Annotated in this window: 123 protein-coding genes, 2 tRNA genes and 7 pseudogenes; 50 read left to right on the top strand and 82 right to left on the bottom strand. The window is 53.1% G+C overall.

The features are described 5' to 3' along the window. The 6 genes from PGY33_RS07735 to PGY33_RS07710 all read right to left on the bottom strand — a co-directional run. Nucleotides 1-467: hypothetical protein (locus PGY33_RS07735; protein WP_270478015.1), on the bottom strand; the 467-nt coding region annotated here is incomplete at its 3' end. Between the two features lies 1 nt (nucleotide 468). Then, the gene (locus tag PGY33_RS07730; protein WP_270478013.1) at nucleotides 469-1,050 is read right to left on the bottom strand and encodes a hypothetical protein; all 582 of its coding nucleotides are present in this window, start codon (nucleotides 1,048-1,050) and stop codon (nucleotides 469-471) included. Next, nucleotides 1,043-1,540, bottom strand: coding sequence for a hypothetical protein (locus tag PGY33_RS07725; RefSeq protein WP_270478008.1), 498 nt, complete (start codon nucleotides 1,538-1,540; stop codon nucleotides 1,043-1,045). Before PGY33_RS07725 ends, PGY33_RS07730 begins: the two co-directional genes overlap by 8 nt. Then, nucleotides 1,530-3,122, bottom strand: a complete 1,593-nt coding sequence (locus PGY33_RS07720) for a hypothetical protein (RefSeq protein ID WP_270478006.1) — start codon at nucleotides 3,120-3,122, stop codon at nucleotides 1,530-1,532. The genes PGY33_RS07725 and PGY33_RS07720 overlap by 11 nt, the downstream gene beginning before the upstream one ends. Then, entirely contained in the window at nucleotides 3,122-3,493 is a 372-nt protein-coding gene (locus tag PGY33_RS07715; protein WP_270478004.1) for a hypothetical protein, read from the bottom strand. The genes PGY33_RS07720 and PGY33_RS07715 overlap by 1 nt, the downstream gene beginning before the upstream one ends. Continuing rightward, a complete protein-coding gene (locus tag PGY33_RS07710; RefSeq protein ID WP_270478003.1) occupies nucleotides 3,493-8,040 on the bottom strand; it encodes a phage tail tape measure protein in 4,548 nt (1,515 codons plus the stop codon). Before PGY33_RS07710 ends, PGY33_RS07715 begins: the two co-directional genes overlap by 1 nt. Before the next feature lie 72 nt (nucleotides 8,041-8,112). Here PGY33_RS07710 and PGY33_RS07705 point away from each other — a divergent pair, with 72 nt between their 5' ends. Then, complete coding sequence (locus PGY33_RS07705) at nucleotides 8,113-8,304, top strand: hypothetical protein (protein ID WP_270478001.1); 192 nt, start codon at nucleotides 8,113-8,115, stop codon at nucleotides 8,302-8,304. 129 nt (nucleotides 8,305-8,433) lie between these two features. Here the strand turns inward: PGY33_RS07705 and PGY33_RS07700 are convergent, their stop codons facing one another. From PGY33_RS07700 to PGY33_RS07525, 36 genes are all read right to left on the bottom strand, one after another. Then, nucleotides 8,434-8,850: a hypothetical protein gene (locus tag PGY33_RS07700; RefSeq protein ID WP_270477998.1), complete on the bottom strand. Its 417-nt coding sequence runs from the start codon at nucleotides 8,848-8,850 to the stop codon at nucleotides 8,434-8,436. 60 nt (nucleotides 8,851-8,910) lie between these two features. Further along, nucleotides 8,911-9,489 (bottom strand): hypothetical protein, encoded by a 579-nt coding sequence (locus PGY33_RS07695; protein WP_195387559.1) that lies wholly within the window; start codon nucleotides 9,487-9,489, stop codon nucleotides 8,911-8,913. A 13-nt stretch (nucleotides 9,490-9,502) separates the two neighbouring features. Continuing rightward, nucleotides 9,503-9,925: a hypothetical protein gene (locus PGY33_RS07690; RefSeq protein ID WP_270477996.1), complete on the bottom strand. Its 423-nt coding sequence runs from the start codon at nucleotides 9,923-9,925 to the stop codon at nucleotides 9,503-9,505. Continuing rightward, nucleotides 9,915-10,253 carry a hypothetical protein gene (locus tag PGY33_RS07685; RefSeq protein ID WP_270477994.1) on the bottom strand — a complete coding sequence of 113 codons (339 nt, stop codon included), beginning with the start codon at nucleotides 10,251-10,253 and terminating at the stop codon, nucleotides 9,915-9,917. The genes PGY33_RS07690 and PGY33_RS07685 overlap by 11 nt, the downstream gene beginning before the upstream one ends. Before the next feature lies 1 nt (nucleotide 10,254). After that, a complete protein-coding gene (locus PGY33_RS07680) occupies nucleotides 10,255-10,590 on the bottom strand; it encodes a phage head closure protein (RefSeq protein ID WP_270477993.1) in 336 nt (111 codons plus the stop codon). After that, nucleotides 10,587-10,883, bottom strand: a complete 297-nt coding sequence (locus tag PGY33_RS07675; RefSeq protein ID WP_270477991.1) for a head-tail connector protein — start codon at nucleotides 10,881-10,883, stop codon at nucleotides 10,587-10,589. The genes PGY33_RS07680 and PGY33_RS07675 overlap by 4 nt, the downstream gene beginning before the upstream one ends. Before the next feature lie 15 nt (nucleotides 10,884-10,898). Beyond that, nucleotides 10,899-12,044: a phage major capsid protein gene (locus PGY33_RS07670; protein ID WP_270477989.1), complete on the bottom strand. Its 1,146-nt coding sequence runs from the start codon at nucleotides 12,042-12,044 to the stop codon at nucleotides 10,899-10,901. Then, the gene (locus PGY33_RS07665; RefSeq protein ID WP_270477987.1) at nucleotides 12,045-12,635 is read right to left on the bottom strand and encodes an HK97 family phage prohead protease; all 591 of its coding nucleotides are present in this window, start codon (nucleotides 12,633-12,635) and stop codon (nucleotides 12,045-12,047) included. After that, a complete protein-coding gene (locus tag PGY33_RS07660; protein WP_270477985.1) occupies nucleotides 12,632-13,864 on the bottom strand; it encodes a phage portal protein in 1,233 nt (410 codons plus the stop codon). The genes PGY33_RS07665 and PGY33_RS07660 overlap by 4 nt, the downstream gene beginning before the upstream one ends. 13 nt (nucleotides 13,865-13,877) lie before the next feature. Next, nucleotides 13,878-15,554 carry a terminase TerL endonuclease subunit gene (locus PGY33_RS07655; RefSeq protein WP_270477983.1) on the bottom strand — a complete coding sequence of 559 codons (1,677 nt, stop codon included), beginning with the start codon at nucleotides 15,552-15,554 and terminating at the stop codon, nucleotides 13,878-13,880. Further along, entirely contained in the window at nucleotides 15,541-16,077 is a 537-nt protein-coding gene (locus tag PGY33_RS07650) for a P27 family phage terminase small subunit (protein ID WP_270477981.1), read from the bottom strand. The genes PGY33_RS07655 and PGY33_RS07650 overlap by 14 nt, the downstream gene beginning before the upstream one ends. Before the next feature lie 80 nt (nucleotides 16,078-16,157). Further along, the gene (locus PGY33_RS07645; protein WP_270477979.1) at nucleotides 16,158-16,544 is read right to left on the bottom strand and encodes an HNH endonuclease; all 387 of its coding nucleotides are present in this window, start codon (nucleotides 16,542-16,544) and stop codon (nucleotides 16,158-16,160) included. Nucleotides 16,545-16,718: 174 nt separating this feature from the next. After that, the gene (locus PGY33_RS07640) at nucleotides 16,719-17,120 is read right to left on the bottom strand and encodes a hypothetical protein (RefSeq protein ID WP_270477978.1); all 402 of its coding nucleotides are present in this window, start codon (nucleotides 17,118-17,120) and stop codon (nucleotides 16,719-16,721) included. 66 nt (nucleotides 17,121-17,186) lie between these two features. Then, nucleotides 17,187-17,489, bottom strand: a complete 303-nt coding sequence (locus tag PGY33_RS07635) for a DUF3846 domain-containing protein (RefSeq protein WP_270477976.1) — start codon at nucleotides 17,487-17,489, stop codon at nucleotides 17,187-17,189. After that, a complete protein-coding gene (locus PGY33_RS07630; protein WP_270477974.1) occupies nucleotides 17,486-17,818 on the bottom strand; it encodes a DUF5406 family protein in 333 nt (110 codons plus the stop codon). Before PGY33_RS07630 ends, PGY33_RS07635 begins: the two co-directional genes overlap by 4 nt. Before the next feature lie 10 nt (nucleotides 17,819-17,828). After that, entirely contained in the window at nucleotides 17,829-18,023 is a 195-nt protein-coding gene (locus PGY33_RS07625; protein WP_270477973.1) for a hypothetical protein, read from the bottom strand. Continuing rightward, nucleotides 18,020-18,397 carry a hypothetical protein gene (locus tag PGY33_RS07620; protein ID WP_270477971.1) on the bottom strand — a complete coding sequence of 126 codons (378 nt, stop codon included), beginning with the start codon at nucleotides 18,395-18,397 and terminating at the stop codon, nucleotides 18,020-18,022. Before PGY33_RS07620 ends, PGY33_RS07625 begins: the two co-directional genes overlap by 4 nt. After that, nucleotides 18,384-18,623 (bottom strand): hypothetical protein, encoded by a 240-nt coding sequence (locus PGY33_RS07615; RefSeq protein WP_270477970.1) that lies wholly within the window; start codon nucleotides 18,621-18,623, stop codon nucleotides 18,384-18,386. Before PGY33_RS07615 ends, PGY33_RS07620 begins: the two co-directional genes overlap by 14 nt. Before the next feature lie 2 nt (nucleotides 18,624-18,625). Beyond that, nucleotides 18,626-18,919, bottom strand: coding sequence for a hypothetical protein (locus PGY33_RS07610; protein ID WP_270477968.1), 294 nt, complete (start codon nucleotides 18,917-18,919; stop codon nucleotides 18,626-18,628). After that, nucleotides 18,916-19,254 (bottom strand): hypothetical protein, encoded by a 339-nt coding sequence (locus tag PGY33_RS07605; protein WP_270477966.1) that lies wholly within the window; start codon nucleotides 19,252-19,254, stop codon nucleotides 18,916-18,918. The genes PGY33_RS07610 and PGY33_RS07605 overlap by 4 nt, the downstream gene beginning before the upstream one ends. A 10-nt stretch (nucleotides 19,255-19,264) precedes the next feature. After that, nucleotides 19,265-20,296, bottom strand: coding sequence for a tyrosine-type recombinase/integrase (locus PGY33_RS07600; RefSeq protein WP_270477964.1), 1,032 nt, complete (start codon nucleotides 20,294-20,296; stop codon nucleotides 19,265-19,267). Then, entirely contained in the window at nucleotides 20,287-21,015 is a 729-nt protein-coding gene (locus tag PGY33_RS07595) for an N-6 DNA methylase (RefSeq protein WP_270477962.1), read from the bottom strand. The genes PGY33_RS07600 and PGY33_RS07595 overlap by 10 nt, the downstream gene beginning before the upstream one ends. Beyond that, entirely contained in the window at nucleotides 21,012-21,344 is a 333-nt protein-coding gene (locus PGY33_RS07590; RefSeq protein ID WP_270477960.1) for a hypothetical protein, read from the bottom strand. Before PGY33_RS07590 ends, PGY33_RS07595 begins: the two co-directional genes overlap by 4 nt. Then, nucleotides 21,341-21,553, bottom strand: a complete 213-nt coding sequence (locus PGY33_RS07585) for a hypothetical protein (protein ID WP_270477958.1) — start codon at nucleotides 21,551-21,553, stop codon at nucleotides 21,341-21,343. The genes PGY33_RS07590 and PGY33_RS07585 overlap by 4 nt, the downstream gene beginning before the upstream one ends. Then, nucleotides 21,540-21,872, bottom strand: a complete 333-nt coding sequence (locus tag PGY33_RS07580; RefSeq protein ID WP_270477957.1) for a nucleoside triphosphate pyrophosphohydrolase family protein — start codon at nucleotides 21,870-21,872, stop codon at nucleotides 21,540-21,542. Before PGY33_RS07580 ends, PGY33_RS07585 begins: the two co-directional genes overlap by 14 nt. Continuing rightward, the gene (locus PGY33_RS07575) at nucleotides 21,862-22,809 is read right to left on the bottom strand and encodes a DUF4373 domain-containing protein (RefSeq protein ID WP_270478022.1); all 948 of its coding nucleotides are present in this window, start codon (nucleotides 22,807-22,809) and stop codon (nucleotides 21,862-21,864) included. Before PGY33_RS07575 ends, PGY33_RS07580 begins: the two co-directional genes overlap by 11 nt. An 84-nt stretch (nucleotides 22,810-22,893) precedes the next feature. After that, nucleotides 22,894-23,634, bottom strand: coding sequence for a hypothetical protein (locus PGY33_RS07570; protein WP_270477955.1), 741 nt, complete (start codon nucleotides 23,632-23,634; stop codon nucleotides 22,894-22,896). A gap of 21 nt (nucleotides 23,635-23,655) precedes the next feature. Then, on the bottom strand, nucleotides 23,656-24,033 hold the full coding sequence (locus PGY33_RS07565) for a hypothetical protein (protein WP_270417346.1): 378 nt from the start codon (nucleotides 24,031-24,033) through the stop codon (nucleotides 23,656-23,658). Further along, nucleotides 24,026-24,394: a hypothetical protein gene (locus PGY33_RS07560; RefSeq protein ID WP_270477954.1), complete on the bottom strand. Its 369-nt coding sequence runs from the start codon at nucleotides 24,392-24,394 to the stop codon at nucleotides 24,026-24,028. The genes PGY33_RS07565 and PGY33_RS07560 overlap by 8 nt, the downstream gene beginning before the upstream one ends. Before the next feature lie 76 nt (nucleotides 24,395-24,470). After that, complete coding sequence (locus tag PGY33_RS07555; protein WP_270477952.1) at nucleotides 24,471-25,172, bottom strand: MBL fold metallo-hydrolase; 702 nt, start codon at nucleotides 25,170-25,172, stop codon at nucleotides 24,471-24,473. Then, on the bottom strand, nucleotides 25,169-25,819 hold the full coding sequence (locus PGY33_RS07550; protein WP_270477950.1) for a phage replication initiation protein, NGO0469 family: 651 nt from the start codon (nucleotides 25,817-25,819) through the stop codon (nucleotides 25,169-25,171). The genes PGY33_RS07555 and PGY33_RS07550 overlap by 4 nt, the downstream gene beginning before the upstream one ends. Continuing rightward, on the bottom strand, nucleotides 25,816-27,729 hold the full coding sequence (locus PGY33_RS07545) for an AAA family ATPase (RefSeq protein WP_270477948.1): 1,914 nt from the start codon (nucleotides 27,727-27,729) through the stop codon (nucleotides 25,816-25,818). The genes PGY33_RS07550 and PGY33_RS07545 overlap by 4 nt, the downstream gene beginning before the upstream one ends. Before the next feature lie 71 nt (nucleotides 27,730-27,800). Then, on the bottom strand, nucleotides 27,801-27,944 hold the full coding sequence (locus tag PGY33_RS07540; protein WP_195386862.1) for a hypothetical protein: 144 nt from the start codon (nucleotides 27,942-27,944) through the stop codon (nucleotides 27,801-27,803). Then, a complete protein-coding gene (locus PGY33_RS07535; RefSeq protein ID WP_270477946.1) occupies nucleotides 27,945-28,124 on the bottom strand; it encodes a hypothetical protein in 180 nt (59 codons plus the stop codon). Beyond that, nucleotides 28,121-28,390 (bottom strand): hypothetical protein, encoded by a 270-nt coding sequence (locus tag PGY33_RS07530; protein WP_270477945.1) that lies wholly within the window; start codon nucleotides 28,388-28,390, stop codon nucleotides 28,121-28,123. Before PGY33_RS07530 ends, PGY33_RS07535 begins: the two co-directional genes overlap by 4 nt. A gap of 13 nt (nucleotides 28,391-28,403) precedes the next feature. Then, on the bottom strand, nucleotides 28,404-28,577 hold the full coding sequence (locus PGY33_RS07525) for a hypothetical protein (RefSeq protein ID WP_270477943.1): 174 nt from the start codon (nucleotides 28,575-28,577) through the stop codon (nucleotides 28,404-28,406). A 75-nt stretch (nucleotides 28,578-28,652) separates the two neighbouring features. On the opposite strand from PGY33_RS07525, the gene PGY33_RS07520 reads away from it, so the two are divergent. The 5 genes from PGY33_RS07520 to PGY33_RS07500 all read left to right on the top strand — a co-directional run bounded on the left by PGY33_RS07520 (nucleotide 28,653) and on the right by PGY33_RS07500 (nucleotide 32,593). Beyond that, nucleotides 28,653-29,069 (top strand): DUF2513 domain-containing protein, encoded by a 417-nt coding sequence (locus PGY33_RS07520; protein ID WP_270477942.1) that lies wholly within the window; start codon nucleotides 28,653-28,655, stop codon nucleotides 29,067-29,069. 610 nt (nucleotides 29,070-29,679) lie between these two features. Further along, nucleotides 29,680-30,330 carry a LexA family protein gene (locus PGY33_RS07515; protein ID WP_270477941.1) on the top strand — a complete coding sequence of 217 codons (651 nt, stop codon included), beginning with the start codon at nucleotides 29,680-29,682 and terminating at the stop codon, nucleotides 30,328-30,330. Between the two features lie 11 nt (nucleotides 30,331-30,341). Continuing rightward, nucleotides 30,342-31,064, top strand: a complete 723-nt coding sequence (locus PGY33_RS07510; RefSeq protein ID WP_270477939.1) for a hypothetical protein — start codon at nucleotides 30,342-30,344, stop codon at nucleotides 31,062-31,064. Between the two features lie 40 nt (nucleotides 31,065-31,104). After that, nucleotides 31,105-31,353 (top strand): hypothetical protein, encoded by a 249-nt coding sequence (locus tag PGY33_RS07505; protein ID WP_195386858.1) that lies wholly within the window; start codon nucleotides 31,105-31,107, stop codon nucleotides 31,351-31,353. A 127-nt stretch (nucleotides 31,354-31,480) separates the two neighbouring features. Further along, on the top strand, nucleotides 31,481-32,593 hold the full coding sequence (locus PGY33_RS07500; protein ID WP_270477937.1) for a tyrosine-type recombinase/integrase: 1,113 nt from the start codon (nucleotides 31,481-31,483) through the stop codon (nucleotides 32,591-32,593). A 91-nt stretch (nucleotides 32,594-32,684) separates the two neighbouring features. Here the strand turns inward: PGY33_RS07500 and rpsI are convergent, their stop codons facing one another. Continuing rightward, nucleotides 32,685-33,092, bottom strand: coding sequence for a 30S ribosomal protein S9 (gene rpsI / locus PGY33_RS07495; protein ID WP_110437409.1), 408 nt, complete (start codon nucleotides 33,090-33,092; stop codon nucleotides 32,685-32,687). A gap of 14 nt (nucleotides 33,093-33,106) precedes the next feature. After that, complete coding sequence (gene rplM, locus PGY33_RS07490) at nucleotides 33,107-33,535, bottom strand: 50S ribosomal protein L13 (protein WP_116704844.1); 429 nt, start codon at nucleotides 33,533-33,535, stop codon at nucleotides 33,107-33,109. A 262-nt stretch (nucleotides 33,536-33,797) separates the two neighbouring features. Between rplM and PGY33_RS07485 the strand changes: the two genes are divergently transcribed. Genes PGY33_RS07485 through PGY33_RS07475 form a run of 3 tightly spaced genes read left to right on the top strand, consistent with a single transcriptional unit; the run spans nucleotide 33,798 to nucleotide 36,571 of the window. Continuing rightward, entirely contained in the window at nucleotides 33,798-34,532 is a 735-nt protein-coding gene (locus PGY33_RS07485) for a tRNA lysidine(34) synthetase (RefSeq protein ID WP_270477935.1), read from the top strand. Between the two features lie 36 nt (nucleotides 34,533-34,568). Continuing rightward, nucleotides 34,569-35,306, top strand: coding sequence for a LytR/AlgR family response regulator transcription factor (locus tag PGY33_RS07480; protein ID WP_270477934.1), 738 nt, complete (start codon nucleotides 34,569-34,571; stop codon nucleotides 35,304-35,306). Next, complete coding sequence (locus tag PGY33_RS07475) at nucleotides 35,303-36,571, top strand: sensor histidine kinase (RefSeq protein WP_118481069.1); 1,269 nt, start codon at nucleotides 35,303-35,305, stop codon at nucleotides 36,569-36,571. Before PGY33_RS07480 ends, PGY33_RS07475 begins: the two co-directional genes overlap by 4 nt. Nucleotides 36,572-36,665: 94 nt before the next feature. On the opposite strand, the gene PGY33_RS07470 is transcribed toward PGY33_RS07475, so the two are convergent. Next, the gene (locus PGY33_RS07470) at nucleotides 36,666-38,006 is read right to left on the bottom strand and encodes a butyryl-CoA:acetate CoA-transferase (RefSeq protein WP_118481068.1); all 1,341 of its coding nucleotides are present in this window, start codon (nucleotides 38,004-38,006) and stop codon (nucleotides 36,666-36,668) included. Between the two features lie 308 nt (nucleotides 38,007-38,314). Between PGY33_RS07470 and PGY33_RS07465 the strand changes: the two genes are divergently transcribed. The 10 genes from PGY33_RS07465 to PGY33_RS07420 all read left to right on the top strand — a co-directional run bounded on the left by PGY33_RS07465 (nucleotide 38,315) and on the right by PGY33_RS07420 (nucleotide 49,179). Next, nucleotides 38,315-39,181 carry a transporter substrate-binding domain-containing protein gene (locus PGY33_RS07465; protein ID WP_118481067.1) on the top strand — a complete coding sequence of 289 codons (867 nt, stop codon included), beginning with the start codon at nucleotides 38,315-38,317 and terminating at the stop codon, nucleotides 39,179-39,181. A 100-nt stretch (nucleotides 39,182-39,281) separates the two neighbouring features. Beyond that, on the top strand, nucleotides 39,282-39,920 hold the full coding sequence (locus PGY33_RS07460) for an amino acid ABC transporter permease (protein WP_117492066.1): 639 nt from the start codon (nucleotides 39,282-39,284) through the stop codon (nucleotides 39,918-39,920). Between the two features lie 12 nt (nucleotides 39,921-39,932). Next, the gene (locus PGY33_RS07455) at nucleotides 39,933-40,721 is read left to right on the top strand and encodes an amino acid ABC transporter ATP-binding protein (RefSeq protein WP_118481066.1); all 789 of its coding nucleotides are present in this window, start codon (nucleotides 39,933-39,935) and stop codon (nucleotides 40,719-40,721) included. 285 nt (nucleotides 40,722-41,006) lie between these two features. After that, nucleotides 41,007-42,188 carry a 4-hydroxybutyrate dehydrogenase gene (locus PGY33_RS07450; RefSeq protein ID WP_227600691.1) on the top strand — a complete coding sequence of 394 codons (1,182 nt, stop codon included), beginning with the start codon at nucleotides 41,007-41,009 and terminating at the stop codon, nucleotides 42,186-42,188. 109 nt (nucleotides 42,189-42,297) lie between these two features. Then, the gene (locus PGY33_RS07445; protein WP_270477931.1) at nucleotides 42,298-43,743 is read left to right on the top strand and encodes a 4-hydroxyphenylacetate 3-hydroxylase family protein; all 1,446 of its coding nucleotides are present in this window, start codon (nucleotides 42,298-42,300) and stop codon (nucleotides 43,741-43,743) included. Between the two features lie 104 nt (nucleotides 43,744-43,847). Then, nucleotides 43,848-44,123: a hypothetical protein gene (locus tag PGY33_RS07440; protein WP_110437399.1), complete on the top strand. Its 276-nt coding sequence runs from the start codon at nucleotides 43,848-43,850 to the stop codon at nucleotides 44,121-44,123. 44 nt (nucleotides 44,124-44,167) lie between these two features. Beyond that, entirely contained in the window at nucleotides 44,168-45,724 is a 1,557-nt protein-coding gene (locus PGY33_RS07435) for an acyl CoA:acetate/3-ketoacid CoA transferase (protein WP_117555204.1), read from the top strand. Nucleotides 45,725-45,915: 191 nt separating this feature from the next. After that, nucleotides 45,916-47,106, top strand: a complete 1,191-nt coding sequence (locus PGY33_RS07430) for an acetyl-CoA C-acetyltransferase (RefSeq protein ID WP_118481064.1) — start codon at nucleotides 45,916-45,918, stop codon at nucleotides 47,104-47,106. A 264-nt stretch (nucleotides 47,107-47,370) separates the two neighbouring features. After that, complete coding sequence (locus PGY33_RS07425) at nucleotides 47,371-48,189, top strand: enoyl-CoA hydratase-related protein (protein WP_118286159.1); 819 nt, start codon at nucleotides 47,371-47,373, stop codon at nucleotides 48,187-48,189. 114 nt (nucleotides 48,190-48,303) lie between these two features. Further along, a complete protein-coding gene (locus PGY33_RS07420; RefSeq protein ID WP_117492169.1) occupies nucleotides 48,304-49,179 on the top strand; it encodes a 3-hydroxyacyl-CoA dehydrogenase family protein in 876 nt (291 codons plus the stop codon). Between the two features lie 166 nt (nucleotides 49,180-49,345). Here the strand turns inward: PGY33_RS07420 and PGY33_RS07415 are convergent, their stop codons facing one another. Further along, a complete protein-coding gene (locus PGY33_RS07415) occupies nucleotides 49,346-49,873 on the bottom strand; it encodes a spore maturation protein (RefSeq protein ID WP_330423321.1) in 528 nt (175 codons plus the stop codon). 123 nt (nucleotides 49,874-49,996) lie between these two features. Further along, complete coding sequence (locus PGY33_RS07410; RefSeq protein WP_118481063.1) at nucleotides 49,997-50,581, bottom strand: nucleoside recognition domain-containing protein; 585 nt, start codon at nucleotides 50,579-50,581, stop codon at nucleotides 49,997-49,999. 87 nt (nucleotides 50,582-50,668) lie between these two features. Here PGY33_RS07410 and PGY33_RS07405 point away from each other — a divergent pair, with 87 nt between their 5' ends. Beyond that, the gene (locus PGY33_RS07405; protein WP_110437393.1) at nucleotides 50,669-50,911 is read left to right on the top strand and encodes an AbrB/MazE/SpoVT family DNA-binding domain-containing protein; all 243 of its coding nucleotides are present in this window, start codon (nucleotides 50,669-50,671) and stop codon (nucleotides 50,909-50,911) included. Between the two features lie 67 nt (nucleotides 50,912-50,978). Here PGY33_RS07405 and spoIIID read toward each other — a convergent pair whose 3' ends face one another. From spoIIID to PGY33_RS07375, 6 genes are all read right to left on the bottom strand, one after another. Beyond that, the gene (gene spoIIID / locus PGY33_RS07400) at nucleotides 50,979-51,251 is read right to left on the bottom strand and encodes a sporulation transcriptional regulator SpoIIID (protein WP_117492171.1); all 273 of its coding nucleotides are present in this window, start codon (nucleotides 51,249-51,251) and stop codon (nucleotides 50,979-50,981) included. Between the two features lie 354 nt (nucleotides 51,252-51,605). Then, nucleotides 51,606-52,178 (bottom strand): TetR/AcrR family transcriptional regulator, encoded by a 573-nt coding sequence (locus PGY33_RS07395; protein ID WP_158557297.1) that lies wholly within the window; start codon nucleotides 52,176-52,178, stop codon nucleotides 51,606-51,608. 244 nt (nucleotides 52,179-52,422) lie between these two features. Then, a complete protein-coding gene (locus PGY33_RS07390; RefSeq protein ID WP_118564533.1) occupies nucleotides 52,423-53,574 on the bottom strand; it encodes a sodium ion-translocating decarboxylase subunit beta in 1,152 nt (383 codons plus the stop codon). A gap of 15 nt (nucleotides 53,575-53,589) precedes the next feature. Beyond that, a complete protein-coding gene (locus PGY33_RS07385; protein ID WP_270419088.1) occupies nucleotides 53,590-53,976 on the bottom strand; it encodes a biotin/lipoyl-containing protein in 387 nt (128 codons plus the stop codon). Between the two features lie 14 nt (nucleotides 53,977-53,990). Then, nucleotides 53,991-54,320, bottom strand: a complete 330-nt coding sequence (locus PGY33_RS07380) for an OadG family protein (RefSeq protein ID WP_202183378.1) — start codon at nucleotides 54,318-54,320, stop codon at nucleotides 53,991-53,993. Between the two features lie 2 nt (nucleotides 54,321-54,322). Next, nucleotides 54,323-55,690, bottom strand: a complete 1,368-nt coding sequence (locus PGY33_RS07375) for a pyruvate carboxylase subunit B (RefSeq protein ID WP_270478020.1) — start codon at nucleotides 55,688-55,690, stop codon at nucleotides 54,323-54,325. A gap of 562 nt (nucleotides 55,691-56,252) precedes the next feature. On the opposite strand from PGY33_RS07375, the gene PGY33_RS07370 reads away from it, so the two are divergent. Next, nucleotides 56,253-56,329 (top strand) — tRNA-Arg (locus PGY33_RS07370). A gap of 187 nt (nucleotides 56,330-56,516) precedes the next feature. Here PGY33_RS07370 and PGY33_RS07365 read toward each other — a convergent pair. The 5 genes and pseudogenes from PGY33_RS07365 to PGY33_RS07345 all read right to left on the bottom strand — a co-directional run. Further along, a complete protein-coding gene (locus PGY33_RS07365) occupies nucleotides 56,517-57,911 on the bottom strand; it encodes a site-specific integrase (RefSeq protein ID WP_270477926.1) in 1,395 nt (464 codons plus the stop codon). Nucleotides 57,912-57,931: 20 nt separating this feature from the next. Then, nucleotides 57,932-58,138, bottom strand: coding sequence for a helix-turn-helix domain-containing protein (locus PGY33_RS07360; protein WP_117492175.1), 207 nt, complete (start codon nucleotides 58,136-58,138; stop codon nucleotides 57,932-57,934). Between the two features lie 528 nt (nucleotides 58,139-58,666). After that, complete coding sequence (locus PGY33_RS07355; RefSeq protein ID WP_117492176.1) at nucleotides 58,667-58,900, bottom strand: helix-turn-helix domain-containing protein; 234 nt, start codon at nucleotides 58,898-58,900, stop codon at nucleotides 58,667-58,669. A gap of 7 nt (nucleotides 58,901-58,907) precedes the next feature. Continuing rightward, nucleotides 58,908-59,342 (bottom strand): sigma-70 family RNA polymerase sigma factor, encoded by a 435-nt coding sequence (locus PGY33_RS07350; RefSeq protein WP_117492205.1) that lies wholly within the window; start codon nucleotides 59,340-59,342, stop codon nucleotides 58,908-58,910. A gap of 531 nt (nucleotides 59,343-59,873) precedes the next feature. Then, a pseudogene (locus PGY33_RS07345) lies at nucleotides 59,874-60,173 on the bottom strand (ABC transporter ATP-binding protein); the annotation flags it as partial. On the opposite strand from PGY33_RS07345, the gene PGY33_RS07340 reads away from it, so the two are divergent. Then, the gene (locus tag PGY33_RS07340) at nucleotides 60,064-61,053 is read left to right on the top strand and encodes a recombinase family protein (RefSeq protein WP_330673803.1); all 990 of its coding nucleotides are present in this window, start codon (nucleotides 60,064-60,066) and stop codon (nucleotides 61,051-61,053) included. The pseudogene PGY33_RS07345 and the gene PGY33_RS07340 sit on opposite strands and share 110 nt — an antisense overlap. Further along, complete coding sequence (locus PGY33_RS07335; RefSeq protein WP_270477921.1) at nucleotides 60,992-61,684, top strand: hypothetical protein; 693 nt, start codon at nucleotides 60,992-60,994, stop codon at nucleotides 61,682-61,684. The genes PGY33_RS07340 and PGY33_RS07335 overlap by 62 nt, the downstream gene beginning before the upstream one ends. A 64-nt stretch (nucleotides 61,685-61,748) precedes the next feature. Here the strand turns inward: PGY33_RS07335 and PGY33_RS07330 are convergent, their stop codons facing one another. Further along, on the bottom strand, nucleotides 61,749-62,729 hold the full coding sequence (locus PGY33_RS07330) for a LacI family DNA-binding transcriptional regulator (protein ID WP_270478019.1): 981 nt from the start codon (nucleotides 62,727-62,729) through the stop codon (nucleotides 61,749-61,751). A gap of 658 nt (nucleotides 62,730-63,387) precedes the next feature. Here PGY33_RS07330 and PGY33_RS07325 point away from each other — a divergent pair. The 3 genes from PGY33_RS07325 to PGY33_RS07315 all read left to right on the top strand — a co-directional run bounded on the left by PGY33_RS07325 (nucleotide 63,388) and on the right by PGY33_RS07315 (nucleotide 67,271). Beyond that, on the top strand, nucleotides 63,388-65,031 hold the full coding sequence (locus tag PGY33_RS07325; RefSeq protein WP_270477919.1) for a solute:sodium symporter family transporter: 1,644 nt from the start codon (nucleotides 63,388-63,390) through the stop codon (nucleotides 65,029-65,031). 117 nt (nucleotides 65,032-65,148) lie between these two features. Then, complete coding sequence (locus PGY33_RS07320) at nucleotides 65,149-66,168, top strand: Gfo/Idh/MocA family oxidoreductase (protein WP_118360166.1); 1,020 nt, start codon at nucleotides 65,149-65,151, stop codon at nucleotides 66,166-66,168. Between the two features lie 95 nt (nucleotides 66,169-66,263). Continuing rightward, nucleotides 66,264-67,271, top strand: coding sequence for a Gfo/Idh/MocA family oxidoreductase (locus PGY33_RS07315; protein ID WP_270477916.1), 1,008 nt, complete (start codon nucleotides 66,264-66,266; stop codon nucleotides 67,269-67,271). 248 nt (nucleotides 67,272-67,519) lie between these two features. On the opposite strand, the gene PGY33_RS07310 is transcribed toward PGY33_RS07315, so the two are convergent. The 5 genes and pseudogenes from PGY33_RS07310 to PGY33_RS07295 all read right to left on the bottom strand — a co-directional run bounded on the left by PGY33_RS07310 (nucleotide 67,520) and on the right by PGY33_RS07295 (nucleotide 70,867). After that, nucleotides 67,520-68,860 carry an MATE family efflux transporter gene (locus PGY33_RS07310; protein WP_270477914.1) on the bottom strand — a complete coding sequence of 447 codons (1,341 nt, stop codon included), beginning with the start codon at nucleotides 68,858-68,860 and terminating at the stop codon, nucleotides 67,520-67,522. Between the two features lie 105 nt (nucleotides 68,861-68,965). After that, a pseudogene (locus PGY33_RS07305) lies at nucleotides 68,966-69,082 on the bottom strand (glucosamine-6-phosphate deaminase); the annotation flags it as partial. Nucleotides 69,083-69,701: 619 nt separating this feature from the next. Next, a pseudogene (locus tag PGY33_RS07300) lies at nucleotides 69,702-70,274 on the bottom strand (IS256 family transposase). Continuing rightward, nucleotides 70,269-70,475, bottom strand: a pseudogene (locus PGY33_RS14485) (transposase); the annotation flags it as partial. The pseudogenes PGY33_RS07300 and PGY33_RS14485, both read right to left, overlap by 6 nt. 194 nt (nucleotides 70,476-70,669) lie before the next feature. Next, nucleotides 70,670-70,867 (bottom strand): helix-turn-helix domain-containing protein, encoded by a 198-nt coding sequence (locus tag PGY33_RS07295; protein WP_114000934.1) that lies wholly within the window; start codon nucleotides 70,865-70,867, stop codon nucleotides 70,670-70,672. Between the two features lie 419 nt (nucleotides 70,868-71,286). On the opposite strand from PGY33_RS07295, the gene PGY33_RS07290 reads away from it, so the two are divergent. The 11 genes and pseudogenes from PGY33_RS07290 to PGY33_RS07235 form a co-directional block, all read left to right on the top strand. Further along, a tRNA-Arg gene (locus tag PGY33_RS07290) sits at nucleotides 71,287-71,363 on the top strand. Nucleotides 71,364-71,639: 276 nt separating this feature from the next. Next, on the top strand, nucleotides 71,640-71,939 hold the full coding sequence (locus tag PGY33_RS07285) for a hypothetical protein (protein WP_227600687.1): 300 nt from the start codon (nucleotides 71,640-71,642) through the stop codon (nucleotides 71,937-71,939). Beyond that, the gene (locus PGY33_RS07280) at nucleotides 71,932-72,159 is read left to right on the top strand and encodes a hypothetical protein (protein WP_270477911.1); all 228 of its coding nucleotides are present in this window, start codon (nucleotides 71,932-71,934) and stop codon (nucleotides 72,157-72,159) included. The genes PGY33_RS07285 and PGY33_RS07280 overlap by 8 nt, the downstream gene beginning before the upstream one ends. 2 nt (nucleotides 72,160-72,161) lie before the next feature. Continuing rightward, nucleotides 72,162-72,983: a ParA family protein gene (locus PGY33_RS07275; RefSeq protein ID WP_270477909.1), complete on the top strand. Its 822-nt coding sequence runs from the start codon at nucleotides 72,162-72,164 to the stop codon at nucleotides 72,981-72,983. After that, the gene (locus PGY33_RS07270; protein ID WP_270477905.1) at nucleotides 72,940-73,863 is read left to right on the top strand and encodes a ParB/RepB/Spo0J family partition protein; all 924 of its coding nucleotides are present in this window, start codon (nucleotides 72,940-72,942) and stop codon (nucleotides 73,861-73,863) included. The genes PGY33_RS07275 and PGY33_RS07270 overlap by 44 nt, the downstream gene beginning before the upstream one ends. Before the next feature lie 70 nt (nucleotides 73,864-73,933). Then, complete coding sequence (locus tag PGY33_RS07265; RefSeq protein WP_270477903.1) at nucleotides 73,934-75,316, top strand: DUF5688 family protein; 1,383 nt, start codon at nucleotides 73,934-73,936, stop codon at nucleotides 75,314-75,316. 30 nt (nucleotides 75,317-75,346) lie between these two features. After that, on the top strand, nucleotides 75,347-75,838 hold the full coding sequence (locus PGY33_RS07260; protein ID WP_118753557.1) for a PcfB family protein: 492 nt from the start codon (nucleotides 75,347-75,349) through the stop codon (nucleotides 75,836-75,838). Next, on the top strand, nucleotides 75,835-77,613 hold the full coding sequence (locus PGY33_RS07255) for a VirD4-like conjugal transfer protein, CD1115 family (RefSeq protein WP_118753558.1): 1,779 nt from the start codon (nucleotides 75,835-75,837) through the stop codon (nucleotides 77,611-77,613). Before PGY33_RS07260 ends, PGY33_RS07255 begins: the two co-directional genes overlap by 4 nt. Next, complete coding sequence (locus PGY33_RS07250) at nucleotides 77,603-78,100, top strand: hypothetical protein (protein WP_199679700.1); 498 nt, start codon at nucleotides 77,603-77,605, stop codon at nucleotides 78,098-78,100. The genes PGY33_RS07255 and PGY33_RS07250 overlap by 11 nt, the downstream gene beginning before the upstream one ends. Before the next feature lie 274 nt (nucleotides 78,101-78,374). Next, nucleotides 78,375-78,899 carry a flavodoxin family protein gene (locus PGY33_RS07240; RefSeq protein ID WP_118753559.1) on the top strand — a complete coding sequence of 175 codons (525 nt, stop codon included), beginning with the start codon at nucleotides 78,375-78,377 and terminating at the stop codon, nucleotides 78,897-78,899. Nucleotides 78,900-79,100: 201 nt separating this feature from the next. After that, a pseudogene (locus tag PGY33_RS07235) lies at nucleotides 79,101-79,229 on the top strand (Maff2 family mobile element protein); the annotation flags it as partial. Nucleotides 79,230-79,383: 154 nt separating this feature from the next. Here the strand turns inward: PGY33_RS07235 and tet(40) are convergent. Then, nucleotides 79,384-80,604, bottom strand: coding sequence for a tetracycline efflux MFS transporter Tet(40) (gene tet(40), locus PGY33_RS07230; protein WP_024407615.1), 1,221 nt, complete (start codon nucleotides 80,602-80,604; stop codon nucleotides 79,384-79,386). 207 nt (nucleotides 80,605-80,811) lie between these two features. On the opposite strand from tet(40), the gene PGY33_RS07225 reads away from it, so the two are divergent. Beyond that, nucleotides 80,812-81,525 (top strand): IS110 family transposase, encoded by a 714-nt coding sequence (locus PGY33_RS07225; protein ID WP_330674035.1) that lies wholly within the window; start codon nucleotides 80,812-80,814, stop codon nucleotides 81,523-81,525. On the opposite strand, the gene PGY33_RS07220 is transcribed toward PGY33_RS07225, so the two are convergent. Together PGY33_RS07220 and tet(W) are read right to left on the bottom strand one after the other, a co-directional pair. Further along, nucleotides 81,517-82,284, bottom strand: a complete 768-nt coding sequence (locus PGY33_RS07220) for a class I SAM-dependent methyltransferase (protein WP_002586626.1) — start codon at nucleotides 82,282-82,284, stop codon at nucleotides 81,517-81,519. The two genes, PGY33_RS07225 and PGY33_RS07220, sit on opposite strands and share 9 nt — an antisense overlap. 50 nt (nucleotides 82,285-82,334) lie before the next feature. Then, nucleotides 82,335-84,254 (bottom strand): tetracycline resistance ribosomal protection protein Tet(W), encoded by a 1,920-nt coding sequence (tet(W), locus tag PGY33_RS07215; RefSeq protein ID WP_002586627.1) that lies wholly within the window; start codon nucleotides 84,252-84,254, stop codon nucleotides 82,335-82,337. A gap of 587 nt (nucleotides 84,255-84,841) precedes the next feature. On the opposite strand from tet(W), the gene PGY33_RS07210 reads away from it, so the two are divergent. The 9 genes and pseudogenes from PGY33_RS07210 to PGY33_RS07170 all read left to right on the top strand — a co-directional run. Continuing rightward, nucleotides 84,842-85,123, top strand: a complete 282-nt coding sequence (locus PGY33_RS07210; protein WP_330411767.1) for a sigma-70 family RNA polymerase sigma factor — start codon at nucleotides 84,842-84,844, stop codon at nucleotides 85,121-85,123. Continuing rightward, on the top strand, nucleotides 85,116-85,316 hold the full coding sequence (locus PGY33_RS07205; protein WP_006858003.1) for a helix-turn-helix domain-containing protein: 201 nt from the start codon (nucleotides 85,116-85,118) through the stop codon (nucleotides 85,314-85,316). Before PGY33_RS07210 ends, PGY33_RS07205 begins: the two co-directional genes overlap by 8 nt. A 574-nt stretch (nucleotides 85,317-85,890) precedes the next feature. Continuing rightward, nucleotides 85,891-86,298: pseudogene (locus PGY33_RS07200) on the top strand (plasmid mobilization protein); the annotation flags it as partial. Continuing rightward, entirely contained in the window at nucleotides 86,270-87,892 is a 1,623-nt protein-coding gene (locus PGY33_RS07195) for a relaxase/mobilization nuclease domain-containing protein (protein WP_117461389.1), read from the top strand. The pseudogene PGY33_RS07200 and the gene PGY33_RS07195, both read left to right, overlap by 29 nt. 184 nt (nucleotides 87,893-88,076) lie before the next feature. Beyond that, complete coding sequence (locus PGY33_RS07190) at nucleotides 88,077-88,289, top strand: hypothetical protein (protein ID WP_117461390.1); 213 nt, start codon at nucleotides 88,077-88,079, stop codon at nucleotides 88,287-88,289. Further along, nucleotides 88,279-89,028 (top strand): phage replisome organizer N-terminal domain-containing protein, encoded by a 750-nt coding sequence (locus PGY33_RS07185; protein ID WP_117461391.1) that lies wholly within the window; start codon nucleotides 88,279-88,281, stop codon nucleotides 89,026-89,028. The genes PGY33_RS07190 and PGY33_RS07185 overlap by 11 nt, the downstream gene beginning before the upstream one ends. Next, entirely contained in the window at nucleotides 89,025-89,864 is an 840-nt protein-coding gene (locus tag PGY33_RS07180; RefSeq protein ID WP_270477898.1) for an ATP-binding protein, read from the top strand. The genes PGY33_RS07185 and PGY33_RS07180 overlap by 4 nt, the downstream gene beginning before the upstream one ends. Before the next feature lie 11 nt (nucleotides 89,865-89,875). Further along, a complete protein-coding gene (locus tag PGY33_RS07175) occupies nucleotides 89,876-90,064 on the top strand; it encodes a transposon-encoded TnpW family protein (RefSeq protein WP_117461393.1) in 189 nt (62 codons plus the stop codon). Nucleotides 90,065-90,175: 111 nt separating this feature from the next. Next, nucleotides 90,176-90,361 (top strand): annotated as a pseudogene (locus PGY33_RS07170) (recombinase family protein); the annotation flags it as partial. Between the two features lie 7 nt (nucleotides 90,362-90,368). Here the strand turns inward: PGY33_RS07170 and PGY33_RS07165 are convergent. The 6 genes from PGY33_RS07165 to PGY33_RS07140 form a co-directional block, all read right to left on the bottom strand. Further along, a complete protein-coding gene (locus PGY33_RS07165) occupies nucleotides 90,369-92,042 on the bottom strand; it encodes a recombinase family protein (RefSeq protein ID WP_002604471.1) in 1,674 nt (557 codons plus the stop codon). Between the two features lie 77 nt (nucleotides 92,043-92,119). After that, nucleotides 92,120-92,293 carry a transposon-encoded TnpW family protein gene (locus PGY33_RS07160; RefSeq protein ID WP_002604472.1) on the bottom strand — a complete coding sequence of 58 codons (174 nt, stop codon included), beginning with the start codon at nucleotides 92,291-92,293 and terminating at the stop codon, nucleotides 92,120-92,122. Nucleotides 92,294-92,751: 458 nt separating this feature from the next. Continuing rightward, on the bottom strand, nucleotides 92,752-92,994 hold the full coding sequence (locus PGY33_RS07155) for a helix-turn-helix domain-containing protein (protein WP_002604473.1): 243 nt from the start codon (nucleotides 92,992-92,994) through the stop codon (nucleotides 92,752-92,754). Next, nucleotides 92,978-93,415 (bottom strand): sigma-70 family RNA polymerase sigma factor, encoded by a 438-nt coding sequence (locus PGY33_RS07150; RefSeq protein WP_002604474.1) that lies wholly within the window; start codon nucleotides 93,413-93,415, stop codon nucleotides 92,978-92,980. Before PGY33_RS07150 ends, PGY33_RS07155 begins: the two co-directional genes overlap by 17 nt. A gap of 473 nt (nucleotides 93,416-93,888) precedes the next feature. Beyond that, nucleotides 93,889-94,872 (bottom strand): 23S rRNA (adenine(2503)-C(2))-methyltransferase RlmN, encoded by a 984-nt coding sequence (gene rlmN / locus PGY33_RS07145; protein WP_002584956.1) that lies wholly within the window; start codon nucleotides 94,870-94,872, stop codon nucleotides 93,889-93,891. 16 nt (nucleotides 94,873-94,888) lie between these two features. After that, complete coding sequence (locus PGY33_RS07140) at nucleotides 94,889-95,074, bottom strand: cysteine-rich KTR domain-containing protein (RefSeq protein ID WP_003431289.1); 186 nt, start codon at nucleotides 95,072-95,074, stop codon at nucleotides 94,889-94,891. Nucleotides 95,075-95,472: 398 nt separating this feature from the next. Between PGY33_RS07140 and PGY33_RS07135 the strand changes: the two genes are divergently transcribed. The 3 genes from PGY33_RS07135 (at nucleotide 95,473) to PGY33_RS07125 (ending at nucleotide 97,655) form a co-directional block, all read left to right on the top strand. Next, entirely contained in the window at nucleotides 95,473-95,829 is a 357-nt protein-coding gene (locus tag PGY33_RS07135) for a helix-turn-helix transcriptional regulator (RefSeq protein WP_002584957.1), read from the top strand. A 201-nt stretch (nucleotides 95,830-96,030) separates the two neighbouring features. Then, the gene (locus PGY33_RS07130) at nucleotides 96,031-96,360 is read left to right on the top strand and encodes a plasmid mobilization protein (protein WP_002584958.1); all 330 of its coding nucleotides are present in this window, start codon (nucleotides 96,031-96,033) and stop codon (nucleotides 96,358-96,360) included. Next, nucleotides 96,321-97,655, top strand: a complete 1,335-nt coding sequence (locus PGY33_RS07125; RefSeq protein ID WP_055143071.1) for a relaxase/mobilization nuclease domain-containing protein — start codon at nucleotides 96,321-96,323, stop codon at nucleotides 97,653-97,655. The genes PGY33_RS07130 and PGY33_RS07125 overlap by 40 nt, the downstream gene beginning before the upstream one ends. Before the next feature lie 201 nt (nucleotides 97,656-97,856). Here the strand turns inward: PGY33_RS07125 and PGY33_RS07120 are convergent, their stop codons facing one another. From PGY33_RS07120 to PGY33_RS07080, 9 genes are all read right to left on the bottom strand, one after another. Further along, complete coding sequence (locus PGY33_RS07120; protein WP_002584960.1) at nucleotides 97,857-98,066, bottom strand: transposon-transfer assisting family protein; 210 nt, start codon at nucleotides 98,064-98,066, stop codon at nucleotides 97,857-97,859. A 4-nt stretch (nucleotides 98,067-98,070) separates the two neighbouring features. Next, on the bottom strand, nucleotides 98,071-101,421 hold the full coding sequence (locus PGY33_RS07115) for a YodL domain-containing protein (protein ID WP_117471272.1): 3,351 nt from the start codon (nucleotides 101,419-101,421) through the stop codon (nucleotides 98,071-98,073). A gap of 125 nt (nucleotides 101,422-101,546) precedes the next feature. Next, nucleotides 101,547-101,915: a cysteine-rich VLP domain-containing protein gene (locus tag PGY33_RS07110; RefSeq protein ID WP_002584962.1), complete on the bottom strand. Its 369-nt coding sequence runs from the start codon at nucleotides 101,913-101,915 to the stop codon at nucleotides 101,547-101,549. Then, the gene (locus PGY33_RS07105; protein WP_002584963.1) at nucleotides 101,912-103,987 is read right to left on the bottom strand and encodes a type IA DNA topoisomerase; all 2,076 of its coding nucleotides are present in this window, start codon (nucleotides 103,985-103,987) and stop codon (nucleotides 101,912-101,914) included. The genes PGY33_RS07110 and PGY33_RS07105 overlap by 4 nt, the downstream gene beginning before the upstream one ends. Continuing rightward, nucleotides 103,984-104,715, bottom strand: coding sequence for a DUF4366 domain-containing protein (locus PGY33_RS07100; RefSeq protein WP_055143068.1), 732 nt, complete (start codon nucleotides 104,713-104,715; stop codon nucleotides 103,984-103,986). Before PGY33_RS07100 ends, PGY33_RS07105 begins: the two co-directional genes overlap by 4 nt. After that, the gene (locus PGY33_RS07095) at nucleotides 104,705-104,971 is read right to left on the bottom strand and encodes a DUF4315 family protein (protein ID WP_003508256.1); all 267 of its coding nucleotides are present in this window, start codon (nucleotides 104,969-104,971) and stop codon (nucleotides 104,705-104,707) included. Before PGY33_RS07095 ends, PGY33_RS07100 begins: the two co-directional genes overlap by 11 nt. A gap of 21 nt (nucleotides 104,972-104,992) precedes the next feature. Then, a complete protein-coding gene (locus PGY33_RS07090; RefSeq protein WP_431603105.1) occupies nucleotides 104,993-106,921 on the bottom strand; it encodes a C40 family peptidase in 1,929 nt (642 codons plus the stop codon). A 38-nt stretch (nucleotides 106,922-106,959) separates the two neighbouring features. Next, nucleotides 106,960-107,916, bottom strand: coding sequence for a DNA-methyltransferase (locus tag PGY33_RS07085; protein ID WP_055143064.1), 957 nt, complete (start codon nucleotides 107,914-107,916; stop codon nucleotides 106,960-106,962). Beyond that, nucleotides 107,913-109,379 (bottom strand): VirB4-like conjugal transfer ATPase, CD1110 family (locus PGY33_RS07080; RefSeq protein WP_207661067.1); only part of this gene is annotated, 1,467 nt, incomplete at its 5' end. The genes PGY33_RS07080 and PGY33_RS07085, both read right to left, overlap by 4 nt.

Genomic DNA, 109,379 nt, shown 5'->3' with positions numbered 1-109,379 from the left:
TTGTTAATTACCGCCGCCATAGCGGTCGAAGATGCAGCGACGGCGGACATATCCGCATACGCCGAGCAGGACAGTCCGGCGATGGTGGCAACCATCTTACCGACCGCGACACCGCTGCCGGACACAGCGCGACTTTTCAGCGGATCGTTCATAATTTCGTTGCAGCGGCTTGCGTCGCTCAGCAGATCGTCCCACGAACTGAACTCATAGAACTGTCCCATCCATGTGTAGACGGCATCGTTCGCCACGTCGCTGGCCAGCAGCATGGAGCGCAGCGTTTCACTGTTGCGGTCTTCCTTGCCTACCGGCGTACCCAGCACGACGGACACACCGCCGAGATTGTTCGCAAACTCTTTCGCGTGGGTTGGATTTTCGAGCAGCGTTTCCATCTTGTGTACGCCCTTGCGGTAGTTGCCTTTCAGGGCATTGCAATAGTTGATAAAGTCAAGCTGATTCACGCCTAACATTTTACCGTTCACCTCCGTATTCAATAGCCATGTAGCGAATTTTCACCGCTGTGGCTGTGGTTGTACTTCCGTTGACGAGCGTGTTCGCGCTATGCGACGGCGTCGATCCGGTCGAGCCGCCGGTGTAGTAGCTTCCGGTGGAAAGCGTCCGCAGACAGTACAGAAACCCGTCCGCCGTGATGCTTTTCACCTGCACGATGCCATCGAAGTCCTCTGCCTGGCAGACGACCTGCGGTGCATCGTCGAACGTCTCCCTAAACTTAAACGTATTCCAGCCTGCACCAGAATTGACAAAGCTGCCGACCTCAAAGGCGGTGTCCTCCAGCTCACCAACGTCACCGGAGCCGCCGCCGCTTACAGCGAGTGCAGCAAGCATTTCAAAAGCATCTTTCGGTTCCGCTGTATCCGTATTCAGACCAAGCGCAACACACACTGCATCCGGCAGTACATTTCCCTTACTATAAACACTGCCATCCTGACTGGCATTATCTGCATAAGAGAGCACGCCCTCGATGGCCTGCCCATCGTCCATCGTAATTCTAATACGATTTGCCTTACCCAGTTCCGGCAATCTATCACGCATTAAACACACCTCCTGCCTGCATAAACAATGTATTGGCCTGTCGGATACTCGCTGCTTTCACAAGTTCCTGCAGCCAGATTTCGATACGCCCGAGATCCCACTCCAACACATTCGCCTGGTCAAAATTCATCGTACCGTTGTACACAATTTCGCGCCAGTCCGGCAGAGCGAAGAAACAATTTTGCAGCGCCTCTACGTTGCGACGGATTCGGTCAATATCGTTCCGCGTTGGGAAATCAGCTTTTGTCCACGGAGTGTGCCGCAGAAAAACGGCTGCTGAATAACCCTGTGCTTCCAGAAAATCCGTTAGATAGGCAAGCCAGTCATTGATCCGGTTCAGGTCAGAGGCATTCCACGCGCCTTTCATCCCGCCGCCGAGCCATTCCTCGCGTTCTGCGTCAGTCGCTGAACCTGCACGCACCTTGCGCATCAGCTCATTTACGCGGGCAACATCCGCAGCGGTTCGATCATAGATCAGTTTATCCGGCATTGTCCGTCACCTCCAGCAAGTAGGATGGTACATTCTTCATTACGCCGTTCTCAATCTTGAACTGCTGCTTGAAGCGCCGCCCGGAAGCATTTTCATTAAAGCCTGTCCACACGCTGTCAACGTCGCCCAGCTCACAGCGCATATCACCGCGGCCATACACAGTGAACTGCGTGCGGCCGTACCACGAGAGAATATACTGCGCAGCAGCATCAGCCTGCGCCGTGGTGTGAATGAACGGATTGCTGATTGAGAGCGACTTATCCGCAGCAGCCAGTGTGCCATTTACGGTATACTCGGTATTGTCTTCATCAGCCAATCGGAACTTGATCTGTGCAATACTGTCCTCCGGCTGGTTTTTCGGATAGCTGTTCATGTTATCTGCACCGATTGTCACACCGTCCGTTCCCTCGGGCAGGAACACTCGCAGTTTACCGGTCACTGCATCGGCGCGGAATGCGGCCTGCGCCGCCATGCACAAATACCGCAGCAAGCTGCCGCAGTTCATGTCTTTCAGTTCATCTGCGCTGTTCACCGTGAGCGCGATCTGTCCAAGCGGCTCATCCACAGCCCAACAGTTTGTGAAATTCTCGCCGAGCAGCGCCACCATCGACGCAATCCAACCAGACAGTGTTGTCGGCAGCGTTGTCGGAACATTATAGTCACGGTCAGACAACAGACCGATAATATCTACCAGCTTGAACTCGATCGTCAGACCGTAAGCGTCGGTTTCCCAGCCTCCGGACTGCTGATAATACACGCCCAACGGCAGATACTCCGCGCCGCTCGCAGTTTCCACACCCATGGACACCTGGATTCCCTGCCGTTCCTCGATGGACTGAAACAGACCGGAACGGTTGTACGGATTGAAGCGCTTCTTCTTGTTGTGAACCTGCAAGCTGCAAGTGCCGTAGGGCGTTTTCATGCAGTTAAAGGCAATCTCCTGCATAACGTCGATAGAGTACAACGTATCCGCATCCCAGCTTTCATATATGCCCGGTACGATCTCAACCATACGGACAAACCGGTGCGGCAGGCTCCATTTTGCAAAGGTCACGCGGATTGCAGTAACATCATGCACGGTAAAACCCTCGAAGTAAACGCTGGCATCTGTGTTACCGGTAACCGTTTCCCGATAACCGACGGTATCGCCGCTCATGACCTCGATCGTAAAGTCCGTACCGAGGCCGTCACATTCGTTTTGCGAAAAATATACCGAGCACGCCTGCATGATGCCGAGGTTATGCACATTCAGCTGCACCCACGGTCTCACGGCGAAAGTCTTGTCGTCCTGACTAAGCACGGCACCGACAAAGCCGTTTTCACCTGTGATATTCGGCATACCCGGATGCAGCGCACGAGAGCCATCCAGCGTCCAGCGTTCGCTTTCCAGACTGGCGTATAGCGTGGGCGTGTCGAACACCTTGTTGCACAACTCTTGTGATACAGATACCCACGACTGTCCCGAACTTGTAACCGGATCATAAACCAGATCAGGGTCGGTGATGTCGATGAGCGCACGCGGCAGTATACGCCGATAACCGGCTGTGATGGCCTGCGCATACGCATTACTTACCTGCTGCATCAGCTTCCCTCCACTTCTTCCAGTGTAAATGCGATGTTATTCCATAGTCCTACACCGTCCCGTGAAAAAGCAAACTGCGGTGTAGGCTGCTTGGTGCAGCGAAACGAGGCGCTCTGCATACTGTCCGAAAGCGGATCGAGGAACTGCACCGAGATGTCGCTGCGCGAACGCAGCGCCGTCAGCAGGCGGCGCATGAGGTCGTTTCCCATGTAGTCATAGGAATACTCGATCACGTGCACGCTTGACCTTACCTCGGTCACAAGCCGACCGGAGATCATGCGGATGCTCTCGCCCAGCTCCTGCTCATAACACTTGTACTTGCCGTTTTTGGTTTCTGGCAGGTCAATGCCGTTGATACTTAATTGTGTCATCAGAAATCACGCTCCACTTCCGGAGATTGTTTTGCAGCGGCTCGGATACTCGGCAGCAGCCAGCGGGCGATTTCCATGCCCTCTCCTGTCTGCAGGATGATGGTTGCCGGTCCGTCCTGCTGCGGCACCGCTGCACCGGCAGTCAGTGTGCCGATAGCGTTTACAAGAGCAGCGGTCTGCTGTTCTGCAAGCTGCCGAGCCTGCGGCAGCGTAAAGCCGGACGGTGTGTTCGCATCCATATACGCCTGCGTTTCCGATGCGGTCAGCACGCGCTCGCCCTTGTGCAGTTCGGCAATATAGCCGTCAAACGGCACATAATCCAGACCGGCGGCATGAGAGCCGTTTTTCTTAGACGAGGATTTAGAAGAAGAGCCGCTGAAGCTGAGTGCGGCATCAATGGTCGCTCTGACCTCGCTGGCGATGCGCCGTGCCTGCGCCATGATCGCACTCTCCTGCGACTTCATGCCATCCATCAGGTACTGTGCAAATTCCTTACCGCTGCCATAGCCGATATTGTTCAGTTCCTCAAGGCCCTGCGTAAGCGTATCACCGTAAGCCTCGCTAAGCGCCTGAAACTCGGACTGATAGAATTTCTGAGCAATTTCCAGTGCACGCTGCTGTTTGGTTTCCCACGCAGTAACATAATCCTCAAACTTGTCATCGCTCATCGCCAGCAGCTTCTCACCGTAGCCGATGGCATCGTCTATATTCATGGAAGCGATCTCGTCGAGCAAATCATCCGAAATGCCGCGCTCGTCCCGCAAACGGGTCAGGACCTCTTCATAACGGTTGAGCGCATCGATCTGTTTATTCAGATCCTCAACCTGATACCGTCCGTCCTTCTCTTGGAACAGGTCACCGTAATCCGACAGGCGTTTGACCATGCTTTCCTGCTTCTTTGCCGCTTCGTCCCAGGCATCCTCAATTTCATCAAGCGCATTCTGCGTCTGCTTGGCGAAATTCTCTGCGGTCTTGGTCGTGCTCTCGATGGAATCCACATAGTAGTCCATGTAGTCGTCGATAAGCTCTTTTGCCTCGTCATTATCCTTGAACTGCTCGGTGAGCAGCTTTTTCGCCTGCTCTGCCTGTTTTTTCAGTTCGGTTTCCTGCGACTTGAAACCGTCGATCAGCGCATCGATCTGCGCCTCACCGGCAGTGAACATTGTCTTGTTGCTGCCGGTAAAGGTTTCACGCATCTGCTGCGCGACCTTGCGCGCCTGCAAGGTGACCATTGCACTCTTGGCCGCCAGACCGAGGATCAGGCCTTGTACAGTATCCTGACCGGCACGGTACATCGCACGGGACGGTGAATGCTGATCCATCCCGGCCTTGTATGCTGCCATGTAAGCCGCCGCAGCGCGGCTGCCTGCCGCCGAGGCTTCTCTTACCTTGGAATTCAAGCCGTTAATAAGGCCCTGCGCAGAATCCGAACCGGCTCTGTACATCTCGTCGCGCTTATTAGCGGCCTGTACTGCCTTGTTCATTGCAGCCTGTACCTCGGTATCGGCGCCCGCCATGGCATCTGCCATGGCATCCTTACCGGCAGACACTTCGCCCATCGATTTGACGATCTGTGCGATCTCCGCGTCTGTCGCACCGGCAAGACCGGCCAGAATAGCAGCGCTTTCGGTCGATCCGTCAGCCAGTGCAGCCGCCAGCTGCTCGATGCCCTCGATATTGCGGTTCTGCAGGCTCTGCATATTGGCCGCATAGTTCTGCATATAGGTGACTTGACTTTGCAGAGCGGCCTGTACGGTCGATGCGGAAGTTTTGGTCGTGTTGTCCATCTTCTCCCACTGACCGATCTGACTCTCAATGCTTTCGACCGCCTTGGCTGCCGTTTCGTTGTAAAGCTGCACATAGGCGTCGTATGCCTGCTCGGCCGAGGCCGCAGCCTTTTGCAGCTCCTCCGGCAGTTCGGCAGTTGCCTCCGCGAGCTCCGGAGAGGCTTCTGCGTTCTGCTCCATAGCCTCGGTCAGCCGGTCAAGCTCGTCCGACAGTTCGCCGCTGGCTTCGGCACCCTCATCAACGGCATCGTTCACCGTCTGCTGCTGATCGCGCAGCTCGGCGGCAGCTTCGGCATTGGCGTTGATAGCCTCGTTGTTGCTGTACAACTCGCTTTCCAGTTCGGCACGGCGTGCGAGGTCATCATCGCCGAGGGCCGCCAGTTCGTCATAAATCTCAGCGTTCCGCTCATTCAGAGAGTTGTTCTCCTCGGTCAGCGCGTTTTCCTGCTCTCGCAGGTCATTGAGCGCCGCACGATTGGTCGCCAGTTCCACCTCAACATCAGCCTGCTGCTGTAGCAGCTCAGTCTTGCGCTCATCAAATGCAGTGTCGATGGCAGCCTGTTTCTGGGCTTCGATGTTCTCGAGCAGTTTTTCCGTGTTCTCGCTCAAAGAACCAGTATTCTCGTCAATAGTGAGATTGAGGTCCGGATACAGTGCGTTCAGCTTGCCGACCAGCACGCTCATTTCCGCCTGGCTTTCGCTTGTCGCGTTGCCCTGCTCCTGCAATTCCCGCAGACGGGCAACGTAACCGGAGGCGGTTTCGGCACTGGCCGCAGCCGTAGCAGCTGCATCTGCCGTGGCGGTCTGACTTTCCGCAACAGCCTCCTTTGCACTGCGTGCCGCCTCGGTCATATCAGAGAACGATTCGGTATCATCATCGACCGTCAGTGCCAGCGTAGCAAACGCCGCGATGGCGGCAACTGCAGCTGTGCCGACCAGATACATCGGATTTGCATCCAGAATGGCGTTGAATGCGGTCGTTGCGATCTCTGCCGCCTTGACGCCTACCGTATAGGCGGTCACGCTTGCCGTTACCACGCCCATCGCCACAGCCGCAGCGGTGAACGCCTGCACGAGCGCCGGATTCTGCTCGATGAACTGCGCCGCCCAGACAAAGCCCTCGGTCCCTGCGTCCGCAAGATTGCCGAGTGCCGGTGTCAGCGCATCACCGATCGCCGCCTGCAAGCCGACAGCTGCGTTTTTGCACATCTCGATTCGGCTTTCGGTCGTTGCATAGCGTTTTCCGGCTTCTTCGCTGAGTGCGGTGTTCTCCGACCACGCCTGCGAGGACAGCGCGACCGCGCCGCTCAGCGTATCGCTTGCCAGCGCAAGGCTTTTGAGCATATTGCTTTGCCGCACGCCGGAAAGTCCCATCTCGTCCAGCACCAGCACGGCGCTTTCGCCCTTTTCGTCCAGCTGTCCCAGACCGGCGATAAACTTCTGGATTGCTGTAATCGGGCTGGTACTCCACAGCTTGGCAAACTCGGTTGCGGACACGCCGGCCACATCGGCAAACTGCTGCAGGCTGTCACCGCCCTTTGCGGCGGCGCTCTCGATGGCGGAAAGCGTCTGCGTCATTGCCGTGCCGCCTGCCTCGGCTTCAATACCGACCGAGCTCATCGCCGTGGCAAGCGCCATGATCTCGCTTTCGCTCAGTCCGGCAAGCGTACCTGCCGAGGCAAGGCGAGTAGACATCGCCACAATATCCGCCTCGGTAGTAGCGAAGTTGTTGCCGAGCGCGACAACGGTCGAGCCGAGCCGTCCGTAGTCCTCGGAGGCGGTGCCGGTGATGTTGGCAAACTTAGCAAAGGCGCTTGCGGCTTCATCGGCGGTCAGATTGGTACTGTTGCCGAGGTCGATCATCGTCCGCGTAAACGACAGCACATCATCGGTCGCAATGCCGAGCTGACCGGCGGATTCCGCAACGGCGGATATCTCGGTCGTAGTGGCCGGAATTTCCGTTGCCATCTGTCGGATGCCGTCCGAAATCGCGGAAAGCTGTGCGTCTGTGCCGTCAACCGTTTTGAACACACCAGTGATGGCGCTTTCAAACTCGACCGATGCCGCAACGCAGCTTTTCAGCCCCTCGGCAATCATCCGCAGACCTCCGGCAACACCTGCCGCAGCCAAAGAAGATGCCAGCGTGTCAATGGCATTCGCTGTGCCCTTGGTCTGGTTGCCAAACTCGTCAATACTGTGCGCGGTATCGCGGTAGCTGTGCTCCGCCTCGTCCAGATACTGCTTGTTGCGCTGCACTTCGGCGCTGAGGTCATTGAGGTCGCTCTCGGCATAGTTGAGCTGCCGCTGCCACTCGCTGACACCGCGTGCCGCAGCCTGTTCCTTTGCCTCGGAGGTTTCTAGCGCAGCGCTCAGTTCCGTTATCTCGTTCTGGAGCTTTTCCTGCTCCTCTGCCGTATCACCGGTGCTGTTTTTCAGCCGGTCAAGCTCCTGCTGTGCGGCGGTCAGTCTTGCGCGATATTCCTCCGTCGCGGAAGCGTGGCTCTGCTGGGCGCTCTGGGCGTTCGCCAGTGCCTGCTTCAGCGTTTCGACCTTGTTTTTCTGTGCCTCCAGCGCCTGCCCGAACGCCAGATACTTGGCTTTCAGCGCTTCTACGCTGTTCGCGTTTGTCTGATATCTGCTCTGCACCAGCGTCAGCTCGGAGCGCATGGTCTTTATTTCATTGTTGCAGTCGCGGATTGCCTGCTTGTAGGCGCTTTCGCCCTCGATGGCAAGCCGCGTGCTGATTTTTCGTGTTGCCATTGTTTTTCACTCCAAAAGCGTTGCTTTTCCCTTGCTTCTGTGCTATATTGAAAGCATGAAGGAGGGGTTTTCATGGGTGCTGTTTTTATCTATCTTCCGGTCGGTATCGCGGCTGTGATCGGCTTTGCCTGTGGTGTCGGTTACGTTATCCGTGAAAACCGCCGCAAAAAGCGCCGTCGCGCGCGTGACCTTGCCATTGCTGATCTGGCGCAGCAGCAGGGTATCACCCTGTATGAAGCCCGTAAGATCATAGAAAACGACTAAGCACCGTCCGTCATGGGCGGTGTTTTTATATGTCTTGCTTGGGTGGGCGGTGCGCTCTGGCGTAGCTTTCCAGCAGGTCGAACACCACGCCGACCGGCAGCAGCAGTGTTTCCTTCACACCCAGACCGTTCACGGCTCCGATGCGGAGGTAGTCTGCTTTGACCGCTTTGCGGTTCTTTTTTTTTGCAGTTCAGCCAGTCCGAGGTCGGTTTCCTCCTCCGGTACATCGCGCTTGTAGCCGCGCATGAGCGCCTCCAGCACGGACTGACGCATAGCAATCACATCATAGGGCATGACCGCAGCACGCAGTCGCTCCTCGTCCGGCGTTTCGCCCCTGTCGTAGCCCTCATATCGTCGAGCCAGCTCTCCCTGTTCTGCAAGCAGGCAGAACACGCGGCACAGATTGATAAAGCCCTCCGCAGTATTGTCCTGTACAATCTCGCCAAGCTGACGGTTCTCGAACATATCCTGCGCAGCAAACATCGCATAACCGTTGAACAGCAGGTGATATTCCGTGCCGCACACGGTCGTTTTTACCTCATTCATATCGTTTCCTCCGAAATGGAAAGGGACTGAGCAGTTTCGTCAGTCCCTTTTTCGCATTTATCAGCCGCCGGCAACAGCCAGCTTTTCTTTCAGCCATGCAAGCGCACTCGCCTCGGCGCCGTCACCGGTAAACTCCTTGGTAATACGCCAGTCGCCGGTATTGCACGCGAACACGGTCAACGTGGTCGGCGTGGTGCCAAAGGTAATGCTGTTGCCACGGGTTGCCGCATTGTCGTTGCCGAGCGCCGCGCGTACCTTTGGATAGAAACAGCCCTTGTACACCTTCTGGCCGTCGCGCATGAGCACCTTATAGTAGCCGAAGCCGCCATACGGCGCAGTATCGCCCTTATTGAACTTCAGCTCCCCCGTGCTGCCGGAATCGCCGGTCGCACCGTAGATCACCTTTGCTACCGCGTCGGTCATATCATCGGTTTCCAGCGCTACCGTACCGGAAGCAAACTCAGAAAGCTGCTCTTTGAGCGCATCATCCGCGTACAGCTCGCCGCTGGCGAGGTTGACGGTCAGGTTTGCGCTGACCAGTGCGCCAACGGTTACTGCCGTGTCATAGGTTGGCAGTGCTGCCGCCGGTTCGGTCTTGAACGGAGCGAACATCGGGCATTTTGCTCCAAACTGTGCCATAGTTTTTTCCTCCTTACAGTCCCTTGGACGTTAGATAGTCGTTGAATTTCTGTTCTTCCTGCTGTACCGCCTCTCCGGCGGCACGTTCTGCACCGTCGCGCATGAACGGGCGCGGCGGCTGGTTCTTCTTGCCGTATTCGTTGATATAAGCGACCTCGGCATTGCGTTTGGTCTTGTTCGGACCATTCGCGGTGCTGCCTTTCGGATAGATATACACAGCCTTGCCGTCTGCCGTCTTGCGCGGTGCATCGTGTCCGATCGCGCCGAGCGTAACGCCGGTACGATGTACGCCGTAGCTTTCGCCGGTTTCCCTGGTCACACGCTCCACAACCTTTGCACCTGCCTCCAGCATACCGTCCAGTACGCTGTCCGGCATCTCGGAAAGCTCATCAAACGCGATGATCAGCTCATCAAAACCGTTCATGCTAATCCCCATCGTTCCAGCCTCCTGCGTACTCACACTCGAAAATGTAGTGCTGACCGGTGCTGTCCGAGGCATTCTCGACCTGCGGTGCGGTAAAATCGGCGGCAAGCAGTGCTTTCCGCAGCAGACGGCGCGTTTTCAGCGTATTCTCGCCGCGCGGCGCGAACAAATGCACCTGCACGAGATAAACTGCCGCCTGCGGCGCGTCATCGCTGAACGCCTGCGGCAGTTCGGTGTACTGAAACGTGCAGTAGGTCGTTTCCTCGCCGGTGTACAGGTCAGGAACGCATACAGAAACCACCGGCAGCACCGCTGCTCGGATTTTATGGTTCATGCTCATGCTATCCCTCCTGCGTCAGCCGTTCGCACCAGATTTCCATATACTCTCGCGTATCGCCGTAACGGTTAAGATACACAATCTCGTAATCTGTTCCGGCGTACCGCACAAGCATCTTCCGGTCAATGGACTTTGCCGTGTGCCGAATGAGGAACCGCACCTTTGTCCGTGCAAAATCTGCATTCGCCTGTACCAGCTCAGTACCGCTGACCTGTGTCAGCTTAGCCGAGCAGGTATGCACCACGGTTTCCGTCACGGTGTCGTAGCCGTCCGCGTCGGCGGTACGGTTGCGCCGAATGATCTGAATACGGTGCTTCAGTTCTCCGGGATTGATATTCATAGCAGGTTCCTCGCGTGCATATCTAAAATGCTGCTCACCACGCGGTTCGCGTTCGCGGCATAGCGGGTATCCGGATACATCGTGCGGTTGTCGTACAGATCCTGACACAGCACGAGAAACGCCACGGAAACGTCCTCGTATCCGTCCAGCTCCTCCGCCGAGGCTCCGGTATAGCCCGCAATATATGCCCGCGCCGCGTGCATGACGACAGCGAGCAGTGCTTCGTCATACTCGCCGGGCTCCAGCCGCATATATGCCGCCGCCGTTTCCGGCGTGATCTCGCTCAGCTTCATGCGCCGTTACCCTCCTCAGGAGGCTTTCATCTTGAGAACGGCAAGCTTCTGGTTGTCCGTTACCTTGCTGTCGAACTCGAACCATGCCACAACGCCGATGGCGTGCTGGGTGGCATACTTCTCGCGCAGCACCTGAATGGAGATATCCTCACGCAGGTTGACCGACAGGCCGCTGTAATCGCCATACAGTACAGCGCTTGCACCTGCCGCCAGCTTCGGCATATTGTCGGACAGATACACCGGCTTGCCGAGCAGACGGTACGGAAACTCACCGGTTACATCGTCCTGCAGCAGATAACGGCCGTTGGAATCCTTGAGCTTCTTGAGCGAAGTAAAGGTTTCGGGCGCCATCGTCCAGCAGGCATTCGCCTGATAGACCTGCTTGACCTGTGCCTGCAGCTCGATCAGCTCATCGGCAGTGATAGCCGTTGCCGATGCCGCAGTAACAGCAGTCGGCGTAGAGAGTGCACCGGTCGCCTTGCCGGAGGTGCCATTCAGCAGCTCCTTTTCAAGGAACAGCGCGATCTCCTCTGCCATCTGGTTGATGATGAAGTCGGTGACATTGAACACGCTGTTGTTCTCCACGCTGTTGCCGATCAGGGTCAGCGCACCGGCCAGATAGCCGTTCAGATCGACCGAGGTAAACTTACCGGAATCAGCGGTCAGCTCGGTAAACTCGGTCTGGTAGCCGACGGCAATGTCATGCGTGGTGTTCGCCTTGCCCCATACCGGCACCTTGAGAGTACCGTTCACGCGGTAGATAGTCGCGCCGGACAGGATCGGGCAGCGGTCGCGCACAGCCGTTACGATGCGGTCCGCAATGCTGGTCGGAATAATCGCGCCGTTGTTTGCCATGGTCAGATTCTGTTCACCGGCACGCAGTTCGGGTGCGCGGCCGAGCACATAATCGACAAAGGCGCTCTCCTCTGCGGCAGCACGTTCCTCCGCAGCAGTCGGTGCAGGCAGATTGGACACGCCACGAGTACGCTCTTCGCGCTCGATGGTTGCATCAATGGCGCGCAGCTCGTTCTCTGCCGCGTCGAACTGTGCGGCTTCTTCCTCGGTCATGGCGCGGCACTCGGTATCCGCCGTGCTGACAAGGGTTTCCATGTTCTGACGCAGCTCCTCGCGGCGCTCCATCAGTGCTTTCAGATTGGTCATTTAGGTTCCTTCCTTTCTCGTGACCGCCTGCACACGCTTGCGATAGGCGGTGTTGTCATATTTCGGGGTGATCTGCTCAACCTGCAGCGGCGTTTCAATCGTGCGCGTTTCAATCTCGACCTGTGTGTCTGCACGAACCTCGACCGAGGTTGCGGAGTACACCGGCGTTTTGCGAACGACCAACGTCAAATGGTCCAGATCGAGCGATTTGACCTTTCGCAACGGCAGGTCGTCGGCACGCGGCTCAATATCGTCCTGCACGTTGTACATGCCGAAGCTCCAGCCCTTGACCTTGCCCTTTTTCGCAAGCTCGATGAGCGTTTCATCGGTCACAAGCACGTCGGCGTGCAGACCAATGTCGTCCTCGAACATCTTGAGTGTGCCGTCGTCCGTGCTGGCGTACACATGACTGTTGTCGTGATCGACCGTTACCGTGATGTTGCCCGCTCTGCCGATCGCCTGTTCAAACGCGCGCGGCTCGATCTCCTCGATGACCTTGCCGTGCGGCGTAATGACCGGGCGGCTGCGTTTTCCGGTAACATTCACATAACCGGAGATATGGGCGCCGTCTGCGCGAATTTCGATTTTCATAGCGTTTCACCTCCTTCCTGCGGTACCTGCAGCGTTTGTTCTGTCATGTGCTGCATCTGATTGGTATTCGGCGTGTAGATAGTATTGGTTTTCGGGTCGTAGAGAACGTCCTGCAAGCCCAGCTTGATCCATGTCAGGCCGAGCGGTTCCATGTCCTCTGCAAAGCGAACCTCGTCCACCTGCATGAAGTTGGCATCAAGTGCGGTCTTGTAGGCATCAAACCGTTCTTTCATGCTGCCCTTGAGCAGTTCCTTAGTATCGAACGCCCAGTACAGCGAGCCTTTCTCTTTCTCCAGCAGCAGATCACGGTTGAGCGCACACTCGATGACTTTCATCAGAGGGATTGCCGCCAGTTTGGCAAGGCTTGCCGTATCGCCGGCCGTGCCGCCCATCTCGGCGGTAGAGATATGAAAGATCTTCGCAAACTCCTCTGCGTTGGACTGCTTGTTTTCGTTAAGCTGCATCTCGACCGAGGTGTTGCTGCTCTCCTGAAAGTGGATACCGTTGTTGAGAATAACTACATTGTCGCTGCTGTTACTGTACAGATTGGCGAATGCCTGCTTGAGTTCGTCCATTGAGGCTTTATCGAGGCGTTTCTCACTCTGGAGGAAACCCTTTTTGTTGCCACCCTTTTTAACGAGATACAGCTCAAAGCACAGCGACTGATACGCAACCTCGATCAGCTTGGCATTTTCCTCGGTGATGGGTACACCGACCGCACCGTCTTTTGTGTTGCGCAGCAGCTTGAGAAAGTCGAACGGACGATAGACCGTGCCATCTACCAGCAGATCAAAGTCCTTGAAGATGGCATCTGTATTGCGGTTCACTGCTACGCGGCTCTCATCTACATAATGCAGACTGCGAATTTCTCCGCGCACGCGGTTGATGTAGGCATAGCCTCCTTTACCGGTGTAATAGTCGCGGATCATCGCGTGCCAGAACTCATTCGCGTTCAGCGTATCGCCGGTTTCGTCGTTCAGCAGGCGCACCCGAGGGTCGTTCGGCACCTCAATCGCTTTGCCGTTTTCCTCCCGGTAGAGCTTTACCGGCGTACCGGCTACCACGTTGGCGATCAGGTCGATACCTCCGCTGACCGTCGGCACCTGTAAAGCCATCTGCTTGGTTGCTTTGCCGCTGCCGAGCAGTGCGGTCAGCAGCGCATCTTCAAACATGGTTTCGTCCGGGTCGGCGCGAATCTCCTGGCGCCGAAAGCGTTTCAGCAGTCCCATTTGCTTGTCCTCCTTATGTCTGTGCAATGAAATCCTCGCTGCCGAACAGCATATCTTGCTCGATCAGGTAGGTGGCATTCAGCAGAGCGACCACCATATCCACCTTGCCGGAGGATTTCTTCTTGTTGACGTATTTATTCAGGTTAGTGTCCTCGGTGCAGCGTGCGTTCTGAAAGTTGATCTCCAGCATTGCATTTTCATCGTACCGGAATCGACGACCAAGGATTTTCTCTTTCAGCAGCTTGGTCGGACTGTGCAGCACACTCGAATGCTGCTTGATCTCTACGCACTCCATACCGGAGGCCTCCAGCTTCTGCACAGTCGAGATAGCGTTCCAGCGGTCATAGCCGCACTGGATCACGCGCACGCCATACTGTTCCTCCAGTCCGAGAATGAACTGCTCGATAAAACCGTAGTCGATGACCTCATCACCACAGGCAAAGCACGCGCCCTGCCGGATCAGCCGGTCGTAGTCCACATTCTCTTTCTTTGTTTTGAACAGCTTGCGGTCCGCAGGAAGAAACCCCCACACTTTTGCGTAGAGTATACCGTCTTCGGCGGTCGCCATCGCAACGGCGGTATTATCGTCCGTCTGCGACAGGTCAAGCCCGAGATAGACCGGTTTGCCTCGCCAGAAATCGAGGTCTTCCTCGCGGCGGCACTCCCGTACCTTTGCAATATCCACATAGCCCTCTACGCCGAGGCCCTTATACTTGATATTGCAGTGCTTGCATAGGAAGTTCTCACGCTTGTTTTCGTAGAGAATCGCCATGGTGCGCATATCGCACACCGCCTCAAAGATATTCGGATTGCTGACAGCTGCCGGATTCGCCTGATAGATTACGGTGTCGTCTGTCTGCCAACGGTCGCGCATGGTCAGCTCGGTGTCCGGTTCGTACAGCAGAGAAAAACGCCTGCCGGAAATCAGTCCATCGAGTACCTTTTTTGAGATGTCGATCTCGTCCAGCATGGCGTTGTTGTCGTTCGGGTATTGGGTGGAAATGATAATGCCCAGCTTGGAACGCAGCGTGATCTGAGAGGAACGCATGGCCTCGATCGGATACGCATCCATCGCACCGGCCTCATCCGCAAGGAAAGCGTTCGCCAGTTTGCCGTCCATCTTGTCCTGCGAATAGGCAAGCGGTACATACTCGCTGTCGGTCAGGCGGCAGCGTATCTCGCTCCGCAGCACCTTGAACACGCTTTCGTCTGCCAGCGCAGGCGATGACTTGATGATCTTCCGAATGGCGATCTTCAGCTCGCTCGACAGCTTGAGGTCCGGTGCGACCGAGAAAAAACGAGAAAATACCGGCTCGGTCAGCATGAGCAGAATGAAAATGACCGCACTGTTGAAGGTCTTGAAGTTCTTGCGGGCAATTTCCAGCAGAGCGGTTTCATAGTAGCGGCGGCCGTCCGTTGTTTTGGTGCAGAACACCGCCGTGATGAGCAGCCACGCATAGTCCTCCAGTCCGTCATACATCGGGCAGTTCAGATCCGGATGAATCATCAGCCGCAGCAGCTTGCAAATGCGCTTGTATGCCTTCTCATCGATGAGCGCCTCCGTGTTCCGTCCCTCTGCGATGTCCAACCACTGTGCAGCCTGTAGCTTAACGTAGTGCGGAGCCTTTGGATTATCATGCTGCACGCACCAGCGGGCGTAGCGCACGGCGCGACTGTCAAGGATCGTCATCGTTCAGAATCCCCATCAGCGGATTTTTCGGCTCGGCTGTGGTTTTAGGGATGCTTCGCATGGCCGCCGAAATGGTCATAGCGCACTCTTTCTCAATGTCGAGCATCATGCGGCGCTTGGTTTGGAGCTGCTTGTCCACAGCAAGAATGTTCTTCTGCATCTGTGCCTGATATTTGTATCGGTCTGTAGCTTCCAGTTCGGTATTCTCGGTCAGCTCGTCCAGCTGATCGGAAAACGACTGCCGCTTGCGCTCAAAGTCCAAACACTCAGCGTGCAGCATACAGTACCGGTTGATCGTCGCCTCGTACAGCGCCTCATTCTTTCCGGCAGCTTCGAGCAGACCCCTGATACGCTGCCATTCCTTATGTGCTTTCTCATTGTCTTTGACCTCCGGACGCTCCCGCATCTTCTTGCCGGTAATGAGGGCATTTTCCGCAGCGGCACGCTGCCGCAGCTCTGCTTTCGTCCGGTGCGAACGCTTTTCTTCGCCCAGCACAGCAGTCGCTTTACTTGGTCGGCTCATTCGTCCTCACTCCTTTGCAAAACTTATTTTGGGAATTATTTTTACGCCGAGGTCCGCGGTTGGTGTACAGCCGCTCACGCTCAAAAATTCTGCGTGTCCGGGGGGATATTGTTTCGTTTTTTCGCAAGCTGTCGCAAAAAATCAGCGGATATTGCGCCGGCATCTGCTTTTTTGTGGCATTTTTCGCACAAACACACGAGGTTATCATCGTCCAGTAATAGATCAGGGCGTTCCCGCAGCTTGATGATATGGTGGGCTTCCAGTCCATCCCATGTGAGTACCCCCTGCGAAAGACAGTTCTCGCACAGGTAGTGACTGTCTGTTTTAATCTGCTCCGCTTTGCGTTTCCATGCTCGCGTGTTGCGTCCGCGCTCGCTTTCTTCGCGCCGGTATTTCTTCGGCGGTCTACGTCCGCAGTCCTCTCGACTGTCGTGGATCCGTCCGCACCACGGACAGGCTTTCAGCATAACGGCTTCTTCCTTTCGAATATGAAAAAGCACCCTCGAACGAGAGTGCTCTTTCAGAGAGATGTACTCCAATGGCATGAAGCAGGAGGTCACAGGGTCTGCATTTCACCCCTGCAAACTTCATGGTAACAGAATATCATGGTTTTAGGTGCATGAACCGCCAAAATAAAATATTTATGGTAAATCCAAATTCTTTCCTACTCGCCGAATAAACTCAGCGTTCCACCTCTGACCGGTTCTGTCGCTTACTCCGACACACATCGCCGCGCCGTACAGCGTATGGCTGCGCTTCCAGTACACGCGGTCGATCAGCTCCATGCGCTGGTGGCCGTGCTTCATGCGCTCAGTTTCCGAGATGGCAGCCCGCACCGCATCATACCGTCGCTGCTCCTTGTCAGTCAGCCGGTCAACGACCGCGCGCTCCACCGGATTGCTGTTCGTGCCGCCGTGCCCGCCGCCTGTGCCGTAAGCCGGTGTGCAGGGCATGTCACCCACGCTCTCCGCCTTGCGCGCGAGCGCCGGATACGAACGGATGATGCGCTTCGTGTACTCCCACCAGTCCTCACGCTTGTTCAATGTTTCCCCTCCCTGTCCGTAATACCGTAGCGCCACACGAGGTAGCGCCGAACTTTATCGCTGTATTTAGTCAATATTCTTGTGCTCCTCCCTCAGATGGTCCATCAGGAAGTCGGCCTCCGGCACGTCACAGAACTCATCGCCTTTGGTGCCGACGATGAGCACCGTTCCGACGAAGTCCACGCCACACACGCGGCAGTTATCCGGCAGACCGAGAATACGTCCCTCCTCGTTGCAGATAATGACCTCATCGCTTGCGATCGTTACGGTTTCGATGTACCCGCTGACTTCCCGCTGCAATGCTTTCAGCGTATTTTCCACTTCGATGATCTCCGGCGCACAGCCGGGCTTTTTACGGATTGCTTTCATGCGCTCACCCTCCTAATGTCCACAATCTCCATGCCGACGATCAGGCGGCGCAAGTCGGTGTCCATGCCGGTGACCGACATTTTGCCGCCGTCGGCATTTCGCAGCGTTGCCGAGAAGAAGTCCTCGATCCACTCGAACTCACAGTCGTTCTCGGTAAATTTCTCAGCGGTTTCGAGGAAATAGTCAACGTCCAACACGTCTGCGCCGGTGCAGTTTCCATACACATCATAGGCTACATGACCGATGTAGTCCTCCTGCATCAGTGTCACGCGGACGGTGTGCACGGACTTCTTGCCGAACCAGCCGGTGGCAGGGTTGTATGCTTTCATTCTTGTCCTCCTACTTCAAAAACCGTTCGAGTGGCTCAAACGGAATGGTGAACTGCACATTGCCGTCGTTGATGCTCAGTGTCTTGCCGATTTCGTCGTTGGTGATGATGCAGTCGAACATCTTAGGCGCCAGAAACGGCGATCCCGATACGTTCACGCCTCCGCTGACACGGACGTGCAGATTTTTAATCTTCTTTTTCTTCATGCCTCATTCTCCTGTGCTTCATGCTCATACAGATATTCGATCTTCATACCGGTTACACGCTCAGCTTTGAGCCGCAGCTTCTCGTAGGCATAGTCGGCATCGACCTCTTTCTCCATGCGCGTGATCTCGTCATGGTTCTCCTGGAATGCCACGAAGAATTTCTTCATACGCTCCGGACCGAACCCGTAGGCATCGGCCACCGAGCAGACCGCCAGCCAGAGTGCTTTCTGCGTTGCCACGTCCGTACGCAGCCGTACGGTGGCGTCGTCTGCCGCCTCCTGTACCGCCTCGCGGATCATGCGCTTGCGCGCCAGCATATCCGCGTAGTTCATGCCGCGCGGCTTGCCAGGGCGCTTGTTCTTAGTCTTTGCCATGGGTTACTCCTCCCTTTTCTCGTTCACGTAGCTGCTTGTTCCGGATTAGCCGTGTTACCCTGTGACCGAGCACAGACGGCAGACAGATATTATCACCAAAGGCACCGGCGTACCACAGCGGACAGGCCGTGGCGCAGGTGCTGCTGCGGGTCTTGTAGCACACACCCTCGTCCGTTTCCAGATCTTCCAGCAGGTCGTGCAGCAGTATCAGTTCTCTGTCGGTCATAATCAGCTGCCGCCTTTCCGCTTGATGCGTGCATCTTTGCTGATGCGCTGCTCCGCATACAGCAGGCTTTCCGGCATGGTGTAATATGCCTGTCCGCCTGCGACGGCGCAGAGCAGTTCGCCTAGCACCTTTTGCGCTTCCCGCAGATCACGATACCGCGCCACAGTTACTACCTTGGCGTTCTTGTCATAGCTTGCGACAATGAGCGCCGCATCCGGCTTTTCCGAGATGCAAAAGCGCTCCACGAAGTCCGAGTTGATGATCTGCTTCTTGTCACCGCTCAGAATGTACATCATTGCACCTCCGGCAACTGCGGCAGCGGTCGCCAGAACAGTACATCTGTTCCGGCTTTCAGCCCGCCGACAAAATACGGCTGCTCGTCCCAGGTACGCAGCGTTTCCACTCTTGCACGTCCCCACTTGTTGTACGTCAGCACCGGCACACCGCGCTCCGGCAGGCGCTCCTTTGGGTTGACCCAGCCGTTCTGCTCGATCAGCTGCGTTACCGCCTCGCGGATCAGGGCACAGCCATGCACACCGCAGGTATCCTCGTGTTTGCAGCCGATGCAGGCCAGAGAGCCGGTCTGCACTTTCAGTTTCTGCAAAGCCATAATCAGTTCATCGGTTTTCACGGTTATCACCTCAAAAAACGTATTTTTCGTGTGCGATCTGAAGATCGCTCTCTCGCACATCCAAGTAAATCTGTGTCGTGGAGAGTTCTTCATGCCCGAGCATCATGGAAACCATTTCGATCGGCATACCGCGCCGCAGAGCAAATGTTGCACAAGTCCGGCGAAAACGGTGTGCATGAGCGCCCTGAACACCCGCCTTTTCAGCAACGCGCTTACACAAGCAATTCACGCTTTCGCGTGAGAAATGCCCCTCTGCGACCATATCCGGATTCCGAAACCAAGCCTCCTTGCGTGATGGCTTCGAAATGCGCCTCGGAAACAGATATTCGTTGTTATCGCTGCGTTCATTGAGATATGCATTGATCGCAACAAGCGCTCTTGCACTCAGGTATACCGTCCGCACCTTGTCGCCTTTACCAGTCACAGTAATTTTATCGCCGTTGATGTCGTCCTTTCGGATTGCACACACCTCTGCGGCGCGGCATCCGGTAGACAGCAGCGTTTCGATCATTGCTGTTTCAAATGACGTTCTGCAAGCTACACGCATTCGCTCAACTTCCATATCAGTAAACGCCGGCTCTTTTCTGCGCTTGCACTTAATAGCTTCCACGCGATCTATCGGATTTCTGGTTATAATCTCTTCTTTAGTCAAATAGGTGTAGAAGCTGGACAGAAACCGTCTAACGTCATTGCAGTATGTCTTCGTTCGTCCTTTGGTCATCAGTTGAGCGATATACACCTGTATATCCTCGCTGCGCACCTCGTCCGCATTTTTCTGGATTGTGCGCAGGAACAGCCCCACAGCTTGCAGATAAACCTCTATCGTGCGCGGACTGCGACCCGCAACCGCCTTGGCGACTGCAAATCGCTTCATCAGCACCTCATTGCGTGTTTTGCCATAGGGCACGATCGCTGTTTCCTTTGGGCGGACATCGTAATCATACAGAATGATCTCCAGCTGACTCTTGACAATCTGCAGGTCGCTGCCTGACTGTATATACACATCCAGCAATCGGTCGATCAATTTTTCTGTCAGTTGCACATCATCATCTCCCATCGTATCCGTTCACACCAGGCATCTGACAAATACAATCCCGGCATGAACCAGATGTCCTGACCTGCTTTCCGGCACGGAATGATTTTTCCCACTGCCGGGTTTGACAGTGTATCCGCAATCACTACATAACCGGCACAGCCAAGCAGGCTGAGTTGAATGTAACACATCAGCGCCGCCGTGCGGTCTACGTCCTGCCCTACGAACAACGTCTGATCCGTTCCGATGCCCGCGTGTTGCAGACTGTTTCGCGCCGCGATCAGCGTTGCACCCGCACCGCACGCACAGTCGTTCACCTTACAGTATCCGTGTTCTGCTACCTGTTCGACAGCACTTCGGATTGTTACCGACGACAGCAGCCTGCACACACTGTACGGAGTGAAAAACTGACCATGCCAATGACTGCCAAGTTCCAGCCGCATAAACATATCACCAAGGAAATCCTGTTCCGGCTGCTCTTCCAGTGCCGTCACCATTTGTGCAAACAGTTCTGCGAAAACGCTCTGTTCCGCTCTGTCGTACTGCTGCATGATCTCGTTATACTGCTTTTCGCGCTTTGCCTGCATATCACAGCGGTTTGACAACGCAATCGCAGTCAGCTGTACGAAGTCGCTCCACACCTGCCATGCACTTGTATGGCTGCATAGCTTTTGGAACGTCTGGCAGAAAGTTTTCTGTGCCTCGGTTTGAAAAGCAGGCGCTTTCATTTTGTCAGCAGCTCCTTCCGCAGCTCTTTGAGCTTGTCCGTCAGCAGGCTCTCGGCCTTGCTCCCGGCTTTCAGCTTGCCGCCCTTGTCGCAGAGATTGAAACGCGGACGGTTGACGTTATGCGTACCGCCACCCGGAAAGAAATCGTCGCCCTCGTACCAGCTGGCGGTGAAAAAGCTGCCGTCCGGCAGGTCGAGCCGATACACGTTAAGCCCGATCTCGGGCGCCTTGTGCCAGATACCCCAGTTCTGCCAGTCGGCCAGGACGGCCTTGCGCTTGCTCTCGTTGGTCAGGGCAAGAATGTCCTTACCCGTCAGTTCCAGTATCATACCTCATTGCCTCCCATCCGCAGCAGCTCCGTGATGACGCACTCCGAGCAGTGCTCGATGAGGCTGTCATGGTCCTCAATCTCTCGCGGAAATCTGCAATACTCGTCACAGAACTCCTCCGCGACCTTGTTCGCCCGCTGCTCCCAGCAGGCCGGATGAAACACGGGTGCGACCCGCACACCCTGTCCGCAGAATTTACATTTTGCCATTGTTCTCCTCCCGATTCACGCTCGCCGCCGGCGAAAAACCATCCGGATACCGCCGTTCCAGCTTCTCGATGTTTGCCTGCATGATGTACTCCAACGGCACGTTCATCAGTTCAGCCATCAAAGTCACATACCACAGCACGTCGCCCAGCTCCTCGATGATCTTGGACGGCTGCCACGGATGCCCCTGATACATACACTTCTTGACTTCATCGGCTACCTCGCCAGCCTCGCCGGTCAGGCCGAGAGCGGCATTTGCCGTGTTATAGCACTTCGGCGTCACTGTACGCATGGCCTTGCGCTGATATTCTTTAATCGTCATTGCTGTTCTCCTTACTGCGGTTCATAACCCGTTTTTTCCATTCCCGCTCCCAGTCCGAAAGCTGCGAATCGTCCTGCTGCCGCTCAGTACCACCGATGTTCGTCGGGCTGAGATAGCCGCTCGAATCCTCCTGCTTTGGTCTGCTCTGCTCCTTCGACCTGGACAGGTCCGCCGCCGTCAGCACGCCGTTTTTCAGCCGCTCACGCAGTACGGTCATAAAGTACGGCACATAACCGCGGCTGTCGCTCTTGGCGTGGCCGACTGCATAATGCGCAGTAGCGGTTATCACCTCATCGGTCATTCCTAATGACCTCATCTTGGCGATAGCAGAGCGGTTGGCCTTGTTCAGCCGTTCACCTAAAATTCCCTCCACGTCACTGTGTAGTAGAGTAGAATTACTATCTATATTCCTATCTTTTTCTTTTACTTTACTATGTGTACTTTCGTCAGAGGGAAACTGGGGTTTCTCGCTTGTGAAACCGGGGTTTCCCTCGCGGGAAATGAATTTTTGCAGCAAAACACTGCGAGAGCTGATCTCCCGCATTTCCTGCTCGGTCAGAAGCCACAATTCCCACTTTACCTCCGGATTGGTTCGTCCGGCAGTCGCAAAATAGTAGTGCTCCTGGATTCTGTGCGAGGTGATAATGCCCTGCTGGAACAGGTCGCCGTCGAAAAGCCCGTGCGCCGCCAGACAGTCTATCATCTCTGCAATTTTTTCTGCGTCCGGCTCATAGCGTCCGGACAATACTTCGCTTTTAATGGACCAGATCACGCCGTCACGGTCGCTATCGCCGTAGGCTAAATAATAGCCTTTGTCGCGGTACGCCATCACCAGCAGTTGTAAGTACACCACGATCGCCGCCGCGCCGTACTTGCGCCGTGCGGTAATCAGCTTCGGGTCGCTCATCAGTCCAATGTCGTGACGGAAATAATCCAGTCCGTCCTTGGTCGGTCTGCCCGTAGTATCACCTCCGGTTTTCAGGGCAGGAAGGGCGGGGTTGCCGCCCTGTGCCTTGCCTGCTTACGCCAGAATGATAACGTCCTCGCGGAGCTCCTGCGGAATGTGATGCTCGAACCAGTCGCGGATATTTGCGATAGCCTCACGCTTCCATGCATCCGCGTCAGCCGCAAAGAGCGCCGCCTGCACCTCATCGCCGGTCTGGCGAATACGGAACACGAACGGACTTTTCGGCTGCTCAACCTCGGTAAAGGTGCGGTACGGCGCCAGTACAACCGGGTTCGGCACGCTCACCTGCTTCACAAGAGAAATACCGCTGCGGGCCGTCACGCGCTGCGTCATGCCGTCATCCGCCAGCGATACGCCGTTCTCGGTCGTTACCGTGCTGATGAGCTGCACCAACGTGTCGCGGACTTCGGTCGGCACGAAATGCGTCTGCATATTGATGATGAACTCCTCCACGCCCAGCCAGCGGCCAAACGGGAACGTCGGTGCGGACAGCTCGGCTTCCAGCAAGCACTCACGCGCCTTGTCGCTGTTCAGCTCGCGGTACAGGTACACGCGGTCGTAATCCGCAACATGGATAACGAAGCGGCGGCCGATGCTGTCCTCATCCTCGGCACATTCATCTGCGCCGCTCTCAATGTAGTCGCGCACCGCCGAAAGCGTATGTACCGCCAGCGGCGATGCCGTCAGCTCGTTCGGAATGCGGTGCAGCGTGCGGTCTGCATAGTGGCTGCCATTGCGGAACTCCAGATGCGGAGCCGAAAGGTTTACGATATATTCCAGTGCTTCCTTGATCATTTTGAATATCCTCCTATTGATTTACGCCAGCTTGACGACCTTGGGTTCGGTGTCAACGGACGGGTCGAACGACTGCTGACCGGGCACCTGCGGCGTGTACTCCATAACGATGGGTTCTGCGTCCGTGCCGCCGAGCAGCAGTGCGCCGTCGATTGGCTTGACCGGAACCAGCTTGCTGCTCACCTCTGCGCGAACCGCCACGCTGTCGCGGTTCTCGGTCGGCACGATGGACAGCTTGATGGTCAGCGTGCGTGCCTTCTTTGCCTCGGTATTCAGGTCGCGGCAGTTCTTCATAATGCGCGACAGCTCATACGCCGCGCGTTCGCCAATCGCACCGTTCATCATGTCCAGAATACCGATTTCCTTGATTTCTCCGGTGGCGTTGTAATTCTCACTCATGGTTATACCTCTTTCTCATTTCGCGCTTGTAGAAGCACATCAGGCTGTCCACGACCTCGCCGTTTGTCAGCTGCCAGCGTTCGGCGTAACGCGCGATCGCGGCAGCGGTACGGCTGTCAACCGTCAGGCTGATCGTCCACTTTTCGCCCGAACCGCCGGACGCTTTGGGCTGCTCCGGCTCGGTTTCCGGCAACGTTTTGGGCTCAGGCTGCGGCACGCTGTCCGGTACGATGTACTCCGTCACCAGCATTTTGCTGTGGCAGCCGCCGCAGATACCGACCTGTGTGCGCTTGCCGGTGTAGCGAATGTCTGCGCGTTTCTGCATTGCCTGTGCGCAACCCAGGCATAATTTCTTTCGCATGGTTTTGCTCCTCATCTATCATGTGAATCGCCCGAAAAAATTGACCTCAAACGGTCAACTCCGGGAAAAAAATTTTTCATTCCGGGCAAATCCGAATGGTGATACCCGGAAACTCCCTTTCAAACCGCCGCTGCCATGCCTCTGCCCTGCTGTTGCCGGCGGACAGGTGCAGTAGCCAGATGGTGAGTACACCACTGAGATCCTGCTTGTGCAGCCATTTGATAACGTCATTCACCTCGAAATGACTGTGCCGAATGCGCTCCTTGAGCAACGAGGGAATGCGGTCGCTGCGGTCCAGCAGGCGCTCCTCGTAGTTGCACTCAACCGCGATGTAGGTCAGCTTATCGGCGGTGACGCCCAGATTCGCGGTATCCACCGCCCAGAGCAGGCGTTCCTTGGTGCGGCCGTCCTCGATGAGAAACCCGAGCGGCTCGTCCGTGTTGTGGAACGTGCGGAACGGCACGACCGTCAGGTGCCCGAACCGCAGCACGTCACCCGCTTTGATGAGGTTTGCCGCGTCCATTGCGTCCTTGTGGGCGGCGGCGGTGCCCTCGCTCATGTAGACCGGAACGCCGCTTTTCAGCAGCTGTGCAGCGGCTTTCGCGTGGTCTTGGTGCTCATGCGACACCAAACAGGCGGTAATGCCCGCCACGCCGTAGCCGAGCCGCTTTTGCAGCTCCTTGAACGTCAGTCCGCACTCCAACAGCAGCGTGGTTTCGCCGTCCGATACCACGTAGGCGTTGCCGTGGGAGCTGCTCGCCAGTGATGTAAACGTCAAATCGGGCACGCTCCTTTGCTGTCAGGCGGCGTTTCCGGTTCTTCGGGCGGAATATCGACCTTTTCCTCGGGCGCGTTGTCCGCGAACTGCGTGGACTTGCGGATGATGTCCTGCACCCACTCAGGCAGCTTGCCGAGCACCTCCATGTCCGGATCGTCCGCATCGAACACGAGAATTTCGCTCTCCGGCTGCGGCGCCGGAAGGCCTTTCGGGAAACCGGTGACCGCCTCGATGCGGTTGTACTTGCTACCGTCATCCTTTTCAACGACGGTCACGCTCAGCATTGCCGGAACGCCTGCCATCTGCATCAGATCAAAGCCATCACCGGCCGGATCCAATTCTGCATCGGTCAGTGCCTTGCCGCGCCATGCGGTCAGCATCTGGAATAGCGCCGCACGCTCATGCAGCGATACCGTAAACCGGCGGGACGACAGCCAGCGCGGCTTGTCCTCGCCGTCCACCTCCACGCGCTCGCTCGGTATCTCAAAGATGAACATACATTCCTCGGCGTACTTGCCCTGCTTCTGCTTCTCGAACTGCTTGTACTGCTGACCGAGGTCAACCACAGCAACGCAAACACCCATATAAGTGCCGCCGTCCATCGGCGGAATGCTGCTCGCCGCCTTGCGCTTTGCCTTCAAACTCATTCGATTCTCAACTCCTTGTCTGCTTCAGAAACCACCAGCCGCACGACCTGCGAGCCGATTTCCTGTAAGTGCGTCACCGATTCCGCGTTGTCCACGAAAAGCGGTACGCGCACGCCGTAGAACTCGCTCAGCGTGTCGATAATGTCCATGCCGATATTGATTTTCATGGCGTTGTTCGTACCCTCGAACGCTGTCCCGTTGCTGTCCATCGGCTCACAGCAATCCGCCAGACCACCGTTGACCTGCTCAGTGAACAGCTGCCAGCGCGTCAGGCGGAACCGGCTGTTGACGCTCTCGGTAATGGCCTGCACGCGGTAGCGCGTGAACTCCTCGCACATGGCGATGAGCCTGTCCATCTGCTCGACCTCGGCGGCGGCAGTGCGCTGCTCGGCCTGCAATTCAGCAATGCGGCGGCGCGTATCAGCGAGCGTCAGCTCCTTGGCAAGAACGGCATCGCTTTCCAGCTTGCGGCGCGTCAGCTCGGCGTGCTCGATTTCCAGACGGGTCTTTTCCGCAGCGGTGTCGCTGTTCAATCGGTCGAGCCGCTTTTCCGTATCCGTGATGAGCATCTGGATGGCGTTCCTGCGGCGGTCGTAGTCCGGCAGGTTCTCCGGTTCTGTGATGACCGGCGGCGTGTAGCTGTCAAGGGCGATCTGCGCTTTCTGCATCTCGTTCTGTGCGGATTTCAGTGCAGTTTCCGCATTTGCAAGGCGTTCCTGTGCTGCTGCAATGCCCCGCTTGACAAACTTGCTGTCCTCAAGGAGCGTGTCCTTGCGCTGCTGCTGATGGGCGGCAAAGGCTTCGCGCGCCTCGGCAACCTGCTCTGCCGGTAACGGCTGATGACAGGTCGGGCAGATGGTTTCCGTGAACTCCTCGGCGTCGATGGCACGCCAGCGTGCGCGGTAGTCGTTCAGGCAGTTTTCGCCGGTGGTGATGTAGTCGGTTTCCCGTGCGACAGTGCGCGTCAGGCGATCGGCTTCGCATTTTGCGCGGTCAAGCGCGGCGGTCAGTACCGGCGTTTCGTCCTCCACCGGCACGCGCTGGCTGGCAAGATGGGCGTTGTTTTCGGTTTCCAGCTCACGGAGCTGGTTTTGCAGGGCACCTAGCTCGTTGCGTGCCTGTGCGGCAAGGGTGTTGTTCGTGAGCTTCACCAGCTCACCCTGCACCCGTTCGCGCTCGGCCTGCAAACGGTCGCTTTCGCTGTGCGCCGCCGCGAAGTCAAGGCTTTCCAGCTCCGTCACCATGCGGCTGCACTCGTCCACGCGAACCGGCAAGGTGTTGAGGTTTGCGTTCATGTCCTTGCGCTGCTTCATCAGCACGGACTTGTATTCATCCACTGTCCGGCTGCCGACTTTCTCGGTCAGCTCGGCAAACTGCGGTGCCGTGGAAAGCAGCTGCTTGTCCTCCGGCAGACCGCAGATCTCAGCGAGCAGCGTGCGGCGGTCCTTCCAGTGCATCTTGCTCGTCACCGCCCAGACATCGGTCAGCAGCTTGAAGCGGTTTTCGTCGATCAGCTCCGCGATCCGGCGCTTGTACTCGTTCTCGGCGAGCGGCACATCGTCGATGTAATAGTCGCGCGTGTCACCGGCGTAGCGCTCGATGGACGAACCGCGCGGCTTCTCCCACTTCTCGCGGAGCACCTTGCGGAGTTTGATCGGCTCACCGTCCACCTCCAGAATGGCGGTCACCTCGGGCATCGTGCCTGCCGGTGCACCAGTCGGCTTGACGGCCGGGCGGCTGTGGCCTGCGCTGTCCTTGTCGAAAAGCAGCCACGTCAGCGCATCATAAACGCTGGTTTTGCCTGCGGCATTGGCACCGAACAGGCTATTCACGCCCTCATGAAAGTCGAGGTGCAGCTTGGGAAAGCACTTGAAGTGCACCAAGTCCAAAGATTTCAGTTCAATTTTCATTGACTTCCCGCCTCCTTGCGGGTATTATGTAAGTGTAATCTTTCATATGCCGCTGTTGGAATTGCCGTTCCTCAGCGGCGTTTTTCTGTTTTCACACCGATTTTTCTCGCTTGCGGCTGTAAAACCGGCTTGATTTCGCATTTTGCTGCATCTGACACGCGAGCGTCCGATGCCATCTGCGACAGAATATCGGATTCTTTCTTCTTCGTCCACATTCAGTTTCCCTCGTAGTAATGCTTAACAAGACTGCGCACGCTGATAAGCATAACGCTCAACAACAGTGCTGCCAGAACTGTATAACCGCCCATCGGCAGCTTGTCCATTTCAGCGTAGCCGCTGGCAGACAGCAGGCCGAGGAACGACAGGCCGGCAATGACTCCGTTGATGCGATTCATGGTGTCACTTCCTCTCGAAATCCAGCTGATTGCGTTACCCAGAGGTAAAACGTCAGCGTAGGGATAAAGAACGCGCGGTTATGTGCGTTTTTCTTGAGCCAACCGAGCCCGAACGGACAGGAACCGTGCTCCAGACAGGCTCTCAGGCTTTCGCCTGCCATGCCGAGAAACGCCGCGCATTCGTCGATTGGGATCTTCTGCGGGTACTTCTCGCACAGCCGTTCCAGCTCGGACAGCTTGGCCGTGATGGCAATCGGGGTTGTCATGGCGTTCACCTCCCTATGTAATAAGGTTTGCGACGGTGCAGCCGATACACAGCACGACTGCCATCGTGATACACAGTGCCGCGCCGATCTTGTCAATGTGCTGACCGAACAGGCGGTACTTGAGCAGATACACCTGCGACAGGATCAACGCCGCCCAGCCGGCGACTTCGGCGGAAATGTGGGTCATGGGGTTCACCTCACTTTCGGGGTAGTCTCCTTGTCCTCTCCTATGCTATACTGGGAGCGGAAAGGAGGTTTGCATTTGAAGTTACACATTGATTTGTTTCGTGGAATTCTTCTGTATCTGGAGGAACAGAATTATTACATTACCCGTGATGACGGTGATGTTGAAGGTGAACCTGTATGGTTTGGCAATATCGTTCAGGCATTTCCTTCGTACAGCCCAGCCGAGATTTACTATGCGCTTAAAAATCTCGAACAGGCTGGTCTTATCAACTTAACATCGTGCCGAGCAGATAATGCTGTCAGCCGATGTTATGTCAACTTCATCACATTCCAAGGACATGAATTCTTATCCTCTATCAAAAACGAAGAACGCTGGTCAGGAATCAAAAAGATCATTCCATCAGTCCGCGATTTTTCGCTTGAAGCTGTCAAAGCGATTGCCGAGGGCATGACAGCCTGCGCGATCAGCGCTTATTTCCAGAAAAACACTTGAAGATTTCTTCTACCACGAACCGAGTGCCTTGCCTTAACTCTGCGCGAGTTGGAGGCGGGCACTTTTTTTCGAGCAGATACCACGCCAGTACACGCGCGCTGATATATTGGCATAACCAGCCCACAGCACAGGCAGCGGTAGAAAAAAGCAATACTGCGGTCATGGGTTCACCTCCGATCAATGCTCTGTACGTTCTTTCTATATCGCATTTATGCGACTATTGAGCTAAAAAAATTTGGATTGCCTCCTCATTGCTCAACATTAGTACGTCGCACAGTTTGTGCATCTCTTCGACCGAAAAATCAAGTGCCGAACTTTTCATCTTTCGAGAAAAAGTACTCCGATCCATTCCGATCTGTGCTGCAACGCCTTCTTGAGTTAGGCCGTTTGCTACGATTTTCCCTCGAAGCATATCTGTATTTACTCTCAAAGTCATCACCTCCGTCCAGTATCGCATTATTGCGACTTTGTGGTTTTATAGTACCATCTTTTACCCAAGATGTCAACTGCATTTTCGCAATTATGCGATTCTATTTTGTTCTATTGCAAATTCGTGTTGCATTTTTGCTATACGCATGATATAGTAAGAAGTATCAAGGAGGTGGCTGTATTGACTACTGGTGATCGTATGAAAGCACGCCGCAAAGAATTAAAATTAAGTGCAGAAGATGTTGCAACAGCGCTGAACGTTTCTCGCGCGACAATCTTTCGTTATGAAAAAGGTGATATAGAGAAACTCCCTGGTACATCTCTCGAACCTTTAGCAAAAGTTTTACAAACGACAGTGGCTTATCTCATGGGTTGGAGCGACGAATCCTCCCCTGCTGGTGTAACACCAAGCAGCGCCAATCTTGTCACAATCCACTATGCAGGCCCGGTAGCAGCACACTTTAACGCAACCTCTACCGATGTTTATGAACAGCGAACCATACCTGCTGAGTGGATTGGACGGCGCAGACCTGAAGATTTCTTTCTGGCCACGGTCAGCGGCGACAGTATGTACCCGCAGTTCCAGGACGGCGACGAAATCCTGTGCCTGCGATGCAGCGACATGGGCATTTCCGGTCGGATCGGCATTATGCTGCTGGGCGGCGATGAAGCCACTGTCAAGCGTATCGAATATAAGCCAGGCGAGGATTGGATCGATCTTATTCCCATCAATCCAGAATTCAAGCCGAGGCGTATCGAAGGTGTAGACCTGGAACAGTGCCGTGTTGTTGGCCGTGTTATCAAAGTCATTCGCACCGTAGATCAAATCTGAGGAGGACGAATATGAAAAAGCGAATATTGGCATCAATATTTTTCTGTCTGATGGTGCTATCCCTCACTGCTTGTAACAGCAATATCCCGAACGATACTAAACAGTCGGATGCGACTGCTGACGATACCAACAATGTATTTACTTCTACAGATACGAATTCTGAATTTACCCCGCTTGACATTGCAGAATCCGGTTATACGATGATAGAAGGCGGTTTCCTGTACTGCTCAGTCAAGGTTCATAACCCCAACACTGACTTAGCGGTTCTTTATCCAACTGTCCGCATTACTGCACGAGATTCCAGTGGCACATTGCTTGGCACTCAGGATCAGACACTCTCTACCATCTATCCCCAACAGGACTTCTGGTATTCTGGGCAGCTTCTCCAAGTAGATGAAGCGCCTTCTTCTGTAGAATTCACTATCGTGCAGCCTGATGACTATAATATCGTTTCCACCGCTACTCTGGAACAGTCTACGTTTACTCCTCTATTAGTTGAAAGCGTAGCTATGCACAGCGAACGCTTGGTTGGAGAAGTCGTAAACAAGAATGACTTTGACCTTGATATGATTGTTGTTGCAGCAGTATTCCGAAACGAAGACGGCGACATTATCGGCGGCGAATCTACTTTTGTCGATAAACTCCCCTCTTCTGGCAGTGTTCCGTTTGATATGCCGATTCATTCTGAATTTGCAAACTGCAATTATGAAGTATACGCCAATGGTTGGGCGTAATGCCTACCTCTACCTCTTATTAAATCAAAAGGAGTATTCTATGGGAAAAATCAGAAAGACATTTAAGATTCTTACAGAAAAGGATGACAAAAAACGCTATAAGAAGATAAAGTCGCTTAAAGAAAGTGATCTTGTTGATCTACTTGATGTGTGCATTCGCAGTATGCAGCAACATAATATTTCCGTCTCCCAGATGATTCCCTCGCATAAAATACCAAGTGACGCCAATGAGAACATAATATCTATATCTGACCAAGAAGATAAGATTGCGGCGTCTACATCTAACTAAGCTAAGAAAAAAATCCCGCCCCGGTGCTACCAACACCAGAGCGGGACATGGGGTACTGATAAACCTACCAAGCCATCAGTACCCCTATTTTACCATACTTTTTTACGGTAAGAAAGGGGTTATTTTTATGCCGAGAAAAAAACCTACACGCAAGGACAACCGCTACGAATACAAGATCACGCTCGGCCGCGACATTCACGGCAAGCCGCTGCGCAAATCCTTTTACAGCACGGTCAGCCTTGCCGATGCGAAAAAGAAAGCCGAGGAATTCCGTGTGGCCTCCGAGGTATCCGCACGGACCGGCGAAGCATTCGTCCGGAAAAGCTACAACTTTTCCCAGTGGGCGCGCAAGTGGCTCAAGACCTACAAGCAGCCGTTTGTCAGCCCCAATACGCTCCAGACCTATGAGGAGATCGTGCGGCTGTATCTGGAGCCGTACTTCGGCAGTGTCGATCTGACCGATGTGCGGCCGGTCGATGTACAGACGTTCGCCGCCATGCACAAGGGTCTGTCCGCATCGCATCTGAAGAAGATCCGTCTGTGCCTGGTGGACATCTTTGAAACGGCTATCGAGAACGACTTGTGTTACAAGAATCCGGCAAAGCGCGTGCAGTTCAGCAGTTCGGCGCACAAGCGCGTCAAGCGTGTGCTGACCGAAAAGCAGATCGCCATTGTGCGCGAGGAAGCACTCGAGGCGTTTCCCGCTGCTGCACTCCTGCTCGATACCGGTATGCGCCGCGGCGAGCTGCTGGGGACCATGTGGACGGACTTCGTGCTCGAACCGGGCAACGGCTCGCTGCACATTCAGCGCACCGTCGTTTCCGAGGTCGGCGTGCTCAAGCTGGCCGCGCCGAAGAAAAACAGCTTCCGCACCATTCCAATCTCGGACAAGTGTATCGCCCTGGTGCAGTCGCTGCCGCATGACAGCCTGTACCTGTTTCCCTCGCAGACCGGCGGTCTGCAGGATACCGACCACTTTTCTCAGCGGCTCAAGAAGTTCATGACCGGCGTGCACGAGCGGCACCCTGACATTCCGGTGCTCACCTCGCACGAGATGCGCCACACCTACGGCACCAGCCTGCGCCGGAACGGTGTGGACATCTACACGATCCAGAAGATCCTCGGCCACAAGGACATTCAGGTCACCGCCGAGATCTACGTCCACAACGAACTGGAGGAACTCCGTGCAGCCGTATTCCGCAAAAAGACAGACGACGACCGTAAGGAAACCATGTCGTAAACGCTCCCCCGTGTCGTCAGAATGTCGTCAGAAAAATCTAAGTGCATAAAAAAATACCACCGAACAGTAGTTTCGGTGGTATTTTGCTTGTTTAGCGCTTGGAGAACTGCGGTGCACGACGTGCAGCCTTCAGACCGTACTTCTTACGTTCCTTCATACGCGGATCGCGGGTCAGGAAGCCAGCAGCCTTCAGAGCTGCGCGGTACTGGTCGGAATCAGCCTGCAGCAGAGCACGAGCGATGCCGTGACGGATTGCGCCAGCCTGGCCGGTGAAGCCGCCGCCGGTTACGGTGCACTCTACGTCGAACTTGCCTTCGGTGCCGGTTACTTCGAACGGCTGACGGCAAACCATCTTCAGGGTCTCAAGACCGAAGTAGTTGTCGATGGTGCGGTTGTTGATCTTGATCTCACCGGTGCCGCCCGGGAAAAGACGAACGCGGGCAACAGAGGACTTTCTTCTGCCGGTGCCATAGAAATATGCCTTCTTAGGTGTATACATCAGTTAATCCTCCCTTACTTTTCCCAGTTCTCGGGCTTCTGAGCCTGATGATTGTGGTTCTCGCCAGCAAATACCTTCAGACGGGTAGCGGACTGACGGCCGATGGAATTCTTCGGCAGCATGCCCTTAACTGCGAGCTGCATAGCGAACTCCGGCTTCTCAGCCATCAGGGTCTTGTACTGAACTTCCTTCAGACCGCCGACCCAGCCGGTGTGATGACGATAGTACTTCTGGGTGAGCTTCTTACCGGTCAGAACCGCCTTGTCAGCGTTGACGATGATTACGAAATCGCCGCAGTCAACATGGGGAGTGAACGTGGTCTTGTGCTTGCCGCGAAGCAGCATTGCAGCGGTTGCAGCAGTACGGCCCAGCGGCTTGCCAGCTGCGTCCAGTACATACCACTTACGCTCGACATTTTCTGCCTTAGCCATAAAAGTAGACATGGTTTTTTCCTCCGTTTATATATATCAAAAATACTTTGACAACTGATTGATCGCTCGAAACGAGCATATTTATTAAAACACATCATTTTGCGCAAGTCAAGCGAAATTTTAAAAAAATATCTGCAATCCAATACATTCTCTTGTTTTCTCTTTTAATCTCTCTCATACTCCCGAATACTCACTTTGCATTTCATTTTTTGCATTTGCGATTTTTGACGTTTTCTGATAAATTTTAATATGTACGATCAAAAAGGAGACTGTTATGCAGAAAATGCTTTCCTATGTCCGCCGTGCGGTGGACCATTACCATATGATAGATGAGGACGACAGGATTGCGGTCGGCGTTTCCGGCGGCAAGGACTCGCTCGCGCTGCTCGTGGCGCTCAGCCAGCTGAGCCGCTTTTATCCGCACCATTTTACAGTCGTGGCTATTACATTGGAGATGGGCTATGATGAGATGGACTTCTCCCCTGTGCAGACGCTGTGCGACAAGCTGGGCGTCGAGTACATCCGCGTCCCCACCCAGATTGGCCCTATCGTGTTTGATATCCGCCACGAAGAAAACCCCTGCTCGCTCTGTGCCAAGCTGCGCCGCGGCGCTCTGCACGATGCCGCCCGCAAGGCAGGCTGCAGCAAGGTTGCGCTCGGCCATCACTTTGACGATGTAGTCGAGACCTACATGCTTTCCTTATTTTATGAAGGCCGCATTTCGTGCTTTTCGCCGGTAACCTACCTCGACCGCGCCGACATCACGCTCATTCGTCCGCTGCTGTATGTGCCGGAGCATTATGTGCGCTCGTTCGCCAAACGGCACGAGCTGCCTATCGTGCACAATCCGTGTCCGGCGGACGGCAACACCAAGCGACAGGAGATCAAGGATTTGCTGAAAAGTCTCGAAAAGACCATGCCCGGTGTACGCGAGCGCATTTTCGGCGCCATGCAGCGCTACCCGCTCGAGGGTTGGGAACCCGACAAGACCCGCCGCGATTACAAATGATCTGTTCCCTTTATAAAAAGAAAGGAGATGAGAACCATGATCCAGATTGGCTTTTGCGACGACGATCCCAGCGTGCTCGATGAACTGCACGAGCTGCTCGGCAGCTACCGTGCGGAACACAACGCCGATATCGCCCCGACAGCCTTCCAAAGCCCGTTCGAGCTGCTGGCGTCCATCGAAAAGGGCGCACGCTTTGATATTCTGCTGCTCGATGTGCTCATGCCCGGCGAAAACGGCATCGAAGCCGCCCGCGAGATCCGTCAGTACGACTCCAACGTGAAGATCATCTTTCTCACCTCATCCGCAGAGTTTGCCGTGCAGTCGTATACGGTGGGCGCGTATTTCTATCAGCTCAAGCCGATCTGGCCGGAAAGCTTCTTCCGGCTGATGGATTCGGTCATTGCCGCCTGCTCGCGTGAGAGCAGCGCCAGCCTGATTCTGCGCTGCAGAACCGGCATCACACGCGTTGAACTGGATAAGCTGGAATACTGCGAGGTCATCCGCCGTTCCCTGCTGCTGCACAAGACTGACGGCACTGTGCTCGAGGCCGCCGGCAGCATGGACAGCCTGTGCGAAAGCCTTGCCGAACACAGGAATTTTCTGCGCATTCACCGCTCCTACCTTGTAAATTTAGAGCATATCCAGATGATCACGCCGAAAACGCTTGTTATGTCCAGCCGCGCCGAGCTGCCCATTCCGCGCGGACGCTACAACGACATCAAGGATGCGTACCTTGAACACGCCTTTCAGAAAGAGCAGGTGTTCCTGACATGATCGCACTCGCTGTTGACCTTTGCAACTCCGTTGCCGTTACGCTGTTCGGCATCGCACTCTCTGCAGCATTCTGCAATATCCACTGGACGCCCAAGGCGAAAAAGCGCATGCTGCTGTACACACTGATGATCTTCTGCCTGTCCGGCATCGCCTACCTCGGTGTGGACCCGGGCTTCGGACGCTATCTGTATCCGCTGCACACCCACCTGCCGCTTGTGCTCGCGCTGTGCTCGCTCAGTCATGAACGCCTGTGGCCGGTGATTTCCGTGCTGACGGCGTACCTGTGCTGTCAGCTGCGGCGCTGGCTGGCGCTGATCGCGGTCGCTATCTTCTCCGGCGGAGACACCATGCAGTACGCTGTGGAAATGATCGTCACCGTGCCGCTGCTCATTCTGCTGCTCAAGACCGCACCTGCCATCCGGTCGGTGTCGCAGTATTCGCTGGCGGTGCAGTGTCAGTTCGGCATTGTGCCCGCGGTGTACTATGCGTTTGACTATGCCACCCGCGTTTACACCGACCTGCTGTTCTCCGGTTCGGCCGTAGTCGTGGAGTTCATGCCGTTCGTATGCAGTGCGGCGTACCTGCTGTTCCTGATTCACATTTCCAGAGAGCAGCACGCGCGGCTGCGTTTGGAGGAGCTGAAAAGCAATCTTGACCTGCAGGTGCATCAAGCCGTCCGTGAGATTGAAGCACTGCGTATCTCTCAGCAGAAAACCCGCACCTACCGGCATGATCTGCGGCATCATCTGCAGTACATCACCGCCTGCATCGAGAATGAGCAGTATGAGCAGGCACTGCAGTACATTCACTCCATCAGCGAGGAAATCGAAGCCAGCCGCGTGACCGTTTACTGCGAAAACGAGGCCGCAAACCTGATTCTCTCATCGTTTGCCGACCGCGCCAAGGCGCAGAGCATCCTGCTTGCGGTGCATGCCGTGCTGCCCAATCAGCTGCCGCTTGCCGAGAGCGACCTGTGCGTGCTGCTCTCCAACGCGCTTGAGAATGCGATTCACGCATGCAGCGAGCGCGCGGACGGCATTCCCGGACACATCGAGGTGCAGACATACGAAAAAGCCGGAAAGTTCTTCCTGCAGGTTGTCAACGACTGCACGCAGCCGGTGCAGTTCAGCCACGGCGTGCCGGTCTCCGACTGCGCCGGACACGGCATCGGCGTGCACAGCATTTGCAGCATTGTCGAGCGCTACGGCGGCGTATACAGCTTTTCGGTCAGGAATCAGCAGTTTATCCTGCGAATTTCACTTTAATAATTGCATAAGAAAAAACGCTCTGTTTTCACAGAGCGTTTTCTTATAAACAGTAGCAAACACCGTGCAGAACTGTAGTTCCGCCGACAGCATTTTATCTCTTATTGGAGCGCTTCCAGATACGCATCTTCTCCGCTTCCTGAATCAGCTGCTCACGGAAATCCGGATGCGCAACCGAGATCAGAGCCTCCGCACGCTGCCATGCAGTCAGACCCTTGAGGTTTACCTTGCCGTACTCGGTGACAAACCAGTGCGCGCACGGACGGGCATCGGTAACGACCGAGCCGTTCTCGAGCGTCGGACGAATACGGCTCTCGAGCGTGCCGTCCTTCTTCTTAAAGGTGGACGAGCAGCAGATGAAGCTCTTGCCGCCCTTGGACAGATACGCGCCCAGAACGAAGTCCAGCTGGCCGCCTGCACCGGAAATCTGCTTGATACCGGCACTTTCTGCGTTCATCTGGCCGAACAGATCCACATCCACGATATTGTTGATGGAAATGAAGTTGTCGATCTGTGCGATGGTGCGCGCATCGTTAGTATAGGATACCGGTGCAGACATGCACTCCGGATTATCATTTACAAAATCGTACAGCTTCTGGGTGCCTGCGCCGAACGCGAACACCTGACGGCCGCGGTCGATGGCCTTCTTCGAGCCGTTGATCTTGCCTGCACGGGAGATGTCAACGAATGCGTCAACGTACATTTCAGTATGAACGCCGAGGTCCTTCAGGTCAGACTCCGCGATCATCGAGCCTACGGTATTCGGCATGCCGCCGATGCCCAGCTGCAGGCAGGCGCCGTTCGGGATTTCCTCCACGATCAGCTTTGCAACCGCCTTATCAACCTCGGTCGGCTCGCCGCCTGCGCCCATCTGCGGCATTTCGGTGTCGCTCTCAACGATCATATCCACCTGCGAAATGTGAATGCCGTCCTCAAAGCCGCCGAGGCAGCGCGGCATATACTTGTTAACCTCAACGATGATAACATCGGATACATCGCAGATGGCTTTGAGGTGCGAAGCCTGCGGACCGAAGCTGAACCAGCCATGTGCGTCCATCGGCGCCACCTGAATCATGGCTACATTGACATGACGGACGTTCTCGCGGTACCAGCGCGGCATCTCGGAGTAGCGCAGTGCGCTGTAAAAGCCGAAGCCCTCCATGCATGCCTTGCGCTCAATGCCGGACATGTGCCACGAGTTCCAGGTGATCTTGTCAGCTGCATCCGGAATATCGAATACCGCCGGTCGGCGCATGAGTACACCGCCGCGGAAGTTTACGTCCTCCAGCTCGCCCATGCGGGCAGCAAGTGCCTTGTCCAGTGCAACAGGCGTACCCGTACACCAGCCGTAGTCTACCCAGTCACCCGATTTAACAACTTTAACGGCTTCGTCCGCCGTTGTCAGCTTCTGCTGATACAGTGCAGTATAATCCACGCTGATTCCCTCCGTCTTACTTGTTCTTCATTGTTTATTCTTTAACAATCATGCTTACTTATGATTATAATCTCTTTTGGGGTACAGGTCAACACAGGTTCGCAAAAAAGAGTGAGAATCCATTCAAACCGCTCCCCGCCCTCTTTTCCTTATATTTCACCCTGTTATTTTAATTTTTGCACAAAATACCGCCCGCTTACCCTTCAAAAATACTGAAAATCCGCATGAAAATCAGGGGTTGATTTTCTGCGCTAAAGTGTTATAATAGTAAACAAGATATGAACTGAATTACAGGAGGTTTTCTAAAAATGAAGACGAAGAAACTTCTTGCACTGCTGATGGCAGGCGCAATGAGTGTATCCATGCTGTCCGGCTGCGGCGGCTCTGCTGCCAAGACCGACGACTCGAGCGCCGATGCGGCTGACACCTCAACTTCCGCTGAGAGCGATATTGATTATGTAAAGAGCAACGGCAAGCTGGTCATCGGCATCACGGATTTCGCACCGATGGATTATAAGGAAGACGGCTCGGACGAGTGGGTCGGCTTTGACGCGGACATGGCAAAGGCTTTCGCAGAGAGCCTGGGCGTAAAAGCTGAGTTCATCGAGATCAACTGGGACAACAAGATCATGGAGCTGGATTCCAAGGGCGTTGACGCTGTTTGGAACGGCATGACCCTGACCGATGAGGTCAAGACCTCCATGAACTGCTCCGACCCGTATGCAACCAACGCACAGGTTGTTGTTGTTCCGTCCGACAAGGCTGACGCTGCCAAGGACATCGAGTCCATCAAGGATATGACCTTCGCTGTTGAGTCTGGTTCCGCCGGTGAGGCTGCTGCACAGGCTGCCGGTCTGAATGCAACTGCAGTTCAGTCTCAGGCTGACGCACTGATGGAGGTTGCCGCAGGCACCTCTGATGCCTGCGTGATCGACCTGCTGATGGCAGGCGCTATGATCGGCGAGGGCACCAGCTACCCGAACCTGACCTACACCGTAAACCTCAACGAGGCCAACGGCGAGGAGGACGAGAACTACGTTGTAGGCTTCCGCAAGGGTTCTGATCTGACCGAAGCATTCAACAACTTCTACAAGGGCGCCCACAAGGACGGCGTTGTTCTTTCCTTCGCCCAGAAGTACGGCGTACAGGAAGCAATCGTAGATCCGGAGGCTTAATCTCCCATCCCCCAGTTAATATAAGGCAGAAGGCGGACTACCGTCTTCTGCCTTATGTGTCAAAGGAAATAAAGTAAAAAAGAGGTAAAGAGGAAACGACATGTTTGCCAATGTAACACTCAGCCTGATGGGCGGCTTTGTTACCACCGTACAGCTTTTCTGCCTGACGCTGGTATTCGCTCTGCCGCTCGGCCTGCTTATCAGCTTCGGCTCGATGAGCCGCATTACACCGCTGCGCGCACTCATTAAAATCATCGTCTGGATCGTCCGCGGCACGCCGCTTATGCTCCAGATCATCATCATTTTCTACGGTCCTGCCCTGCTGTGGGATATTTCCCTGCCGCGCTTCACCGCTGCGCTGGTGGCGTTCGTCATCAACTACGCCTGCTACTTCTCGGAAATCTTCCGCGGCGGCATTCAGGGTATCCCGAGTGGTCAGTATGAGGCCGGTCAGGTGCTCGGCATGACCAAGAGCCAGATCTTCTTCAAGGTAACGCTGCTGCAGGTCATCAAGCGCGTTATCCCGCCGATGGGCAACGAGTTTATCAACCTTGTTAAAGATACCGCTCTGGCGCGTACCATCGCGGTATACGAGGTGCTGTGGATGGGCGAAAAGTTCATCAAGAGCGCCGGTATCATCTGGCCGCTGTTCTACACCGCCGTATTCTACCTGCTGTTCAACGGTATTCTGACCCTGCTGTTCGGCTGGATCGAAAAGAAAATGGATTACTTTAAATAAGGAGGAGCCGTTATGCCTATTCTGGAGGTACAGCACCTTTATAAGAACTTCGGCTCTACCAAGGTGCTTAAAGACATCAGTTTTACATTGGAGCGCGGCAAGGCGCTTGCCATCATCGGCTCGTCCGGTTCGGGCAAGACCACGCTGCTGCGCTGCCTGAATTTTCTCGAAACCCCGAATGAGGGTAAGATCATCGTAAACGGCGAGACACTGCTCGACGCTGCCGACCATGCCGCCAAGAGCGATGCGCAGATTCGCAAGAACCGTCTGCACTTCGGCATGGTGTTCCAGTCGTTCAATCTGTTCCCGCAGTACACCGCACTCGAGAACGTCATGCTCGCTCCCCTGCTGCAGGCCAAGGAACGCCCGGACTACAAGCAGAGAAAACGCGAGATTCACGAGCAGATCGAGCACCGCGCCATCGAGCTGCTCGAGATGATGAGCCTCGAGGGCCGCATGAGCCACTATCCGCACCAGCTGTCCGGCGGTCAGCAGCAGCGCGTTGCCATTGCGCGTGCGCTCGCGCTCAAGCCCGATATCCTGTGCTTCGACGAGCCAACCTCGGCGCTCGACCCCGAGCTGACCGGCGAGGTGCTGCGCGTTATCCGCTCACTGGCGGACCAGCACACCACCATGATCATCGTCACCCACGAGATGGCGTTTGCCCGCGATGTGGCCGATCATGTCGTGTTCATGGACGGCGGCACCATCGTTGAGGAGGGCACGCCGACAGAGGTATTTGAAAATACACATAACGAGCGAACCCGCGCATTTTTGAGCCGTTTTTCGCAAAACAGCTAAAGAACGGAAATTTATACAAAAACTTTTCGGTACTTTTCACCATTACCCCATTTACAAATCACAATAAATACGTTAAAATAGTCCCGTAATAAGATTGCGGGACTTTTTATTGTCTTTTTGTACAGGTTTAGTTGGTCAATTTTTGATGAAATTATTGTTTGTTTGTGTTGAAGTTTTGGCGCAAATTTGCTACAATAAGAACACAGGAAAAAACCACCCTGTAAAATCATGTAATAAAAAGCCGCACGGCCTTTTATAAAATTTTTGATTGGAGATGTTTCTACTATGGCTATGGATGCTTTCAGCGCCTCCCTGATGAAGGACAAGAGAGAGATCGTCATTGCCCCGACTATTTACAAGTTTGACACCTTTGGTGCTTTCGCTGAGGAGTTCAAGCTGGGCGAGCGCGACGTCGTTCTGACCAACGAATTCATCTACAAGCCCTTCATGGAAGAGCTTGGCCTCAAGAGCAAGTTCGTATTCCAGGAGAAGTTCGGCGCAGGCGAGCCTTCCGAGGCTATGATCGAGACCATGTACGAGGCTATTCCGTACGATTCCTACGACCGCGTAATCGCAGTAGGCGGCGGTGCTATCATGGACCTTTGCAAGCTGCTCGGCTGCAAGCGCCCGACCTCCGTACATGAGCTGTACTTCAAGCGCGAGCCTGTTGTACATGAGAAGGAAGTTATCGCTATCCCGACCACCTGCGGTACCGGTTCTGAGGTTACCAACATTTCTGTTGCTATCGTTAAGGACGAGAAGGACGGCAAGCTGACCGGCGGCGATACCAAGCTCGGCCTGGTTTCCGACGACATCATCCCGAACAAGGTTTGCCTGGTTCCGGATCTGCTTAAGACCCTGCCGTACAAGCCGTTCGCAGCATCCGCTATCGATGCTCTGATCCACGCTACCGAGTCTTTCCTGTCCCCGCACCGCAAGACTGTTACCTCCGAGATGTTCTCCGTTAAGGCTATGGAGATGATCCTCGAGGGCTTCCGCCGCATCGCTCTGGAAGGCCCGGACGCTCGTATGGATTACCTCGGCGAGTTCGTTCACGCTTCCCTGTTCGCAGGCATCGCATTCCTGAAGGCTGGCTGCGCTACCGTTCACGGTATGTCCTTCCCGCTCGGCGGCACCTACCACGTTCCGCACGGCGAGTCCAACTACGCTCTGTTCGGCAAGATCCTCGAGATGTACGACGAGTACGAGCCGGCTGGCGAGCTGGGCAAGTTCAAGGAGATCGTTGCTCGCTGCCTGGGCTGCACCAAGGAAGACGCTCTGCGCACCCTGAACGTAACCCTGGAGAAGGTTCTGCACCTGAAGCCGCTGCATGAGTACGGCTTCAAGGAAGAGGACGTTAAGGCATTTGCACTGTCTGTTGATGCAAACCAGCAGCGTCTGATCACCAACTCTTACCGTCCGTGGAGCATCGAGCTCAGCGAGCGCGTATACAAAGAGTGCTTCTAATTTCCGTATGTAACGCCTGAATAGGGCGGGGAGTCCCGTCTCCCCGCCCTGTTTTCTTTATTCATGTTATGTGCACCAAATTGTAATGAGAAAGGATACTTGATCACTTATGATGACCAAAGACCAGTACATTGAATCCTTGCGCAAGCTGAACCTCAACCTGTATATGTTCGGCAAGAAGGTAGAGAACCCGGTTGACGACCCGGTTATCCGTCCTTCCCTGAACTCCTTCGCCGCTACCTACGAGCTGGCTGAGGACCCGCAGTATCAGGATCTGATGACTGCTACCTCCCACATCTCCGGCAAGAAGATCAACCGCTTCACCCACATGCATCAGTCTACCGACGACCTGATCAAGAAGGTTAAGATGCAGCGTCTGCTCGGTCAGAAGACCGCAGCCTGCTTCCAGCGCTGCGTAGGCATGGACGCTATGAACGCTGTATTCTCCTCCACCTACGAGATCGACGAGGCTTGCGGCACCAAGTACCACGAGAACTTCCTCAAGTTCCTGACCCGCGTACAGGACGAGGATCTCGCAGTTGACGGCGCTATGACCGACGTTAAGGGCGACCGTTCCCTCGCTCCGTCCAAGCAGGCTGACCCGGATCTGTTCCTGCACGTTGTAGAGCGCACCGCTGACGGCGTATACGTTACCGGCGCTAAGGCTCACCAGACCGGCTTTGTAAACTCTCACGAGGTTCTGGTAATGCCGACCATCTCCATGCGTGAGGGCGACGAGGACTACGCTATCTCCTTCGCTGTACCGACCGATTCCAAGGGCATCACCCTGATCTACGGCCGTCAGTCCTGCGACACCCGCAAGATGGAAGAGTACAACGACATCGACGTTGGCAACAAGGTATACGGCGGCCACGAAGTTCTCGTTATCTTCGACCGCGTATTCGTTCCGAACGACCGCATCTTCCTCAACGGCGAAGTTAAGTTTGCCGGCATGATCGTAGAGCGTTTCGCAGGCTATCACCGTCAGTCTTACGGCGGCTGCAAGGTCGGCGTAGGCGACGTTCTGATCGGCGCTACCGCTCTGGCTGGCGAGATGGCTGGCTCCTCCAAGGCTTCCCACGTTAAGGACAAGCTGATCGAGATGACCCACCTGAACGAGACCCTGTACTGCTGCGGTATCGCTTGCTCCTCTCAGGGCACCAAGACCAAGGCAGGCAACTACCTGATCGACCTGCTGCTGGCTAACGTCTGCAAGCAGAACGTTACCCGCTTCCCGTACGAGATCGCTCGTCTGGCACAGGATCTGGCAGGCGGCCTGATGGTAACCCAGCCGTCCGAGGCTGATTACCGCAACCCGGAGCTCAAGCCGTACATCGAGAAGTACCTCAAGGGCGTTGCTTCCGTTCCGACCGAGGACCGTATGCGTCTGCTGCGCCTGATCGAGAACATGACCATGGGTACTGCAGCTGTCGGCTATCTGCCGGAGTCCATGCACGGTGCAGGCTCGCCGCAGGCTCAGCGCATCATGATTGCCCGTCAGTCCAACCTTGAAATGAAGAAGGAACTGGCAAAGAAGATTGCTCGCATCAAGTAATCTCTGAGCAAACTATAGGCACTCATGGAGCACCCGTGAGTGCCTGTGTTTGCGTTATACCATACTGTTTCCATATGGAAACATCTTGAAAGGGGTTGTGCGCCTTGCTGCGCTGCACGGTAAAATTCTGCGGCGGCTGCAATCCGCGCTATGAGCGCGGAGACGCCTACAAGGCGATTTGCGCTGCCCTTCAGGACACCGCCTCATTCTCCTATCCGGAGGACGGTGTTCCTTATGACGTACTGCTGATCCTGCGCGGCTGCACCGGCTGCCCGTATCTCTATGAGGAGATCGAGGCCGCGCACCGTGTTGTTGTTGCCGCGGCGGATGAGATTCCGCAGGCGATAGATAGAATCAGGTCTTTCACGTCACAGGCGTGACCACTGTAAAACCGGTCGCACTATTATCAGGAGGATTGATAAACATGAAGAAAGTAAGCATCATCACCGCGGAGGAAGCTGCTCTGAAGGTTCAGGACGGCGATACCATTGCTACCGGCGGTTTCGTATCCTGTGCTTGCCCGGAGACCCTTTCCAAGGCTCTCGAGAAGCGTTTTCTTGAGACCGGCCACCCGCAGAACCTGACCCTGTTCTTTGCAGCCGGTCAGGGCCACCGCGATGGCACCGGCGGTGACCATTACGGCCATGAAGGCATGGTTAAGCGCGTTATCGGCGGCCACTGGGACCGTGCTCCGAAGCTCGGCGAGCTGGCTCTGAACAACAAGATCGAGGCTTACAACCTGCCGCAGGGCGTTATCTCGCACATGTACCGCGATATCGCTGCTCACAACATCGGCACCATCACTCACGTTGGCCTGAAGACCTTCGCTGACCCGCGCAACGGCGGCGGCAAGCTGAACGACGTTACCAAGGAAGATCTGGTAAAGATCGTTAACATCGAGGGTCAGGAGCGCCTGCTGTACAAGGGCTTCCCGATCAACGTTGTATTCCTGCGTGCTTCCTACTGCGATGAGTACGGCAACTGCACCGTACATCGTGAGATCGGTCCTCTGGACGTAACTGCTATGGCTCAGGCCTGCAAGAACTCCGGCGGCAAGGTAATCGTTCAGGTTGAGAAGATCGTACAGGGCGGCTCTCTGGACCCGAAGCTGGTTGCTATCCCGGGCATCTATGTTGACTCTGTTGTAGTCGGCACCGAGGAGGAGAACATGCAGTGCCTCGGCATGCCGTACGACGGCGCGCTGACCGGCGAGTTCCGCATCCCGGTTGACGCTATCCCGCCGATCCCGATGGACGCTAAGAAGATCATCGCCCGCCGCGCTGCTATGGAGCTGCCGCAGGACGCTATCGTAAACCTCGGCACCGGCGCACCGGAGAAGATCGCTAACGTAGCTGCTGAAGAAGGCATCTCCGACAAGATGACCCTGACCGTTGAGGCAGGCTCCATCGCAGGTGTACCGTACGGCGGCACCCAGTTCGGCGCTGCTGCCAACGCACAGTGCATCATCCCGCACAACGTACAGTTCGACTTCTATCAGGGCGGCGGCCTTGACGTTGCATTCCTCGGCCTGGCTGAGACTGCTCCGAACGGCGACCTGAACGTATCCAAGTTCGGCACCCGTCTGGCAGGTGCAGGCGGCTTCATCGACATCACCCAGAACGCCAAGAAGGTTGTTTACTGCGGCACCTTCACTGCAAAGGGCCTCAAGACTGAGTGCAAGGACGGCAAGCTCGTTATCACCCAGGAAGGCGCTAAGAAGAAGTTCGTTAAGCAGGTTGAGCACATCACCTTCTCCGGCGATTACGCTAACGAGGTACATCAGCCGGTTCTGTACATCACCGAGCGCTGCGTATTTGAGCTGCGTCCGGAAGGCGTTACCCTGACCGAGATCGCTCCGGGCATCGACCTGCAGACCCAGATCCTCGACCAGATGGAATTCGTTCCGAAGATGGCTGACGAGATCAAGACCATGGACGCTCGCATCTTCCGTGACGAGCTGATGGGTCTGGCTAACGACTGATCAATTCTATTTGTGCAGATTATGCAAACGGAAACCGGCCTTTTCATATAATTTTACAGAATCGACCAGTTTCCCTTGCATTCTGCCGAATGGTTTGATAAAATATTAACGAACTCAAGAAAATCGAGTTTCCATCACCATGCGGCGGCATAGTTTTTTCGCCGCATCAGTAGAAAAGGAGAAACAGCTAAATGAACGTTTACATCTGTTCCGCTGCCCGTACTGCAATCGGCACTTACGGCGGCACCCTCCGCGATGTACACTCCTCCGAGCTTGGCACCGCTGCTGCAAAGGCAGCTATCGAGCGTGCAGGCGTTGACAAGGAAGCAATCGACGAGGTTCTGTTCGGTCAGGTACTGCAGGGCGGCGTAGGCCAGAACGTAGCACGTCAGGTTTGCCTGAAGTCCGGTCTGCCGATCACCACCCCGGCTATGACCCTGAACAAGGTTTGCGCTTCCTCCATGCGTGCCATCTCCCTCGGCACCCAGATCATCCGTTCCGGCGAGAACAAGATGATGCTGGTAGGCGGCTGCGAGTCTATGTCCGGTGCTCCGTACATCTCCCGCGATACCCGCTGGGGTGCTCGCATGGGCGACAAGAAGCTGGTCGATATGATGGTATACGACGGCGTATTTGATGTATTCAACCAGTACCACATGGGCATCACTGCAGAAAACGTAGCTGAAAAGTACGGCATCACCCGCGAAATGCAGGACGAGATCGCTCTCGCTTCCCAGCAGAAGGCAGCTGCTGCCATCGCTAACGGCCGCTTCAAGGACGAGATCGTTCCGATCGAAGTTAAGAAGAAGAAGGAAACCGTTATCTTTGATACCGACGAGCATGTAAAGCCGAACACCACTCTGGAGATCCTCGGCAAGCTGCGCCCGGCATTCAAGAAGGACGGCGGCACCGTAACCGCAGGCAACGCTTCCGGCATCAACGATGCAGGCGCTGCAATGATCATCGCTTCCGAGGAGTTCGTTAAGGCAAACGGCCTCAAGCCGCTGGCTAAGGTTCGTGCCTGGGGCTCTGTAGGCTGCGATCCGTCCATCATGGGCGTAGGTCCGATCGAGTCCACCCGTCAGGCTCTGTCCCGCGCAGGTCTGACCGTTGCTGACCTCGACCTGATCGAGTCCAACGAGGCATTTGCTGCACAGGCTGCTGCTGTTAACCGTGAGCTTGGCTTTGATATGGACAAGGTTAACGTAAACGGCGGCGCAATCGCTCTGGGTCACCCGATCGGTGCAGCCGGCTGCCGCATCACCACCACCCTGATCCACGAAATGATCAAGCGCGACCTGACCATCGGTCTGGCTACCATGTGCATCGGCGGCGGTATGGGCGAAGCTATCATCGTTGAGCGCGACGAGCTCTGCAAGTAAGTCTTGCTATAGGGGGCTTCAAAAGCCCCCTATATACCAAAATCAGTTCCGTAGAAACTGATTTTGGATACCCGAACGACGCCGCCCACGGCGGCTGGGTCGGGGTGTAAAAAACCACGCGCATGTCGCGGGTTTTTACGAACAGGAACGAGTTCCTGTTCTATTTGATTGCAAACATCCTTTGGATGTTTGATGGCCTCCGAATAGAGGTCAGCCTTGAGCGTTTTACGCTCATAGCACATATTCTGAAAGGAAGTCTTAAAAATGACTGACGTAGTAATCGAAAAAAAGGGTCATGTTGCGATCGTTAAGATCGAGCACATGAAGGCTATGAACGCTCTGTCCACCGACATGTACGCACAGCTGGAAGAGGCATTCGACGAGCTGGCTAAGGATCTGGACGACGTTTATGCAGTAGTTCTGACCGGTTCTTCCACCGTTAACAAGAAGGGCAAGACCGTTAACTCCTTCGTTGCAGGCGCTGACATCTCCGAGATGGCTACCAAGACCTGTGCAGAAGGCAAGCTGTTCGGCAACGAGTCCAACCGCGTTTGCTGGAAGATCGAGAACTTCAAGCGTCCGGTTATTGCTGCCATCAACGGCTTCTGCCTCGGCGGCGGCTGCGAGCTGGCTATGTCCTGCGACATCCGTCTCGCTTCCGAGAACGCTTCCTTCGGTCAGCCTGAAGTTGGTCTGGGCATCACCCCGGGCTGCGGCGGCACCCAGCGTCTGGCTCGCTTCGTAGGCGCAGGCAAGGCTAAGGAAATGCTGTACACCGCTCGCGCTAACTACACCGCTCAGGACGCTCTGGACATGGGCCTGGTTAACTACGTATATCCGCTGGAGAACCTGCTCGATGAGGCTGTAAAGCTGGCTGAGGAGATCGCTGCTCAGGCTCCGATCGCTGTTTCTCTGGTTAAGGAAGCTGTAAATGTTGGCATGCAGACCGACCTGAACTCCGCTCTGAAGTTCGAGGGCAACTGCTTCGCACAGTGCTTCGCTACCGAGGATCAGAAGTACGGCATGGCTTACTTCCTGGACAAGAACCGCGACAAGCCGGCTAAGGAATTCAAGAATAAGTAAGCATTGAGACAGTCGGACCGCACAATTCAAAACCAGATTGTGCGGTTTTGACTAATCAATATTCGCAATACCTGTTCATCCATCCGCAAAGAGTGAGAGAGAGGTTAATTTAGCATGAAAGTTTGTGTATTCGGCGCTGGCAACATGGGCGCACGCATCACTGAGGTATTTCTGAACGCAGGTCATGACGTTACCATGATCGACATCAAGCCGGAGTTCACCGAGCGCGGCAAGACCGTTATCACACACGATTACGAGTTCCTCGTAAGCAAGGGCAAGATGACCGCAGAGCGCAAGGACGAGCTGCTCGCTTCCCTCAAGACCTCGGTTGACCGCAAGGACGCTGCCGATGCTGACTTCATCATGGAAGTTATTCTGGAGCGCATGGATCTGAAGAAGGACCTGCTGGAGGATCTGGACAAGATCTGCCCCGCTCACACCATCTTCGCTTCCAACACTTCCGGTCTGTCCATCACCGAGATGGCTGCCTGCATCCCGCACCGTTCGGATAAGTTCATCGGCTGCCACTTCTTCAACCCGGCTCAGATCATGAAGCTGGTTGAGGTTACCCGCGCGATCCAGACTTCGGACGAAACCTTCCAGACCGCATTTGACCTGATGGCATCCCTGGGCAAGACCCCGGTTGCCGTTAAGGAAGGTCCCGGTTTCGTTGTAAACCGCATCCTGATCCCGATGATGAACGAGGCAATGGGTATCGTTGCTGACGGCATCGCTTCCCCTGCTGATGTCGACGTTGCCATGCAGCTTGGCGCAGGCATGAAGTCCGGCCCGCTGCACACCGCTGACCTTGTTGGCCACGACGTAAACCTCGCAATCATGGAGACGCTGTACCGCGAGACCGGCGACCCGAAGTACCGTCCGCATCCGCTGATGCGTCAGATGGTTCGTGCCGGCTGGCTGGGCGTTAAGACCGGCAAGGGCTTCTTCGACTATGATGGTCCTTTCGGCAAGGAGATCGTGAAGAAGTAATCGCTTTGCAATATAAAAAGCATCTGTGCTTCGGCATAGATGCTTTTTTATATTCTCAGTCTGTAAATTTTTTTCACACATTGCACAAATAGTGCAAGTAATGTTTATTTAATTCGCCAATTTTTGTCATAAGCTATGGTAATTTTTTAACATACACGATATAATATTAACTGTATGGGAAATATAATCTAACCAATGCTGCAGAGGCGGTAAATGCTGCCAAATCGCCGCACAATGCCGCAAGAACAGCATATCTGGTTCGGTTTAAACCAAGGTGCCCGCTGTACACGCTGATCGTGTACAGACTGGTTTCCGAGGCTCCCAGCATCACTGCGGCCACGCGTCCGGCATAGCTGTCCGGTCCGCAGCGTCGTATAATTTCACTGCCCATTGCCAGTCCCCCTCCTCCGCTGATCGGCTTCAGCAGGGTCAGGACTGTGCATTCTTTCGGTATGCCCAGTATACGCAGTGCGGGCGCGAGCACGCTTGCCGCAATATCAACGGCACCTGAGGCGCGCAGCATGAACACGACTGTCAGCATCCCGACCATAACAGGCAGTATCTGCACCGCGGTTTTCAAACCGACGGCTGCACCGCGCAGAAAAGTTGGAAATACGTCCACGCCTTTGCACAGCGCATACAGGCTGATTCCTGCCAAAAGTGCCGGAATGAGCGCGTTCTGCAAAATCTGCAATCATCTCCCTCCTTGTATTATTTCCCTTGCTTGGAAATTTTTTGATGATTGTTTGCTTATTCGACAAATTTCTTGCTTTTCATGTGTGATAATACTACTTGTAAGGCGCACTTACCTGTCCCGCTATTCCCCATCCGGAAAAAATGGACGCAGCAGTTTACTGCTGAGCAGCACCGCCGCAACGGAAGCCGCAGAAGCTCCCCACACCGGCAGCATAATATCAAATGGCGCGTGTGCTCCGCAAGCCGCACGAACCGCCGCCACCGTAGACGGAATCAGCTGAATTGAGGTTGCATTCAGCACGATCAGCGTCAGCACGGTATCCGGCGCTCCGCTCCGCCCTGCAAGAACATACAGCCGCTCTGACGCACGCAATCCCAACGGCGTTGCCGCGTTGGATAACCCCAGCAAATTTGCCGTTACATTGGCGCTTACTGCTTCCATCGCCTGCTTATCCTGCGATGCACTTCCGAACAAGGGACGCAGAACAGGTGCCATCAGACGGGACAGCCGCTCTGCCAGTCCGGAAGCCTGCAGCAGCTCCATCACACCGCTCCAGAAGCACATCAGCCCGGTGATACTGATCGCCAGCGTAATCGCTTCCGAAGCCCCTGTGGGTACCGCTGCCGTAACCTCTGCCAGCCTGCCCGTGACCGCACCGCATAGCAGCGCCATACAAAGGAACACCGTCCAGATAACGGACAGCATATCGTGTTCCCCCCTTCCGTCCAACATCCCAAGTGAGTGGGATTTGGTAATACATTTTTTATGATGAAGAAATGGAGTGTGTTGAAAATGAAATCCACCGGTATTGTTCGTAAGGTTGATGAACTTGGTCGCATCGTGCTCCCGATTGAGCTGCGCCGCACTATGGGCATCGAAGTAAAGGACGCTCTGGAAATCTACGTTGACGGCGATCATATCGTCCTCAAGAAGTACGAGCCGTCCTGCGTATTCTGCGGTAACGCAAAGGACATTATCCACTTCAAGGGTAAGAATGTCTGCAGCGATTGCGCACATGAGCTCGGTCTGCTTTAAACCTTTACATAGCAACACTGCCACGCTGCTTCTGTTTGCCGACTTTCCGCTTGGAAAGTCGGTTTTTTTATTTTTCACCGCGTCGCTGCGCCGCTTCGGCGCGGTATTTCGCCTGTGTTGCTCTGCCGCCGCGTATGTGCCGCTCCTGCTTGTTCACCTGCAGAACGGTCTGTACGCGCTCATACAGCTCGGTATTCAGCTTTTGCAGGCGCGTTGTGATATCCTTATGTACGGTTGACTTGGATATTCCGAACCGTGCCGCAGTCTGCCGCACGGTGGCCTTCTGCTCGATCATGTACTGCGCCAGACGGATCGTGCGCTCCTCCGGTAAGCCCTTCACCGCTGTTTCCCTCCTGCCTGATGAGGTTTCATCTGTGACAGTGTATGTTGGTTCGGGGACGGTTAGAACGCATTTGTATCCGTTTGAGGGCAAAAGAAAACGCGCTGCTTACTGCAGCGCGTCAGTCTGTCAAAAAAATATTATTTTAATTTTTACGCTTCGTGCGGTAGCACGCATAAAATAGAATTTGCGAAGCAAATTCATAATTCCCGGGGGCGTGTACCTCGGGAATTATACAAGGGACGAAAAATTGTGCCCGCAGGGCGCGGCTTTTCGTCAAGATTCGATTGAAAGCGTGGTTTCAATCGTGAGGCTGCTCGAAAAACGGAGTTTTTCGACAGCCTCACGCGCTGCTTACTGCAGCGCGTGCATTCCCTGTGTATGATAGGTAATCAGCTGATTCAGTCCGGCACGGACCTCGCTCGGGCGAACGCGGTTCTTGAGGATATGCACCGTCCCGTCCACCAGATTGCGTGCCATGATCTGCGCCATCATCGGGCTGTTCTCCTCGTCGGCCAGCATGGGCACGATCTTGGACGCAATCAGCTCAATCATTACCGGCCGCAGGTTTTCATATCGGGTGCCGTTGGCCTGCTCCATGATAAGAAGAAGGCCGTATTTCTCCGCCAGCAGCAGTGAGAGTACCTCCTCGGTGAGCAGCATGCGGAATTCCTGCGCGTCCATATTCAGGTCAAACCGCATGCTGCGGAAGCGCAGGATCATGCGCTTCAGGCCGTCTGCAGCGCTGTCGGTCAGCTCGTAGAACAGCTCCTCCTTGTTTTTGAAGTAGTGGTAGAGGTTGCTCTTGCTGATATTTACCTTGTCCGCGATCATCTGCAGCGAGGTGCGGTCATAACCGCGCTGCAGGAATAAATGCTCGGATTCAAGCAGAATTTTGTGTCGAAGTTCGTCTTTTAGTACCTGCACAATAAGGACCACCCGTTCATTTCTTGCATTTATTATAAAACAGGGCGACATAAATTGTCAAGAAAGCATAAAAAATTGAGAATGCAAGATGTAGAATTCGCGTGATGTTTTACCTTTGCGTGAGAGCACAATGTGCTCCCCTTACGGGATATTGTGTGCATACCGTTACAAATTGATTTTCAATTCTTCTCAACCAAAAAGCGTAAAAAAAGAACCCGAAAATTCGGGTTCTTTTGCTTTGCACTTACGCGCCGAATACCTTGAGGACAAAGCCTGCGGCAACAGCGGAGCCGATAACACCGGCTACGTTCGGGCCCATAGCGTGCATGAGCAGGAAGTTTGCCGGATTGGCCTTCTGGCCCTCAACCTGCGAAACGCGGGCTGCCATCGGAACGGCAGATACACCGGCCGAGCCGATCAGCGGGTTTACCTTGCCGCCGGTCAGCTTATACATAACCTTGCCGAACAGCAGGCCGCCGACGGTCGAGAACGTGAACGCGATCAGGCCGAGGATGATGATCTTGATGGTCTCCCAGGTCAGGAAGGTGGACGCAATCGCCTTGCAGCCTACCGACAGACCAAGGAAGATGGTGACGATGTTGCACAGCGCGTTCTGCGCGGTGTCGCTCAGGCGGTCGGTTACGCCGCACTCACGCAACAGATTGCCCAGCATGAGCATGCCGATCAGCGGAGCGGTATCCGGAATCAGCAGGATAACGATGATGGCAACTGCGATCGGGAATACGATCTTCTCGGTCTTGGAGACCTGACGCAGCTGCTCCATCTTGACCTCGCGCTCCTTCTTGGTTGTCAGCAGGCGCATGATCGGCGGCTGGATAAGCGGTATGAGCGCCATATACGAGTACGCCGCAATAGCGATGGCGGGCAGGTAATCCGGCGCCAGACGGGAAGCGACCAGAATGGAGGTCGGACCGTCCGCACCGCCGATGATGGCGATGGCTGCCGCTACCGCGCCCGGGAAGCCGAGCACCAGCGCGAGCAGGAATGCAGAAAAGATGCCGAGCTGTGCCGCTGCACCCAGCAGCAGCGAGGACGGGCGCGCGATCAGCGGGCCGAAGTCGGTCATAGCACCGATACCGAGGAAGATGATGGACGGATAAATCGCATGCTGGACGCCCTGATAGAACACCCACAGCATACCGGGACTGGAACCATCAACCGGTGCATTAAGCAGGCCGGTCAGCGGCAGATTGGCCAGCAGCATGCCGAATGCGATCGGAACGAGCAGCAGCGGCTCAAACTTTTTGCCGATACCCATGTACAGCAGCACGCATGCAATGATGATCATGATCAGGCTGCGCGGGTCCTCCGCGAAGGACGCGAAGCCCGAGCTTGCCAGAATGCTGCCTAATGCACCGAAAAACGAAAATTGCATAGTACGCGCCTCCCGTTACATCGTGCAGAGTGCTGCGCCGGTCTGTACGGAAGCGCCCTTCTGTACGCAGACAGAGCCGACCGTGCCGTCATGCGGTGCACAGATCTCGTTCTCCATCTTCATGGCCTCGAGAATAAACAGCACATCGCCTGCCTTGACAGCCTGACCTGCCGTGCAGCGCACATCCAGAATGGTGCCCGGCATGGGCGCTGCAACGGTCTCGCCGCCTGCAGGCGCTGCTGCGGGTGCGGGTGCTGCTGCCGGAGCCGGCGCTGCCGCGGGTGCCGGTGCTGCTGCAGCCGGTGCCGGTGCGGGAGCCGCGCCGGTCGGAACTGCGCTTACCGATCCCTTTTCTACTTCTACTTCAAACTGCTTGCCGTTAAGCGATACCTGATATTTCATGTTTCTTTCTCCCCTTAAACCGCCTTGATGGACTTAAATACAAGCTGATCGAGCGGAATGCCCGTTTCGTGGCTGACGATAGCCATAACGCAGGCCGCCTCCACCTCGCTGACGCCTTCCAGCTTGACCTGCGGAGCAGGTGCCGGTGCTGCTGCCGGAGCCGCAGCCGCCGGAGCCGCTGCACTGACCGAAGCCGGATGCGCGGTGTGCTTTTCGAGCGCGCCCATCACACGGGAAATAACAGCGATGACACCCCAGAGAAGTGCCAGCATCAAAAATACAATAACGATACCGGACAGGGCGATCATGAGCGCGTCCAGTACGCTGATCGGATCGTGTACCATGCTCACTTAACCTCCTTGAACGAATAGCTTGCGGTGAAGGTCTGTTCCCGGCGCTCAAAGAACTGCTCTGCCTGCTGCGGGAATGCGATATAGGACAGGACGTCCTCTTCACCACGGGCATGCGTGCCGAGATGCTCGCGTGCAGCCGGAAATTCCGGCTCGAGCGTATCGGCAAAGCGGCCGGTCATCGGCTGCTCGTCACCGAGCACCTGCTTGGCGAGTTCGGGATTGACTTCGCCCGGTGCCTTGCCGTATTCGCCGCGGATGTAGCTCTTGATCTCCTTGCCGATCGACTTGTAGCGGCCGCCGAGGAGAACGTTGACCGTTGCCTGTACGCCGACCATCTGCGAAAGCGGCGTTACCAGCGGCGGATAACCCATATCGGCACGCACGCGCGGCGTTTCGGCGAGTACCTCATCGAGACGGTCGATTGCGTTCTGTGCCTTCAGCTGTGCCACCAGATTGGACAGCATGCCGCCCGGGATCTGGTACACGAGCGCATCGGTCTTGGTGGACAGGACATACGGGTCGAACATACCGCTCGCCGCGAACTTGTCCTTGACCGGCACGAAAAATTCGTTGATCTCATGCAACGTTTTGGAATCCACGCCGCAGTCATAGCCCATCTGCTGGAGCGCGTAGACCATGGACTCGGTTGCCGGCTGGCTGGTGCCGCCCGACATGCACGAGGTCGCACAGTCGATGCCGTCCGCACCGGCTTCCGCTGCCTTTAGATAAGTCATATAACCCAGACCAGTGGTCGCGTGTGTATGCACATAAACCGGAATTTTGATGTTCTGCTTGAGTGCGGTAACCAGGTCATAGCACTCCTGCGGAGACATAATGCCCGCCATATCCTTAATGCACAGCGAGTTGCAGCCCATGGCTTCGATCTGCCTGCCGAGCGAAACAAACATCTCCAGATTGTGAATCGGACTCAGTGTGTAACAGATACAGCCCTGTGCATGGCCGCCTGCTTTGAGGCATTCGTCTACAGCGGTCTCGATGTTGCGCAGATCGTTCAGCGCATCAAAAATACGGATGATATCCATGCCGTTCTCGATGCACTTGCGGACAAAACGGCGCACGGTATCATCCGAATAATGGTGATAGCCGAGCAGGTTCTGACCACGCAGCAGCATCTGCAGCTTGGTGTTCTTCATGTGAGATTTGATCTTGCGCAGACGCTCCCACGGGTCCTCATGCAGATAGCGCAGGCAGGAATCGAAGGTCGCACCGCCCCAGCACTCAATCGAGTGATAGCCGGCCCGATCCATCTCATCGAGAATGCCCTCGAAATCCTCAAACGGCATTCGCGTCGCAATCAGCGACTGCTGCGCGTCACGCAGCACCGTTTCGGTGATGTGCATTTGTTTCACAAGTATGCCCCCTCCTTCGGGAAATAAATGGGTTTCGTGATTCCCCTCATTAACCCCATATATGTAATTGTATCATATCACTTTCTGCACCCGCTTGCAAGAATATGATTCTTTAATTTTGCACAGCTGCACTTTACTTTTTTCACCGCATTCGGAATTGACTTTTTGCTCTCAATGCAGTAATATAAATATATCGCGTGCTGCGACTCCGCGCGAAGGAGCCGCTCGCAAAAACTTTTGTTTTTATGTCTCAGTAGCTCAGTTGGATCGAGCGTCCCCCTCCTAAGCATGTGTTTTATCACAGAGAATTTTCTCTGGTCGCGGACCGTTGTTAGATAAAGATACGAATGGATTTTGAAATTTACTCATTCAGAGCCGCGCAAAAACGTGAAATATGATACGAAACAAATTTGTCCTTTAAACACTGCATTTCACGCAAATCACACCATTTTTAATACCTGTCTCAGTAGCTCAGTTGGATAGAGCACATGCCTCCTAAGCGGCAGATTGTTCGATTCCTTCGAGCCTTGAAAATTGCATAAAACTTATAAATGTCTCAGTAGCTCAGCTGGATAGAGCACACGCCTCCTAAGCGTGGGGTCGGAGGTTCAAATCCTCTCTGGGACGCCAGAAAGCACCGCTGCAAGCCTTTTTTCGGGGTTTGCAGCGTTTTTTTGTTCCTCCTTCTCCCGGCAATTTCACTTCCGTTACCGGGAGATTTTTATACGCCGCATGATGTATATTTGCTAATTGGACTCGAACGCTTTTCAGAAATTTGCTAAGAAAATTCTGCGTTTTGCTAATTCGATTTTTCGGATCACTTTGCCGGGGCTTGCGCCGCTATCAGGGCCGCGAGCGCACTTGCCAGTTCCGGAGACTTCTGAAGCTGCTCCACAAGGCTTGCAATATCCGTTGCGGCAGGCTCCGATTTTGCCGGTTCTTCCGGCGGACGAACATTATGAAGGTCACGCGCGAAATAAAACGCTTTTTCAAACTTCTGCGCATCGATCTTTCTATCCTCATCCAGAATATGCGCGTATACCTTGGTAATCATGTCGATCTCGGCATGGCCTGTATCGCCCTGGGTGGCTTTCAGATCGCCGTGGTTCAGTTTCAGCTTGTAGGTGGTACTGGAATGACGGAGAGAATGAAAGACCACCTTCGGCAGTCCTGCGTCCTCACGGAGTTTTGCAAACTCTTTAAGGATGATCCGATCCTCGCAGGGGCGGCCATTGGGAAGTGCTACAACCAGATTGAAGTCCTGATACTCGTCACCCAGGAAGCCTTTCAGCTCGTCCTGGGACTTCTTCCATTCCCGCAGGATGTAGGCCAGCGTTTTCGGCAGCCACACCTTACGGATGCTGGAATCGGTTTTCGGCTTTTTCAGAATAATTCTTGTGCTGGTGTTCGGCATGAGCGGAGTGAAGATGTAATAGATATCCTTCTCACCCAGCGTTTCAATCGCCCGTTTGGAAGCCCTCGTCAGTTCCTTGTCGATGTAGACATAGGCATTATCCGCCGCAATATCTTCATCGGAAATATGGACGTTCTCCCAGGTCAGCCCCAGGATTTCACCCATACGCAAAGAGCAGGCGAAGGAAAGGTTCATTGCTACATAGAGCTTGCTGTCCGTGCATTTGTCCAGGGCAAGACGGATCATATCCGCCGTCCAGATATCCCGTTTCGCATACTCCGTTTTTGGGAGGATCACATTGTCAAAGGGATTTCTTGCAATGATTTCCCATCGTACCGCCTGCTTAAACGCACACCGCAGGAGCTTGATGATCTTTTCAATGGTCTTGTCACTGACATAAGTGGTAACGGCCTTTCGGGTTTTGGTAGACACTGACTTGGTTTTCTGCAAGGTCTGGATATAACCGTCAACCGCACGGGGAGTAACCGCCTGTACCTCCATATCACCGATGATCGGATTGATATAGTTCGCAATCAGCGCCGTTTGGCTGTCATACATAGACACGCCCCATTTCTTTTCTCCGTAAAGAGATACGAAGTCATAAAGGAACTCGGTGATCGTCTGATTGCTTGGCGGGAGAAAAGTTCCCGTGTGCTGCTGATTTTCGATTTCTGCCTTGCGCTTCAAGGCCTCTTTGTGGGTATGCCAGGTTTCCCACTTCTGTTTGGTTTCTCCGTTTTCATCCACATAGTTGTAAACAACGGAATAGTTTTTCTTTCGCTTGATTATAGATGCCATATCGTTCTTCCTTTCTTGGATCACAGGTCGAGGGAGTCAAGCCACTCGTCAAATGACCGCTTGGAAATGCGTATGGCGTTACCAATTCGCACGATTTTGAAGTGCCCTTCTTTTACAAGGATATATGCGGAAGTTCTTCCGATGCCCAGGATTTGAGCAATATCGTCAACCGTATACGTCCTTCTTTCAGGGGGGGCTTTCTTCGTGCCGTTCCATGTTTGAGACATGAGAACCCCCTTTCAGTTATGAAAAGGAACAGCACGAATATGTGTGGGTAATATAACTTCCACCATCATTTTACCGTGCTGCTCCGTGTTTGTCTGCTGCTAATTGAAAAGTTTACGATCTATCCATAAACTTTCAAAAAAGAAAAGTAGGCTTACGGACGGCTGTTGGCACAGCTCCACGGGAGTCTAACCCCGGCCCATGCTGATGGGTGCGGCGCACAATGCTTTGTGGGCGTTCAATGCGCGAGTATCTTTAACCCTGCCCGTCTGTCATCGCCCACAAGCTGCCACGCTTGCTTTGCGGTCTGGTGCTGTTCGCTCGCCCGTTGCAGTGGTCCCGTCCTGCGGACTTGAAACGAGGTCATGGCGCACCGACCGTATGGCTCGGCACAAACAGGAATGTATCCGTTTACCTTATACTGCGGCGTTGGTCTCCCAACGGGCTTTCTTTGTCAAGGTGCTGCTTCCGGCCACGAAAGAGAGGAAACAGGGAAAGGGTAAGCTGTTTTCGCTTTTAGACCGGGCTTGTCAACTCATGCTGACAATGGAATGAATGAGCTTGATCTCCAATCGGCGCTTCATGTATTCGTCCACCCGAACATGGGGCTGGCCGTCAGGATCGTAAAGCGTCCGGGTGCAGAGCTTATTGATATAGCCCTCATAATACCGGAGTACCTGATCCACAGCCTGAGAGTTCCCGTCACGGGCGGCGTCGATCACCAAAAGAGAAAGAAGCTCCTTGCTTTTGTATGTAGGCTTCATCGTTTCTTCAACCTCCCTTCGGCATGAGTGCGGCCAACTTGATCCGCAGCTCGGTCAATGATTTTGCCCTTCGCCGCTGAACGGCGCTGCGAGACATTCCCACAAGGCGGCCAACCTCCTGATCCGGCAGGTCCAGAACAAAATGCAGGATCAAAATACTCTGCTCCTGAACAGACAAACCGGCGAAGGCATCAGCCACAAGCTCGTTTTCGATATGCAGGTCATACCCGTGGGACGAGAATGTAAATCTGTCACTGGGGTAATGATCTACAACGCAGAGCTTGTCCATCTCCATTTGCGGAAGGTCGCTGAATGACAGTTCCCCGTCACGGCGCCTCTGCATTTCCCGGCGGTAGTCGATTGCCTCATGGTACAGTACCAGTTTGCAGTAAGCATCGAACTGGCACCGCTCGCCATAGTCATTACGGGGGATCATATCCATCTTTTCACCCCCTTTTCTGGGGAATGAGGTGGGGTTCTCCCTTTCCGCTAACAAGGCGAACGCAAAGCCGCTCGCTACCCGCTAAAAGCCTCCTTTTTGAAAATTTCTCAAAAAATTTTTTCGAGGCGGGCTTGTCCTCGGAAAACAGAAAAAAGCGCCCAACAAGTCGCAACGGACCTGCTGGGCGCAGAAATGTTTTATAAGGATGATTGCTTACATGGTATAGTTCACATTCAAAGCCGGATGGCTCCGATGGAGGGACTACGCTTTTTTTAGCTGGTGCAAATCATGGATACTACGAAAAAGAGAAAAGGACACGGTAAATAACCTCCCATCGACTACCGTGTCCCTGCAAGTCGTCATTGGTTTGTGTAAACGCAAAGAAACGGCGGCTCTGATTTCTCAAAACCACCGTTAGGGTAATAACTTAAAATGAGCGCGCAAAATCACCTGCCCTAGCCAGCGGTTTTTTTCTTTCCCCGTAGTCGGGGCAGGTTCATGCGCTATGCAATTATTCTTCTTTAGCTTCTATTAAGCTGATATTTTTTGCTCTGCGTTCCACATAGCAGCATATTTTCCGCCTTTCGCAAGCAATTCTTCATGGGTTCCCGATTCAGCAATCCCACCATCACCCATTACAAGGATTTGGTCTGCATTTTTGACAATGGAAAGGGTATGAGCAATCATTACCACTGTCTTTTTCTCTTTTAACAGATTGGCGATGGCCTGCTTTACGGCAAGCTCATTTTCAATGTCAAGAGATGCTGTTGCTTCATCCAAAAGCAGGATGGGGCTATTTTTCAGGATAGCGCGGGCTATTGAAATTCGCCGACTGGACGAAATGCAGGCGCAGGGCCGCAGCATTTTCGACACCGACCTTGCCGTGGCATATTATGCCCGCGTTTCGACCGACAAAGACGAGCAGATCAACAGTCTGAGCAACCAGAAACGCTATTTTGAGGACTGCATTGCCGAAAATCCGCACTGGACGTTCGCCGGCGGCTATGTCGATGAGGGCATCAGCGGCACGTCGGTCGAGGGGCGCGAGCAGTTCCTCAAAATGATCGAGGATGCCAAACGCGGAACGTTTGATCTCATTATCACCAAGGAGATCAGCCGTTTCGCCCGAAACACGCTTGACAGTCTGCGCTACACGCGCGAGCTGCTGCGGTTCGGCGTGGGCGTGTACTTCCAGAACGACAACATCAACACCTTCGACAAGGACGCCGAACTGCGGCTCACCATCATGTCCTCGATTGCACAGGATGAGGTGCGTAAGCTGTCCGAACGCACACGCTTCGGATTCAAGCGGGCGCAGGAGAACAGCGTTCTGCTCGGACAGAACAACCTGTTCGGCTACAACAAGACAGATGGACGGCTGGAAATCATTGAGCCGGAAGCCGCCATCGTCCGTGAGGTATTCGAGCGCTACGCCGCCGGAGAACTCGGTCTGCGGGCGATCGCCAACGATCTGGACCGCCGCGGCATACGCGGACGGCAGGGCCGTCCGTTCCATTATTCCACCCTGTACGGCATGATCCGCAACCCGAAATACAAGGGCTGCTATGCCGGACGGCGGTACGCCTCCCGTGATTACCGCGACAAGCGCAGCTACCGCCTGAGTGGGGACAAGTGGCTCGTACACGAGGATGACCGCATCCCCGCCATCGTGCCCGAAGCACTGTGGGAGCAGGCCAACCGGCGGCTGTAACTCTCCTACGGTTTACAGCCACGAGCTGGACCGCATTCTCACGCGTGTCTTTGCGCTGGTGACCGAGGAACAGTCCGCCGCCGTGCAGGAATACATCGACACGCTCCGTGCCTTTGCCGCCCGGCAGGACAGCGGCCTCGCCCTCGCCCAAGTCGAGCAGGAGATGGCGGCACTCGGAAAGCGCAAGGACAAGCTGCTCGATCTGGTGCTTGCGGGAGCGCTCTCAAATGAGGAGTTCAAGCAGCGCAACGAAGTCTGCAACGAGCAGCTTGCCGCACTCGAGGAGCGGCGCAGCTCCCTGCAGAACACAGAGCAAACCCTTGCGGAACGCATCCGGCGTGTGGAAAATCTGCGCCGCACGATCGAGGAACAGTGGCAGGCGAACTGCGGCTTTTCGCGTGAAATGTCCAAGGCGCTGGTGAACCGCATCGTTGTGGATGCAGACGAGAACAAGACCTGTATTTCTCTGGATGTTTTCCTCACCGCCGGCCGAGAGTCCTGCACGGATCCGGTGCTTCCCGCCGCATCACAAGCCTCGGATGCACCGCTGAAAATGACCTTTCCGCGTCCACGCTCCGGTCATCAGGGCGGGTATGAGGTGACGTACTGTGTACGGTGGCATCTGGATTGAATCCTATGAAAAAAGCGCTGTTTTCCAAAGAAAACAGCGCTCCTGTCTGTCGTTTTTGCGTTGATTACGCCTGCTTCACCGAATCCCCCTGCACCAGCTCGGTGGGAACCAGAAAGCGCAGCGGATCGTATTCCTCTCCGCAGACAAACGAAATCAGCTTGCGGATGCTCAGCTCTGCCTGCTGACGGCAGTGCACATCAATCGAAGTCAGGGACGGCAGTGCTATTTTTCCAAGGGGATTATTATCCACACCAACCAGCGAAACCTCGCCGGGCACCGAAACCCCGCGCAGGAACAGCGCCTTTGCCGCACCGACGCCCAGATAGTCGTTCGCACAGAAGAACGCATCCGGCAACTCGTCCACCTGATCTAGTGCACGGTCAATCGTCCGCGGAATATCCGCGTCATCCGCTCTGGGTGTCAGCAGCAGGTGCTGCGGATCATACGGCAGACCGAACCGCCGCAAGGCGCTGCGGAAGCCGTCATACCGTTCTCCGAATGCCGTGGAATACATCGGATCACCGATAAAACCCATTTTGCGGCAGCCGCAGGTATACAAATACTGCACCGCCTGATAGGCCGCCTCTGTGTTGTCCTCAATATAGGTGCACACACGCAAGCTATGATAGCGTGTTCCCACCGCTACGACCGGCAGCCCGCACGATACGATATTGGCCGCCAGCGTTTCTTCCATGTCACCGAGGATCAAAACACCGCTGATCTCGCTTTCCGTCAGCCACCGACGCAGTGCCTGCGAATCGCGATCCCAGTATTCGTTATCAAAAACCATCATTTGATAGCCGTGCTCATACGCCATCCCCAGAAACAGCTTCTGGAACGCCATATAGAAGTAGGAATCCTTCAGATGTGCGCCGGTCGAGATCAGCCCCAGCTTTTGGGACGGTGTGCGGTGACTTTTATGTGCATAATACCCCAGCTCTGCCGCAATGCCGCAAATCCTTGCGCGCGTATCATGATTGACGTTTGGCATATCCCGCAGTGCCAGCGATACGGTATTGATGGAAACCCCTGCCCGCTCCGCGATTTGTTTGAGTGTAACCTTTGCTATGACGCATTCCCCATTTGTTTGAAAAAGTAAAACCGTTATCAGGTCACTTTCATATTAAAGTATTGTGCCGCTGATGTCAAGGGGCATCCAAACCGCAGACGGATCCTGCCGCCGTGGATACGGATCTGCGGTTCCCGCGTGTTGTTTATCGGTACTGCGACCGGATTTCTGCGCAGCTACCGATTACTATTGCACTTTTATCATATTATGCATCGGTAAATCTTATATTAAAGTATTAGGAAAATATACGAATTAGCCAAAGTTTTTTAATATTAAATCTTAATTTTCTGCATAAAAGTTTGCTTTTTACCGTTCTTCTGCTGAATCGTGCCCTTAATCGGAGTTGTTTCGTATGAAAACTCACCATTTTTCACAAGAATCATCTTTCTTGACATTGAAAAATAATATGATAGAATGTGTTTGTAAGCAGAAAAATCATATCGTAAATCCCTATTAATTTTATATTTCTAATATTAAAAAGCTATCTGTCGCCGGAGCGGAAAGGAGGACCCCAAACAAATACGCAGTCGCAAGCGCCTATAAAATTTTCCTGAGAAAGACTGCGAGGCGGCGAAAAGAGTAAGCACAAAATAATAAAGCGTAAAATTGTAGAGAAAGAAGGAGAGATCAACATATGCTTTTTACTGCTGTAACCTTCATTGCGTTCACTGCGCTCGTCGCTGTCATTGCATGGTGGCGCACGCGCGACGATGACCTGAGTACACAGGACGGTTATTTCCTTGCAGGCCGCAGCCTGACCGGACCGGTAATCGCCGGCTCCCTGATGCTGACCAACCTTTCCACCGAGCAGCTGATCGGTCAGACCGGCCAGAGCTTTTCAACCAACATGGGACCGATCGCCTGGGAAGTCACCTCAGCAGCAGCACTTGTCATTCTGGCGCTGGTATTCCTGCCGCGCTATCTCAAGATGGGACTGACTACCGTACCGGAATTCCTCGAAAACCGCTACGACAGCACAACCAAGCGTATCGTTTCCATCATGTTCCTGCTCGGCTACCTGCTCACCTATCTGCCGACCGTTCTGTATTCGGGCGCACTGGTATTCAACCAGATCTTCGAGGTCGATAAGCGCATGGGTGTATCGCAGATGCAGGGTGTTATCATCACAGCTGTTGCCATCGGTATCGTCGGCGCCTGCTACGCCATCTTCGGCGGCCTGAAGGCGGTTGCGGTATCGGATACCATCAACGGCATCGGACTGATCATCGGCGGCTTTATGATCCCGATCTTCGGTCTGCTGCTGCTCGGCAATGACCACTTCCTCGCCGGTCTGCGCGATCTGATCTCGGTCGTACCGGCAGAAAAGTTCAACGCCATCAATCCGGTCAACGCAATGGCGCCGATGATCCCATGGCCGGTGCTCTTTACCGGCATGGTCGTCAACAATATGTTCTACTGGTGTACCAATCAGGCGATCATTCAGCGAACGCTGGGTGCAAAGAACCTGTGTGAAGCACAGCGCGGTGCGATCTTTGCAGGCTTCCTCAAGTGCTGCGGCCCGTTCTTCATCACCATCTGCGGCCTGATCTGCTACCGTATGTCGATGGACCCCGCCGAGGGCTTCTTCTCCGCGGAGCACATCGCAAATCTGGCACAGAACGGCGACCTTGCCTATCCGACGCTCATCCTGAACGTCCTGCCCAAGCCGCTGCTCGGCTTCTTCGCAGCCGTGCTGTTCGGTGCGATCCTGTCGTCCTTTAACTCGGCGCTCAATTCTTCGGTCACGCTGTACACGCTGGATATTCACCGCCCGCTGTTCAATCCGCAGGCAACGGACGCACAGCTGGTTCGCATCGGCAAAATCTTCGGCACCGTGCTTGCCATCGTTTCGATCTGCGTGGCACCGGTCGTCAGCTTTGCTCCCTCCGGTCTGTATGACTTCCTCCAGTCCTGCTTCGGATTCTTCAACGTGCCGATTCTGGCGGCGGTCATCGTCGGTCTGTTCACCAGAAACGTTCCCGCTCGTGCCGCCAAGGTATCGATCGTGATGCACGTTGTTCTGTACTCCATTTCCAAATTCATCCCTGCACTCCAGAATGTGCACTACCTGTACGTTCTTGCGGTACTGTTCGTACTGAATGTTGCGGTCATGCTGCTGATCGGCAAGATCAGCCCGCGTGCAACGCCGTACGTCATGCAGGATGTCGGCGCTGTCGATCTGACACCGTGGAAATACCGCAAGATTGCTGCCATCGGCGCACTGTGCCTGATGTGCTGCGTTTACCTGCTGTTCTCTCCTCTCGGTCTTGCCGGGTGATGAGATAGAGCCGCCCGCACCGCTGACCGTTTTTCACAGCGGTGCACAGGCGGCAACCTAAAACACCAACAAAAAACATACTGAAATCTCTGTAAACAAAGAAAGGATGCTGTTACCATGGCAAAAACTTTAAAAATCGGTTCGGTCGGTCTGGGTCGTCTGGGCTATGAGCACGCAAAGAATATCGCAAACTATGTCACCGGCGCAGAGCTGACCGCCATCTGCGACACGGACGCAGAGCGCGTAGCACAGGTAGCCGAAGAGCTGAACGTTCCCTACACCTACACGGACGTAGCTGAGATGGTCAAGAACCCGGATCTGGATGCGATCGTTGTCGTTTCGCCCTCCATGTTCCATGCCGAGCACATCAAGCTCGCACTGGATGCAGGCAAGCACTGCTTCTGCGACAAGCCGCTCGACACGACGGTTGAAAAGTGCAAGTTGGCAGAAAAGGCTGTGGAAGCCCATCCGGACAAGGTGTTCATGCTCGGCTTCATGCGCCGCTTTGATGATTCCTACGCAGAGGCCAAGCGCCGCATCGATGCAGGCGACATCGGCAAGGTCGTTCTCGTCCGCTCCTACACGCAGGACCCCCGCACCACCATCGAGGGTACGCTCAAGTTTGCACCGCACTCCGGCGGCCAGTATCTGGATATGTGCGTGCATGACCTCGACCTGATCCGCTGGTTTACCGGCGCAGAGGTCAAGCGCGTCTGGGCGATCGGCGGCGTATTCGAGTTTGACCTGTACCGTGAGCTGAACGACGCAGATAACTGCTGCGCAACCGTACAGCTGGACAACGGCGCAATGGGCTTCATGTTCACCAACCGCACCCACGGTGCAGGCTGCAACGTAGAAACCGAGATCATCGGCACGCACGGCACGCTGCGCATTGCAAATGTCGGCGCAAAGAACCTGCTTCAGATTGTAGACGGCTCCGGCGCACGCGAGGAGTACTATCCGGACTTCCTCAGCCGCTGGCATCAGGCCTATATCAATGAGATCCAGGAGTTCGTATCCTGCATCAACGAGGGCCGCAAGCCCGGTGTCACCGTTTACGACGGCACCAAGGTTTCTCAGGCGGCATACCGCTGCAAGGAATCCTTTGAAACCGGCGAAATGCTGGTGAACGAATAATCATCGTTGCATCACGGGGCGGGCAGAGAACGCATCTGTCCGCCCGGTACCGCCATTCATTCTGTTTCCCAAGAGACCGGAAGGAGGACTCTGACATGAGCAAAGAAATCAAAGTCGGTGTCATCGGCTGCGGTGCGATCGGCAGACAGCATATCGCACGCCTGATGAACACGATTCCCGAAACGCGCGTGGTTGCCGTTGCGGATTATTATCAGCCGTCTGCGCAAGCGGTTGCAGAGCAGTACGGCATCACCTGCTGCGCCACCGGCGAAGAACTGATCGCACTCCCCGAAGTAGATGCTGTGCTCGTCACATCCGCAGACCCGTCCCATGCGGGCTATGTGCTCGAATGCATCAAGGCGGGCAAATTCGTATTCTGCGAAAAGCCGCTGGCGCAGACCGCACAGGAATGTGAGGAGATCATCCGCGCAGAGGTTGCAGGCGGCAGACGGCTGGTGCAGGTCGGCTTCATGCGCCGTTATGACCGCGGCTATGCTGCCATGAAGCAAGCGATCGAGTCCGGAGAGATCGGCGCTCCGCTGATGATCCACTCGTGCCATCGTAATATGTCGCAGGCGCCCGGCTTTGCGACCGACTACGCAGTAACGCGTGTTGCAATTCACGAAATTGATATTTCCCGCTGGCTGCTGGACGATGAATACGCTGAGGCGCAGGTGCTGGCAGTCCGTCAAAGCAAAAACACGCAGGGGGACTGGCTCAACCCGCAGATCATGATGCTGACCACCCGTTCGGGACAGCGCATCGATGTAGAGGTACAGACCGACGGCGCATATGCCTATGATATCCAGTGTCAGGTAGTCGGTGAGAACGGCACGGTCAGCCTGCCCGATCCGTCGGCTGTGGTCAAGCGCTCGGGCGCAGCCTGCAGCTTCCCGATCATGACCGACTGGTCGCAGCGTTTTATCGAAGCGTATGACATTGAGTTCGATGCATGGGCCAAGGCTCTGCTGAACGGTGCACCGGACGGTCCGTCCGCATGGGATGGCTACGTTGCCTGTGTCACCGGCGATGCACTCATTCTCTCCCGCCAGACCGGCAAGCCGGAAGCGATCGAGCTGATGGAAAAGCCGTCCATCTACTAAATGGTTTCTGCCTGAATCTATTCCCATTTTTTCATGCCCTGCGTATCGCAATGCGTGCGCAGGGCATCCTTTTGTCGTTTTCCCTGCGCTGTTCCGTAAAGGAGCAGGGCTGACCAGACCGATCACCCGCTCTGCAAACAAAAAAGACAGCTCTCGCTGTCTTTTGGTTTGTCGAAAAGCCTTCGCGCCCGCAGGGCGCGAAGGCTTTTCATCGAGCTTCGATCAAAAGTGCAGTTTCGATCGAGAGGCTATTGCATCATCTCCCGCTTGATCTTCCCAACCCGGATATAATACCAGACCAGATTGAGTGCCGCCGCACACACCCATGCTGCGCCTTCCGCGAAAAACACACCGCTCTTTCCAATGAAAACCGGCAGCACGAGTGCCGCGCCCATGCGCATAAGCATTTCTGCAAAGCCAGAGAGCGTCGGCACAGTCATTTCACCCAGACCCTGCATAGAGGAGCGATACGCCTGCAGCACGAACAACGCAAGCAGAAATGCCATCAGCACCATAAGATACCGGTGTGCCACCGCAAGCGCATCCGCTGCGCCCGCTTCCTCAGTCGAGAGGAACAGTCCCAGCAGCGGCTTGCCAGCCAGCAGCATGGTCGCCACAATAGCGGCAGTAAATCCTATAGAAAGTACCAGCACCGCCCGAATGCCCGCATCAATGCGCGCGGCATTGCGTGCCCCACGGTTCTGACCCATATAAGCTGTCATGGCATAGCCAAACGCCACCGATGCACTTTCGAGTATGCCATACAGCTTATTTGCCGCCGTATAGCCCGCTACGAACACCACGCCGAAGCCGTTCAATACGGACTGCAGCACCATGCCGCCCAGTGTGATCATGCTCATCTGCAGACCAGTCGGAATGCCAAGGCGGCACAAGTGCAGCAAAATGGCAGGGTCGGTTTTCCAGTCGGCTTTGGCCAGCTGAACGAACGGCAGCCGTCGCAATGACCGCAGACACAACAGAAACGCAATCAGCTGTGCCAGTACGGTTGCGAACGAAGCCCCGAAAATACCCCAGCCAACCCCCATCACGAACAGCAGGTCGAGTGCAATATTAGCAAAGCTCGCCGCGAGAATCGCGAGCAGCGGCGTTCTGCTGTCGCCCAGACAGCGCAGCACGGCCGCCGCCATATTGTATGCAATAATGATGAGTGAGCCGCCGAACTGCACATATAAGTATGTCTGTGCTCCACCGAACACTGCGGGATCGGTGTGCAGCAACGTGAGCAGCGGCCTTACCAGCAGCAGGCTGATGATCGTCACCGCAATGCCGAACCAGCACGACAGTTTAACGATCATAGCCAGTACACGACGCAGCCGGTCGTATGCGCCCGCGCCGAACTCCTGTGCTGCGAGGATTGTAAAGCCCTGCAGTCCCCATAAAACCAGCCAGTTGATCCAATCCGCCGCACCGATGGACGCCAGCGCCTGCATACCGACACCACGTCCAATAATAATCGTATCTACAATGGTATACAACTGCTGAAATACACTTCCCAGCATCAGCGGCAGGGAAAACAGCAGAATCAGTCGTATCGGACGGCCATGTGTCATATCGGTAACACGAGCCATACCGCACCTTCCTTGCGAAAAATCAGCAAAACCCAAAGCACAGAAGGAGACAAAACTGCACTTCGGGTTTCGAGGCGGTGATACCGCCGCTGATATGATCAGAAATCAGATAAAGTCACCGCACAGGCTGAGCGCTGCCTCATCTGCGATAATGATCGCATCATTATGCAGCTGCAGGATCGATCCGGGCACTTTGGGCGTCACCGGACCGAAACAGGATTCTCAAACAGCAAGAGTGTCCAAATGAAAGATATAGTGGTAAAATAGAGCTATGAAAAAGATGACAGTAGAGGCATGGAAGAAATGCCCGGTATGTGGAAAAACTGAAAATCAGGTACGAGCAGGATATAATGGGTCAGGAAGTCAACGCTGCAAATGTAAGGAGTGCGGCAAATACTACACAATAAACCCTAAACAGCACACGTATCCGGAAGAAACCCGAAAACTGGCACTAAAGATGTACTATGGCGGGATCAGCGGACGAAGTGTTGGAAAGATTCTGCACATGAACAAATCCAATGTGATGAATTGGATAAAAAAGCCAGCTGCAAGGAGAATTCAGCGCCCAAACAGACACCAAAGATCGTGGAAATGGATGAACTGTATTGGTTTTTGAAGTACAAACCGAGAACAAAAACGCGGGAAAATAGGGCCTATCCCGAATTCTGTGTAACCGCTAAAATGCGGTGTACAATAGAACTTATATTTCAAGGCGGGAGCGGCGCTGGCTGCGCCCACCTTGTCTACAACATAACGCCAACAGGGGCGGAAGTCAAGGGGCACCCTCGTCCATTGGAGCCTCGTCGGCGGCGTAGCGCCCCTTGCCCTTTGAGCCGGGTTGTTAATCAGGCATCCGATCCTCGAAGTAGATTGCCAGCTGGGCATGAATCATGCTCCAGTCCTGTCTGCGGCCGGTCCACTTTTTCGTGATGTCGATCATCGCCAGATACAGCATTTTGAAAAGGCTGTCATCGGTCGGAAACACGGATTTCGACTTGGTTACCTTCCTGAGCTGACGGTTAAAGCCTTCAATCGTGTTGGTCGTATAGATCAGCCGCCGAAGTGCTTAAGGAAACTTAAAATAAGTGCTGAGATTTGCCCAGTTATCCCTCCACGACTGAGAAATCTTGGGGTATTTCTTGTCCCAGTGTTCTGCAAACGTGTCTAACGCGTCCAAAGCAGCCGGTTCATCTACCGCTGCGTAGACTGCTTTTAAGTCAGCCATAGGTACCTTCAAATCCTTGTAGGAGACATATTTGCTGGAATTTCGAAGCTGATGGATGATGCAGTTCTGGATTTCCGTCTTGGGATAGACCGCCTCAATTGCCGCAGAAAAACCGGTCAAATTATCCGTACAGGCAATGAAAATATCCTCGATGTCCCGGCTGATGTTGGTCTGATTTTTCCTCAGCACCTTGAGGTCAAATTCGCTCTTGCGATCTCGCGGCACAGATACCTCTACATCGCCCAAACTGGTGCGCAGGGTTTTGCTGCTGTGCCCGTTCCGGCTGTTATCCGTGTCCTTGTTCTTGCTGCCTACATTTGCCAGCTGCAGCAGCTCACGAATTTTTTCGCGACGTGTGTTTTCTTCTGGGGTTCTTTTCCTTCTTGCCATTGTGATTACCTCCGTCATCCTGCTTCTATTCTACACCTTGTTGGATGTTTACACAAAGTTTGGGATGGAGTCGGAGAACTTGTGAAAAATCCAATGGCGCTTATACACACTCTGCCTTATCCAATCAGCTAAAGCGAGGCTTGTAACATAGAAACGCCATAGGTTTTTTGAGCCTACGGCGTTTCTTGCGATATTCACAATTCCAAACTTTCCAGCCACTCGTCAAAAGATTTCTTGGAAACGCGGATCGCATTGCCTATGCGGACGATCCTGAACTCCTCCTGCTTGACGAGCTGATATGCGGTTGTGCGGCCGATGTTTAGCATAGCCGCAATCTGTTCTACGGTATATGTGCGCGGTTCCGGCAGTGACTTTTTCTCTTTCTTGTCCATAGTAACCTCCATGTATTTGCCTTGTCATTTTGACTAAGGGAGTGAAGAATGGCAGTAGCAATCAGCTTTGGCGGGATGTCCTCTTGCTAAGAATTTGCTAATAGGACCACCCAACGGACACATAAAACTGCGTCAGAATAGGTGTTTTGCACTATAAAGTTCGTTTACTGCAAGTCATTCTGCGTAAGGGATGATATTGGAAGTTACATCCGAACCGTGTATCACATGGTATGCCATACTCCTAAGCATGTGTTTTATCACAGAGAATTTTCTCTGGTCGCGGACCGTTGTTAGATCAAGATACGGATGGATTTTGAAGTTTACTCGTTCTGGACCGCGAAAAAACGTGAAATATGACGCGCAACAAAATCGTCCTTTAAACACTGCATTCCACGCAAATCACACTATTTTTAATACCTGTCTCAGTAGCTCAGTTGGATAGAGCACATGCCTCCTAAGCATGGGGCCGAGGGTTCGACTCCCCCCTGGGACGCCAATCAAGAACGCAGAAGATATATTTCTGCGTTCTTTTTCTCTAACAAATTTCAAAAATTCTGTCTAATCGTCTAATAAAACCGCGATTTTTCTAATAACACGCGCCATTTTCGGTTGTTTTGAACACAAAAAGCTGCTAATAAATGGTGTGTGACAGCCTGTTCCCTGCTGTTAGCAGGAGACTGTCTGATATCATTTTTAACATAACCCTGTGGTGAAATTTTCATCACAGGTTTTTTTATTTTATCCGAAAATCATTTGAATGGAGGCATCCAACGTGCAAAAAGACGTCAAACCTCACATCGTTCTGATCGATGGAGTCAAGTATTACAGCGACAAGCCCGAGACCTGCCGCAGCTGCTTTTTCTGGAAAAACCGCAAGGTTCCCTGCATTCTCGGGCAGGAAAACTGCTACTATTTAGCGGAAATCATTCAATCCGAGCAGCAGAAGAAATGCGAGGGCTGCTGTTACGCATCCGGCCGCTCCTGCGTGAGTGCGACCTGCTATAAGGATTTGATGATGCAGTTCAACGCATCAAAAAATACAAAACCAAAGGAAGGTGCCGCAAATGACTAAACACGACGATTGTTTCCGCCGCTTCGAGCGGATGGCAAAATCCGCAAAGAAGAATTTGTCTGGGGATAAGCCCGGCAGCTGCTCGCGCTGTCTGTACTATCGCCCGGATTTTAAGTTCCGTTTCTGTCAGTTCGCCCGCTGTCCCTATGAATTAAAGGAAAATGTGTTTCGCCGCAAGCCGCTGACTCGCGACAAATTTTCTGGCAAGGGAGGCGCATAAATATGTCCGCAACGATCATTGCCGTCGCCAATCAAAAGGGCGGCACCGGCAAAACGACGACCTGCGAAAATCTGGGCATCGGTCTTGCGAGAGAAGGCAAGCATGTGCTGCTCGTGGCTACCGATCCGCAGGCCTCTCTCACAATTGCCCTCGGGCATCCCCGGCCGGATGATCTTCCGGTTACGCTGACCGATTTAATGACGAACGTCATGCAGGAGCGGCCTGTCAACCCCGAAGAAACCATTCTGTCACACACAGAAGGCGTGGACCTCATTCCTGCCAGCATCATGCTGTCCGGCCTCGAAGTCTCGCTCGTAAACGCAATAAGCCGCGAAACTGTCTTAAAGCAGGTTTTAAAGTCGGTAAAATCGCAGTATGACTTTATATTACTCGACTGCATGCCCTCCATCGGTATGCTTACCATCAATGCGCTCGCCGCTGCTGATCAGGTGCTTATTCCGGTTCAGGCGAATTATTTGTCTGCCAAGGGTCTTGAGCAGCTGCTGCAGACGGTCAGCAAGATGAAGCGTCAGATCAACCCCAGGCTGAAAATCGAGGGAATCCTGCTGACGATGGTGGATTCGCGCACCAACTGTGCGAAGGAAATCAGCAGTCTCATTCGCGAGACCTACGGCGGCAGGCTGAAAGTGTTCAGCACTGACATTCCCCGCTCGATTCGCGCCGCCGAAATCAGCGCTGAGGGCGTAAGCATCTTCAAGCACGACCCCGGCGGCAAGGTCGCGGATGCTTATCGAAATTTGACAAAAGAGGTGCTCAAAAATGCCGAAAAAAGGCGAAAACATCAGCTTGACCAGTTACGATGACCTCTTCGAAACGGACGAAAGCCGCGCAGAAAGTCAGCTGGAGTGCGTGCAGAATATCCCTGTTCGTGAACTGATTCCCTTCAAAAACCACCCGTTTAAGGTGCTCGATGATGAGGCTATGCTGCGAACAACCGAAAGCATCGCAGAATACGGTGTCCTGACTCCACTGATTGCCAGACCTCTCGATAATGGCGGATACGAAATCATTTCCGGACACCGCCGTGCTCATGCCGCTGAACTGGCAGGGCTTTCTGAGGTGCCGGTTCTGGTAAGGGATATGGATGATGATGCCGCAACGGTGCTGATGGTAGACTCCAACCTCCAGCGAGAAAATATCCTGCCGAGCGAAAGGGCGTTTGCTTTCAAAATGAAATTGGAAGCACTAAGTCATCAAGGCCAGCGTTCTGATTTAACTTCAGTGCGAGTTGCACCGAAGTTATCAACAGAAATCATCGGTAAAGCAGCAGGCATGAGCAAAGACAATGTAAAGCGCTATATTCGCCTCACCAACCTCGTTCCCGACCTTCTCGATCTGGTTGACTGCAAACAGATCTCCTTCAATCCTGCCGTGGAGCTTTCCTACCTCTCTCCCGAGGAGCAGGAAACCTTCTTACAGGCGATGGACGAAGTGCAGGCTGCCCCTTCCCTTTCGCAGGCGCAGCGGCTGAAAAAGCTGGCGCAGGAAGGCAATTTCACTATGGATGCCGCGAGGGAAATCATGAACGAGGTGAAGAAAGGCGATCTGGAACGAGTCACCTTCCGGAACGAGCAGCTGCGACGATATTTTCCGCGATCCTACACCGCGCAGCAGATGCAGGACACCATCATCAAACTGCTCGATCAGTGGCAGAAAAAGAAATCCCGCGAACACGAACGATAAACACTATACCGCAAAGGGCTCTCCGAATATTTTGGGGAGTCCTTTTATTATCAGAAAGGGCTGAATTTATATGAATTTCCATGAATTTACGACACAGGTTATTTCTGAGATGCGCCGCCGCTTTCCCGGCTACGACATCCAGGTTCAGGAGGTCCCCAAGCTGCAGGGCGAGTCCTATACCAGCATGGCCATTCATCCGAGCGGCGGTGACATCACGTTGACCATGGATCTGGAAGTGCTGTTCGACAGGTTCCGCAATGATCTCTATCTCGGAAATCCGATGAAGGCGATCGAGCGCGAAATTAAGGAAGCGGTCGCCCAGATGCCGCAGTTTGACACGGAAGCGCTCACGAATTACGAGCGCATGAAGGAAAAGCTGACCCTCCAGCTGGTGCCTTCCGCTAAAAACAAGGACCTGCTGGCTGATATTCCGCACAGGAACATCGAGGATATGGCGCTTGCATACCGTTTTGACATGGGTCATAACGAGCGTACTTTTTTCAGCATCCTCGTAACGAATAAAATGCTGGATGCTTACGGCATTTCCGCCGCGCAGCTGCACGATGATGCTCTGGAGGCGGCATCTCACAGCTGTCCGGCAACGCTTCGCAACATGAATGAAGTGATTCGCAACATGGCCGGGCAGACAGACCCGTCTCCCATGTGGGTTGCAAGCATCGAGAACGGTCAGAACGGCGCGTGTGTTATTCAGTATCCGCATTTTCTGGACGACGCAGCAGAAACGCTGGGCGGCAGCTTCTACGTTCTCCCCTCCTCTATCCACGAGGTTCTGCTTCTTGCCGATGACACCAGTCCGTCACTCAGCGAGTTAGAGAACATGGTTCGCACGATCAATCAAGCTGAGGTCGCGCCCGAGGAAAGGCTTTCAGATAATGTGTTCCACTATGACTGCGAGTCTCATATTTTCGAAAACGCACGTACCTTTGAAGCGCGTCAGTCGGCTATGGAGCAGTCTGTTGCAAACGCAGAGCCGTTCGAGGCTGCGAAGCCTGACACCATGACCGTTCTTCTCGTTCAGCCGAATGCGTACCCCAAGGTGATACAGATTGGCTCAGCGCTCGAGGACCTGCAGCATGCGGTCGATGGCGACATCGAGGCAGTTTATCCGTTCGAGGACAGCGTGGGCGTAATCTGCAACGAAGAGGGCAAACTGCGCGGACTTCCGGCAAACCGTGCGCTCCGTGATGAGGACGGTCATATCTACGATGTGATTGCCGGTTCTTTTCTGGTCGTTGGTCTGGGCGAAGAGGATTTCTGCTCGCTCTCTGCGGAACAGATTGACAAGTTCGAGGCGCTGTTCCATCAGCCCGAGGCTTTCGTCAAGATGGGCCACAGCATTACGGCGGTCCCCATTCCCGACAGCGTACTGCAGGCGCGTGATGAGCACAGGAACGAGCCAAAGCTCACCCATTCCAGCCACGATGACCGCTGATGGTACTGACAGCGGAGGAGGTGATGACTCATGCAGGAGGAGATCGAAAACCGGACGGTGAACCTTGCAATCAGCACGACCAAGCTCACCGCCCGCGGCATTATCCGCCTTGCCGCAAAGGGACTTGCCTATATCAAACGAAAATCCCATGACGCGGCGCTGAAAAACAAAAAGCCGGACGGCAGGCAGACCATTCAGCAGTTGATTGGCCAAAATCAAGGCGTAACAAACATTGATATTTCGCAGACCGATCTCAAGGGATTCGAGAAATACGCCCGCAAATACGGTGTTGATTACGCCATCACAAAGGATAAATCCGTGTTTCCGCCGAAGTATCTGGTGTTCTTCAAGGCGCGCGACGCAGATGCCATGACAGCGGCATTCAACGCCTACTCTGCAGAAGTTCTCGCAAAAAGCAAGCGCCCGAGCACGCTCAGCAAACTCCGCAAGCTGATTGATGCGGTGAAGAACATCCCGACGAAGGTGACATCCCGGGACAAGCAGAGGGAGCAGAGCCGATGAGAATAGATACTGTAAAGCTGAAAAAGCTGCTGCTCAAGGTACTTCCCTACCTTCTGTTTGGTCTGTTCTGCACCCATTTTGGGCAGGCGTGGCGCATGACGGAGGGCACAAATGCTTCTGAACAGCTGCTGTCGTTTTTCCAGACGGCAGCAGCTGCCTTCCGCAGTCCCCTTCCGAGCCTTCACCCTGTCGATCTGCTGATAGGACTGCTTTGCGGTGCAGGTCTCCGGGCCGCCGTCTATGTCCGCGGAAAGAACGCAAAGCATTTCCGGCACAACATCGAATACGGCTCTGCCCGCTGGGGCAATGCAAAGGATATCGAACCCTTCATCGACCCTGTTTTTGCGAACAATGTGATCCTCACAAAAACCGAGCGGCTGATGATGAGCAATCGTCCGAAGAATCCGGCCAATGCAAGGAATAAGAATGTTCTGATCGTCGGCGGCTCCGGTTCCGGTAAGACCCGGTTCTGGATTAAGCCCAATCTTTTACAGCTTCACAGTTCCTATGTGCTCACTGACCCGAAAGGTACGACCCTGCTCGAGGTCGGAAATGCTTTTGTGCATGCAAACTATCGGATCAAGATTTTCAACACGATCAATTTCCACAAGTCCATGCACTTTAACCCGTTTGCCTATCTGCACAGCGAAAAGGACATTCTGAAGCTGACAACAACGCTCATGGCAAACACAAAGGGTGAAGGCAAAGGCGGAGATCCGTTCTGGGAGAAGGCAGAAATCCTGCTTTACTGTGCTCTCATCGGGTACATCCACTATGAGGCGCCGAAGGAGGAACAGAACTTCGCCACGCTCATCGAATTCATCAACGCTATGGAAGTCCGTGAAGATGACGAGGATTTTCAGAACGCGGTGGATCTGATGTTTGAAGATCTGAAGAAGAAAAATCCGAACCATTTTGCTGTCCGGCAGTACGCAAAATTCAAGCTTGCTGCCGGCAAAACACTCAAGAGCATACTGATTTCCGCCGGTGCCCGTCTTGCGCCGTTCGACATTCAGGAGGTCCGGGAGATCACCATGTATGATGAACTGGAGCTGGATACGCTCGGAGATGAAAAAACCGCCCTGTTTCTGATGATGTCCGATACAGACGGCAGCTTCAATTTCCTGATCAGCATGATCTACACGCAGCTGTTCAACCTGCTGTGTGAAAAAGCGGATGATGTTTACGGCGGCAGACTTCCGGTGCATGTACGCTGTCTGATCGACGAGGCGGCGAACATCGGTCAGATCCCCAATCTGGAAAAGCTGGTTGCTACCATCCGTTCCCGTGAAATCAGCGCCTGTCTGGTGCTGCAGGCACGAAGTCAGCTTAAAGCCATCTACAAGGACAATGCCGACACCATCATCGGCAACATGGACTCACAGGTATTCTTAGGCGGCTCCGAACCGACCACGCTGAAAGAACTCTCCGAAGCGCTCGGCAAGGAAACAATCGATACCTTCAACACCTCGGATACCCGAGGCAGCAGTCCAAGCTGCGGCACGAACTATCAGAAGCTGGGCAAGGAGCTGATGAGCCGCGATGAACTCGCGGTTATGGAGGGCAGCAGGTGTATTCTTCAGCTGCGCGGTGTCCGCCCTTTCCTGTCAGAGAAATACGATCTGACGCAGCATCCGAATTACAAATATACAGCCGATTTTGACAAAAAGCTCACCTTTAATATTGAGAAATATCTCGATACCCAGGCAAAACTTCACCCAAGCGATGAGTTTTTCGTCATATCAGAACAGGAGGTAAACAGCCATGACAGATAACAAAAATTTAACGGAGTCTCCCGACTTCGTACAGGAAAACGACAAACCCGCAGCTCGTACCGAGGTAACGATTAAATTCGGCAGGGGTCTGATTGGCGATCCCTTCACCTCTAAGAACGGCAAGGAGTTGGTCGAGGTGAAAATCCCAAACGCCGATAAGTCCGATACCCGTCCGTGGGAGTCTTTCGTGATCTCACCGAGGATGATTCACGACAATCAGTTTGGCAAAGGCGTCTGGATGAAGCTCCCCGAGGACGGCACGACCCGTCTTTCCCGCATGACGAAGACCGGAATGGACGAAGCCGGAAAGCCTGTCTGGAACCGCGAGACCAGAACCGTTTCCAACTCCGAGCTGAAGGCTCTGATGGAGTCGTATAAGGAGAAAGCCCGCGGCTCTGTCCTGTCGGATCTGTCCGGCCGCAAAGTACAGGATACCGCGGGCAAGAATTTCGGACGCACTGCTAATGCCTGCGAGATTGACAGGTAAAGGTACTCCTCATGGCGTATTCCGCTTTATTTCCATTTCTTTTACTATTAAAAAGGCTGATAAGCCGCGTTCCGTCTAAAACGGGCAAAAGGAGAACACTCCTGCTTCTGACTGAGAAAGCACATGCTTTAAGGATACGAAGAAATAAGGAAAAGATTTATTTCCGGGGCAGCCTTCGGGCTGCCTTTACATATAGAAGTGGTTTTTCAAAAAGCAATATGATATAATTTGTAGCATAGACAAAGTGACAAATCGGGAGTTGGAGGATACACGCATGAAAATTGTAATCATTAATGGAAGTGCCAGAAAAGGAAATACGCTGGCAGCAATCAATGCATTTATAAAAGGAGCGTCAGAAAAGAATAAAATTGAAATCATTGAGCCCGACAAACTCAACATTGCACCATGCAAGGGATGTGGTGTCTGTCAATGCTCTAAGGGATGCGTCGATAAGGATGATACAAATTCTACAATTGATAAAATTGCTGCCGCAGATATGATTCTTTTTGCTACACCAGTTTATTGGTGGGGAATGTCAGCACAATTGAAACTTATCATTGATAAGTGCTACTGCCGTGGATTGCAGTTAAAAAACAAAAAAGTTGGCACGATTGTTGTAGGTGGTTCTCCCGTAGGCAGTATCCAGTATGAGCTGATTGATAAGCAGTTTGACTGTATGGCAAAATATCTTTCATGGGATATGCTTTTCAAAAAATCATATTACGCAACAGCCAGAGATGAACTTGAAAAAAATAAGAATTCCATGAACGAACTTGAGTGGATCGGAAAAAATTTATAAAGCACACACCAAATTCCAGTTTATCAAACTAAACAATACTTACATAACCGAAACAGACCGATCCTCTGTTTCGGTTATTTTTATGCCCTTTTCCGTCTTGCAGGTGCACCTGCGGTCTGGAGAAGAGCTGTATATATCACTTTTTCATTTTCAAACCGTCCGTTGTCCCCTGTCGGATGCGGGCAAGAGGAGGAACTTATTATGGAATTTTTCAACAGTGCAGTCGAAGTACTGCAGACTCTCGTCATCGCTCTCGGTGCCGGTCTTGGCATCTGGGGCGCGATCAACCTGCTGGAGGGTTATGGTAATGACAACCCCGGTGCCAATGCTCATGTACGGTAAAGTATCACAAGAAAATTATGTCGAATTGACAGCCGCCTCCGCTATACCGAATAAGGAAATAAAGAGTCCTCAAATTTTGCGCTACTAAATGAAGACGAGCGGAAGTAATCTCCCGCTCGTCAGTAAACTTAACTATGCCATATCAATCCCGCTTCTTTCCCGCCACCGGCACTAAGAACAGCGCGGGCAACAGCAGGAAAGCGGTACAGACCAGCCCCCAGGGTATGGACACCTGCTGGGCTACCAGCCCCACAATAGGCCCGCCGATGATCTGCCCGAAAGAGTCCAGCTGTCCGCTGGTGGAAAAGACTGTGGCGCGCATTTTCTCATCCACATGGTCGTTCATCCAGGCGGCCAGCACAGGCTCCTTGATGGTGCGCATAAGCCCCGCCAGCAGGAACACCAACAACATGAACCAAAAGCTCCGCCCCACCGCGAAGAGAACCAGGCACAGGATATACCCGGCGCTGGTGGACATGACCACACTGGTTCGGCTGACAGTCCCTTTTTTCTCCATGCGGGCGATGAGCAACTGAGAAGCCAGAATACCTAAGCCGTTGCCGATAAGACTGATAACACCGAACCAAGTGACGCTGTTCAGCGGCCCGATAACGGGTATTACCGTGTCATCCAGAAAATGAGCGGTGGAGAGCCGGTCAAAGCCTTCACTGGCAAGTCCCCCGCATAGTGTGATTGCTAAGAGCGCCAGCAACACAGGTGCGCCTTTCACAAAGCCCAGGTTGAGCTTGAACAGGCAGACAAAGTCTTTAAGCAAGCCCTGCCGTTCCTCAATAGCAGGGGAGAAGTTGGTTTCTGGCATGATGCGAACCATCACCAGCCCCAACAACAAGCACAAACTGCCCCCCAAGATGACAGGCATTTGCAGGTTTATGTTTCCCAGCAGTGTGCCCAGCACCACGCCCAGAACGCCGCCGATTTGCCCCATTTGACTGCCCCGCAGGAACACCTTGTCTATGGGTTTGTCCTCTTCCTCCGAGGCAATCCACGCCTCCAGAGCGCCGGTGATGAAGGTATCACCGCAACCCCAGACAACCTGGGCCAGCAGAACCGGCGCGAACCACGGTAGCGCACCCTCCATCAGAAAGCCCAGGCCGTAGAGGAACATTCCAATCAGCACCGAGCGCCGACGGCTATACAAATCCGCCACCACACCGGTGGGTATCTCGAACAGAAAGCAGGAGGTCTCCAGAACCGTCCCTACCAGGACAAGCTGGAAAGCATCCAGCTGCACCACCTCCAGGTGGTACACGATGGAAAGCACTGTGGACATAGAAACCGCCAGGGAACAGACAAATCGGAACAGCAGGTAGACAGAATATGCCTTTGAATTTTTAGCAAACATGAAGTTACATCCTCCTAGTATAATAATGGTGTAGTCAAGAACGACTACTGGTTAATAGTTACAAAGTCCAATCTAATAAATCTATATAGATATAACGGAAGGAGGAGTTCCCCCTCCATCAGAAGTTATAGGACATATTTACCGTGTCTGAGGTTTCCTTAATGCACCAGACAAAATATAGAGGTATAATCACTGAAGGCAGGATCATTGACGTTTCCTCCTTGGGAGCCGGCCTTCTGGCTGGCGATACCTCTTAGAAAGTCTGTCAATCCTTTCGGTGGTGATTTATGTTTTGGCTGGTTGGGAAGCCTCAGGCTATACCTGTATAAGCCGCTAGGTTGTGTATCCACCCTTTGGAATTGGATGCCTGCCGGAAAGGATATTACTATGCACTATCAAAAAGTACTCAAGATGCCTGAAAGCATCCCCTATCTCTCTGTCGGGTTTGATGTCGGCGCAGACTTCACCTGGATGTCTATCATGCTCCCCAATGGCATCCTCATCGGTAAGCCTTTTAAGATCATTCATTCTGATCCGCAGTCCCGTGAGCTTGCCATCTCAAAAATAAAGGAAGCCCAGGAGATGTATTCTCTTGAAAGCCGCTGCTTCCTTGAATCCACCGGGATCTACCACATCCCACTCCTGTGCTTCCTTCGTGATAAGGGTTTTGACTGCGCCGTCATTAATCCTATCATTACTAAGAATAGCACAAATATGAACGTCAGGAAACTGCATAATGATAAATTTGATTCAAAAAAAGCTGCTAAAGTCGGCCTGGATGCCTCCCTTAAGGCTTCCATTGTCCCGGATGACGCAATCATTGACCTGCGCAATCTCGTGCGTGACTACTATTATTTCAAGGACCTGCAATCCGCCATCGTATTGAAGCTTCATGCGGAACTCAACTTGAATTTATTTTAAGCTATCACGTTTTACCTTCTTAAGCCTTACTATCATTACCATAGGAATTTCTTTGTTGGTTTTAAAACATTCTTCATAAAATCCATCAATGACAAATCCAGCTCTAAAACAAAGGTTAAAAATATCTTGTATGGAACGATGATAATAAATCTGCTCTTTCGGTTGCCCTTCAATCGCTATATCATAGTAACTGTGCGGTGTCATATATTTTTCAGTCAACGTGACAAAACAAGGGTGTTGCGTTGCAAAGACAAAAATTCCGCTTTCCTGCAACAGTTCATAAACAGCCATAAGAAGTGGTTCAATATCCGTAATATCCATAATTGCCATATTAGAAACTGCTTTCGTAAAGGCTCGATTTCTTTTTAATTCTAATATACTTTTTCTATCGGTCGCATCCGCCACACAAAATTCAATTTGTTTTGCATATTGTGATTGCCGTCTTTTAGCCAATTCTATCATTTTTTTGCTGTAATCAAAAGCGACAACCGAAGCGCCTCTTTGTGCAAGATACGAAGAATAATTTCCATTGCCACACGCAATATCCAAAATGTAATCCGCAGGATTAGGAGATAGAAGTTCCGTTACTTTGGGACGCACTACCTCTCTGTGAAATTCATTAGATTCGTCACCCATTGCATTATCCCAAAATTGTGCGTTCTCCTCCCAGATTTTTTTACTTTCCTCTGTTCCCATGTTCTCTCCCACTCCCCAAATTTGCTTTTTTGCTTCCATTAAATCTTCCTTACTATATTCCATTGTTACCCTCCATAACTTCTGATTGTTGCCGTCTTGACGATTATGTATCTTTACATTACCTTCTGAAACATATGGCGCACCTTGTCCAGGCGGCTGTTTGGACGGCGGGGCTGGATGACCGGCTGACCGACAGCGGCCTGATATCCTTTCAGCTCTGTAAGGCATACGCTCCGCCCGTTGGTGTAAAAGGCCAGATCAGTACGGTATGCCTGTATACAGCGGGCGGGAATCTCGCCAGTAAAGACAACTTCATCCTTTTTTACCTGGGCCGTTTCGATGGTGGCACAGTATTTCGGTGCATCATGATAAGCCCTGGAAAGGTATTCCTGGGGCGCATAGAGGATGAAGGAGAGATAAGGTTCCAGCAGCTGCGTCCCCGATTCCTTCAATGCCTGTTCCAATACAATCGGGGCCAATGAGCGGAAGTCCGCCGGCGTGCTGACCGGACTGTAATAAAGCCCGTATTCAAAGCAAATCTTACAGTCCGTTACGTTCCAGCCGAACAAGCCCTGCTCCAGCCCGTAACGGATACCATCCCTGACAGCGTTTTGAAAACTCTGGTTCAAGTATCCCAGCGAAACCCGGCTCTCGTATTGTACACCGGAGCCAAGCGAGAGTGGTGTAACAGACAGTCCTATGGATGCCCAAAACGGGTTGGGCGGCACCTCGATATGGATGGTGTGGCTGGCTGCTTTGAGCGGCCGCTCCATATAAATGACGGAGGGTTCCTTTACCACTGTTTCAAGCTTGTATTTTTCCGACAGCAAAGCGGAAACAACCTCCAACTGCACCCGGCCCAAAAAAGAAAGAATGATCTCATGGGTGATGGAATCCACTTCGCAACGCAAAAGCGGGTCAGTATCCGCAAGTTGCGTAAGAGCGTCCAGCAGCCGTTCTCTTTGCGCTGCCGTTTTCGGCGCAATCGTCGTCCGCAGCATGGGGAGGGGGTCCTCGCGCCACCTTTTACGAGGGAGCCGGGTTTGGTCCCCTAATACATCGTTTAACCTCACGCTGTCGCTGGGAAGGATAACAATTTCACCCTGATAAGCGGTGTCTGTCCGAACAATTTCCCCTTTGGATGGAATACGCATCTCTGTGATTTTCAGCTTTTCTCTCCCGGCCAGGGCCACCGTATCCCGCAGGCGCAGCGTTCCGCTGTATAACCGTAGATAGACACGCCGCTGGCCGCAATCGGTGTACTCAACCTTGAAAACGCTGCCGCATAGGGCGGCGCCCCCCTGTTCCCCAATCGGTTGGAACAGCCCTGTCACCGCATCCATCAACGGTTGAATGCCAAGGCCATTTTTGGCGCTGCCATGATAGACTGGGAACAGGGAGGCGTCTTGAACCCGCTGCTGTTCCTCCCGCGCAAGTTTTTCCCGGCTGATTGGTTCTCCTGCGATATACTTTTCCAATAATTCATCGTTATTTTCGATGACCGCATCCCATGCTTCTATGTCGGTATTTTCCTCCAGGACTATTTCCGGGGACAGCGACACCGTCTGCTTGATGATAATATCGGCGGAGAGCTTATCCCGAACAGACTGAACCACGCTCTGCAAATCAACGCCAGCCTGGTCGATCTTGTTGATAAAGATAACGGTGGGAATGTTCATTTTCCGCAGGGCATGGAACAGAATACGGGTCTGGGCCTGCACGCCATCTTTAGCGGAGATCACCAAGATGGCCCCATCTAAAACAGCCAAAGAGCGGTACACCTCCGCCAAAAAATCCATGTGGCCGGGCGTATCCACAATGTTAACTTTACATCTGTGCCACTGGAAGGAAGTGACTGCCGCTTGAATGGTAATCCCACGCTGCCGCTCCAAAAACATGGTGTCCGTCCTCGTTGTCCCTTTTTCGACGCTCCCCGGTTCTGAAATGGCTCCGCTGGCATATAGCAGGCTCTCCGTCAAGGTCGTCTTTCCAGCGTCTACATGGGCAAGAATTCCAATATTGATTATTTTCATGTGATTGTCCTCCCTTTACAGCCCCAAAGGGCATAAAAATCCCCAGCAGTAAAATACTTTTACCACTGGGGATTATAAGTTGCGGACATACACATATACAGCATACACCTGTTTGTGATTGCTGTTTTTGGGGATATGTCAAAATTGATAAGGCAAAAGTATTCTTAAATTGGGTACAAAAAACTAAGCCCCTACAAAAGGAGCTATCATAATCCTTTGTTCCCACTATTTGATTATAGTTTTATTTAAGAATACCTTGCCGCATATTTTTTACTCCTTTTCTGGATTAAATCATTGTATCACATCAGTTTTAATCATTGTATCACATCAGTTTTAGGAAAGCAAGTACCTAAAAGAAATTTTTCTTCCCCTTATATGTAACAATCATACCGGCTTCCTAGCGTTCAGAATGTTTTCTGCTGTCTGCTGTGGTGTTTGGTTGGAATTGTCCAACCAAAAGCCGATCCGTGGTGTTGTCTGCATTTTACTAAATACAAATTCAATGTATACAGAAAGATATAAGGAGTGGGAGGGATTCCGCCGTAGTTGGCATTGTAGGAAAATCCAAAAGTTTAGATTTTCCCACAATGCTTATCTTTTGGTCTTTGGTTCGGAATAGTGTAGTGCTGGCGGTCTATCTCTTGTTTTCGGTTGCTTGCTTCCTTACCGTACATGAGCATTCTCTTGCGGCTGCTCTTGCCCGATTGCCGGAACAGACGCAGGAAGAAATCTTTTTGTACTACTTTCAGCACTTGACGCAGAAAGAAATCGGAGAACAAAGCGGCTGGACACGCAGCACAATCGGGCGGCATATACGGCTTGCCTTGAAGCGGCTGAAAGAGGAAATGGAGGTGCTGTCCCATGAGTAACCGACTTCTCCCCTATGACACTATCATAAAGGCACATGAGGGCGACCCCATAGCGATACAAGCCGTCCTTGACCGATACGCTGGATATATCCGCTACTTCTCTAAGATGAACGGCTATTACAACTCTGATATGGAGGACTACATCAGAACAAAGCTGATTGAAAGCCTGTTCAAGTTCCGGCTTGACCGATAACATAGAAACTGAATATCCCGCCGCCCCGCAGCGGCACATGAAGCAGTAAATCCGAAAAAGATTTGCTGCTTTTTTTGCGCTCATTTTTGGCAAATTTCCAAAAGTTCCGTATTAGATAGTGAAACCAAAAAAGGCTGCCGTTTTTTTTAGACAGCGGGCAAAACGCAGCTTCCGAAACGCCTTATTGTCGGGAAAGACCGAGCCGCCGGAAAAGTTCTTGCCGGAAAGTCCGTCATTTTTGCTTTTTGCGGTGTTGTAGGGAGTAAGAGGAAGAACGCCAGCCCGCAGCCTTTTATGAAAAAGCTGGTTATAGATTTTCTGAAAAAGTGGCAGTAGGAAGTGAACGGCAGTCCGGCAGTTTCTTAGAGCAAGATTCTACCGAGGTGCCAAAATTCGCTTTCTGCTCATTTTGCCCCTGCGGGAATCTTGTTGGGGAGTGCCTTCCCCAAACCCTGCCATGCGGCTTACGCCGCTGAAAAATCCCTCAAAATATTTTTCGGATTTTTCAAAAACAGTTCCGCTTCACACCCCGTTTTTCTCCTATTAGTGGGAGGACACCACGCACAAGAAAGGAGGTCAACCACCTATGAAACGATACAACACACCCCACCGCAGCCGGGTAGTCAAGACACGCATGACAGAAGAAGAATACGCCGCTTTTGCGGAAAGGCTTTCTGCTTACCACATGAGCCAAGCCGAGTTTATCCGGCAAGCCATAACCGGGGCAGCCATACGCCCCATCATAACTGTTTCCCCCGTCAATGACGAGCTGCTTGCCGCTGTCGGGAAGCTGACCGCCGAATACGGCAGGATCGGCGGCAACCTAAACCAGATAGCCCGGACGCTGAACGAGTGGCACAGTCCCTACCCGCAGCTTGCCGGGGAGGTACGGGCGGCGGTTTCCGACCTTGCTGCCCTAAAGTTTGAAGTCTTGCAGAAAGTGGGTGACGCTGTTGGCAACATTCAAACATATCAGCTCTAAAAATGCCGACTATGGCGCAGCGGAAGCCTACCTCACATTTGAGCATGACGAGTTTACCATGAAGCCCACCCTTGATGAAAACGGGCGGCTGATACCGAGGGAGGATTACCGCATTTCTTCCCTCAACTGCGGGGGCGAGGATTTCGCTGTTGCCTGTATGCGAGCCAATCTCCACTATGAGAAAAACCAAAAACAGGAAGATGTGAAAAGCCACCACTATATCATCAGCTTTGACCCACGGGACGGGACAGACAACGGCTTGACCGTAGACCGGGCGCAGGAGCTGGGCGAGCAGTTCTGCAAAGAGCATTTCCCCGGACACCAAGCCTTAGTCTGCACCCACCCGGACGGGCATAACCACAGCGGCAATATCCATGTGCATATCGTCATCAACTCCCTGCGGATTTACGAAGTCCCGCTTCTGCCCTACATGGACAGACCAGCCGACACACGGGAGGGCTGCAAGCACCGCTGCACCAATGCCGCTATGGAATATTTCAAGAGTGAAGTCATGGAGATGTGCCACCGGGAGGGGCTTTACCAAATCGACCTCCTAAACGGCAGCAAGGAACGGATAACCGAACGGGAATACTGGGCGGCAAAGAAAGGGCAGCTTGCCCTTGATAAAGAGAACGCCGCCAGAGAAGCCGCCGGACAGCCGACCAAGCCCACCAAGTTTGAAACGGACAAGGCGAAGCTGCGCCGGACGATACGGCAGGCACTTTCCCAAGCCGCCAGCTTTGACGAATTTTCTTCCCTTTTGCTGCGGGAGGGTGTGACCGTCAAGGAGAGCCGGGGGCGGCTTTCTTACCTCACGCCGGACAGGACAAAGCCCATCACAGCCCGGAAGCTGGGGGACGATTTTGACAAGGCTACCGTCCTTGCCATGCTCACGCAGAACGCCCACAGAGCCGCTGGACAGACCAAAGCCATACCCGAATACCCTGCCGCTGTCAAAGAGCCGTTACAAGGGGAGAAAATCGAAAAAAACACCCCGGCAGACAACACCTTACAGCGCATGGTTGACCGGGAAGCCAAGCGAGCCGAGGGCAAAGGCATGGGCTATGACCGCTGGGCGGCAAAGCACAACCTAAAGCAGATGGCGGCTACCGTTACCGCTTATCGGGAATACGGCTTTTCTTCCCCGGAGGAACTGGACGCAGCCTGCTCCGCCGCCTATGCCGCCATGCAGAAAAGCCTTACAGAACTGAAAAATGTGGAAAAGACGCTGAACGGGAAAAAGGAGCTGCAACGGCAGGTGCTTGCCTATTCCAAGACCCGCCCCGTCCGGGACGGGCTGAAACAGCAGAAAAACGATAAGGCAAGGGCAGCCTACCGCCAGCAGCACGAAAGCGACTTTATCATAGCAGACGCAGCCGCCCGCTATTTCAAGGAAAACGGCATTTCCAAGCTGCCAAGCTATAAAGCCCTGCAAGCAGAGATTGAAGCCCTTATCAAAGAGAAAAACAGCGGCTACAACGATTACCGGACAAAACGGGAGGAATACCGCCGCTTACAGACGGTCAAAGGCAATATCGACCAGATTTTAAGCCGGGAGCGAAAGCCCGTGAAGAATCAGGAACAGGAGCGATAAAAACTACCCCCAAATGCACCCGAACCCATACCAAACAAGGGGGCTGCCCCGTACCCTATCCGCAATACCAAAGGATTTTTTAACGGGCTTACAGAGCAGAAAAACCCCGAAAATGATACCGAGATGATACAGAATTACCGCCGATACCGCCACACCAGCGGAAACGGCAGAAAGGAGCACAATTATGCCAAGAATGAGCAAGAAACGGCGACTGGAATGGTCTTTTTTCCTGCGGCAGGTAAAAGTCGGGGATACCACCTGCGACCGTATCACATACAATGACCTCTGCCGGGGCTGTACCCATAGCTGCAAGCAGAGTTTCCGGGCGGTTATCATACTCTGCCCCCGCTACTATTCCAAACGCCGGAAAAAGGAGGGCAGGGACAATGGCAGATAACCGCAAGTATTACTACCTCAAGCTGAAAGAGAACTTTTTTGACAGCGACTCCATTGTGCTGCTGGAAGATATGAAAGACGGGATTTTATATTCCAACATCCTTTTGAAGCTGTACTTAAAATCGCTGAAAAACGGCGGGAAGTTGCAGCTTGACGAGCATATCCCCTACACAGCGCAGATGATAGCGACGCTGACCCGCCACCAGATAGGGACGGTTGAAAGGGCTTTAGAGATTTTCCGACAGTTGGGGCTTGTGGAGCAGCTTGACAGCGGGGCTTTCTATATGACCGACATTGAACTGATGATAGGACAATCCTCTACCGAAGCCGAGAGAAAACGGGCTGCAAGGCTGGAAAACAAGGCACTTTTACCACCCCGGACAAACGGCGGACATTTGTCCGACATTCGTCCACCAGAGATAGAGTTAGAGAAAGAGATAGAGATAGAGATAGAAAAAGAGAGAGAGGGAGAAACGGGACACCCCGCCCCCGCCGCTTATGGCAGATACAACAATGTGATACTGACCGATACAGAGCTTTTCGGGCTGAAAACAGAGTTGCCCGACAAATGGGAGTATTACCTTGACCGCCTATCCTGCCACATCGCTTCTACCGGGAAACAGTACCACAGCCATGCAGCCACCATTTACAAGTGGGCGCAGGAGGACGCAGCCAAAGGCAAGGGTACGCCAAAACAGAGTATCCCCGATTATTCTTGCAAGGAGGGCGAGAGCTTATGAAAAACGAAATTGAAGATATGATTTTAAATATGACAGCCACTACCGCCGAAGCGGAGGACTACACCGGGGAGGACGGGCTTTTATACTGCGGCAAATGCCATACGCCCAAAGAAGCCTACTTTGCAGAGGGAAAGACCTGTTTCGGGCGTGACCGCCACCCAACAGACTGCGACTGCCAGCGGGCAGCCCGTGAAAAGCAGAAAGCTGCTGAAAGCCGACAGAAGCACCTTGAAAAAGTGGAGGACTTGAAACGCCGGGGCTTTACTGACCCTGCTATGCAGAACTGGACATTTGAGCATGACAATGGCAGAAACCCACAGACCGAAACCGCCCGTTTTTATGTGGGGAACTGGGACACCATGCGGGCTGAAAATATCGGCTATCTGTTCTGGGGCGGCGTGGGGACGGGAAAAAGCTATCTTGCCGCCAGTATCGCCAACGCCCTTATGGAGAAAGAGGTTGCCGTCTGCATGACAAATTTTGCCCTTATCTTAAATGACCTTGCCGCCAGCTTTGAGGGCAGGAATGAATATATTTCCCGTCTTTGCAGCTACCCCCTGCTGATACTTGATGATTTTGGTATGGAACGGGGGACAGAATACGGGCTGGAACAGGTTTACAGCGTGATTGACAGCCGTTACCGAAGCGGCAAGCCGCTAATCGTCACGACCAACCTCACGTTGGAGGAATTACAGCACCCGCAGGACACACCCCATGCCCGTATCTATGACCGGCTACTTTCCATGTGCGCCCCCGTCCGTTTCACGGGCAGCAACTTCCGAAAGGAAACCGCACAGGACAAGCTGGGACGGCTAAAGCAACTGATGAAGCACTGAAAGGAGAGCCTATGGCAGAAACGAAACAGAAAAGCACCACCAAAACAGACCGCCGCCCGGACTGTGTGACGGAAATCCGCATGGGCAACTCCGTCCTTACTGTTTCCGGCTTTTTCAAGCAGGGCGCAACTGACACCGCCGCCGACAAGATGATGAAAGTGCTGGAAGCGGAAGCTGCTACACAAAAAACGGCGATTTGACCGACCATAAAGAAGCAGATTTGACGCTTTTGCCGCTATACAGACAGCCGCCCCATGTGGTACAATCAAGGTACGGAATAGTGGGGCTGGCTGTCGGAAACGGAGGATTTTATGTTAAGACAGACCAACCAACAACCAATTACCGCCCTTTACCCAAGACTTTCCCATGAGGACGAGCTGCAAGGTGAAAGCAATTCCATTTCCAATCAGAAGCGTATCCTTGAAACCTATGCAAAGCAGAACGGCTTTTCCAATCTGCGCTGGTACACGGACGACGGTTATTCTGGTGCGAACTTTGCTGGGGTTAGATAGCGATACTTTTTACATCTACCATGTTGCGGCGGTCATGGTTGACAACTTGCGTCGGCTCCTGCTCGGTATCAACCTGTCCGACAAAGCTATAATGGATTTCGATTTTCCGGGTGTTGGTTTCCCGGTCTAATTCATGTATCAAAATACGGTCGATAAACTCATGGACGTTTTCATAGGTCAATTCCTGTATGTCGCTGTATTTCCCGACAATCTGAATAAACCTTGATATATCCCTTTTTCGCTCGGTAACGGTTGCGATCTGCTGTTGTAACTCGTCTATCCTTGCGGCAAGGGATTTCTTTTCGTCCTCATAGCCGGAAGTTAGAAACACAAACCGTTCATCTGTCAGTCTGCCTAATGCGTTGTCCTCATACAGCTTGCGGAAAAGCGTGTCAAGTTCGGTCATACGCGCCTGTGCTTTGAAAAGTTCCTTTTGCTGCTGCGCTAATGCCTTTCTCGCTTCCATGTCGCCGTACTCGGTAGCTTTACAGATAAAGTCCTGTTCGTGTTCCTTAACATACCGCAAAACCCGCCGCATATCTTCCAGCACTAAATCAAGAAGTACGTTTTTGCGGATATAATGAGAGGTACACTCGCTGCCTGTCCTTGCCCTGTTGCGCCATGCGCCGCAAGAATAGGAAAACTTGCGCGGCTCGATATTTACGCCCTGTTGGTAATACATCTTATGTCTGCAACCAGCGCAAAACAGCAAGCCGGAAAAAATATCAATCTCCGCTGCTTTTGTCGGGCGGTGGCGGGTAGCAATCCGCTTTTGCGCAAGTTCAAAGGTTTCCTCGTCAACAAGCGGCTCATGGGTGTTTGGGAAGAAATAGCGTTGTTCTTCTTCGTTCTTCCGGGTCTTTTTCGACTTGTAGGATACCTTGTGAGTTTTCGCGGTTATGGTATGCCCTAAATATTCCTGCCTTGCTAATATGTCATAGAGCGTTTTGTCCGGCCAAGTATAGGGGGCGATCATTGCCCGCTGATACCGCGCCTGTCCTGTACGCTGATAGCGCAACGCTCCAATCGTCAAGACTTTGTTTTCCGCAAGCCATTTTTGGATTTCGCACATACGCACGCCGCTAACAAACATAGCGAAAACCTGTTTGACAATCGGCGCGGTTTCCGGGTCGGGTATAAGGTGGTGGCGGTTGTTCGGGTCTGGGATATAGCCGTATGGATATTCCCCGTTGACGCGCTCGCCTTTTTGCGCCTGTGCCTGTTTAACTGCGCGGATTTTCTTGCTTGTGTCGCGGGCGTAAAACTCGTTAAACCAGTTCCGCAAGGGGGTAAACTCGTTATCCTCCCGCGCTGTGTCAACTCCGTCGTTGATCGCGATATAGCGTACTCCGTTTTCGGGAAATACAATCTCTATGAGTTCGCCCGTTTTCAGATAGTTTCTGCCAAGACGGGAAAGGTCTTTGGTAATGACCGTCGCCACTCGTCCGGCTTCCACTTCCTGCAACATCGCTTGCAGCCCCTCGCGCTCAAAACTCACGCCGGAAAATCCGTCGTCCACAAAAAACTTTGTGTTCAAAAAATGGTGTTCGTCCGCATAGCGTTGAAGTATCATTTTTTGGTGCTGTATGCTTCCGCTTTCTCCGGCTTGCATATCCTCTTGACTTAAACGGCAGTAAAGGGCGGTGATTTTATTCGACTGTAACATTAGTCCTCCTTTCCGACAGCCGAATAAACAGGTATAATGTGTTGCTATCATTATACCATATCCCGCCGCCTAATGCACTACTCGGACGCTAAAAATCCCGGATTTCCGGGCTTTTTCTGCAAATCCTTTACAATGAGTTTCTCAATCTTTTTATGGATTGTATCGGTTGCCTTTTCACTCGGCAACGCTTGAACAAGATAGGTGATTTTCCCTATTTTGCGTTCGGTTGTAATTGTCTGTTTTTTATCCATTAGAAAAACCTCCTTTTCCTGTATGGATAAACTATATTCGTCAAAAGGCAAAAACGGGCGGTTGTTAGCTGCAACCTCACGGGAGTTTCACCCCGGCCCATGCTTATGGGTGCGCCGCGCAATACTTTGAGGGTGTTCAACGCGGGAGTATCATTGTGCCGCCTTGTATGTCGTCGCCCACAAGCTGCTAAACCTGTTTTACGGCGCGGTAGTTCTCGCTCGGCTTTTCCCCTATGGGGAAAAGCTGTCACGGCGTACCCGCCGACTGGCTCGGTACAGACGGAATGTACCCGTTTGCCTGTTATGCTGCGCACCAAAGGCCGCTTTCTTTGTCAAAGAACAATAGGCTTTGTCGGCCTGCAAAAGCACATCAACAGCGGATATGCTTTTGCGGAACGACAAATAGCCCATAACGGGAAGCGTGGAAAGGGGACACGCTCCCCGCATGGGCTAAAAGATTATCCTACATGAAAAGCAAGGGTGCGGGTAATAAGGCGCACTTGCAGCCTGTTACGCATTTCCTCGTCCACATAGGAATAGGTATTGCCCGCGTCGTCTTTCAGCGTGCGGGTACAAAGTTTCGCTATGTAACCCTCGTAGTGCTTCAAGATCGCGCACATGGCGGTTGTGTCGCCGTTTGCCGCTGCGGAAATGACAGGGAACGGCAACAGATTTTCAGACTTCCTAACGGTATTCATCATCTGCTTTTCCCTCCAAATACTGTTTGATTTTCGCAAGCGCGGATTTCCTGTGCCGGAAAACCGTCGTGCGTACAACATTCAGCAGTTCGCCAATTTCCGCGTCGCTCATATCCAAGAAGTAGGACAAAAGGATAATGTCGCGTTTCCTTTCGGGCAAAGCGTTAAGGGCTTCGGCAAGCAGTTCATTTTTGACGAGTACATCAAAGCCGGACACTTGAAAACGGAAATAATCGCTTTCGTATTCGTCCGTTGTGAAAAGCTGCGCGAGTTCGCTTTCGCTCAAATCCGAAAAAGTAACTTCGCGTGCTGCGCGTTTCGCAAGAGTGCGGCGGTGGCTTTTCGCTTCGCCGACCAAAGTTTTCTTTGCTAATGCGTCGTACTGATGTTGTATTCTTTCCTTGTCGGAAGAAGATAGCTCCATAGAGTTCACCTCCTTCCCGCGTGGAGTAGAGGACGGGAGTTAAGGGCTTGTCCTCTCTGCCCCTTTCGCTCCGTACCCGTTCGGGAGATGGCTCTTGAGTGCGCTTTTCAGAAAAAAGTTGAAAAAAGCAAAATGCGCCCGTCCGCAAGACGCGGACGGGCGCAAAGGAAATGTAAGCAGTAGCTAAATGTATTGACAGTTCACATTCATAGCCGGAATATCCCGCTTGCGGAGCATAGCTTTTTTTGACCGCAAAGCATTAGGCGGGTTACAGTAAATAAAAATGGACACGGCGATACCTCCCCGATACCGCCGTATCCTTAAAAAAGGGCGACTTTAATACACTACCCGCAATCCATTCTATAATAGGGAACAGCGGCTTTTGCGCAATATTAAATAAAAAAGCCGATAACACATAGGTTTTTTGACCTAATGCGTTATCGGCTCTGCGTCTATGCGTCTGGCACTTTTAATCATTTTTTTTTGAATTTATTATATGTGTTAGCTAACTGTCCACAAGCCGCGTTAATCTCTCTGCCATGAGAAACTCTCATAGTAACTTCAAGTCCTGCTTGCTCTAATTGATGTTTGAATGCAACTATTTCCCGTTTCTGTGGTGCTTTAATTCTTGAATTGCTTGTTGGGTTGTATTGTAACACGTTAATCATAACTTTTTTGCCCCGAAACCATTTTGCAAGTTGTCTTACATCTGAGGGCCGGTCATTTATACCCGGTAAAAGCAAATACGCAAAGACAATTTTGCGATTATGCCTTTCAGAATAGGATAAGGCTTGCTTAACAACATCTTCAATAGCATATATGCGCATGTGAGGAATAATACGATTTCTTGCAGATTGTGTTGCTGCGTGTAAAGATATTGTCAACTGAATTTTAAGATGTTCCTCGCGCAATTTTTTTAATTGATCGACCGGACCAACTGTTGATATGGTAATGCCGTCGGTTGGAAAGTTGAGCCCATATCTATCTCGGAGAATATGGATTGCTTTTATCAAGTTGTCATAATTGAATAAAGGCTCTCCCATACCCATAAAAACGATACGGTTTACTTTTCGACGCAACAATATAATCTGTTGTACGATTTCTGACGATGTTAGATTACGAACAAAGCCATTTCGCCCGGACTCACAAAAAATACAACCAACAGGACAACCGACTTGTGTGCTCACGCAAACAGTTCCACCATCTCGCCGCTTGATAAAAACCGTTTCAATGTATTTGTTGTCTTTCAGTTCGTAAACATACTTTTCAGTATCACTGCTTTTGCAAATATTTTTTACCAACATTGATAGATTTTTTTTGCGTGGTAATTGCTTATATAATTCTTCATATAAGGCTTTTGCTTCATTCTCGCCAATAACTTCCGACATTTCTTTGTAAGTAAATCCGTATGGATCATTCCGTACTTCCGCAGGCGTATATTTAGGTAAACGTTTCATTTTTATATCCTTTCTTCTAAATAATAAAAGTTTGTTTTTCTGTATTTTTGATTACAATCTCTAATTTTTCTACATCAATGATATGCGTCAATTTGCATTTAGGGCAGAAAAGAGGAAAATCTTTTAATACAGTATTATGAAATACTTGAACTCTCGTCTTTCCGTTACAAATCGGACATTTTATCCAATATTTTTTAAGCATTATATTTCACTCGTCCTTTTTACACAAAAAAATGCAGGTCAATCCTCAACATGAGCATTGACCTGCATTTATAATGCACAGAGCAGTACAACAAAACTAAGGCATAGCTTGCACTATGTCTATACTATATCTATACGTCGTTAGTTTTTTGTATAGCATCCGCAAAATAAGCATGACAAAAAAGCCCATGTTGAAAATGGGAAAATCCTTTTTTTCAATGCTTATCTAATACGCATGCTATGCAACATAAACGCCGCCTCCTTTTACATAAATTTTATTTTATCAGAAAATCAGTCTACTGTCAATACACAACAGGAAGTATTTAACCTAATGATATGAATTGTGTGGACATATCCAAAAAGAAAGGTGAACTGTAAAATGTAACAGGGTGAATGAAAATGGCAAAAAGACCCGTACCATTGTACGACTTTAAGGCTTTCGGGGCAGCTATAAAAGCCGCGAGAAATGAATACGGCGAGAGCCGCAAAAAGGTAAGCGACGAGTTATATATTTCCCCGCGCTACCTTGCGAATATCGAGAACAAGGGACAACAGCCGAGTTTACAGGTATTCTATGACCTTGTAACCCGGTATCATATTTCGGTAGATCAATTTTTCTTCCCGAACAGCAATGCGGAGAAATCCACCGGGCGGCGGCAGCTTGACGCGCTGCTGGACGGTATGAGCGATAAAGGCATACGGATTGTAACCGCAACAGCAAGGGAGATAACGGAAGTCGAAAAAGCAGAGGATTAACCTCACAATATGAGAAATCGGGAGATTGCAGCGCATGGCGGCTGCAATCTTTTTTTGCGTCCAAAATCAAAGGAACGCGCAACAAATACCGCCTTTCGGTGGGGGTATGGAGTAGATAGCAAGCACAGCAAACGAGTACCCGTTTGCGGAAAATGCTTGTTGGGATAATCCCAAACCCTTATACCGAAAGGCGGTGCGGAAATGGAAAACCGAAAGAGAAATATACAGATGAAGTTTTACGTTACGGAAGAAGAAAAGCGGCTGATCGACGAGAAGATGAAGCAGCTTCCCATAAAGCAGTATGGGGCATACTTCCGTAAAATGGCGATAGACGGGTATATTCTTGTCGTTGACCGAAGCGACACAAAAGCATATATCCGGGAACTGCAAGCGGTGAGCCGGAACATCAACCAAATTGCAAAACGCGCCAATGCGACGGGGACGGTTTACAGGCAGGATATAGAGGACATTAAAAAGGCGGTGGACGAGATATGGCGGTTACAAAGACGCACCCTATTAAATCAACCTTAAAGGCTGCGATAGACTATATCTTAAATCCCGAAAAGACAGACGGGAAGCTGCTTGCGTCCTCTTTCGGCTGCGGGCTGGAAACCGCCGATATTGAGTTTGCATGGACGCGGGAAGCTGCCGGAGATCGCGGCACACATTTAGGGCGGCACTTGATACAATCCTTTGCGGTGGGAGAAACCACACCGGAAGAAGCGCACAAAATCGGCATGGAACTTGCCGGGGCGGTATTAGGCGGCAAGTATGAGTTTGTTTTGACAACTCACGTCGATAAAGACCATCTGCATAATCACTTGATTTTTAACTCGGTCAGCTTCGTTGACTACAAAAAGTACCATTCCAACAAACAAAGCTATTACCATATCCGGCGCACCAGCGACAGGATATGTAAAGAGCATGGGCTATCCGTCGTCGTGCCGGGACAGGACAGAGGGAAAAGCTATGCGGAATATACCGCCGAAAAGCAAGGTACAAGCTATAAAGCCAAGCTGAAAACGGCGATAGATAACCTCATTCCCCGAGTGAAAGATTTTGACGAACTGCTGCGCCGCTTGCAGGAAATGGGATATGAAATCAAACAGGGCAAATACATTTCTTTCCGCGCCGCCGGACAGGAACGGTTTACCCGCACAAAGACGCTCGGCGCGGCCTATACGGAAGAAGCGATAAAGGAGCGTATCAAGGGCGTGTATGTTGCCAAAACAAAAACGCTGCGGGAAGATAAAAAAATCCGGCTTGTCGTTGATCTTGAAAACAGTATCAAAGCCCAACAGTCGGCGGGCTATGAACGGTGGGCGAAAATCCATAATCTGAAACAGGCTGCTAAAAGCATGAACTTCCTAACCGAAAATAAGATTGAGTATTACAGCGAACTTGAAAGCAAAATCGCGGATATTATGACCGCCCATGACGCGGCGGCAAAGGCGGTTAAGGAAGTGGAACAGCGTATGTCTGATTTGTCGCTGCTTATCAAGCACACCACCACATACCGACAGTTAAAACCGATTTACGATGAATACCGAAAATCGCCGGACAAGGAAAAGTATCTGCGGGGACATGAAAGCGAAATTATCCTGTTTGAAGCTGCGGCAAGGGCATTAAAGGAAATGCAGATAAAGAAGCTGCCCGATCTCGCCGCGCTGCGCAAGGAGTATAGAAGCTTAAACGACAGGAAAACCAAATTGTATGAAGATTATCGGCAAGCCAAGAAGCAAATGCAGGAATACGGCGTTGTCAAAAAGAACGTCGATAGTATTCTTTACCCGTCCCAAAGCAGGGCGCGGGAGCAGGAGCGATAAGGCGCAAAACATGGGGTGGCAAGTGGAATGTTAAGGGCTGAAAACGCCTGTGTTTCTGCGGCTTCCAGCGCATGAAAACGACATAGACGATAAAGTATATTCAAACCCGCAAAAACGGCTTTCTAATTGTCCACGCAAGGACAAAAAAAGAACAGGGGCGCGGTGCCGGAAATCGGCAACCGCGCCCCTGTTCTCTATGGGCTATTCCTCGTCGGTCAAGATAAACTCCCTTTCGGAAAACTCGCTGTCCGTCATGGCTTGCAGCTTGTTCACCGCTGCGGCGGCAAGCTGGCGCATATCCTCGTCCATGTAGGGCATGGCGGCAAGGATATTTTCAAGCGTTGTTTCCCGGCTGTCCTCGGCGTAGATCGCAACAATGTTTTCTTCCTCAATGGTAAAGCGGGTATTCATGCTATCAAACCTCCAAATCCTTTTTATGCTCTTTCTGTTTATCTTTCGGCTGCTGCGCCGCCTGTTTCTTGTATTCGTCCAGCTTCTTCAAAATGGACGGTTTTTTCTGCGGCTGTTCCCGTTTCTCGGCTTTTACCGCTTTTGCAAGGTCGGTAACGGAAATCGCTTCCCCCGCCTTTGCCCGCTGCTCAAAATCCGCGACGGTGGGCGTTTGCGGCGTATTATTGATAAGCCCGTCAAAATTGTTGTCGTTCTGCTCTATGGTGTCCTCGACGTGCTTTAAGGGATTATCCCGCTGCGGCTGCTCGGCGGCTATGGCATAAGCCTGTGTGCCATTTCCCATAATGAGATACTTCCCGTCCTCCGACGCATGATGAAAACCAAAGCCCGCCGCTTCGATCTGTTCACGGCTCATATCGGTAATATGAAAATTGCCCCTCGGCGTTCTAACGGTTTCACCCGTCAAAAGGCTGTCGGGGGTCGCTTCCGGCTGCTGCTTTTCAAGCTGCCCGTCCTTGTAGGAATATCCTTGCGCCGCGATTGCTTCAAGGGTCTTGCCCGTAACGTCGCCATAAATCCGCTTGTCTGCGTCAACCAGCATTTGCAAAGTGTCTTGTACGGTGTCGGACAAGGCTTGCTGCTGTTCGGGCGGCAGCTTGTCAAATACGGGGGTCTGCTGCTCCTGCAAAAACTCCGGCACTTGCTGAAAACCGATACTGTCTACATAGTGGGCGGTGTCCTCGTCGTTCTGATGAAGCACAACAATGTCGGAAACGGAAAGGCTATGCCCCTTAAAGTCGGCGGGGTGGTCGATATTAAACCTTTCCCAAATGTCGCCCAGCGTCATATCCTTTGTAAGCGGTGCAGTATAGACGAGTTCATAATTTACCCGGTCAATGGTAAGTCCAGCCGCTTGCAGACGGTCATAAGGCTCAAAGCGCAAGTCCCTTGTTTCGTCCCCGCGCTTTAACTGATAAATGGAAAAGGTATCGCCCTGCTCCTGCTCGGCTTGCCGCTGCTGCTGCAACTCGGTAAAATGCCCCTCAATCTCGGTAATGAGTTCCTTTGCGGTGGTCTGTATTGTTTCAAGGGACGCTTTTAACTCGGTCATTTCCTTGCCGCTGCTCCAACCAGCCACATAGCCGAAAGAGTAATCGGAAGTATCAAGGCCGAAATGCTGGCAAACCGTATAAGCGACGCTTTCCGCTTCTACCTCGCAGGTATGGCGGTCAACGCGGTTTTGCTGCTCCGGCGGGGCGTTTAAGTCTACGTCGTGCAGCTTCGCATGGGCGATTTCGTGAATGGCGGTCTTTACCGCCTGTAATTCACTCACGCCCTCTTTGATTGCAATACGCTTGTCGGTCAAACTGAAATACCCATTTGCGCCGTTTGTGATCTGCTCAAATGCAATCGGGACGGGGGACGCTTTTTCAAGGGCGGCGAAAAAATCCTCGTACTGCTCCACATCGGCAAGCAGCGGTTTAACGGAAAGGTCGGGAAACTCCTTGCCCTCGGTCTGCGAAATATCAAAGACGGTTATAACCTTAAAGGCGGGGACGGTGATTTCCTTTTCTTCCTTTACCACTTTTCCCTCGCGGTCAAGCATGGGCTTTCTCGTTTCGGGGTCGATTTTATCAACCAGCTTTTTCACCTTGTAGGGCGCGGGGGCAAAGATTTTAATGCCTTTCTCGCCTTTCTTTACATGGCGGTCAAACTCCTTTTCCCATTGACGGAAGCCCATTACCAAATTGCCGCCCTGCATAGCAATTAGGATAGTGTTATTCAAACTATAATCATGGAACTTTGACATAGCGGTTAGAAACTCTTTGTAGCGGTCGCTGTCAAAAATCGCCTGTACGCCCTGTTCCAAACGCGCGGTGATCTCCTTTACCTTTTCGGCGGGCTTTTCGGAAGTAAGGATAATGGGGACGACGGGGCGGGGCTGCTGCGGCTCTGCGGCCTGTGCGTCTGCTTGCTGCGTTTCGGCTGCGTCCATATAGGCTTTGTCCTGTTCGCCGCGCTCCGGCTGCGGGTAACTCATAATGCGGTATTCTTCCGGCACTTCGCGCCCCTCAAACTGCCGTTCCCACTCGTCGCCGCTTTCCACGATATAGCCGTACTCGGTAAACGCGCCTTTTTCCTGCGCGGCAGCGTTCCTGCCAAAAGTAGAAAGGTCAATGCCGCCTTTCCATTCTTCGGGCATTTGTACCATGCCGGATTGATTTAAGTAATAGTCGCCCAAATCGTGGTAGTTATGTACTTCGGGGATATGGACGTAAAAATCCACGTTGTAGGTGAAGTCAATTACCTGTCCAATATTTGCAAGCCCGTTTTTCTGCTGCAAAGCTGCGTTCAGCTTGCCAACCTCGGCGGGGTCAAGCTGTTCGAGCCGCGCCGCAAGAAAATTGAGTTCGTCCACGTCGGCGGCGCATACCATTTCATAAGGCAAGGCAATATGTTTCTCCGGGTCGTCGGAATAGCCGCGAATGGAAAAATCCTGCGGGTTGTCGGCGGTAATGCCGACGTTCCGCATAGCTTCGTGCAACTGCTCCTTTGTGGCGGGCATATCCAACCAATAGCCGCCGGGGTCGCCCGCGTCAAAGCGGCTGCGGTTGCCTATCATAATAGAAAACTGTTCGCTCATGTGTTCACGCTCCTTTTCCTGCCCGGTATTTTCGGGGATAGCTGCCGCCTGTTGCTGCTGCGGGGGTTCTTCGCCCTCTATGGTGTAGTCCGGCATGAGCATACCGTTTACTTTGAAATAGTCGGCGTACTCCTGCGGGATAGGCGGGGAGATTTCCGTAAACAAGCGGTCATACGCTTTGATACGCCCATTCAGATACTTTTCCATAGCTGCCTTGTCGGTGAAAACCTTTCTATCTTGTCCGGCAATCTTCGCTTGCCCGTTCCTGTTCGGGCTGTTGGTATAAACGCCCCATGTGAGAGAATAGGAGTAAGGGACGCTTTGCTGCTTCTCCCTGTCGTAACGGGTGTTTTCGTAAATGTGGTAATTCATCTGATATACCCGGTTGCTGCGAATATGGCGGTTATGCTCGGTGGTCTGCCACTCGTTAGCGGTGTGCTGGACGTGCGGCGTTCTCACATATTCAAGTGTTTTATCCAGCAAAAGCGTTCTTCCCGCCTGTTCTTCCCATGCGGCGGCGCGTTCTTTAAGGTCGTCAAAAATCGCCTGTTCTGCCGCCGCGCTTTCGCTGCGCATGGAAAGTAGCTGCGCAATCGGCAAGGAAGCATAAGGGGCAATCTCCCTGTCCTTTGCTTCAAAATATATCCGGCGTTCTATCCGCATGGTTTCGGCGGCTTCTAATTTGTCATGGTCGTATGAGGAATACGGCATATTCTTTCATCACGTCCTTTCTCGGTCATATAAGGGTTTGGGACTATCCCAACAAGCAAAATGCCCGCGCTCTCTATGGGAAGCGCGGGCATTTCTCGCAAACGGGTACTCGTTTGCTGTGCTTGCTATGTAGTTGTTTTTATCCGTAAACGCCTGTTTCTCTCGCTTTGGGCTTTCTGTCTGCGGCGTATCTTTGCCGCGCAATCGGGGCAGTATTTCGCCCGGTTGCTGCCCGCCGCAAACGTGCTGCCGCATACCGCGCAACGCTTCAAATCGGTTTCCCCGCTGCGGGTGATCTGTTCGCAAAGCTGCCTGTCGGCGGGTAATACCGCTTCGCGGAAATAGCGGCATAGCAGCGAATAGCTGATACTCTGCACACAAACGCAAGTTTCCCCGTCGTCCAGCAGCAGACAATTCCCGCAATCGTTGTTTGCACAAGCGGCGCGGGTCATTTTCTTTACGGCGCGGTATTGCTTTTCATCAAGCCTTATCATTTTCGGTTCTGCTCGACGCGGAAGTTTACATACTTGCCGCCTGTGTCGGCAAGCAGCACAACTCCGTCAAAGGTCTTTCCCGTCTTGGTCGAGTACATACCTTTGATTTTTACCTTTCCGTCTTTCAAAAGGGCGGCGGCAATCGCCTTTGTGAAAGCCTTTTTGCGCTGCTCAAAAAAGCGGTCATTCTTCCACATCACAAAGCTGCAAGCCCTGTCGGAGCAGTAAAAGTTTTTCTTGCCCTCGTAAACCGCCGCGCCGCAACGGGGGCAAGTGCCGATTGCTTCCCGCTGCGGGGTAAACAGCTTCGCTTTATCCTCGGAAATCGCGGAATAGGTCTTGACAAGCCCCGCTGTCATTTCCTCAATCCCGCGCATGAAGTCGGCGGGGCTGTCGCTGCCCTTTGCAATCCCGGTAAGGCGCGTTTCCCATTCTGCCGTAAGCTGCGGGGACGTAAGGCTGTCGGGCAGAATAGCGACAAGGTTATACCCGTCCTTTGTGGGGATTAGCTTTTTGCCCTTGCGCTCGGCAAAGCCCGCGCTAATGAGTTTTTCAATGATACCCGCCCGCGTCGCGGTGGTGCCTAACCCTTTGCGCTCCGCGTCCTCCGGCGTGTCCTCCTTTCCCGCACTCTCCATAGCCGAAAGTAACGTATCTTCGGTAAATGCCTTTGGGGGCTGCGTGTAACGTTCGGAGATCTCCGCTGCCGGATTGTCAAAGGTCTGCCCCTCGGCAAGCGGGGGTAAAACCGCTTCCGGCTCTGCGTCCTCATCCTGTTCCCCGGACGCGGCGCGGGATAGTCTTTCAATCTCGCGCCAACCCTCGCAAAGCGTCGTCCTGCCCTTTGCGGTAAAGGTATAGCCGCCGCAAGTGAAAACCGCCGTAACCGCTTCATACTCATAGGGCGCGGCAACGGCGCAAAGCAGTTTTGCGCACACAAGGGTCATTAGCTTTTTCTCACTTTCGGCAAGGGAAGAAAAGCCCGTTTTCACAAACTCCGCTGTCGGCAAAATGGCGTGATGGTCGGTTACTTTGCTGTTGTCGCAAATCCTCGCAAGGTCGGCTTGCAGCTTCACGCCCTGCATAAAGGGGAGAGCAGCGCAAAGGCCGGTGATAAGTTCCTTTGTGCTGCCCTCCATATCGGAAGTGATATATTTGCTGTCGGTGCGGGGATAGGTCAAAAGCCGTTTTTCATAAAGGGCTTGCGCATAGTCAAGGGTCTGTTTCGCCGTAAACCCATACAAACGGTTTGCTTCCCGCTGCAAGGCGGTGAGGTCAAACAGTTTCGGCGGGGCTGCGGTCTTTTTCTCTTTTTTAAGGGAAGTACAAACGGCCTGCGATTTCTCGCAAGCCGCTTTCATCTGCCGCGCCGCCGCTTCGTCGTCCTGCCTTTCGGAAAGGGCGGCAACGCCGCCAACGTCCAGCCGGACGACATGATATTTCTCTTTCTTAAAGCTGCTGATTGCATAGTCGCGGTTTACCAGCATAGCAAGGGTGGGCGTTTGCACTCTGCCGACATTCAATGTTTTATGGTAGAGGATAGAGAAAAGGCGGGTCGCGTTAATGCCAATGAGCCAATCGGCCTTTGCTCTGCAAAGCGCGGATTGATAGAGGTTGTCATAGCCGCGCCCGTCTTTGAGATTTGAAAAGCCCTCGCGGATTGCACTTGCTTCCATGCTGCTAATCCAAAGGCGGGAAAAGGGCTTTTTGCAATTCGCCTGTTCATAGACAAAGCGGAAAATGAGTTCCCCCTCGCGCCCGCTGTCGCAAGCATTGATAATCTCGGTAACGTCGCTGCGGTGCATAAGGTCTTTGAGAATGGAAAACTGCTGCTCCTTGCCGCTGGCAACAATAAACTGCCACTCCTGCGGGACAATGGGAAGATCGTCGTACTTCCATTTACGGAATTGTTCATTGTAGGTCGCCGCGTCTGCAAGGCTAATCAAATGCCCGATACACCACGACACAAGGTAGCCGCCGCCCTCAAAATATCCGCTGCGCTTTTCATTCGCGCCCATAACGGCGGCAATCGCCGCCCCGACGCTCGGTTTTTCTGCAATTACAAGTTTCATAGATTATCGTCCTCCTGCTCGGTCTGTTCGGTTTCGACTACTTCCGTTTCCTCGTCGTCCTCGTCAAAATCAAGGTCGTCAAGGCTGCTGCTGCCTTTCGCCGCGTCCTTTTTGGGCTTCAAAATCTTAAAGTAGTAGAACGCGCCGCCGCCCGCTGCGGCAACAAGCAGCACGACAAGCAGAATACCCATGCCGCCGCCTTTTTCTTCTTCCGGCGGCTGCTCGGTTTCTTCCGGCTCCGGCTCGGCTTCCTTGCCCGCGCACTCGCTCATGTTGACGCTGCAAACGGGACAATCGGTGTTGACGCTTCCGGCAACGCATTTTTCAGTACAGCTACAAACGGGGGCTTCGGTCTGCCCGTCCTCCATAAGGGCGGTTAAATCCGCTTCGTCCACTTGGTTAAGGAAATGGACGGTATTTTCCCCGTCCTCGGCGCGGTCAATGATGATGTAAAAATAGTTTCCGTTTTTCGTAACGACGGTAATAAACTGCTTATCGCCGGACGCTTCGCCCGTTATGTCGTCCACAAGGCTCATGTTGCCCTCCGGCGTTAAGGGCTGCGGCTCATAGCCGCCCGTCGTTTCTTCCGGCTCGGTTTCGGTTACGGGGGTAGGCGGCTCGTCGCTCACATCACCGCCGCCCGCAAAAGCGGTAACAGAAAAGCCGCCCATGAGTACAAGGGCGGCAAGCAAAGCGGTAACGCTGCGGAACAGTTTTTTATGCTTCATCTTCGGTTTCCTCCTGTTCGTCGGTGTAGTCTGCGTCCGGCTGTGGCAAGGCAATTTCGCCGCTGGCGTAAGCGGAGAGGAACGCGGCAAGCTGCGCCCCGTCAAGGTGTACCGCTTTCACCATTTGAACGATCTGCGCGTTTTCTTCCTCGATTTTCTGCGCTTCAAGGTCTTTCAGCCTTTTTTGGTATTCAAGGATTTTCGCCCTCGTTTTCTCAATATCCCTTTCGATACGGTCAAGTTTCGTGTTTGCCATAGAAATAAACTCCTTTCAAAGTCAGTTGTAATGTAGCCGCCCATAGGCGTAAAAATGGGATTGCCAATAGCTTGTATCAAGTTTTGCGTATTGTATCGGGTCGCCACAATGCAGCATGACGGGGCTTCCGTCCCCGTCCTCGCCAACGTAGATACCCACATGAGATACCCCCGGCGTGTCGTATGTACCCGTAAAGAAAACCAAATCCCCCGGCTGCGGGTTGGAAACGCGGGTTGAAATGTTGTAAAGCCCTTGCGCCCCAAGTCTGCCCGTATTGTATAGGCCGCTGTTCGTCAATACATAACTCACAAAGCCGCTGCAATCAAAAGAGGTTTCCGGGGTGCTGCCGCCCCACACATAGGGAAAGCCGACGTATTTATCCGCTTCCTCTATGAGCCGCGCAAACTGTTCATCGGAATTAAGCAGCGCGGCGGGTACTTCATAATCGGCGGGCGGGTTTTCATAGTATTTAGACACATAGCCGGACGACGGGAACAAATCGGGGCGGTTTCCCAGCGACGACATATACATAGCGTACATGGATAGCTGTTCCTCGCCCATGATGTAGACGGGGACATGGGAAAGGTTGAAGTTTTCCAAATCCACATGGAGAATGTAATAGTTGTAGGGTACTTCAACCTCATATTCGTTGCCCTCGCTGTCCGTCCTCGTTTCGGTGCGGTATCGTACCTGTACTTCTTCCTCAACGGTCAAGATATACTGTTTCTCAAAGAGCATTTCAAGGGTGCTTTGCGCTTCATCAAGGGTAAACACGCCCTCATGCAGCGCGGAAAGGATAGAGATTAGCACATAGGGGTCATGCTCGATCTCGTCCGCGTTCACCCGGTATTCGTCATAGCCGGGGTATTCGCGCTCGATATTATTCAGCATATCTTGTAACTCGGCTTCCATAGCGGCATACGCGCTTTCCGCGCCTGTAATATCCGCGTCCTCGGAAAGATAGGACGACGCAATTAAGCCGCTGCCGCTGTTGCCGCCAAAGAGGGAGCAAGAGGACAAGCCGCCGAAAAGCAGAAGCACGATAAAGGCAATCCCGCCCACAAGCAAGCAGCCTTTCCAGTGCCGGACGACAAAGAACGTCGCCCGTTTGGTTTCCTGCGCGGTTTTCTTCGCCGCCTTTGCGGTGGCTTCGGCGGTCTTTTTCACTTTGCCGCCCGCTTTCAGCGTCTTTGCATACTGCTTTTTAATGCGCTGCTTCTGCCAAAAACGGGAAATCGGGTTTGAGTGCGCAAGGGCGGGGTTATCGTGCAGCGCCTTTTGATAGAGGAAATCGGCGTTTGCCTTTACCGCCTTTCTCTCGGCTGCCGCCGCTGCCCGGTAGGGTTTCAGCTTGTGGCTGCGTATGCCGCGCTTTACCGTCCGCGCCGCCATACCGCCCGCTTTCTCGCCCGCAAGTTCTACCCTGTGCCCGCTTTCCACACCGACATTTTCTTTCTCAACCTCGTAGATTTTCCCATGTACGGTGCTGTTCAACTCCTGCGCCGGACGGGACAAGGGGTTATGCCGCAACTTGCCGTTTGGGGGCTTATCCGTCTTTTCAAAGGAAAGGCGCGTCTTTGCCTTGCCTTTCGCTTCGTCAAAAACGCGCTCTTTCTTGATTTTGGTCTGCTTGGGGATAGCCGCCCGCGCTGCGTCTAAACGGTCTGCCGCTTTCTCGGATTTACGGATAGATTTCTGCAATTCCGGCGTTGCCCGTTCCGCTTCGGAAAACTGCAAGCGGGAAGTATGGGTTTTTAGCTGCGCCGCGTCAAGGGCTTTTTTCCCTGCGCCCTTTGCCGCTTGCCGTTCAACCTCTGCGCCGATACGGTCAACAGCCTTTTCTGCCGCTGCGGTAGGGGCTTGGGAATAGTTTTCCTCCTGCGGCCTTTCGCTGATACTCGTTGTTTCGCCCGTCGTGAGGTTTTCCGCAACCGCCCCGTCGCGGGTCATTTTCTGCGTTACCTTGTCGGGGGCTTTCCATTCCTTGCTCAATCTTCATCACCTCCAATCCGCTGTTTTGCAAGGGTGCAATAGTCGGGGTTTAACTCAATGCCGATATAGCGGCGGGAAAGGTGCTTTGCCGCCGCTGCGGTGGTGCCGCTGCCTAAAAACGGATCAAGGACAATCCCGCCCACGGGACAGCCCGCCAAAATGCACGTTTCCGCAAGTTTGGGCGGGTATGCTGCGAAATGCCCGCCATGATACGCGACATTGTTGATCTGCCAAACGTTGCGACGGCTGCGGACGGGACAAATCAACTCGTCGGCGTATGCGCCCTTTTCGCGGGGGCGGTTGATTTTCTGCGGCTGGTTTTGCCCCGGAACAGTAACGTTATACTTGTTTCCTTTGCTAACTCCGCTTTTCAGCCGCCCCGCCGTTGTGGGGGCTATCGGCTCGGCTACTGCTTGCCAATTGTAGTAATACTTCTTTGACTTGGTAAGCAGAAACACATATTCATAGCAGCGGGTCGGCCTGTCCCGCGTGCTTTCTGGCATGGGGTTTGTTTTGTGCCAAATGATAGAACTGCGCAAATACCAACCGTCGCCCCGCAAGGCAAGGGCTACAAGCCACGGAATACCGATTAAATCTTTGGGCTTACAGCCGGGGGCGCGGTGGTTGAACGCCACTTGCTGCCCGTTCCTGCCTTTGGGATATTTGGGGTCTTGGTGGTCGGCTTTGCTGCCTGTGCCGCAATAAGTGTCCGCGATATTCAGCCAACAAGTCCCCTCCGGCGTAAGCACCCGCTTTACCTCATGGAATACCGCCGTAATGCGGGAAACATATTCTTCCGGCGTTGCTTCCCGTCCGATCTGCCCGTCTGCGCCATAGTCCCGCAAGGCATAGTAGGGCGGGGACGTTACGCAACAATCAACTGCGTTTTCCGGCAAGGTTTGAAGCACCTGCAAGCTGTCGCCGCAATAGATTTTGTCCGTTTCTATCCTCATGCCGACACCTCGCCGGGTTTGGTCGTCATGACGCGGTACAGTTCCGTATCCTGCGGGAAACGGTCAATAAAGGGCAAAATCACGTTGCCGTAGAAAATAAGCCCCTCGCCCGCGTCGGAATGGGTTACATAGGTCATTTGCTGCTGCGAAATGTTAAGCTGCTTTGCAAGGATTTCCCTGTCGCCCTGTGCTTGGTTGAGCATATAGACAAAATCGCTGTTTTCAAAAACGTTTGAAACTTCTCTGCTCGTCAAAAGGTCTTTGACGTTCTGCGTGATACCTGTCGGAATACCGCCCCACTTCCTAAAACGCTTCCAAATCTCGACGCTGTATGCTGCGGTCTGTTCCTCTTTCAAGAGTAAATGAAATTCGTCGATGTAATACCGCGTCGCCTTGCCCTCGCTGCGGTTTACCGTTACTCTGTTCCATACTTGGTCTTGGACGATAAGCATACCGACTTTTTTAAGCTGCGTACCGAGTTCCTTAATATCAAAGCAGACAAGGCGATTATGAATGTCAACGTTTGTCCTGTGGTTAAAAATGTTCAAGCTGCCGTTTACATAGAGTTCCAATGCCGCCGCGATACGCTGCGCTTCCTTTTCCGGCTGCTTCTTGATCTCGTCGTAGAGGTCGCCCAAAATCGGCATATTCTCCGGCTTCGGGTCGGCAAGGTAGTTGCGGTACACGCTGATAACAGCGCGGTCAATCAAGGTCTTTTCGACAGCTTCCAGCCCGTTTTTACCTCCCATAATCAACTCACAAAAGGAAAGGATAAAATCGCTCTTTAAGGCTATGGGCGTGTCGCCCTCGCTGTAATTGAGGTTAATATCCATAGGGTTAATGTACTGCGTGCTGTTCTGCGAAACCTTGATAACCTGTCCTTTCAAACGTCCGACAAGGGGGTAATATTCGGCTTCGGGGTCGCAAATGATAATGTCGTCGGACGTGATAAGAAAAGCGTTTGTGATTTCGCGTTTTGCAGAAAAACTTTTGCCGCTGCCCGGTGTGCCGAGTATCAAGCCGTTGGGATTTTTCAGCTTCTTTCGGTCGCACAAAATCATGTTGTTGGAAAGGGCGTTTAAGCCGTAATACAATGCTTCGCCGCTTTGGAACAGCTCTTGCACCGTAAAGGGAACGAAAACGGCGGTGCTGCTGGTCGTCAAGCCGCGCTGGATATGGATAAGGTTTTCCCCCAACGGGATAGAGGACATAAGCCCCTGTTCCTGCCGGTAGTCAAGGCGGGTCAAAATGCAGTTGTATTTCTGCGCGATTGCCGCCGCTCCAAATACTTCGTTATCCAATTTCTGCTTGGTATCTGCAAGGTTTAAGACAAGCAGCGTAAGCAGAAACATTCTTTCGTTGCGGCTCTGCAAATCGCGGAGTAGGTTTTTTGCTTCCCCGCCGTAGGTGGCAAGGTCGGACGGAAATAGCGATAGGTAAGCCTTTGAAGTTATCTCCAGCTT

The organism is Butyricicoccus sp. AF18-9LB (genome assembly GCF_027684505.1).
Lineage (GTDB): Bacteria > Bacillota > Clostridia > Oscillospirales > Butyricicoccaceae > Agathobaculum > Agathobaculum butyriciproducens.
This window is presented reverse-complemented; position numbering and strand designations above follow the sequence as displayed.

Excerpts from the sequence above, each read along its gene's own strand:
- PGY33_RS07730 (WP_270478013.1), bottom strand. The coding sequence starts at position 1,050 with ATGCGTGATAGATTGCCGGAACTGGGTAAGGCAAATCGTATTAGAATT.
- PGY33_RS07725 (WP_270478008.1), bottom strand. The coding sequence starts at position 1,540 with ATGCCGGATAAACTGATCTATGATCGAACCGCTGCGGATGTTGCCCGC.
- PGY33_RS07720 (WP_270478006.1), bottom strand. The coding sequence starts at position 3,122 with ATGCAGCAGGTAAGTAATGCGTATGCGCAGGCCATCACAGCCGGTTAT.
- PGY33_RS07715 (WP_270478004.1), bottom strand. The coding sequence starts at position 3,493 with ATGACACAATTAAGTATCAACGGCATTGACCTGCCAGAAACCAAAAAC.
- PGY33_RS07710 (WP_270478003.1), bottom strand. The coding sequence starts at position 8,040 with ATGGCAACACGAAAAATCAGCACGCGGCTTGCCATCGAGGGCGAAAGC.
- PGY33_RS07705 (WP_270478001.1), top strand. The coding sequence starts at position 8,113 with ATGGGTGCTGTTTTTATCTATCTTCCGGTCGGTATCGCGGCTGTGATC.
- PGY33_RS07700 (WP_270477998.1), bottom strand. The coding sequence starts at position 8,850 with ATGAATGAGGTAAAAACGACCGTGTGCGGCACGGAATATCACCTGCTG.
- PGY33_RS07695 (WP_195387559.1), bottom strand. The coding sequence starts at position 9,489 with ATGGCACAGTTTGGAGCAAAATGCCCGATGTTCGCTCCGTTCAAGACC.
- PGY33_RS07690 (WP_270477996.1), bottom strand. The coding sequence starts at position 9,925 with ATGGGGATTAGCATGAACGGTTTTGATGAGCTGATCATCGCGTTTGAT.
- PGY33_RS07685 (WP_270477994.1), bottom strand. The coding sequence starts at position 10,253 with ATGAGCATGAACCATAAAATCCGAGCAGCGGTGCTGCCGGTGGTTTCT.
- PGY33_RS07680 (WP_270477993.1), bottom strand. The coding sequence starts at position 10,590 with ATGAATATCAATCCCGGAGAACTGAAGCACCGTATTCAGATCATTCGG.
- PGY33_RS07675 (WP_270477991.1), bottom strand. The coding sequence starts at position 10,883 with ATGAAGCTGAGCGAGATCACGCCGGAAACGGCGGCGGCATATATGCGG.
- PGY33_RS07670 (WP_270477989.1), bottom strand. The coding sequence starts at position 12,044 with ATGACCAATCTGAAAGCACTGATGGAGCGCCGCGAGGAGCTGCGTCAG.
- PGY33_RS07665 (WP_270477987.1), bottom strand. The coding sequence starts at position 12,635 with ATGAAAATCGAAATTCGCGCAGACGGCGCCCATATCTCCGGTTATGTG.
- PGY33_RS07660 (WP_270477985.1), bottom strand. The coding sequence starts at position 13,864 with ATGGGACTGCTGAAACGCTTTCGGCGCCAGGAGATTCGCGCCGACCCG.
- PGY33_RS07655 (WP_270477983.1), bottom strand. The coding sequence starts at position 15,554 with ATGACGATCCTTGACAGTCGCGCCGTGCGCTACGCCCGCTGGTGCGTG.
- PGY33_RS07650 (WP_270477981.1), bottom strand. The coding sequence starts at position 16,077 with ATGAGCCGACCAAGTAAAGCGACTGCTGTGCTGGGCGAAGAAAAGCGT.
- PGY33_RS07645 (WP_270477979.1), bottom strand. The coding sequence starts at position 16,544 with ATGCTGAAAGCCTGTCCGTGGTGCGGACGGATCCACGACAGTCGAGAG.
- PGY33_RS07635 (WP_270477976.1), bottom strand. The coding sequence starts at position 17,489 with ATGAAAGCAATCCGTAAAAAGCCCGGCTGTGCGCCGGAGATCATCGAA.
- PGY33_RS07630 (WP_270477974.1), bottom strand. The coding sequence starts at position 17,818 with ATGAAAGCATACAACCCTGCCACCGGCTGGTTCGGCAAGAAGTCCGTG.
- PGY33_RS07625 (WP_270477973.1), bottom strand. The coding sequence starts at position 18,023 with ATGAAGAAAAAGAAGATTAAAAATCTGCACGTCCGTGTCAGCGGAGGC.
- PGY33_RS07620 (WP_270477971.1), bottom strand. The coding sequence starts at position 18,397 with ATGGCAAAGACTAAGAACAAGCGCCCTGGCAAGCCGCGCGGCATGAAC.
- PGY33_RS07615 (WP_270477970.1), bottom strand. The coding sequence starts at position 18,623 with ATGACCGACAGAGAACTGATACTGCTGCACGACCTGCTGGAAGATCTG.
- PGY33_RS07610 (WP_270477968.1), bottom strand. The coding sequence starts at position 18,919 with ATGATGTACATTCTGAGCGGTGACAAGAAGCAGATCATCAACTCGGAC.
- PGY33_RS07595 (WP_270477962.1), bottom strand. The coding sequence starts at position 21,015 with ATGAAAGCGCCTGCTTTTCAAACCGAGGCACAGAAAACTTTCTGCCAG.
- PGY33_RS07590 (WP_270477960.1), bottom strand. The coding sequence starts at position 21,344 with ATGATACTGGAACTGACGGGTAAGGACATTCTTGCCCTGACCAACGAG.
- PGY33_RS07585 (WP_270477958.1), bottom strand. The coding sequence starts at position 21,553 with ATGGCAAAATGTAAATTCTGCGGACAGGGTGTGCGGGTCGCACCCGTG.
- PGY33_RS07580 (WP_270477957.1), bottom strand. The coding sequence starts at position 21,872 with ATGACGATTAAAGAATATCAGCGCAAGGCCATGCGTACAGTGACGCCG.
- PGY33_RS07570 (WP_270477955.1), bottom strand. The coding sequence starts at position 23,634 with ATGATCAAGGAAGCACTGGAATATATCGTAAACCTTTCGGCTCCGCAT.
- PGY33_RS07565 (WP_270417346.1), bottom strand. The coding sequence starts at position 24,033 with ATGAGTGAGAATTACAACGCCACCGGAGAAATCAAGGAAATCGGTATT.
- PGY33_RS07560 (WP_270477954.1), bottom strand. The coding sequence starts at position 24,394 with ATGCGAAAGAAATTATGCCTGGGTTGCGCACAGGCAATGCAGAAACGC.
- PGY33_RS07550 (WP_270477950.1), bottom strand. The coding sequence starts at position 25,819 with ATGAGTTTGAAGGCAAAGCGCAAGGCGGCGAGCAGCATTCCGCCGATG.
- PGY33_RS07545 (WP_270477948.1), bottom strand. The coding sequence starts at position 27,729 with ATGAAAATTGAACTGAAATCTTTGGACTTGGTGCACTTCAAGTGCTTT.
- PGY33_RS07540 (WP_195386862.1), bottom strand. The coding sequence starts at position 27,944 with ATGTGGACGAAGAAGAAAGAATCCGATATTCTGTCGCAGATGGCATCG.
- PGY33_RS07535 (WP_270477946.1), bottom strand. The coding sequence starts at position 28,124 with ATGAATCGCATCAACGGAGTCATTGCCGGCCTGTCGTTCCTCGGCCTG.
- PGY33_RS07530 (WP_270477945.1), bottom strand. The coding sequence starts at position 28,390 with ATGACAACCCCGATTGCCATCACGGCCAAGCTGTCCGAGCTGGAACGG.
- PGY33_RS07525 (WP_270477943.1), bottom strand. The coding sequence starts at position 28,577 with ATGACCCACATTTCCGCCGAAGTCGCCGGCTGGGCGGCGTTGATCCTG.
- PGY33_RS07510 (WP_270477939.1), top strand. The coding sequence starts at position 30,342 with ATGAAAAAGCGAATATTGGCATCAATATTTTTCTGTCTGATGGTGCTA.
- PGY33_RS07505 (WP_195386858.1), top strand. The coding sequence starts at position 31,105 with ATGGGAAAAATCAGAAAGACATTTAAGATTCTTACAGAAAAGGATGAC.
- PGY33_RS07500 (WP_270477937.1), top strand. The coding sequence starts at position 31,481 with ATGCCGAGAAAAAAACCTACACGCAAGGACAACCGCTACGAATACAAG.
- rpsI (WP_110437409.1), bottom strand. The coding sequence starts at position 33,092 with ATGTATACACCTAAGAAGGCATATTTCTATGGCACCGGCAGAAGAAAG.
- rplM (WP_116704844.1), bottom strand. The coding sequence starts at position 33,535 with ATGTCTACTTTTATGGCTAAGGCAGAAAATGTCGAGCGTAAGTGGTAT.
- PGY33_RS07485 (WP_270477935.1), top strand. The coding sequence starts at position 33,798 with ATGCAGAAAATGCTTTCCTATGTCCGCCGTGCGGTGGACCATTACCAT.
- PGY33_RS07480 (WP_270477934.1), top strand. The coding sequence starts at position 34,569 with ATGATCCAGATTGGCTTTTGCGACGACGATCCCAGCGTGCTCGATGAA.
- PGY33_RS07475 (WP_118481069.1), top strand. The coding sequence starts at position 35,303 with ATGATCGCACTCGCTGTTGACCTTTGCAACTCCGTTGCCGTTACGCTG.
- PGY33_RS07465 (WP_118481067.1), top strand. The coding sequence starts at position 38,315 with ATGAAGACGAAGAAACTTCTTGCACTGCTGATGGCAGGCGCAATGAGT.
- PGY33_RS07460 (WP_117492066.1), top strand. The coding sequence starts at position 39,282 with ATGTTTGCCAATGTAACACTCAGCCTGATGGGCGGCTTTGTTACCACC.
- PGY33_RS07455 (WP_118481066.1), top strand. The coding sequence starts at position 39,933 with ATGCCTATTCTGGAGGTACAGCACCTTTATAAGAACTTCGGCTCTACC.
- PGY33_RS07450 (WP_227600691.1), top strand. The coding sequence starts at position 41,007 with ATGGCTATGGATGCTTTCAGCGCCTCCCTGATGAAGGACAAGAGAGAG.
- PGY33_RS07445 (WP_270477931.1), top strand. The coding sequence starts at position 42,298 with ATGATGACCAAAGACCAGTACATTGAATCCTTGCGCAAGCTGAACCTC.
- PGY33_RS07435 (WP_117555204.1), top strand. The coding sequence starts at position 44,168 with ATGAAGAAAGTAAGCATCATCACCGCGGAGGAAGCTGCTCTGAAGGTT.
- PGY33_RS07430 (WP_118481064.1), top strand. The coding sequence starts at position 45,916 with ATGAACGTTTACATCTGTTCCGCTGCCCGTACTGCAATCGGCACTTAC.
- PGY33_RS07425 (WP_118286159.1), top strand. The coding sequence starts at position 47,371 with ATGACTGACGTAGTAATCGAAAAAAAGGGTCATGTTGCGATCGTTAAG.
- PGY33_RS07420 (WP_117492169.1), top strand. The coding sequence starts at position 48,304 with ATGAAAGTTTGTGTATTCGGCGCTGGCAACATGGGCGCACGCATCACT.
- PGY33_RS07410 (WP_118481063.1), bottom strand. The coding sequence starts at position 50,581 with ATGCTGTCCGTTATCTGGACGGTGTTCCTTTGTATGGCGCTGCTATGC.
- PGY33_RS07405 (WP_110437393.1), top strand. The coding sequence starts at position 50,669 with ATGAAATCCACCGGTATTGTTCGTAAGGTTGATGAACTTGGTCGCATC.
- PGY33_RS07390 (WP_118564533.1), bottom strand. The coding sequence starts at position 53,574 with ATGCAATTTTCGTTTTTCGGTGCATTAGGCAGCATTCTGGCAAGCTCG.
- PGY33_RS07385 (WP_270419088.1), bottom strand. The coding sequence starts at position 53,976 with ATGAAATATCAGGTATCGCTTAACGGCAAGCAGTTTGAAGTAGAAGTA.
- PGY33_RS07380 (WP_202183378.1), bottom strand. The coding sequence starts at position 54,320 with ATGGTACACGATCCGATCAGCGTACTGGACGCGCTCATGATCGCCCTG.
- PGY33_RS07375 (WP_270478020.1), bottom strand. The coding sequence starts at position 55,690 with ATGCACATCACCGAAACGGTGCTGCGTGACGCGCAGCAGTCGCTGATT.
- PGY33_RS07365 (WP_270477926.1), bottom strand. The coding sequence starts at position 57,911 with ATGGCATCTATAATCAAGCGAAAGAAAAACTATTCCGTTGTTTACAAC.
- PGY33_RS07360 (WP_117492175.1), bottom strand. The coding sequence starts at position 58,138 with ATGTCTCAAACATGGAACGGCACGAAGAAAGCCCCCCCTGAAAGAAGG.
- PGY33_RS07355 (WP_117492176.1), bottom strand. The coding sequence starts at position 58,900 with ATGAAGCCTACATACAAAAGCAAGGAGCTTCTTTCTCTTTTGGTGATC.
- PGY33_RS07350 (WP_117492205.1), bottom strand. The coding sequence starts at position 59,342 with ATGGATATGATCCCCCGTAATGACTATGGCGAGCGGTGCCAGTTCGAT.
- PGY33_RS07340 (WP_330673803.1), top strand. The coding sequence starts at position 60,064 with ATGGCCTGCTTTACGGCAAGCTCATTTTCAATGTCAAGAGATGCTGTT.
- PGY33_RS07335 (WP_270477921.1), top strand. The coding sequence starts at position 60,992 with ATGACCGCATCCCCGCCATCGTGCCCGAAGCACTGTGGGAGCAGGCCA.
- PGY33_RS07325 (WP_270477919.1), top strand. The coding sequence starts at position 63,388 with ATGCTTTTTACTGCTGTAACCTTCATTGCGTTCACTGCGCTCGTCGCT.
- PGY33_RS07320 (WP_118360166.1), top strand. The coding sequence starts at position 65,149 with ATGGCAAAAACTTTAAAAATCGGTTCGGTCGGTCTGGGTCGTCTGGGC.
- PGY33_RS07315 (WP_270477916.1), top strand. The coding sequence starts at position 66,264 with ATGAGCAAAGAAATCAAAGTCGGTGTCATCGGCTGCGGTGCGATCGGC.
- PGY33_RS07310 (WP_270477914.1), bottom strand. The coding sequence starts at position 68,860 with ATGGCTCGTGTTACCGATATGACACATGGCCGTCCGATACGACTGATT.
- PGY33_RS07295 (WP_114000934.1), bottom strand. The coding sequence starts at position 70,867 with ATGGACAAGAAAGAGAAAAAGTCACTGCCGGAACCGCGCACATATACC.
- PGY33_RS07280 (WP_270477911.1), top strand. The coding sequence starts at position 71,932 with ATGACTAAACACGACGATTGTTTCCGCCGCTTCGAGCGGATGGCAAAA.
- PGY33_RS07275 (WP_270477909.1), top strand. The coding sequence starts at position 72,162 with ATGTCCGCAACGATCATTGCCGTCGCCAATCAAAAGGGCGGCACCGGC.
- PGY33_RS07270 (WP_270477905.1), top strand. The coding sequence starts at position 72,940 with ATGCCGAAAAAAGGCGAAAACATCAGCTTGACCAGTTACGATGACCTC.
- PGY33_RS07265 (WP_270477903.1), top strand. The coding sequence starts at position 73,934 with ATGAATTTCCATGAATTTACGACACAGGTTATTTCTGAGATGCGCCGC.
- PGY33_RS07260 (WP_118753557.1), top strand. The coding sequence starts at position 75,347 with ATGCAGGAGGAGATCGAAAACCGGACGGTGAACCTTGCAATCAGCACG.
- PGY33_RS07255 (WP_118753558.1), top strand. The coding sequence starts at position 75,835 with ATGAGAATAGATACTGTAAAGCTGAAAAAGCTGCTGCTCAAGGTACTT.
- PGY33_RS07250 (WP_199679700.1), top strand. The coding sequence starts at position 77,603 with ATGACAGATAACAAAAATTTAACGGAGTCTCCCGACTTCGTACAGGAA.
- PGY33_RS07240 (WP_118753559.1), top strand. The coding sequence starts at position 78,375 with ATGAAAATTGTAATCATTAATGGAAGTGCCAGAAAAGGAAATACGCTG.
- PGY33_RS07220 (WP_002586626.1), bottom strand. The coding sequence starts at position 82,284 with ATGGAATATAGTAAGGAAGATTTAATGGAAGCAAAAAAGCAAATTTGG.
- PGY33_RS07210 (WP_330411767.1), top strand. The coding sequence starts at position 84,842 with ATGCTTATCTTTTGGTCTTTGGTTCGGAATAGTGTAGTGCTGGCGGTC.
- PGY33_RS07205 (WP_006858003.1), top strand. The coding sequence starts at position 85,116 with ATGAGTAACCGACTTCTCCCCTATGACACTATCATAAAGGCACATGAG.
- PGY33_RS07190 (WP_117461390.1), top strand. The coding sequence starts at position 88,077 with ATGCCAAGAATGAGCAAGAAACGGCGACTGGAATGGTCTTTTTTCCTG.
- PGY33_RS07185 (WP_117461391.1), top strand. The coding sequence starts at position 88,279 with ATGGCAGATAACCGCAAGTATTACTACCTCAAGCTGAAAGAGAACTTT.
- PGY33_RS07180 (WP_270477898.1), top strand. The coding sequence starts at position 89,025 with ATGAAAAACGAAATTGAAGATATGATTTTAAATATGACAGCCACTACC.
- PGY33_RS07175 (WP_117461393.1), top strand. The coding sequence starts at position 89,876 with ATGGCAGAAACGAAACAGAAAAGCACCACCAAAACAGACCGCCGCCCG.
- PGY33_RS07165 (WP_002604471.1), bottom strand. The coding sequence starts at position 92,042 with ATGTTACAGTCGAATAAAATCACCGCCCTTTACTGCCGTTTAAGTCAA.
- PGY33_RS07160 (WP_002604472.1), bottom strand. The coding sequence starts at position 92,293 with ATGGATAAAAAACAGACAATTACAACCGAACGCAAAATAGGGAAAATC.
- PGY33_RS07155 (WP_002604473.1), bottom strand. The coding sequence starts at position 92,994 with ATGATGAATACCGTTAGGAAGTCTGAAAATCTGTTGCCGTTCCCTGTC.
- PGY33_RS07150 (WP_002604474.1), bottom strand. The coding sequence starts at position 93,415 with ATGGAGCTATCTTCTTCCGACAAGGAAAGAATACAACATCAGTACGAC.
- rlmN (WP_002584956.1), bottom strand. The coding sequence starts at position 94,872 with ATGAAACGTTTACCTAAATATACGCCTGCGGAAGTACGGAATGATCCA.
- PGY33_RS07140 (WP_003431289.1), bottom strand. The coding sequence starts at position 95,074 with ATGCTTAAAAAATATTGGATAAAATGTCCGATTTGTAACGGAAAGACG.
- PGY33_RS07135 (WP_002584957.1), top strand. The coding sequence starts at position 95,473 with ATGGCAAAAAGACCCGTACCATTGTACGACTTTAAGGCTTTCGGGGCA.
- PGY33_RS07130 (WP_002584958.1), top strand. The coding sequence starts at position 96,031 with ATGGAAAACCGAAAGAGAAATATACAGATGAAGTTTTACGTTACGGAA.
- PGY33_RS07125 (WP_055143071.1), top strand. The coding sequence starts at position 96,321 with ATGGCGGTTACAAAGACGCACCCTATTAAATCAACCTTAAAGGCTGCG.
- PGY33_RS07120 (WP_002584960.1), bottom strand. The coding sequence starts at position 98,066 with ATGAATACCCGCTTTACCATTGAGGAAGAAAACATTGTTGCGATCTAC.
- PGY33_RS07115 (WP_117471272.1), bottom strand. The coding sequence starts at position 101,421 with ATGCCGTATTCCTCATACGACCATGACAAATTAGAAGCCGCCGAAACC.
- PGY33_RS07110 (WP_002584962.1), bottom strand. The coding sequence starts at position 101,915 with ATGATAAGGCTTGATGAAAAGCAATACCGCGCCGTAAAGAAAATGACC.
- PGY33_RS07105 (WP_002584963.1), bottom strand. The coding sequence starts at position 103,987 with ATGAAACTTGTAATTGCAGAAAAACCGAGCGTCGGGGCGGCGATTGCC.
- PGY33_RS07100 (WP_055143068.1), bottom strand. The coding sequence starts at position 104,715 with ATGAAGCATAAAAAACTGTTCCGCAGCGTTACCGCTTTGCTTGCCGCC.
- PGY33_RS07095 (WP_003508256.1), bottom strand. The coding sequence starts at position 104,971 with ATGGCAAACACGAAACTTGACCGTATCGAAAGGGATATTGAGAAAACG.
- PGY33_RS07090 (WP_431603105.1), bottom strand. The coding sequence starts at position 106,921 with ATGACCCGCGACGGGGCGGTTGCGGAAAACCTCACGACGGGCGAAACA.
- PGY33_RS07085 (WP_055143064.1), bottom strand. The coding sequence starts at position 107,916 with ATGAGGATAGAAACGGACAAAATCTATTGCGGCGACAGCTTGCAGGTG.